The following is an 82243-nucleotide window of genomic DNA, read 5'->3' as shown; positions in this document are numbered from 1 at the left end:
GTTTGTGATACAATAGATCCCGATCCAACCGACCCATGTAATCCAACCAGTACCGATACTGATGGCGATGGTGTATGTGATGCAGTAGATCCTGATCCAAGTGATCCATGTAGTCCAGATGCAACAGATGTTGATGGCGATGGTATTTGTGACGCAATAGATCCAGATGTAACCGATCCATGTGGTCCAGAAGATTTGGATAGTGATGGCGATGGTGTTTGTGATAGTGTAGATCCTGATCCAAGTGATCCATGTGTACCAGATGCAACGGATGCAGATAATGATGGCGTATGTGATAGTGTAGATCCCGATCCAGCGGATCCATGTAATCCAAATGGACACGATGAGGATGGCGATGGCGTATGTGATGCAGTAGATCCAAATCCAACGGATCCATGTGTACCCGATGCAACAGATAGTGATGGCGATGGTATCTGTGATAGTGTAGATCCAAACCCGACCGATCCATGTATTCCAAACGGACATGATGAAGATGGTGATGGTGTTTGTGATACGGTAGATCCAAACCCAACGGATCCATGTATTCCAAATGGAATAGATGCGGATAATGATGGCGTATGTGATAGTATAGACCCAGATCCAGCAGATCCATGTAATCCAAATAGTAATGACGAAGATGGCGATGGTTATTGTGATGGAGTAGATCCAAATCCAACAGATCCATGTATTCCAGATGCAAGCGATGCCGATGGCGATGGTATTTGTGACACGATAGATCCCGACCCAAATAATCCATGTAATCCAGATAGTGCAGATGAAGATGGTGATGGTTATTGTGATGCAATAGATCCGAATCCAACAGATCCATGTATTCCAGATGCAACAGATGCGGATGGCGATGGCATTTGTGATACGATAGATCCCGATCCAAATAATCCATGTAATCCAGATAGTGCAGATGAAGATGGTGATGGTTATTGCGATACAATAGATCCAAACCCAACAGATCCATGTATTCCAGATGCAACAGATGCAGATGGTGATGGTATTTGTGATACGATAGATCCTGATCCAAATAGTCCATGTGATCCAAATGCATTAGATACCGATGGCGATGGCGTATGCGATACAGTAGATCCTGACCCAACCGATCCGTGTAGTCCAAATGGAGCAGATACCGATGGTGATGGCGTATGTGATGCAATCGATCCAAATCCAACGGATCCATGTATACCAAATGGAACAGATGTAGATGGCGATGGTATTTGTGATACGGTAGATCCAGATATTACGGATCCATGTCCAATAGGAGCACCAGATGCGGATGGCGATGGTATTTGCGATGCAGTAGATCCGAATCCAACAGATCCATGTGTTCCAAATGGAACGGATAGTGATGGCGATGGTGTTTGTGATGCAGTAGATCCTGATCCAAATGATCCATGTAGCCCAGATAACACAGATGCAGATGGCGATGGCGTATGTGATACAATAGATCCCGATCCAGCGGATCCATGTAACCCAAATAGTAGTGATGAAGATAATGATGGCGTTTGTGATACGGTAGATCCAGATCCAACAGACCCATGTAATCCAGATAGTGCAGATGCAGATGGCGATGGTATTTGTGATACAGTAGATCCCGATCCAGCGGATCCATGTAATCCAAATAGTAATGATGAGGATAATGATGGCGTTTGTGATACTGTTGATCCAGATCCAACGGATCCATGTGTACCAAACAATACAGATGCAGATGGCGATGGAATCTGTGATACGGTAGACCCTGATCCAGCAGACCCATGTAATCCAAATAGTAATGATGAGGATAACGATGGTATATGTGATACGGTAGATCCCGATCCAACAGATCCATGTATACCAAATAACACAGATGCAGATGGCGATGGCGTTTGTGATACAGTAGACCCCGATCCAGCAGATCCATGTAATCCAAATAGTAATGATGAGGATGGCGATGGCGTATGTGATACAGTCGATCCAGATGTAACAGACCCATGTAGCCCAGATAGCGCTGATGCAGATGGTGATGGAATCTGTGATACGATAGACCCAGATCCAGCAGACCCATGTAATCCAAATAGTAATGATGAAGACGGTGATGGCGTTTGTGATACCATAGACCCAGCACCAAGTGATCCATGTATACCGGATAACACGGATGCAGATGGTGATGGTGTATGTGATACGGTAGATCCCGATCCAACGGATCCATGTATACCTAATGCAACCGATATAGATAATGATGGCGTTTGTGATACTGTTGATCCCGATCCAACCGACCCATGTAATCCAAATGTAACAGATAGTGATGGTGATGGCGTATGTGATGTGATTGATCCAAATCCAGCAGATCCATGTATTCCAAATCCATTTGCAATAGCCACAGGGGATTGTGATGGTGATGGAATAAGCAATGGTTCAGAATACGATGCAGACGGAGATGGAAACGGACCAGATGACTCAGATGGCGATGGTATTCCAGATGTCTTAGATACTGATGATGATGGTGATGGAATTCCAACCAGCGAAGAAGTTGGAACAGATCCAACGAATCCAACTGATACCGATGGTGATGGAACACCAGATTATTTAGATACCGATAGTGATAATGACGGAGTATCCGATCTTATAGAAGGCGGAGGCGATCCTAGTCTAGATGCTGATAATGACGGTGTGATTGATGATCAAACTGATACCGATGGCGATGGACTGGCAGATTCAGTAGATTCAGATAATGGAGGAACTGCATCAACAGGACCAGATAGTGACGGTGATGGACTTCCAGATTACCAAGACTTAGATAGTGATGGTGATGGTATCAATGATGTAGATGAAGCAGGAGGAACAGATACCGACGGAGATGGTCAAATAGACACAGGAGATTTGGTAGATGGAAACAATTTACCAGACACTGATGGTGATGGAACCCCAGATGTTGAAGAGCCAAACAATCCAGACTTGCCAGGTAACTTAGATTTAGATGGCGATGGCGTAATTGATGATCAAACAGATAGTGACGGTGATGGTATTGCAGATTCCGTAGATGGCTTAGATGGCTTTGGAGATGCAGAGCAAACCGATACAGATGGCGATGGTATTGCAGATATCCATGATTTAGATTCTGATAATGATGGAATCTTAGATAGCGTGGAACAAGATGGTGATCCAAATAGAGATACCGATGGCGATGGTATTCCAGATCATTTAGATTTAGATAGTGATGGCGACGGAATCTTAGATATTGTAGAAAGTGGACAAGATGCAGCGACACTTGATGCCGATGGAGATGGAATGTTAGATAGCACAGTAGATGCTGATAACGATGGTATTGTTGATACAGCTGATAATGATGATAATGACATCAATGCAGGCGGAAGTACTACACCAACGGATAGTGACGGCGATGGAATGCCAGACTTCCAAGATACCGATAGTGATAATGACGGAGTATCCGACCTTATAGAAGGCGGAGGCGATCCTAGTTTAGATTCTGATAATGACGGTGTGATTGATGATCAGACCGATACAGATGGAGATGGTATTGCAGATTCAGTAGATCCAGATAATGGAGGAACTGCATCAACAGGACCAGATACTGATGGCGATGGACTTCCAGATTATCAAGACTTAGATAGTGATGGTGATGGTATCAATGATGTAGATGAAGCAGGAGGAACAGATACCGACGGAGATGGTCAAATAGACACAGGAGATTTGGTAGATGGAAACAATTTACCAGACACTGACGGCGATGGAACTCCGGATGTTGAAGAACCAAACAACCCAGACTTACCAGGTAACTTAGATTTAGATGGCGATGGCGTAATTGATGATCAAACAGATAGTGACGGTGATGGTATTGCAGATTCAGTAGATGGTTTAGATGGTTTTGGAGATGCAGAGCAAACCGATACAGATGGCGATGGTATTGCAGATATTCATGATTTAGATTCTGATAATGATGGAATCTTAGATAGCGTGGAGCAAGATGGTGATCCAAATAGAGATACCGATGGTGATGGTATTCCAGATCATTTAGATTTAGATAGTGATGGCGATGGAATCTTAGACATTGTAGAAAGTGGACAAGATGCAGCGACACTTGATGCCGATGGAGATGGAATGTTAGATAGCACAGTAGATGCTGATAACGATGGTATTGTAGATACAGCTGATAATGATGATAATGACATCAATGCAGGCGGAAGTACTACACCAACGGATAGTGACGGCGATGGAATGCCAGACTTCCAAGATACCGATAGTGATAATGACGGAGTATCCGACCTTATAGAAGGCGGGGGCGATCCTAGTTTAGATGCTGATAATGACGGTGTGATTGATGATCAAACAGATACTGATGGTGATGGACTGGCTGATTCAGTAGATCCAGATAATGGAGGAACTTCATCAACAGGACCAGATACAGATGGCGATGGACTTCCAGATTATCAAGACCTAGATAGTGATGGTGATGGTATCAATGATGTAGATGAAGCAGGAGGAATAGATACCGACGGAGATGGTCAAATAGACACAGGAGATTTGGTAGATGGAAACAATTTACCAGACACAGATGGTGATGGAACTCCAGATGTAGAAGAACCTAACAATCCAGACTTGCCAGGTAACTTAGATTTAGATGGCGATGGCGTAATTGATGATCAAACCGATAGTGACGGTGATGGTATTGCAGATTCAGTAGATGGCTTAGTTGGCTTTGGAGATGCAGAACAAACCGATACAGATGGCGATGGTATTGCAGATATCCATGATTTAGATTCTGATAATGATGGAATCTTAGATAGCGTGGAGCAAGATGGTGATCCAAATAGAGATACAGATGGCGATGGTATTCCAGATCATTTAGATTTAGATAGTGATGGCGATGGAATCTTAGACATTGTAGAAAGTGGACAAGATGCAGCAACACTTGATGCCGATGGAGATGGAATGTTAGATAGCACGATAGATGCTGATAACGATGGTATTGTAGATACGGCTGATAATGATGATAATGACATCAATGCAGGTGGAAGTACTACACCAACGGATAGTGACGGCGATGGAATGCCAGACTTCCAAGATACCGATAGTGACAATGATGGAATCTCAGATTTAGTAGAAGGCGGAGGCGATCCTAGTTTAGATGCTGATAATGACGGTGTGATTGATGATCAAACCGATACCGATGGCGATGGACTGGCAGATTCAGTAGATCCAGATAATGGAGGAACTGCATCAACAGGACCAGATACCGATGGTGACGGACTTCCAGATTATCAAGACTTAGATAGTGATGGCGATGGTATCAATGATGTAGATGAAGCAGGAGGAACAGATACCGACGGAGATGGTCAAATAGACACAGGAGATTTAGTAGATGGAAACAATCTACCAGACACTGATGGCGATGGAACCCCAGATGTTGAAGAGCCAAACAATCCAGATTTGCCAGGTAACTTAGATTTAGATGGCGATGGCGTAATTGATGATCAAACAGATAGTGACGGTGATGGTATTGCAGATTCAGTAGATGGCTTAGTTGGCTTTGGAGATGCAGAACAAACCGATACTGATGGCGATGGTATTGCAGATATCCATGACTTAGATTCTGATAATGATGGAATCTTAGATAGCGTGGAGCAAGATGGCGATCCAAATAGAGATACCGATGGCGATGGTATTCCAGATCATTTAGATTTAGATAGTGATGGCGATGGAATCTTAGACATTGTAGAAAGTGGCCAAGATGCAGCAACACTTGATGCCGATGGTGATGGAATGTTAGATAGCACAGTAGATGCCGATAACGATGGTATTGTAGATACGGCTGATAATGATGATAATGACATCAATGCAGGCGGAAGTACTACCCCAACGGATAGTGACGGCGATGGAATGCCAGACTTCCAAGATACCGATAGTGATAATGACGGAGTATCCGACCTTATAGAAGGCGGAGGCGATCCTAGTTTAGATACTGATAATGATGGTGTGATTGATGATCAAACTGATACCGATGGCGATGGACTGGCAGATTCAGTAGATCCAGATAATGGAGGAACTTCATCAACAGGACCAGATACCGATGGCGATGGACTTCCAGATTATCAAGACTTAGATAGTGATGGCGATGGTATCAATGATGTAGATGAAGCAGGAGGAACAGATACCGACGGAGATGGTCAAATAGACACAGGAGATTTGGTAGATGGAAACAATTTACCAGACACTGATGGAGATGGAACCCCAGATGTTGAAGAGCCAAACAATCCAGATTTGCCAGGTAACTTAGATTTAGATGGCGATGGCGTAATTGATGATCAAACAGATAGTGACGGTGATGGTATTGCAGATTCAGTAGATGGCTTAGTTGGCTTTGGAGATGCAGAACAAACCGATACTGATGGCGATGGTATTGCAGATATCCATGACTTAGATTCTGATAATGATGGAATCTTAGATAGCGTGGAGCAAGATGGCGATCCAAATAGAGATACCGATGGCGATGGTATTCCAGATCATTTAGATTTAGATAGTGATGGCGATGGAATCTTAGACATTGTAGAAAGTGGCCAAGATGCAGCAACACTTGATGCCGATGGTGATGGAATGTTAGATAGCACAGTAGATGCCGATAACGATGGTATTGTAGATACGGCTGATAATGATGATAATGACATCAATGCAGGCGGAAGTACTACCCCAACGGATAGTGACGGCGATGGAATGCCAGACTTCCAAGATACCGATAGTGATAATGACGGAGTATCCGACCTTATAGAAGGCGGAGGGGATCCTAGTTTAGATACTGATAATGATGGTGTGATTGATGATCAAACTGATACCGATGGCGATGGACTGGCAGATTCAGTAGATCCAGATAATGGAGGAACTTCATCAACAGGACCAGATACCGATGGCGATGGACTTCCAGATTATCAAGACTTAGATAGTGATGGCGATGGTATCAATGATGTAGATGAAGCAGGAGGAACAGATACCGACGGAGATGGTCAAATAGACACAGGAGATTTGGTAGATGGAAACAATTTACCAGACACTGATGGAGATGGAACCCCAGATGTTGAAGAGCCAAACAATCCAGACTTGCCAGGTAACTTAGATTTAGATGGCGATGGGGTAATTGATGATCAAACAGATAGTGACGGTGATGGTATTGCAGATTCCGTAGATGGTTTAGATGGCTTTGGAGATGCAGAGCAAACCGATACTGATGGCGATGGTATTGCAGATATCCATGATTTAGATTCTGATAATGATGGAATCTTAGATAGTGTGGAGCAAGATGGTGATCCAAATAGAGATACCGATGGCGATGGTATTCCAGATCATTTAGATTTAGATAGTGATGGCGACGGAATCTTAGATATTGTTGAAAGTGGACAAGATGCAGCGACACTTGATGCAGATGGTGATGGAATGTTAGATAGCACGATAGATGTCGATAACGATGGTATTGTAGATACGGCTGATAATGATGATAATGACATCAATGCAGGCGGAAGTACTACACCAACGGATAGTGACGGCGATGGAATGCCAGACTTCCAAGATACAGATAGTGATAATGACGGCGTATCCGATCTTATAGAAGGCGGAGGCGATCCTAGTCTAGATGCTGATAATGACGGTGTGATTGATGATCAGACCGATACCGATGGAGATGGACTGGCAGATTCAGTAGATCCAGATAATGGAGGAACTGCATCAACAGGACCAGATACTGATGGTGATGGACTTCCAGATTATCAAGACTTAGATAGTGATGGCGATGGCATCAATGATGTAGATGAGGCAGGAGGAACAGATACGGACGGAGATGGTCAAATAGATACAGGAGATTTAGTAGATGGAAACAATCTACCAGATACTGACGGCGATGGAACTCCAGATGTAGAAGAACCAAACAATCCAGACTTGCCAGGTAACTTAGATCTAGATGGAGACGGCGTAATTGATGATCAAACAGATAGTGACGGTGATGGTATTGCAGATTCAGTAGATGGCTTAGATGGCTTTGGAGATGCAGAGCAAATCGATACAGATGGCGATGGTATTGCAGATATTCATGATTTAGATTCTGATAATGATGGAATCTTAGATAGTGTGGAGCAAGATGGTGATCCAAATAGAGATACCGATGGCGATGGTATTCCAGATCATTTAGATTTAGATAGTGATGGCGATGGAATCTTAGATATTGTAGAAAGTGGACAAGATGCAGCGACACTTGATGCCGATGGTGATGGAATGTTAGATAGCACAGTAGATGCCGATAACGATGGTATTGTAGATACAGCTGATAATGATGATAATGACATCAATGCAGGTGGAAGTACTACACCAACGGATAGTGACGGCGATGGAATGCCAGACTTCCAAGATACCGATAGTGACAATGATGGAATCTCAGATTTAGTAGAAGGCGGAGGCGATCCTAGTTTAGATGCTGATAATGATGGTGTGATTGATGATCAGACCGATACCGATGGCGATGGACTGGCAGATTCAGTAGATCCAGATAATGGAGGAACTGCATCAACAGGACCAGATACCGATGGAGATGGGGTTCCAGATTATCAAGATTTAGATAGTGATGGCGATGGTATCAATGATGTAGTTGAAGCAGGTGGCTCAGATTCTGACTATGATGGTCAAATAGACACAGGAGATTTAGTAGATGGAAACAATCTACCAGACACTGATGGCGATGGAATTCCAGATGTAGAAGAACCAAACAATTCTGATTTACCAGGTGATCTTGATAGTGATGGAGATGGCGTAATTGATGATCAAACGGATAGTGACGGTGATGGTATTGCAGATTCCGTAGATGGCTTAGATGGCTTTGGAGATGCAGAATCTACCGATACTGATGGTGATGGTATTCCTGATGTTGATGATTTAGATGATGATAATGATGGAATCTTAGATAGTGTGGAACAAGATGGTGATCCAAATAGAGATACCGATGGAGATGGTATTCCAGATCACTTAGATTTAGATAGTGATGGCGATGGAATTTTAGATCTTGTAGAAAGTGGACAAGATGCAGATGTTGTCGATGCTGATGGAGATGGAGTTTTAGATAGTACTATAGATGCCGATAACGATGGGATTATAGATACAGCTGATGCTGATGATTCAGACCCGAACTCAGGAGGAAAGATTACTCCCGTAGACACTGATGGTGATGGGAATCCAGATTTCCAAGATTTAGATAGTGATAATGATGGAATTTCAGATTTATCTGAAGGAGGCACAGACGCTTCATTAGATAGTGATGGTGATGGAGTACTTGATAATTTGAATGATGCAGATGGAGACGGTATTGCTGACGTTGTCGACCCAGATAATGGAGGAGATTCGGCTACTATTCCTGATACTGATGGAGATGGAACTCCAGATTATCAAGATTTAGATAGTGATAATGATGGAATGTCTGACTTAATCGAGGGAGGAAGTGATACTTCACTTGATAGCGATGGAGACGGAATGATTGATGATACTACCGATACCGATGGCGATGGGATGGTAGATTCAGTAGATCCAGATAATGGAGGAGATGTACCAGATACACCTGATTTAGATGGTGATGGAACTCCAGATTATCAAGATATTGATGACGATGGAGACGGTATTTTAACTTCAGAAGAGGATGTTGATGGCGATGGTGACCCGAATAATGATGATACAGATGAAGATGGTATTCCAGATTATTTAGATACCGATGATGATGGCGATGGTATTGATACGGTTGATGAGCATGCCGATGATAATGGTAATGGGACTCCTGATGATGCGATGGACTCTGATAGTGATGGTATTCCAGATTATTTAGATCCTGATACTGAGCCATGTTTAACTGTGTTTAATGAGTTTACACCAAACGGTGATGGTCATAATGATACGTTTATTATCAATTGTATAACAGAAGATCAGTACAAGAACAACCGATTAGAAGTTTATAACCGTTGGGGTAATATAGTATATAGTAAAACGAGTTATGATAATAGTTGGGATGGAACGTCAAATGGAAGAGTTAATATTCAAGTTGAGGAGAAACTTCCATCAGGAACATATTACTATGTCCTTGATCTTGGTGATGGCACCGAACCAAAAGTCGGTTGGGTTTATTTAAATAGGTAATAATATTTTAAAGTAAAATTAATTAAAACGTAAACTTTTTGAAGAATTAAAAAAACACCTTGCTTTAAAGGTGTTTTTTTAATTGTCAATCACTACAATTACAAGAAAATACGTAATTTTGCACATTCAATAAATATAATGACAAAAATGAGTAATAAGTTTACTGAGTACAAAGGATTGGATTTGCCAAAAGTAGCAGAAGAAATATTAAACTATTGGGAAGAAAACAACATCTTTGAAAAAAGTATTACTAGTCGTGAAGGAAATGAGCCATTTGTGTTTTTTGAAGGGCCACCTTCTGCAAATGGATTGCCTGGAATTCACCATGTAATGGCACGTGCCATTAAAGATATTTTTTGTCGTTATAAAACTCAAAAAGGATATCAAGTAAAGCGTAAAGCTGGATGGGATACACATGGCTTACCTGTTGAATTAGGTGTTGAAAAGGAACTAGGTATTACAAAAGAAGATATAGGAACTAAAATTACCATTGAAGAGTATAATGTCGCTTGTAAAAAAGCTGTTATGCGTTATACAGATATTTGGAATGACCTAACTCAGAAAATGGGATATTGGGTAGATATGGAAGATCCATATATTACTTATAAGCCAAAATACATGGAATCGGTTTGGTGGCTATTAAAACAAATTTATGATAAAGATTTGTTATATAAAGGATATACTATTCAACCATATTCACCAAAAGCAGGAACAGGTTTAAGTTCTCATGAGTTAAATCAACCTGGAACTTATCAAGATGTAACTGATACAACAATCGTTGCTCAATTTAAAACGATAAAAGAAACCTTACCTGAGTTTTTACAAGTAGAAGGTGATGTTCACTTTTTGGCTTGGACAACAACTCCATGGACTTTGCCGAGTAATACAGCATTAACGGTTGGACCTAAAATAGAGTATGTATTGGTAAAAACATTCAATCAATACACTTTTGAATCAATACAAGTTGTATTAGCTAAAAATTTAGTAGGAAAACAATTTGCAGGTAAGAAGTTTAATGAGGTTGAAAATGAAGAAGAGTTAACAACTTACGAAGCTGGGGCAAAACAAATTCCTTATTTTGTTGATAGAGAGTTTATCGGAAAAGACTTAGTAGGAATAAAATATGAGCAGTTATTAGACTATGTATTACCATACGAGAATGCGGAAAATGCATTTAGGGTGATTTCTGGTGATTTTGTAACAACAGAAGATGGAACAGGTATTGTGCATACGGCGCCAACTTTTGGGGCAGATGATGCTTTAGTGGCGAAACAAGCAACTCCTGAGATTCCACCAATGTTGGTTTTAGATGAGAATGAAAATCCAGTTCCATTAGTAAACTTACAAGGGAAATTCAGATCTGAATTAGGTGAGCTTGCAGGAAAATATGTGAAGAATGAATATTATGTAGATGGAGAAGCTCCTGAAAAATCGGTTGATGTTGAGATTGCAATTAAATTAAAAACAGAAAATAAAGCCTTTAAGGTAGAAAAGTATGTTCACAGTTATCCAAATTGTTGGCGTACTGATAAACCTATTTTATATTATCCATTAGATTCATGGTTCATAAAAGTAACCGATATCAAGGATAGAATGTTCGATTTGAACGAAACTATTAACTGGAAACCAAAATCAACTGGAGAAGGACGTTTTGGAAATTGGTTGCAAAATGCCAATGACTGGAATTTATCTCGTTCTCGTTTTTGGGGAATTCCTTTACCAATATGGAGAACCGAAGATGGTTCTGAGCAAGTTTGTATTGGATCAGTTGCGGAGTTAAAAGAAGAAATGAAAAAGGCTGTTGAAGCAGGAGTAATGTCTGAAGATATCTTTGCTGATTTTGAGATAGGAAATATGTCAGAAGACAACTACGATAAAATCGATTTGCATAAGAATGTAGTTGATAAAATTGTTTTAGTCTCTTCAACAGGAAAGCCAATGCACAGAGAAAGTGATTTAATTGATGTTTGGTTTGATTCAGGGTCTATGCCTTATGCTCAATGGCATTATCCATTTGAAAACAAAGAATTAATAGATAAAAACGAAAGTTATCCTGCTAATTTTATTGCGGAAGGAGTTGATCAAACGCGTGGATGGTTCTATACCTTACATGCTATTGGTACAATGGTTTTTGATTCTGTAGCTTATAAAAATGTGGTGTCAAACGGACTTGTATTGGATAAGAACGGTCAAAAGATGTCGAAACGTCTTGGAAATGCTGTAGATCCTTTTAAAACTTTAGGTGAATATGGTCCGGATGCTACACGTTGGTATATGATTTCAAATGCGAATCCTTGGGATAATTTAAAATTTGATTTAGCTGGAATTGAAGAGGTTAGGCGTAAGTTTTTTGGAACCTTATACAATACCTATTCTTTCTTCGTTTTATATGCGAATATAGATAACTTCACCTATAGTGAAGCCGAAATTCCTTTGAATGAACGACCAGAAATTGACAGATGGATTTTATCGGAATTAAATACGTTAATAGGGAAAGTAGATACGTTTTATGCAGACTATGAGCCTACAAGAGCAACGAGGGCTATTTCGGATTTCGTGCAAGATCATCTAAGTAACTGGTACGTACGTTTATGTAGAAGAAGATTCTGGAAGGGAGAATATGCTCAAGATAAAATTTCGGCGTATCAAACATTATATACTTGTATGTTAACCGTGTCTAAATTAAGTTCGCCAGTAGCTCCATTTTTTATGGATAGGTTATATAAGGATTTGGTAGCTGCAACAGGTATAGAAAAAGCAGAAAGTGTTCATATTGCTACTTTTCCAAAGTATAACGAAGATTTTGTAAACAAATCTTTAGAACGCAAAATGGAAAATGCTCAAACTATTTCTTCTTTAGTGTTGTCTTTGAGAGCAAAAGAGAAAATAAAAGTTCGTCAACCATTACAGAAAATAATGATTCCTGTGTTGGATGAAGTTCAAAAAGAAGAAATTTTAGCCGTTGCTGATTTGATAAAGTCGGAGGTGAATGTCAAAGAAATAGAGTTATTAGATGATGCTTCTGGTATCTTAGTAAAGCAAATTAAACCTAATTTTAAGGCACTAGGACCTAAATTTGGTAAGGATATGAAGCTGATTGCTAATGAGATACGTAGTTTTACGCAAGAAGACATAGCCGCTATCGAAAAAGAAGGCGAGGTAAGTTTGAAAGTTAATGATAAATTGATTAAATTAGAATCCGCTGATGTAGAGATTTCATCGAAAGATATCGAAGGTTGGTTAGTTGCGAATGCAGAAGGATTAACAGTTGCTTTAGACGTTACCATATCAGATGATTTACATAAAGAAGGGGTGTCAAGAGAATTAATTAACCGAATTCAAAATGCCCGTAAAGATTCTGGTTTAGAAGTAACGGATAGAATAAAATTAACCTTACTAACTTTTACGAATCTAGAAGAATCAATATTAGCGAATGAAAACTATATCAAAACAGAAACTTTAACCAACGAACTCATTTTTGTTGATACGTTGGAAGATGGTATAGAAATTGAATTCGATACCATCAAAAGTAAAATGTTGATTGAAAAAATATAACATTATGGATGATGTAAAAGTGAGATACTCAGACGGAGATCTACAAGAGTTTAGAGAAATCATTCTCGAAAAAATTAATAGTGCTGAAAACGACCTTAATTTGTTAAGAGATTCATACAAAAATGGATCAGACAACGGAACTGATGACACGTCACCAACATTTAAGTCGTTTGAAGAAGGAAGTGACACGATGGCTAAGGAAGCCAACATGCAGTTAGCCATTAGGCAAGAAAAGTTTATTCGTGATTTGAAAAATGCCTTAATTAGAATTGAGAACAAAACGTATGGTATTTGTAGAGTAACTGGAAAGTTAATCCAAAAACAAAGACTTAAATTAGTTCCTCATGCAACTTTAAGCATTGAGGCTAAACGTAAACAATAGAATCAAACGATTCGCTTAAAGCGAACTAAATAATGATAGATAGGACTTGGTAAAATAAGTCCTATTTTTTTGTTTTATAATACCCGATAATAACAGTGTGTAAGATTTTTATACTTTTGATTCAGAATAATACTATTTATGATTTTCTTTTACAGTGAATTCAACTTGTAAAATGGTATAAATTGTTCATAGGTGAAATATTATTTATAAACCGTATTACTTGAAATTACTATTTAGCATAACGTTTTTTTTGTTTACAACTGTCCTTTTCTCACAAGGAAAATGGAGTAAAGTTGAAGAGATAAGTTTTAAAGAAATCATTATTAATGGTGAAGGACTGGATGATTTAATTATACAGAATTCGGAAGATAATTTCTTGAAAATTTCTTTAGACTATAAAAGTTATGGAGATTATGTTATAAACACTAAACAGTCTTTTGATCAAACTGAAGTTTTTTTTAAAGTAAAAGAAGATCAGTTCAAAAAGGAACAAGTTTTCAGAAAATATATTACACAAAGAGTAAGTGGTGCAAGTGTAATTATTGAAGTTCCAATAGGAAAATCTGTCGTTGTTTATGGAGAAGGTCTAGGAGTGAAGTCTGAGGGATATAAAGGAGATTTAAGTGTTTATATCCAACGAGGAAATATATATCTTAATTCTGTTGAAGGAGCTTATAATATGAGCTTTTTTCAAGGGAATTTATATGGCTCAATGGCTAACTGCAATATGAATTTAGTTTCGAGTAAAGGGCGAATAATTTTAAAAGGAGAAAAAATGATATCTCCAATGATTCAAAACAAGGAAGAAACAAAGAAACGATTGAAAGTAATGACAATTCGAGGTAATATTTTTATAAATAGTAATTGATTAAAAATCAGGTTTTAACTTTTTAGGTGTTTTTAGAAAACAGATAATTAACGAAAATTTGGGCGAATAGTTTGTGCTCAGATTGTATTTTGCGAGGTCAAACACCTAACAATAAAAGTTAAATAATGAATAAAACATTACTATCAGTGGCTATAGCTGCGGTATTATTTAGTAGCTGTAGTTCAACTAAAAAAGCCGGGGCAAATGATTTAGCCGTTAAGAATCCTATCGAAACAACACTCGATTTAACTAAAGTAGAAAATGATAAATTACCTGTAACTGTAAATCCAGGAAGATTTACAACTGAAAAGGTAATTTATAGGTTGCCTAGAGTAGTTCAAGGTACTTATTCTGTAAGTGATTTTGGTAAGTATATCGATAATTTAAAAGCGATTGATTATAACGGAAATGAATTGCAGGTAACGAAAGTAGATGCAAATACTTGGGAGATTAACAATGCAACAAAATTAGATAAGGTTACTTACTTAGTAAATGATACTTTCGATTTAGAGGTTCAAGGAGGAATTGGCAAGGATGTACCTTTTTCACCAGCTGGAACAAATATTGAATCAACCAATTACGTATTAAACCTTCATGGGTTTATCGGTTATTTTGATTCTTTAAAAAACAACCAATACAAATTAGATGTAATTTCACCATCAAGTCATAAAAGAACATCAGCTTTACAAGTAGTTGATTCGAAAACTAGTGAAGATGGAAAAGTAACTACTTCGAATTATGTTGCTTCGAGATATTTTGATATCACTGATAATCCAATGTTTTATGGAGAGTTGGATGTTGAAGAATTTCAAGTAGGCGATATTAAAATTGTCTTGAGTGTATATTCACCGAATAAAAAACATTCTGCTGAAAAAATAAAAGCTGTTGTACAAAAAATGATGCAGGCGCAGAAGGCATATTTAGGAAGTATCAATAGTACTGCTCGTTATGATATCTACTTATATTTATCAGATGGAAGTAAAACGGCTCCAAAAGGATTTGGTGCTCTTGAGCATCACACATCAACAGTGGTAGTATTGCCCGAAGCAATGCCTGACCAAGCCTTAGCAAAGAGCATGATCGATGTTGTTTCGCATGAATTTTTTCATATTGTAACACCTTTGAGTGTACATTCTGAAGATGTACATTATTTTGACTATAATAACCCTTCTTTTTCAAAGCACTTATGGATGTATGAAGGAGTAACAGAATATTTTGCTACACATTTTCAAATAAATCAAGGATTAGTAAAGGAAGGCGAGTTTTACAATAAAGTTTTAGGTAAAATAGTTGCTGCATCTGCAATGAATGACACGATGAGCTTTACTAAAATGAGTGAAAATATACTTGAGGAGCCCTATGCATCGCAATACATAAATGTATATCAAAAAGGAGCATTAATAGGTATGTGTGTTGATATTATTCTAAGAGAGGAAAGTAAAGGTGCAAGAGGAATTTTATCATTAATGAAAGAATTATCGCTAAAGTATGGACAGCATAAGCCTTTTGAAGATGAAAACTTAATCGATGAGATTACTAAGATGACATATCCAGCAGTAGGAGCGTTTTTAAATACACATGTAGTGGGAACAACACCTATTGATTATAATAAGTTTTTTGAGAAAGTTGGTTTGCAAGAAAAGGAAACAAAAGTAGAAACCAATTATATTCAAAATAATGGGGTAATGATATTAAACCCTAATAAGGAAACGCAAACTGTAAGATTTACGAATGCAGTAAAAGATAACAGTTTTTGGGCTGATAATGGAGCACTATCGAATGATGCTATTAAAGAAGTTGACGGAGTAAAAGTTACTAAAGAAACAGCGCAACAAGTGTTTATGAAAATGTATATGTGGCAACCAGGGACTGATGTAGAAGTAAAGTTAGATAGAAATGGTAAGGAGGTAGTTATTAAAACTACATTAACTCAATCGTATACAAAAGCAGGTGGATTACAAGAAAATCCAAATGCTACTGAAAAGCAAAAACAATTACGACAAGCTTGGTTGAAAGGATAAAAACTGAGTTTATAAAAAGATAAAAGACCAATAAATTATTTATTGGTCTTTTTTTAGTAGTAGATTTAGCAATAGTTTGGCAAAGAGTCAGCTTAAAAATTTTGATTTCAACTCGAGAGTTGGCAAATAACAAGCATCTTTCTTACCGTACCATTTGTATCGATTTTTGGCTATATAATCATATATAATGTCTCTTATGAACGATGGAATAACTAAAAATATAGACAATAAATTTAGGGGAAATTTGAGTTTAGAGGCAATTAACAATGCCGCTTTTGATCGAGAGTATATTTTTTTTTCTGGAGTAAATAACAGAATTGAATCGGTCTTTTGTCTATCTATGTTAAAATGATCAATAATTTTTAATCCTGTATCTCCTTGTAACGAGGCAAACAGAAAGCTGTTTTTTTTGTCATTTTTAATAACAAACTGAACGCTACTGTTGCATAAGTTGCACACACCATCAAATAAAATTAACTGTTTGTTTTCAGGGATATCAGGTAACATAAACTATCTATTAAAAGGCCTTTCATTTATCCAGTTGAAACCTCTATTCGTTAGGAGAAATTTTTCTTTATAATTCTTAAATCTTTTTGCTTTTACAAAAATAGTATCTTTTGCTAAGGTTCCATTAAATTGATAGTTTATAGAATCGATTTTTGAAAATTTTAAATTAAACGTTTTTGTACTATCTCTGTAGTCCCTTAAAGAAAGTTTATTTTCAAGAGAATCAACAGTTAATTTATACCATTTTCCTCTACCACCTTCAGCATATTTCACTTGAGCATATTGTTTGCTGCTAATCATAAGGTATTTCCATGGTTTAATTTTTAAACTATCAGGAGTTATAGAATTACTCTTAGCAGAAAAGTATTCTATTTCGAACAAGCCTTCCATACGACTCTTTGATGCTTCACCATAATATTTTTCTTTAGAATCAAGGGCTGAATATGCCCCGTAACCTAAAGCATAAATGAGTAAAAATGCTTTTACAGCGAAAGAAATTTTAGAAGTAATATTTCCAAATTTAGGTTTGTATATATCCTTAAGAACAACAGGTTTTCTAAAGAAAAAGAACTGAAATAATGCAGCAAAACTATGAGCTAATAAAAAAGCCGACATCAAAAATAAATGTGTCGAAAGTATTTTTACTGGGATATCATAAAAATAGTTTACAGCCATAACATTGGCCGTAGTCATTAATGTTATGATGAGTCCGAAAACTAACGTTCTTCTGAATAAAAGGAAAACGGCAGCAACTTCGGCAATTCCCATAAATAGGTTATACCCTTTTGAGAATCCCAAAAATGTCCAAGCTAATCCCATAGGAGACGAGTCACCATAGTTTTGAGTGAGCCTGTACATTGATGGTGCAGAAAATTGAAGCTGGATTACTTTAACCATACCGTAATTAATAAGCATGAGACCAACATAAAAGCGAATGGCTAGTGTAATCCAGTAATATAAGTTATCATAGTTTTTTCTTTTTGTATCTAATATTGACCATATGGAAGAAGAAATTACAGCGATACAAAAAATTGTAAATAGTAATACATAGTCGTAAGTCGTATCTCCGCTTCCATTGGGGCCAGTTTTAATTTCGTAACTAATTCCTAAAATTGATTTTCCAACCCAAGGAACAAAATCATAGAGAATTTTATTGAAAAAGTTCTGTATGTATCCATAATAGGGATAGGCACCATTATTTTTAGCGATTATAAAAAGAGTGAAGTATGAAAAGAAAAACCGAAAGAGTATTTTTTGGGGTAAAGACCATAAATTCCCAATATTTAGTTTACTTTTCATAATAGATAATTGCTTTTAACTGATTCAAATCTAGTTGAAGAGAACTATCTAAAATTGTATATTTCGGACATTAACATTATTTTAAAGTTTTAAAATACATATCGCTTTCAGAAAGTATACGGACGTTTTTGAGAAAAGATTTAGGATTTTCTCCAGTAAGCTGCTTAAACGCTTTGTTAAAAAGAGCCTGATCATAAAATCCAAAATCTAAAGCAATATCAGATAGTTTTGACTTTTTTCCATCAGTTTTTATCTTCTTCAAAACTTTTCTGAAGCGTATGTTTTTTTTAAGAGTAATAGGAGTAACTCCACAATGTAACTTAAACAGGCGGTACAATTTCTTATAACTACAATTGCATGCCGACGCTACTTCTTCAATAGATAAATCCCTTTCTGAAATTAATTGAATGGCTTTCGTAATAATATCTATGCCTTGTTTCACATCAAGAATTTGAAGTAAAAATGTTTCAAAGAGGTCAATTTTTCGTTCCATTGAATAGTCAAAAAAATCGGGATGTTTATCGAGTAGCTTATTGAATTCAATGGGTTCAAAAAGAACTTTTTTAAAAACGTTACAAGTTATAAACTGGGCTAGTCCGTGAGGTTTAAAAATAATGACGAACTCTCTAATTTTTCCTTTTGTTTTTACCAGTAATGGAGAACTAAACTTATTTAAAGCAAAAAAATTAGTAGAATGCTTTGGACTCTCGGCAAGATATAGTTGATTTTTTACGTAGTGAGGAACTGAGTTTTCTATGGCAATAACAATAGTATTCCCAGAAGGAAATGCAAAGTACTCTTCATCTTTTAACGTATAATCGTAATAGAAATGAATATAATTGGATAGAAGCTTGTTTTTAGGCTCGTATGTTGTAATTTCAGGATTCCTCATTGCATAAAAAACACTTTAAAGTAATCAAAGAAAGAAGCTAAAGTAAGAATTGTGTTGTTTTAAAAGAGTATTATCGCTTAGAATTGTTAAAGATTTTTTAATTCTATGACTATCAACAATAATAAATAGAATGACTGAAAGTCATTTAATTTCTTTTCTTATTTTTGTTTTCATTAATTCAGAAAAATGACAAAAAAAAATACAGCAATCCTAACGGTTTTAATAGCAATACTTATCGACCAAATTAGTAAAATATACGTAAAAACTCATTTTACTCTCGGCGAAGAAGTAGTTGTTTTTGCCAATTGGTTTAAAATTCATTTTACTGAAAATAACGGAATGGCCTGGGGCTTCGAATTTGGAGGAAGAGCAGGTAAGTTGTTTTTGACATTATTCCGTTTAATCGCTGTTTCTGGAATTGTATATTGGTTAATTCAAAGTATTAAGAAAAATATTCATTCCGGAGTCATCATTGCCATCTCCTTAATATTGGCTGGAGCTGTAGGTAATATTATCGATTCTGTTTTTTATGGAGTTATTTTTGATTCTTCTCATGGACAAATAGCAACACTTTTTGCCGATATTCCTTATGGCGAATTGTTCCATGGTAAAGTTGTGGATATGTTATACTTCCCAATTTATGAAGGGGAAAGTTTTACCTTTTTTAACGCGATTTTTAACGGAGCGGATTCTTGGATTACAATTGGAGTAGCCTTATTGTTTATCTATAATAAATATGCTTTTCCTAAAGAAAGTGAAGCTTAAATAATATGAGTTCCATGGAAGGATTATTAAACACTTAAAAAGTGTCAATTCGAGTGAAAATCGTAGGGTTTTTGTATCGAGAATAGCTTTTTAATGGCGAAAATCAATAGTTCTCGATATAATTTTTACTTCGTTATCACTTCGTAAAAACCACTCGAACTGACAATATGTTAGAAAAACGGTAATCCAATAGGCAATTCGTTTGTTGTCACATCGAGTGATTTTTCTGGGAAACAGGAAGAAAAATTGTATCGAGATGTCTTTTTTAATTCTGCGTCATTTCGACCTTAGGAGAAATCTATGTATGTATTCGAGATAAAAACATCAAAGAGATTTCTCAGTCGTTACCTCTTTCGAAATGACATACTGAAAAAGAAAAGTGGCTCACAAAAAAATAATTCTATATGAAATTTAAGTGGTTAAGAAAAGATGTCAATGGTAGTTTATTTCGGAATCCCATCACGCCATCAAACAGCTATTTGCGATGAGAACCTGAAACAGGTTCAGGTTGATAGTTCCAATTTATTATCAATTACGGATAATTATTTATTCTTTTTTATTTCAAACATAAAATAGTATAAGTTTTGTAAATTAGATTCAAAATAATTGTGCTTAATTTATCTGTAAATGAAAATTATAAAATACATAGCCGTTTTTTTATTAGGTTTTTTGATTGCCAAATTCTGGTATGAGAAAAAAGAAAATCATTATCAGCAAGAGGAAGTTAGTGTCTTTTTAGATGGGATACAAAATATGAGCAAGTTGGTGGTGTCTCAAGGTAGTTTTTCTGAAGTCTTTAGTTTTTCTGATACGAAAAAGTATTTTTATGATTATTTATCGTTTGAAAAAAAAGCAATTCTTTCGGTAAATGCAAAAGTGGAGGTGGGCTATGATTTATCACAATTAGAGATTCAAATTGATTCTATTGAAAAAAGCATCATCATAAATAAAATTCCGAAGGAAGAACTCGTTATTTCTCCAGATATTAAATATTTCGATTTACAACAGAGTCAGTTTAATACTTTTTCTAAGCAAGAACTCAATAAGCTTAATGATAAAGCCATTGAAAAGATAAAAACAACAGTTACTGTGTCTGACTTACAAAAAGATGCTAAAAATCGCTTATTTGTCGAACTATCTAAAATCTACCAATTGTCAAAATTGTATGGATGGAAAGTAGTTGATAATACCAATACGAAGTTTATAAAATCTTTTGATGAACTCCGTATTGCGGATTGATTACTTGATTATTTGCTACAGTTTTGTGTATGGAAAGTAGCGGATTTTATGCACTAATTTTTTGTTTTCTTAGTGTTGTTTTGATTCATAAATTTCATTTCGTTTGAGCGATTAAACCGCTATTATTTTTATAAATTGTTAGCTGTGATTTTTCATTCCTTTTCCATTAAGATATTTGAATTTAATATCTTTGTTTTCTTCCCAAAATTCATTTGGTAAAGCCGATGAAAGTTCCGCTCGAGTTCTTGCTCCTGATAAAATAATCATATTATGTTTTTGTTTACCAGTAATAAGAATACTCCAACCATTAATTACACCATTATAGTATGACGAGTCTTTGGTTTTTATCACCTCTAGCTTTTCTTTTTCATCTTCATTTAATTTTCTAGGTGCCACAAATACGGTTAAAACAATTTGTTCTTTACCACTTCTATCACCAAATCGATTGTTTATTTCCATTAAATGAAAAGTTGCCCTCTTTTTGTCAAATTGATAAACTCTGTTTACATTTTTTTCAAAGGGTCTTGAATCGGCCGTGTATAATCCTAGAGTTTCATTTATCAATAAAGGGTCTTGGTCAAAAAAGGCTGTTATACCATTTTCGTATGTGTGAACAATTTTTGTTCTATCATTTATTTTAGTTGCTTCGCAGGTTTCTAAGGCATTAAATAAATGTTTTGGAATTAGTGGGAATAAAGACGATACAATATCAAAATCGAAATATTTTTTATCCCAATTATCTGACTTTAATAGTATTTTTTTAAAATCTAAATCATTCTTTTTCCCTAGAAAAGTGGCTTTGTACAATTTATCCCCTTGGTAAATTACACTGTCTTTTGTAACATCAATTTTCTCGGCAGAAATTAGTTTAAAGAGAATTAGCTTCTCGGTTAATTTATCTAAAGATGGATAATTGAAGTCTTTAAATTCAAGTTTTTCACTTTTAAGAAAATCTTTAATTGTTAGATTCTTTCCCGTAACATTTACAATTCCATTCCATTGAATATTACCATAATCAGTATATGATAATTCGTTAATAAAAATAGTGTCTGCAAAGCCTATTTTATCAAAAACAAACTTCCATAATAATTCTAATTCTTGTGTTTTTAATTTGTATTTAGAAATATGTTCTCTAGTGCGTGAAATGACTTCCTGAATAAGTGTTTTAGAAATTTCTTCAGCAATTTTCTCATATTCAGAAGGGTAATTCACCAAGGAAGTTCTATCTACGGTTAATTGTGGCGTGTTTTCTCCTATAAAATTTAAGATTCCACTTCTATGCAAAGAATCAGAGTAAAAATTACTAATACTTATATGATGGTCATTGATAGATAGACCATCTACACAAACAGCAGATGAACCAATTTTTGGGACAGAATAAAAAGCGTGCAATTCAGGGTCAATCGCTCCTGGTTTTGGCAATGTAAGAGTTGTTCTAAACTGAATAGATTCTGATTTAATATCAATTTCGTATGTTTCTAAAGAGTCTTTGACATCACTATAGTTTACATTTAGCTTTACAAATCTTCCTTGGCTATTTAAGAAATCAAGAAACTCAAGATCTTCTTTTGTAAAAAGAAATTTTATGTCTGTTGGAAGGATAGGCTTATTTAATATTTGTAAATCACTCTCGTTCTCTAAAATTATACTTACATAAATATTATCTGGTATTAAAGTAATAAATGAGTTAACTAAACGGTATAAATGGTTATCCCAATCTTTATATAATTTTTCATATTCTTCAAATTGTTCTGGGAAATAGTTTGGTTTTCCTTCTAATAAAAGGAATAGTTTGTCTAATTCTCTGTTTGATATATTTTTATTTTCATCAGAAAGAAGGATTTTAATAACTGTTCCTGACTCTGATATTAATTCCTTTTCTATATCTGTTGTTGTCTTGTAATAAAAATTTTCATGAGGTCCATCAATTGCACAAGAAACAAAATCTCCTTTTTTTGTTTTTGTAATAATCTCTATTTTGTTTCCAAGCATAAAACAAGATAGTATTCCAATACCAAACTGCGAAGTTGGTGTAAATGCACCACCCCATTGAGCTTGTTTTTTATAAAAGCTTGTAGATTTGTAATAGGAATTCCCGATTTTTAAAAGATGTTTTTCAATAATTTCTTTTGACATTCCGATTCCATTATCCTTGCAACATAGATATACTTTATCTCCATTGCGTTCTATGCTAAATTGAATTCTTCCAATTGCTTTATTTTGAATAGATTTAGCTTCGGAAATCATGCATCGACAAGCATCAAGGGCATTTTGGTATAATTCTCTTAAACAAGCAAACTTATCTTTATATAAGCCAACTCCCATTAAAAGCTCAATGATTCTTTTTTGGTTTAGTGAAAAACTTAATCCTCGTTTAGGAAGAAAAACGTTTTCATCATTAGTTATATTTGTTCGTTCAATTTTATCCTGTAAGTTTGGAATGTATGATTTATATGGTTTACTCCATAATCTATCTAGTTTAAAATAGTTTTGAATTTCTATTTCAATCCAATCCAAATAATTATGTAATTTGAAGTATATCTCAGGTGTTTCACAATATGCTCTGAATGAAATTTTTCCATTTTCAATAGAGTAATTTGCTCCATTATTTTTTAAAGCCCATTGTAAAAAACTGAATTCAGATTTAAAAATTTTGGAAGTTCGTAATTCAAGTGGCGCTCTGTCGAAACTAAAATGAATAATGTCGCCTAATCTTAATAGCATTCCGACCAATTGTAAATTGGCAGATTCATTTCCGTAATATTGTGCTGACATATTGAAGTTTTCTAAGAAACTAATGTCTTCGCCATGAGACCTGCAAATTAGAGCTAAGTCTTTTGCTAATCTTTTTCCCCATGCTGGTTGTTCAAATGAATTCCCAAAAATAGACTCTAAGTTGTTTACATAAGTCTGAATTCTTAAGTGGTGAGTAGCTCGAATGTAATCGGTTCGTATAAAATTAGTTAAACTTTCAAAGTCTTCTTTAGAATTAATTTTACGAATTAGCTCTGCAAAACCATTTCTATAATTTTGATATTCGATTAACATTGTAGCAAGGTAATCGATTAATTCATTTTCATTTTTGGGTGAAAACAGCCATCCCTTTATTTCGTCATTAAACGTTCCATAGAAAGTTGTTTTATTTTCCTTAATTATTTGTTTAGCGTAAGATATTTTAAAAGGTTCTTTAAGGTCATGTCCAACAGATTTATCGTTCATTTTGAACTTGGTTGAACCTTCGGTAAATTTTAAAACATTAAGTTCCCAATCTGAAGGTGCCATTGCACAATCATGAAAAAAGCAGGAAAGCTGAATTAAAAATAGTTCGTAACTGGAAAGCTTCGGAACATTTGAAGCTAGTAATTTTTCAATATTGTAAACTACTTTTTCGCTGTGTTTTTCATCATGAATATCAAATTCAGGTAAAACATTAGTGATTCTTTTTAAGTGATTTCTAGCTTTTTTTTCAAGTTTATCGGCAAGATTGTATAGTTTTAATTCAATTTTAACTGAATCACTTGGATTTTCACTTCTAATTTTTAATTCTTCAATTATTGTCATGAATATTAGATCTTTCTTAAATCACAGCTAACTAATTATATCCATACAAATACAACAGTTATCCATAGTATAATTCCAGATAACCACACCTTATGGGTTTCGTTATCCATTTTATTAATTGTTTAAAAAGCCTTGCTAAAAAGTAAAGTTATTACGATTAGAGAAGAGATGTTGAAGTATGCGGTTAAAGCATAGATCTCTAAATTTGTAGTATTTGGTTAATTTTTAGTATTGCTTTTTCTTTCTGTAGTAAACTTATTAAAATTAATTGAAATGATTTTACGGGTTCCCTTAATTTCTTTGTTTTAATTTTTAGTTTTGAATTTTAAATGGTGAGTTTCTTTTAATTATAAATTTTAAGTGTTGAATTTTAAAATTTGAGTTTTAGTGATTGGTTACTTGATAATCGCTCAGTTTGATGATGCAATTATTATAATTGTAATCAGTAAATAGATTTCTTAGTTACTATCGTTTCTTCGATAACACGGTTGGAATTTTCAATGATATGTGTAATGTTATCAATGATCCTATTTATTCTTTCATCATCGACCATCAATAACTTTTTATTGTTTCTATTCCCGAAGTCGTCCTGACATGGGTAGGAAGCTTTCGGCAGTTCCATAAGTCATGCTTATGAGCCTGGGAAGGGGGTTTGTTATTCTTTTCAGTTATCAGTGATACGTTTAAATCTTGAGTTTTTAGTGCTGTTGGATTCAGTTCTCGATACATTTTTTACTTCGAAAATACTCATAAAAAACACTCGAACCGACATGTAAAAATTATCGATTTTCAGTGAAGTAGTCGGTTTTTAAAAAAAATAGTACTAGTGAAAGGGTCTCGACTGCGCTCGACCTGACATTAAAAATAATATAAGAAAAACTTATTGTAGAGGAATTACTCAGTAAGCGATTTAAATTCAGGGTTTGTTTTTAGTTCTTTAAAAACAGCTTCGGTTTTGAATATATTCTTGTTATTGAAACCATATTTCATGGCTTTTTTAATGGCTGCTAAAGCTTCATCTTTCTTGTTTTTTAATAAGAGGTTGGCAGCAGTCAAAATTAGATACTCAGGATTGTGTTTTTCCTTACTATAATATTTCTTTAAAAGGATATCTACTTCGTCTGATTTGTTCCTTCGAATTAAAGACCAAATGTTTAAGTTTTTCTTTTCAAAAAAGTTGAATTTATACATTGGGATACCTACTGTTTTTACTCGACTAAAATCATGTACTTTGGTCATGGTATCATCAAAAGCTTCCCAGTTAGAATTGCTATAATAGATTTTTGCTAATGTTAGAAACGTAGAATAGGTAGCCCTTCTTTTATTCCATTGAGATTTTATTGAAGGGAGTAAAGGAATTGCCGATTTAATGGTAGAAATAGCCATAGCTTCGTTTCCGCTTTCTATAAATGATTTGGCAGTATGAACTTTCATTTGCACGCCATTGAAAAACATATCTTGAGAAGTTTCTTGTTGAAACATACCCGTAGCATTGTATTTGTATATCGGAGTAGTTCTAAACGCAGTTATGGCTTCTCTATATCCACTAACATTCGTTTGCATGGTGGCGTTAGCTAGTCGTATATATGGAATGTTCTTGGCTTCGGGGTTTTTATGATAGATACTAACAGTGTATAATGATTTATAAATAGAATAAAGTCGGGAAGAGTACTTATTTTCCCATTTAACCAATTCTTCAAAAGCAAAATTTAAATATTCGTAGGCGGTTTTATAATCTGTCCTCTGTTGTTCGAGTAGAATTCCGTATTTACCGAAAACAACAGCCTTTTGAATAGGAGAAAAAGAGTCTGCTTGCTTCGAATATAAAACTGCTTTTTCGTAGTAATTTTGAGCTTCATCAAGTGAGTCCATTTCGAGGAAATAATCTCCAATAGCTTCGTATAGATTTGTTTTTTCCTCGGAGGTAAAACTTTCATCATTCAATTCAGCTAATATCTGAGTAAAAATACTTTCATAAAACTCTCTTTTCTCATCTAAATGCCTAATTGCAAGAATTCTTAGCATTTTCGAAAGATTCTTAAGAATCAAATAATTATGTTCTTGATTGTTCTCAATAAGAATATTAAAAGAAGTTTCATGGAATTCGAATAGTTCCATAGCATCGGAAACTCTGATCTCATTTAAGTATTGTGCTAAGTTTTGGTAGCATTGCGCTAATTGATAAGAGAAATTTTTTGGTAGTTTTTTTACCTTTTCAATTAAGGCACATTGAACAAGAATTGCAGACCTGAAATCGCCGTATAACCAATAAGATTCAGCCAGTTTAAGATTGGCTTCAATAAGTTGAGGTTTTAAGTTTTCATGACCTCTGAATAATTCAATAATTGAATTTAAGGCTACAATAGCTTCTTCGAATTGCCCATTGGACATTAGTAAGTTATAATTAAGATAAAGGGTGTTTAAATCCTGATGAATTTGATTTCTTAATTGCGGATTGTCCATTCCTTCGTTGCCAAGTTCTTGAAGGTTTCTAGCTAAGTTATGAGAAGCTTTTTTAGCGTTGAGTAATTTTATGGCTTTTTCAATATCTCCATTTTTTAACCCTTTTTCATAAGCTTTTACGTATGATTTTTCCTGAAAATCTAGGTTGTTTTGAATGATGTATTTTATTAATGAAGGGAGCTGGCTTTTTATTTGTACATAACGCCTTTTCCAGAAGAGGACGCCTTCTTGCGCGTTTTTAAGATGCTTATGGTATTTGGATTCCAAGCGAAGAAGTTCTTTTCTGCTCTTTTCTCCCTTTTCTTTTAATCTGCCAAGAACACGTTCGTTTTCTTCACTCAGCGCTTGAAAATTGATTTCCTCTAATTCCGTTTTCCACCTTCCTATTTGATCGGAAGTAGCCATTACCACTCTAAGTTTTTCTTGTTTTTTTGGTTGTAGGTTTTGAAGCTCGTGCTTGTTGACTAGTATTAAATTGGGTTTGCGAACAATAACAGAAACTTTATCATCGGATTGTAATCGAGAAAAAACAAGTTTGAACCTTCCTTTACTATCGGTTTCGGTAGTAACTGCTCTTCCTTTGGTTGCTTTAACCTGAGCAAACTTTACATATTCAGTTTTTCCTTTGTTATAATAACTGTTTAAAACGGTTGCAACTCCTTTTAAAGAGGATTGCGTATAGCTAAGTTTTATAAAACTTAAGAAGAATACAAAGAACAATAATTTCGAATGTTTCATTGCTAGAGTTTAACAGAGAATTAATGTGGAACTACAGTTTGTTTTTTTGTAGTTTAATAATTAGTTCTTCATTAGTGTCTAGTGGAACTTCATTTTCGCTATAAGGCTCATATCCTTCTTTTAAAGCTCGTATATTTTTGTAGGGTTCTTGATGTTCTTCAGGAATGGTTAAGGTGAACTCGCCAAATTCGTTGGTAGTTGTGTTTCCACCTCGAACTCTAATCGCTACATTATTTATAGGTTGTCCAGTTTCAAAATCTTTTACAATTCCTTCTAAACTATCAAGCCCTTTTAATTCAACAATCAAAGGTATGTATTTGTTTCTTTGAATTGTATATACAGAATCTGGGTAAACAGCGGCATAAGGTTCACCTTGAGGGTCTTCGAATCTAATTTCTACCTTGGCTTCATTTTCAAAGAAATCGGCTGGAATTTGTTTAAAAACAGCTTCACCTTTTGAGTTGATGGTTTCGTTAACAATAACGTCTCGGTAAATTAAAGTAACCATACCGCGATTAGGAAGTATTTTTTGACTTCTGTTTTTTTTACCATGAACAACAACCGTAATATCTCCAGGGGAATCACTTGCATTATTAATAGAATACATGACAATGCTAAAAATAGAGATAGTGAAAATCATGCTAGTAATAAGTACGATAAGTCTAAATGATTGCTTAGTATTTAGTTTTGAAAATATTTTTAATTGAATGATGCTACGAAACAAAATAAGGAAAACAGTCATTCCTATTCCTGCGAGTCCGGCAATCATGCCCCAATTATTAAGAAAATCCATGTAGTAGATTAAATGTTTAAAGCGAAAGTCAGTAATCTTAATTTACATAAAAGGAAATAGATGGATAAAGCGCATTTCTTTTTTATTAAGAGCTCCCGAGTTTTTCTTGGTTGTTAATTTTTTGCGCAATATATAATTTTAAGGATGGTTTTGAAAAATAAATTCTAAGGATAAAACCCCTTTTTTGGAGGGGTATTAATGTTTTTAAAATTAGAATAAAACTTTTTGACAGGATCAAGGTCTAAAGAGAAGAAACAAATAAAGAAAGTTAATATGAGAGTTTTACTAATGGTTTTGATGATGTCGTTTTGTTTAATGTCAACTTCATGTGCAAGAAGAGTTGTGGTAAAGCAACCCAATAAAAAAGTTGTTATTGTAAAAAGACCTGCTAAGTATAAAGTAGTTCGAGTGAATGGAAGGAAGTATTATGTTTGGAATGGACGTTACCATAGAAAAACGTCGAGAGGATATATTGTTGTGAGGGTATAGTTTTGATAAGGTTGAAACAAATTGGCAATACTTAAAAGGAAGTTATGACGATTCCAATTGAGTATTGCTAATATAAAACTGAATTTCTTGTGTTTTTAATGAGGTAGTTTTTTACTCAATACTCCATAAAGGAAGGCTCCGAATAAGGCTCCGATAAGAACTATTATTATTGGGAATACACCTTGTCCGATAAGTGTGAAAATAGGGGCGGGGCAAGCACCTGCTAGGGCCCAGCCTAAACCAAATACGGTTCCACCAACTAAAGTTCTGATAAAACCTTTTGACTTATCTTTAATGACGATTTTCTCGCCCATATAATTCTTAATAATTCCTTTTTTAAATAGGAAAACTAATATCATGGATGTTACAACTGCGGTTCCAATGATTCCATACATATGAAATGATTGAAACTTAAACATTTCGAATATTCGATACCAAGAAACTGCTTCCGATTTGGACAATACAATTCCGAAAAACACACCTATTAATAAAAATCTAAACAACTTCATACTAAGCAAAAATTAAAGGAAATAAAACCCAAGTCATAAAAAGCCCACCAATAAAAAAGCCGATAACAGCAATTAAGGATGGCAGTTGTAAATTACTTAATCCCGTGATGGCATGTCCCGAAGTGCATCCACCCGCGTATCGAGTTCCAAAACCAATAAAAACACCAGCAATAAGTAGTAAAGAAAAGCCTTTAAAACTTAACAAACTCTCCATGCTAAATAGTTCAGTAGGAACGTAGGTTTCCCCTGCATTTAAAAAACCTAAAGATTCAAGTTCCTGTACAGTTACAGGATTTAAATCAACAGTAGAAGCAGACAACCATGTTTTGGCAATAAACCCTCCTATAATTAGACCTAGAAGAAAAACAATGGACCATTTTTTTGATTTCCAGTCTTTTTTAAAATAATCACTTATTTTATCGGCACCAGCTATGGTACATAACGTTTCAAGATTGGAGGAAACGCCAAAGTTTTCACCATAATAAAAAAAGAGAAATAAAACCAAAGAAATGAGTACCCCTGATACGTACCAAGGCCACGGTTGGAATAATAAATCTATCATAAATTATTTTTTACGTATTTTAAAATTTTTTGAGTAGCACCTGTGTTCGTTTTAATATAATTAGCATTGGTTTTACCCATAGTAGTTCGTATACTTCGGTTCGTTTTTAGATTAGCAAAATTATGATTTAATTCTTTTTTATCTGTAACAATTGTTACGCCACCCAGTTTTAATAAATCGACAGCCTCCTGAAACTTCTGATATTTATTGCCTCCAAAGATGACTGGAATCCCATAAGTAGCGGGTTCTAATATATTATGTAAACCAGTAGCTAAACCTCCACCTACATAGGCAACATCAGCATAAGAGTAAATTTTGGTTAAGATACCAATGGTGTCAATAATTAGAACTTGAAAAGCTTTCAAGTCCACATTGTCTTTTTCAGAAAAGAGGATAGTGTTTTTTGAAATAGATGATTTTAATGTTTGTATTTTATCTGCTTGAATAGTGTGGGGAGCTATGATGAATTTTTCATCATTCGATGCGTAATTGTTAATATAATCAATAATTAACTCCTCGTCTTCTGGCCATGTACTGCCTGCTATGACAGTGTATGTGTTGTTTTTAAATTCTTCAACAAAGGCAAGTTGGTTCTGTTGTTTTAAAATATCATAAACTCTATCAAATCTTGTATCACCACTTTTAACAACATTGTTAAAACCAATAGAGTTTAATAAATCTTTAGAAGTATCATTTTGAACGAAAAAGAAATCAAAAGCACGTAGTTTTTTTCTCATATAAGAGCCGTACCATTTAAAAAATGACTGTTTTTCTCTAAAAATACCAGAGATCAAAATTGTTTTAATTTGCTGTTTTTGCAATTGATCTAAAAGATTTGGCCAAAATTCGTATTTAATTATGAACGCCAATTCTGGTTGTATGGAAGATATGAATTTTTTCATATTACTTTTAGTGTCAAAAGGGAGGTAGCAAATGACATCAGCATATGGATAGTTCTTTCTTATTTCATATCCTGAAGGAGAAAAAAAAGTAACTACAATCTTATAATTTGAATAATCCTTTCTTAAATTTTCAATGATAGGTCTGGCTTGTTCAAATTCTCCCAAGGAGGCAGCGTGAAACCATAACACCTTATCTGAATTATTGATAGCACTAAGTTTTTCAAAACTCTCTTTTCTTCCTTGAACGAATAGATGTAACTTTTTATTAAATAGCGCTATTATCTTTATAATGAAATAGACAAAAGAAACGATGATATTATAAATAAATCCCATAATGCGAATTTAGAAAATAATACGATTTCTGATGTTAATTTACATATTGATTATTTTGATATATCACACCGATCTATATTTAAAACCTTTCTATGACGAACAGGAAATACTTTACAAATACTCTTTCGTTTGTCCTTTTTAAGGTGTAAAAATTGAAATCGAATTGATGTTTGTTTTCAGATGATGAAGATTGGTGATACAAAAAAACCAGTGCTTTTGCACTGGTTTTTGTTAAGTATATTTTGAGTAACCTATAAAGGTTTAATTTCAAAATCTTCCATGAATTTCGTTGTGTAGTTTCCTGCAACATAGTCAGGATGGTCCATCAACTGTCTGTGGAAAGGAATAGTTGTTTTTACACCTTCAATTACATACTCATCTAAAGCTCTTTTCATTTTGTTAATTGCTTCTTCTCTAGTTTGAGCGGTAACAATTAACTTCGAAATCATAGAATCGTAGTTAGGTGGAATCATATATCCTGAATACACATGCGTATCAATTCTTACACCATGACCTCCTGGAGCATGGTATGAAGTAATTTTTCCTGGTGCAGGTCTAAATCCATTATGAGGATCTTCTGCATTAATTCTACACTCAATTGAATGCAATTGAGGAGTGTAGTTTTTACCAGAAATTGGCACACCAGCAGCTACTAAAATTTGCTCACGAATTAAATCATAATCAACAACTTCTTCAGTAATAGGGTGTTCTACCTGAATACGAGTATTCATTTCCATAAAATAGAAGTTACGGTGTTTGTCAACTAAAAATTCAACAGTACCAGCACCTTCATATTTAATAAATTCAGCAGCTTTTACAGCAGCTACTCCCATTTTCTCACGTAATTCATCAGTCATGAATGGAGAAGGAGTCTCTTCTGTTAACTTTTGATGACGACGTTGTACTGAACAATCTCTTTCTGATAAGTGACAAGCTTTACCAAAAGCATCACCTACCACTTGAATCTCAATATGACGTGGTTCTTCAATAAGCTTTTCCATGTACATCCCATCGTTTCCGAAAGATGCCTTTGCTTCCATACGGGCAGAATCCCATGCATCGCGTAAGTCTTCTTTCTTCCAAACTGCACGCATTCCTTTTCCACCACCACCAGCGGTAGCTTTAAGCATTACAGGGAAGCCCATTTCAACAGCTAGCTCTTCAGTTTCTTCAAAAGTGTCTAAAATACCTTCTGATCCAGGAATACAAGGAACACCAGCAGAAATCATTGTAGCTTTTGCTGTTGCCTTATCTCCCATTTTTTCTATCATTTCTGAAGTAGCACCGATAAACTTAATTTCGTGCTCCTCACATAATTTTGAGAATTTTGCATTTTCAGAAAGGAAACCGTATCCAGGGTGAATGGCATCTGCATTTGTAATTTCTGCAGCAGCAATAATATGAGCCATTTTTAAATATGACTCGCTACTAGGAGCAGGACCGATACATACAGCCTCATCAGCGAAACGTACGTGTAAACTCTCAGCATCTGCTTTAGAGTAAACAGCAACGGTTTTTATTCCCATCTCCTTACAGGTTCTGATTACACGTAATGCAATCTCCCCTCTATTGGCAATTAATATTTTTTTAAACATAATGTAAAGGTTTCGAGTTAGATTGGTGAATTTAGAATAAGATTTTTTTGTTATTCTAAATTTTCGTTAATCTAAGATCTATAATTATGATGGGTCTACTAAGAAAAGAGGTTGATCAAATTCTACTGGAGTAGAATCGTCTACCAATACTTTTACAATCTTACCTGATACTTCAGATTCGATTTCATTGAATAATTTCATTGCCTCAATAACACAAACAGTGTCACCGATTTTGATATCACTACCTACTTCTACAAAAGTTGGCTTGTCAGGTGAAGGTTTTCTGTAAAAGGTTCCAATAATAGGAGACTTTACAGTTACATATTTTGAATCGTCGTTTGCAGGAGTTTCTTTCGCTGGGGCAGCAGAAGTAGCCTCAGGTTGAGCAACTGGAGCCGCAGCAACTATATGCGGAGCAGCAACTTGTGGAGCTGCTTGAATAATAGTCGTTTCAGGTGCGTTGCTTCCTGTTTTAATGGTGATCTTAGTCTCTCCCATTTCTAACTTCACTTCGCTTGCACCAGATTTAGCTACAAACTTTATAAGGTTTTGAATTTCTTTAATATCCATTTTCCTAAATTTAAGTTGTTCGGTTTTATGAATTGTATGCCCATTTTAAATAGATGGCTCCCCAAGTGAAACCACCACCAAATGCAGCAAAAATTAAGTTATCTCCTTTTTTTAATTCTTTTTCATAATCTGCTAATAATAAAGGTAATGTAGCTGAGGTGGTGTTTCCATACCTGTGAATATTCATCATCACTTTATCCTCTTCTAAACCAACTCTTTTAGCAGTTGCTTCAATAATTCTTTTATTAGCCTGATGTGGTACTAACCACTGAATGTCTTCTTTTGTTAAATTGTTACGCGTAAGCATTTTCTCAGAAACATCAGCCATGTTAGAAACAGCAAACTTAAAAACAGTTCGCCCCTCTTGATGTACAAAATGTTGTCCATTTTTAACAGTATCTTCGGAAGAAGGAAGTATTGAACCACCGGCATCAATTTTTAAAAACTCTCTACCAATTCCATCACTGCGTAAATATTCATCTTGCAATCCTAAATTTTCAGAGTTTGGTTCGAATAGTGCAGCACCAGCTCCATCTCCAAAAATTATACAAGTAGCCCTGTCTGTGTAGTCAATAATTGAAGACATTTTATCAGCTCCAATTACAAGTACCTTCTTATATCGTCCGCTTTCAATATATCTAGCAGCAGTTGACATACCGTATAAGAAACTTGAGCAAGCCGCTTGTAAATCATAAGAAAACGCATTTACAGCTCCAATTTTAGAAGCGGTATACGCTGCGGTTGATGCTACGGGTAGGTCGGGAGTAGCGGTAGCAACGATTACCATTTCGATTTCAGTCGGGTCAACTCCTGATTTCGCAAGTAAGTCTTCAGCTGCCTTTATTGCCATAAACGAGGTGCCGGCTCCTTCTTCTTTTAAAATTCTCCTCTCTTTTATTCCTGTTCTAGATGTAATCCACTCGTCGTTGGTTTCAACCATAGTTTCAAGCTCTTTGTTAGTGAGCGCGTACTCAGGAACATATTTTCCCACCGCCGTGATAGCTGCAGTTATTTTAGTCATAGTTGTTTGTTTTGTTATAAAACGAGATTTCAAAGAAATGAAATTTATTTCACTTTTTGATAGAAAATAAAACGAAAACTCATTTTTTAGGCTTAAAAACACTAAAAAACCCTCGAAAGGAGGGTTTTTATATTTGTTTACAAGCCATAAGTGTTTATGCTTCAGCTGCTGCTGATTCCAAAACTACTTGTCCTCTGTAGTATAATTTTCCTTCATGCCAGTGAGCTCTATGGTATAAATGAGCCTCTCCAGTAGTTGGGTCAACCGCTATTTGAGGAACAGAAGCTTTATAATGAGTTCTTCTCTTATCTCTTCTAGTTTTAGATATTTTTCTCTTAGGATGTGCCATTTTATGTCTTATTTATCTGTTAGTAAATCCTTTAATTTATCCCATCTCGGGTCTGTTGAATCCTGCTCTTCAGCAGCATTGTTTTCTTTTATTTTTAATTCTTCTAATCTTTTGAGCGCTTCCGATTCCATTGTTCCATCCAATACTTTTGGATGTATTCTTTTGTTAGGAACCGATAGGATGATCAATTCATAAATGTATTGCGATACATTAATTTGATATTCCTCATGAGGAATAATTAACACATCATCATTGTCGTCATTAAACTCAGGACCAAATTTTACAATTAAATGTAAATCACCTTTTACTTCTTGATCGAATAACTCTGTTGTAACATCACAAGGAACATTAACTGAACCTTTTACCTTAAAATCGAGCTCTATAAAGGTGCTTTTCTTTGTTAAATTAATACTGACATGAACGTCACAATCATTGAATTCATCAAAATTATAAGCTTCAAAGAACTTTTTACTAATCTGATACTCAAATAAATGACTTCCTAGTCTTAGCCCAATAAAGGGTATGCTGAAATCTTTTAAGTCTTTCATTTATAATACCAATTTGAGCGTGCAAAGATATAAAAAATGTTTTTATTATTATATTCTGGTAGTTTTTTTTTGAAAAATTAGATCTTTAATGAGTTTTTTGTAAGGTTTTGATATTCAATTCTGTTTTTATGGATGCTTAATGAACTGAAAAGAGCTTCTTGAAAAGACAAATGGTTCGCTTTCTTTTTACCAGCTATATCAAACGCAGTACCATGATCAGGTGAAGTTCTTACTTTATTTAAACCAGCCGTGAAATTAACACCGTTTCCAAATGATAATGCTTTGAAAGGAGCCAATCCTTGGTCATGGTACATGGCTAATACACCATCAAATTGTTCATAGGTCTTTGAACCAAAGAAACCATCAGCGGCATAAGGGCCATATACTAGTTTTCCTGTCTCTTGAATTTCTTTAATTGTAGGGCGAATGATTTCATCATCTTCGGTTCCTATAACACCATTGTCTCCACAGTGAGGATTTAATCCTAATACTGCAATTTTTGGTTTGCTAATATTAAAATCACTCATTAGTGTGGCGTGCATTACTTCTACTTTAGCCTTAATCAATTCCGGAGTAATTGTTTCTGGTACTTTAGAAATAGGAATATGCCCAGATATTAAGCCAATTCTTAAATTCTCTGTCATTAATATCATAAGGCTTTCACCGTCCAATTCACTTTCTAAATATTCAGTGTGACCTGGGAAATTAAATTCTTCTGATTGTATATTCTCTTTGTTAATAGGAGCAGTAACTAAAATATCAACTTTGTTTTCTTTCAAAGCCTCAACTGCCGATTGCAAAGACATTAATGCGCATTTACCTCCTGCTTCTGTTAGTTTACCAATGTCAAATTTAACATCTTCCTTCCAGGCATTTACTACATTAATTTTACCATGTACAACTTTATCAATACTAGGAATACCGTTAATACTATTGTTAAGTTTTAAAGCTTTTTTATGATAAGAAATAACTTTGTTTGAAGCAAACAATACAGGAGTACAAAAATCAAGCATTCGTTTATCTTCAAATGTTTTTAAAATAACTTCAATGCCTATTCCGTTAATGTCTCCAACTGAAATACCAACAATAATTTTGTTTGATTTATCCATAGTTACGTTTTCTAAAGTCGTATTTTTGATGCTAACAAATGTAATTAAAATTTAGAGAATGTTTACTGGAATAATTGAAACCCTTGGAATTGTAACTAAATTAGAAAAGGACCAAGAAAACGTGCATTTAACTGTGAAAAGCGATTTTACAAATGAGCTGAAAATAGATCAGAGTATTGCTCATAATGGTGTTTGTTTAACCGTGGTAGGCATTGAAGGAGAAGAGTATGTTGTAACGGCAATAAAAGAAACCATTGATAAAACTAATGTTGGCGATTTAAAAGTCAACGATGTGGTGAATTTAGAAAGAGGAATGAAATTGGGAGCGAGACTTGATGGACATATTGTACAAGGGCATGTTGACGGGGTAGCAGAGTGTGTTCGTATTGAAGATGCTGAAGGGAGTACTATTTTTACTTTTAAATATGATTTTGACGGAAGTAATGTAACTATTGAAAAAGGATCGATTACAGTAAACGGTGTTAGTTTAACCGTGGTGAATTCGAAAAAAGATGAGTTTAGTGTAGCTATTATCCCGTTTACATTGGATCAAACTACATTTAAAAATTTTAAAGAAGGAACTAGAGTTAATCTAGAATTTGATGTTATAGGAAAGTATGTTGCTAGATTACATCAGTTAAAATAGAGTAGATTTATCTTTAATATAAAATAATAGGGATTACCTTTAAGTTAAGGTAGTCCTTTTTTTATTGGTTGTATGTTCGTATTTTATCTGTGTATTGTTAGTAAATAGCTGGTAAACCTTTATATTTGATTGATGTACAATAAGAAATAATGGGAAGAAAACCGCTTACAGATATTAGGAAGAAGGAGATAATTGAGGCATTTTATCTTACTGCAAAAAAACACGGACTGGAGAACGCGTCTGTCGGAAAAGTAGCCGAGGAAATGGGCATAAGTAAAGGACTTGTTTTGCATTATTTTAAGAATAAGGAAGAACTCGTGTTGGCGTTAAATAACTTTATTTTAGATCGCTATTTGGAGTTTTTGGCAAATAGTTCGAAGTACGAAATGACCTCAAAAGAAAATATAGAAGCTTATATAGATTTACTTTTTAGTAGAGATTGGAGCGATTATATTGATGATGGTGTTTTTTATAGTTTTTATGCGTTGATCTATCAAAATGATAAAGTGAGAGAAAACTTTAAAGCTCATCATGAAGAACTTATTAAGGTTTTACAATTAAAGTTAAGCGAAGCTGTTTTGGGCGGCGTGTTAAGAAATCAGAATATTGAACGGTTAACGAGAGTTATTTTTGCCTTGGTTGATGGTGCTTATTATACATTAGGCGTTTTTATTAAAGAGGAGCTTGAATATAACAAAAGAGTAATGTTATTTTCGTCACATGCTAAAAGTTTACTGAAATATTAGCGAGAGTTTAAAGAAGTTTTATAGGTAGCGAATAGTGCAATAATTCCCCAAATGGCATTTAAGAAAATAGTAGGGAAATCGTTTGTAGGAATTCCATTAATAACTAAGGCAATGGCACCTAGTATATTTAGGATATGATATGTCGGTTTGTCGGATTTCAATTTATTCATACTCAAAAGAGCATATGCTAACAAATAAATAACGGCTCCAGACCAACCAATAATAGTGTAAATACTCATAGAGGACAATATACTACATCGTATTAAATCTACATAAAATAAGCTCGTCATTGAAGAGGTTGTTAGAAACTTATAAATAGGTGTTATTCATATTTATTCATCAAACCAAAGTCAAAAGGTGTCCATAAACAAGCTTTTAAACCACTTTCTTTAAAAGCAGAATTCACCCAACTATTGCAAGTTTTAAAGCAAGAGTAACTTCCTTTTGCTCTGTAAAAATCATCTCGAAAAGAATAACCTTTACCTTCTAGTATAATTTTCGAACCTAATGTATCCTTTTGAAACGAGTTGAGAAGGTAGAGATTTAGTTTGTTTAATTCAGAGGAACTTATTTTTATAGCGATCCAATCGGGTTGAACACTTCGATAACGAGTTATATGTACTAGGGTTGAGCTTTCTAAAAACAAAGCTTTAAAAGCATTACTAAATGTTAAATCGCTCCAATTAGGAGTATTCAAGTAAAAGTTTTCTTCACCCCAACCGAAAGCGAGATAATGTTCGTAGTTTTTATGGCGAATGCCTTTGAGTAATTTGTTGTTGATATTTTCTTTTGGAATCACAACATCTAAATGAACACCATTTGTATTAAGGTAAATGGTTTTATCTGATACTTGGTTTTTAACTTCCCGATCTACTGAAATGAATGTTAATATCAATGAAACCAATATATAGAGAATTGGTATAGCTAAAATATAGAACAAGTATTTTACGATTTTCTTTAGCAATTTCATTTTTAGAATATTTATATCCAGTTAAAGATACTTATTTCTTTAGGAACTAGTAGATTGCTTCGTTTTTGTTATTTTACCCCCGAGATTCTATCGATGTAAGCTTTTACATAAGTCTTGTCTACAGGTTTTCGATAGCTTATTTGTTTGATATTAATACTTCCATTGTCTAATGGTTTTATAGTGTATTTAAATACATATTCTCCTTTTTCATTACCTTGCCAACCATTAAATTTTCCAAACCTTAAATCATTCATCAATATACCGTCATCCATAGTTTCTATGGAATAATAACCTTTGGTCACTTTTATAAGAGTTTGTACTTCTGAATTCTTCAAGTAAGGCTTTAATAATTCAGTGTTGGTAGGTTCAAAGGCAAAATCTATTTGATTGTCTCTATCAAAGAAGGAATAAAAACCAGTGTAATAGCCTTCGGAAGTTTTTGCTGAACAACTCCATAGGATGATGTTAAAGGGAGTGGTTTTGGTAATCATTTTCTCTATTTGAATTCCTTGTTTTTCCAGTTGCTCTTTAAATATAGAGCTCGCTTTACTTTGGAGAAATAAGCCAGTACATAAATAAGAAGTACTTAAAATAATACCGAACCAATTGAGTCTAATTCTCCAAGGGTTTTCTTTTTTAAGAAAGAGTAGAATGATTAGTATAAGGAGAAAAGGAACAGTGTAAAAAGGATCTACTACTGATACGTTATAGAGTGCATAGCCATACGTAGTAAACGGCCATAGCAACTGTGTTCCCCAAGTGGTGCAAGTGTCCAATAAAATATGAGTGAGAAAGCAAAGTGAAAACACAAGAAATAAGTCTCTAAAATCAAGCTTTTTCCATTTAAAAATTTTCCAAGAGGCATAGGCGAAAAGCCATCCTCCAAAGAGAACGAATACTAACGAATGACTAAAGCTACGATGAAAAATCAACTCTCCTACATCACTTAAAAACGGACTGGCGAATACGTCTAAATCAGGAATGGTTCCGGCTATCGCTCCAAGCAATAAAGCTTTGTTGCCAATCTTATGACCTATAGTTGCTTCGGCGGTTGCTGCTCCAAGTACAATTTGAGTTAGAGAATCCATATTAGGTTAGTTTTTTATTAGAATCAGCAAATGTTTAATTCTTTCAGCAATGGCTAGTTCTTGACTGATTTTTGCATTTAGTTCGTTCATTTCTGCTTCAGCTCGTTTTCTGTTCAATTCAGCCTGAAATTTTAAAATATTACCTTCTTCTACAATAGTTTCGGAAATTTCTTGAGATATTTTTAATATTATCATACATCATACATCATACATCATACATCATACATCATACATTCGATTGAGAGCGAGTTTTCTACTGTTTTTTTATGTTATAGTTTTTATTTTTAGTTGATTTTTGGCTAGTGTAGTACAATGATTTATATCTGAGTCTATGTTTTAGAGTGGTTTAGATGATCTTGTTAGTAGTTTATTATTTTTCCATTTCATAGCGATCCAAAGATTCGGAATAGAATTTAGGCTTTATGTTTGTTGTTTTAAAACCGTATTTCTCGAAAAATGGAGCAATGTCTTGTGTTGTGGCTAGAGCTATCTTCTTATCTGGGTAGTTTTGGGAAATAGACTTGAATCTATATTCTAGTAACTTTTTACCATAGCCTAATTTCTGGAATTTTCGGTTAACCATTCCCCATGAAAGAAATATTTCGTTAGAGTTTTTTACAAGTAGGTATCCTGCACAGCCTAGAACATTGTCGTCTTCTTCTAGGACAAAGTAATATTCTTTTTCAGAAACGTCGTGAGCTAATAATCCTTTTTCTTGTGCAATTAACCATTCTTCAAAAAGAGGAACCTCGTCCATTGCGAAAAATTCTGGAGTATTACTCTTAATTATTCCCATACAGGCGGCATGGTCTTTTTTCTTGTAAGGTCTGATATTCATTCTATTTGCAAATAAGTTTATACACGATTTTTGTAGAAAAAGGACATGAGTCCTTTTTCATTGTGTCCTAAAGATAATCGATAAGGTTTAATTGAGAGTGAAAACTCAATTGGAATTAGTAATATATCATATTAGCCCTTACTTATTATATCAGTCAGATATACGATTCCGAAAATCCAACTAACATAGAGTAGAGTATAAGTCAGTGAATAAGCTACTGAAACTCCAAGATTTCCTTTTGTGTTTTTTGATTTGTTAAAAACAAATTTTAGTGCTCTGAAAAAAATCCAATATAACATTGTTAACATGATGAAAAATGAAAACCAGAAAATAGCTTCCAAAATAACTAGTGAAACAATTATAAAAATGGTCATTCCTATCCACAAGAAAATTGATGCAATTAATCCGCCAATTCCATCTCCAATATCAATTGAAGGTGCGTCGAGTGCTGGTGAAACATTTCCTATTAAATCTCCTTGTTTAAACCACCGAAACTTTGGGGAATTGTCAATTAATCCAATTCCTTTATAAAGACCATAAGTCATAAATAGAAATAGTGATATTGCTATAATTCCTAAAGACAAGTATAGATTGGATGTCAGACTTCGGTTGTAGTTGATTCCAGTAAGATAAATAGTTAGAATTGTAACTCCTATTACAAGTAATGAAACTATGAAAACGGATTTGCCTTTTAAATAATTCTGTTTAATTTTCAAGTTAGATGTTTTTGGTTGGCTTGCTGGTAACCTTTTCTTGCAGTTTACCCTTCCTTTGATAGTTTAAACAACTCAAACGCATCGGCTTTTGGTCGGTATCCAACTTTTTCTTTAGACTCCGATATGTCTAAGCGTTTATATCTGTTTTCTGAAATTGCATTCAGAACTTCATATTGTAAATTTTTTGTTTCAATACATCCAATCAATAACTGATTAAAGTCGTCTGGATGTAAAAAAGCACTTAAATCTCTTGCATTCATTTCGGTGAAGTCTTCTGGAAATTCGTAGGCTCCAATTCGTAAGCAAATTGCTGAAATACCTCTATTATAAGAATAATAAGCGGCTAAAGCTTCTCCAAAACATTTTGAAACTCCGTAAATATTTTTTGGTTTTACGAGCATATTTTTGTTCACTTGAATATCGGTCGGATAACTTTCGATGGTTTGGGCGCTACTGGCGAAAATTAGCCTTTTACATTTTGCTTTTACAGCTGCTTTAAATATGTTTTGAGTTATTTTTATGTTCGTATCCAGAATATCGTCCGATTCTGAAACAGGGTCTACTATTCCGGCTAAATGGATTACTGTATCAATTCCTTCGCATAGTTTTGAGCAGATTGAGAAGTCTGTTAAATTCGCTTTTTCAACTCGAACGTTGTCTGAGAAAATCCCATTACTTGTTATAATATCTACAACAGTTATCTCGTATTTATGTTCGAAGTTTTGGATAAAATATTTTGCTATTTTTCCGAACCCTCCAGTTATCAGTATTTTTTTCATTAAATGTTACGTGTTTTTTTTATTCGCTACGACGGTTTTGCGTAAGCTACTAATTTATTAAAAAGAAAACTCGTTAAAACTCTTAAAGATTAGTTGATTCTTGTAAAATTAAGGGCTTGCTCAATAGTAGCCATCGTTGGCTATAGTCTTTTTTAATTCGTTTCTAATAATATTCGTGCATTTTCGTGATTCGGATAATTATTTTCAAACTTTAAAAACCCCTCAATTTGTTCAATCCAGTCGCTTTTATTTGAATATTCCCGAATGTTTTTTGATTTAGATATTTTCATAACAGTTAGAGCTAAAACATCTGTAGTTATTTTTAAAGATCTCAGTTTTTCAGGTAAAATGTCTAGAGTACAAAACAGAGAAAAACAAAAATTATATAAATCTTTAAAATCGACTTGATTTGGTAATTCTGAAGTCAGATAATTATATAGCTTTTCAGTACCATCCATTTCTAATTGAAGTATGTTTTTGTTAATTATTTCCTTTTCTAGGGGCGTTCTCTTTTCTAGTAAAGGTATTTTTTAAATTTTCTTTTAACTGTTTATGTTATTTAAAGTCTGTTGTCATTTGATCTTTTCGTTTATTCTCTGTTTCTTCATATTGTTGACTGCGTTTTAACTTTGTGTTGTCCGTTAGTGCTTCATCTTTTTTTAAATTGGTTCTCCTTTCCCTCTTCTTCAGTCCAAAAAGAGGTCTGATATATTTCCGACGACGAATTAAAAATTCATAAAAAAACCATGATATAACGAAAGTACCTATAATCATTATTGAAGATTTTAGAGCTAACGACCAATCTAATTCTATTAGGTAATAGGCAATTACAATCATGATGGTTTGATGTAAAATGTAGAATGGGTAAACTGCTTCGTTGGCATAATTTAATATAGTACTTTTTCTATTTAAATGTTTGGCAGAAAATCCAAATAAAGCAAGTATCCAGGACCATAAGTTCATCACTTTTAAGAAGGCCTCAATAAAATGTCTAATAATTGAATCTTTATATTGGTGTGTAATAAAAAGCATAATACTAAAGCTTAGTATTCCTGTAATTAAAAAGTAATTTCGATATTTTACAGTAGTATTCCAAAAGGTGTTTTGTATAGAAATTAAGAGAAATCCAAAGAAAAATAATGTAATGTAATTTATAAAAGTGAACCAGTCATTTATTAAGTTGTGAGTAACTGGAAAAAAAGGTTCAATGAACGCTTCAATTAGGTATAAAGGAATAATAAAGAAGTATAATCCTGCAGGTTTAATCGTTATTCTTTTTATCCAAGAAATAAATTTATTGTTAGGATGATTTTTTAGATATAAGAATAAAGGAGTTAATATAATTGAGAAAACTAGCAGATAAGGCAAAAACCATAAATGATGCCAGCTAAAATTACCTTCAGGATAAATTCCATTAAACAATTGACTAGGCCAAAAATCAAAATAGTTTCCGTTAAATTCGTTTTTATCTAATCTCTCAAAATATATTTGAGGAGAAATAATACAAATCATTCCGAAGATTAGTGGTAGTCCTAATCTTTTAATACGCTCTAAAGTAAATTGAGTTCCTGTTTTATTTTGTAAAGCATAATAGGTACCCATTCCTGAAATAACAAATAAAATAGGGAGTCTCCATTGATTAAGAAACCACATAGGATACACTAACCAATCATATATAATATTATTTTTTAAATGAAATTTCCAAGGAACAAAGAACATTCCCACATGGTAAAAAATAAGTAATCCAAATACTAGTACTCTTAACCAATCTAAATCGTGTCTACGCATCAAATATATTTTTTAACCAAAACTATGTAGAAAAAATATGGTGTTTTTTTTAATGTGACGACAGACAAACTATTGTGACAAGTAGCAAGATGTTCTTTAAGAATTCATCTTTTTATTAAATTTTGAAATCATATTTCTTGAAACAGGAATGATATTAGAACAATTTTTAAGTTGCAATTTATAGCCTTGAGCATTACCAGTAACAGTATCAATTTGGTTAATATTAACGATATAAGAGCGATGTGTTTTTATATAGTTAGGATAAGATTTTAATATATTTTCCAAGCTTTTCATGGTTAATCTTTTTAATATTTTATCACCATCGCTTAAAAACAATTCTATGTAATTACCATCAGCTTTTGCATATAAAATAGTTTGTGGATCAATACCCAATTCATTTATATGGGATGGATTTTTATTAGAGATACTAGTAATGGTTTTTGAAGTGTTAAATGCATATGCATTTCGACTATTTTTAGTGTTTAATCTGTGATAATTTATGGGAACTAAAATAAACGCAAATAAAATTCCGACTAGAAAGGTGTTTCGTATTTCTTCATAAAAATATCGCAGGGACCAATTATTTGGATTGTCATAAATAATATCTCTAATTAGAAATTGTACAACACCTACAAAAAGCAAAAAAAAAGCTATTAAAAGTATTTCTTTTTTTATGGTCCAATTTTCTTTTGAACTTTGGGATGTTTTTAAAGAGAGAAATACAAAAACAATGAAAACAGGAGTACATGAATGTATCAAAGTAATCCAAAAATACCCCATTTTATGTTCAGGTTGATAAACTTCAAAGGGCTCAAAGAAATAACCGAATAATAGGGTCATTAAGAACAATAATACTGTTATTGACCTTAGTTCTTTTCCTTGGTAATAAAATGGATATGCTTGAGATAACAAGTTTGAAATATTTTTTTTCAATTCAAAGTCTGTTGTCATTTGATCTTTTCGTTTATTCTCTGTTTTTTCATATTGTTGACTGCGGTTATGATAAGAGTAAGTCAGATAAAACGCAGCTACTTTTCGGCAAGTAATATACCTAATTAAATACGAAAACGGTTCAAGTTAAGGCTTAAACCGCTATTGCTTTTGTGTATTGTTGTACATTCGTATTTTGTCTCAATAAATTATTCCCTTGAGTGAAGTCCTACTGTATTTCCGTCCGTATCCATTAAAATCGATACAAAACCAAACTCTCCAATAGACATTTTCGGTCTAATAATTTTTCCTCCAGCCTTTTCAACTAAATTTTCTTCAGTTGTGCAATCTTTCGATTCAAAATAGATGATTGTATTGTTGCTGTTCGGTATAAATTCTTCTTTTTCTACTAAGGCGCCAGTAATATTTAACCCTTTAGGGTCAAATGGAAAACCAGACTGTTTTCCGAATTCTATTGGAAAGTCAACCAATTTGATATTGAAAACAGTTTCATAAAATTCTTTTGCATTGTTTAAATTTGATACATTGATGTCGAACCAGTTTACAGGATTTACGTTTTTCATTTTATTTGCTTTTATAGTTTTATTGCGTTAATGCAATACAAATATGCTATGAGTTTTAGTTGTAAAATTGTAAAAATGGGACAAGTCTAATCTTTGCTGTCAAAAATCAAAGACATCTTTAAGTCATCTCCATAAAATTCTTTAGGCGTAAGTCCTGTAAATTCTTTAAAGTCTTTTATGAAATGGGCTTGGTCAAAGTATTCGTTTTCGTAAGCTAAGTCGGTTAAACTTTTAACCTCTTGTGTTAATAATGTTTTTAATGTATTTTGAATTCTTATAGTTTTTGAAAGTTGTTTAGGGCTTAAACCTATTATTGATGAGAATTTACGAGTTAATTGTCTACGATTAATATTATTTTGCTCTGATAGTTCATTTACTGAGAATTGCCCATTTGCTGTTAAAATTGTTTCAACTGTCGATTTTACTATTTCGTCGATGGTTTTAGTATTAGCCAATTTTTTAAATAGAAAACCTTCAATAAGGGATATTCTTTCAGAAGTTGAATTTGCATTTAGGATTTTCTGGCCTATTTCTACTCCTTCTTTTCCAAATAATTTTTCGAATGAAATTACTTTGTTTTCCATTTCCTTTATTGGAATGGTTGCAAATGGTAAATAACCATTAGGATGAAAGCAAGCAAAGAAAGTTGCAGTTTTTCCTGTTGGTTCCACCAAATATGGTTTGGTCAATTGACCAACCACTAAACACCTTGGTACAAATTCACTTTCACCTTTGTCATTATAGTTTTTGTATTTATCTCCATAATGAAAAATCATTTTAATACAGCCATCTGGTACGATGGTATTTATTTTTGGTGTTTTTTCTTTAGGGATTTCTAATGTCCAATAACATTTAACCCATTCTTTTAAATCCTCTTGTGGTTCAAATATTTTGTGGTTCATTTTGAAATCTTCTTTGTTTTAATGGTTTGTATAAGATTAGTTGCGTGTTTTAAGTATTCAAGTTAGCAAATAAATCATAAATAGGAAGTCAGTGAAGACTTTTGCAAGTGAGTTTGGGCTAGTAATTAATTTTATACGGTATTAGTAAATATTATTTTATGCTTTTCCAGATTAACTTAAATTTTTCCACATTTTTTTCAGTTAAATCTTCGTTGGCCATAAATATTTTTCCTGTTTTAGTTTTTGGGTCAAATAGCATAATCGTTGACACTCCTAGATCAGAACCTGTATGTCCAATATTTCCAGATTTAAAATGTGCCATAAATATTCCAGTATTTGGTTCTTTTTTATTTATATTTTTTATTTGGATTTTATCCGTGAAACTTGGTTTAAAGAGTTCTTCCCAAGATTTTTTAGAAAGTAATTTGGATTTTTTGTTAAATCCTTTTATTAATTCTTTTAGGTAAATTGAAAGGTCACTTATTGTTGTCTTTAGACTTCCATCAGGATATATAGCGCAAGAATATGGCTCTAATGCTTTGTCTTGTTCATTATACAAAATAGCGTGGTTTTCTTTTTCTATATCTTTATAAAACCAGCCTGTATTATGCATTTTCAATGGTTTAAAAATGTTTTCTTCTGTGAATAAATCAAATGGTTTTCCACTAACTTTTTCAATGATATATGCTGCAAGACCTGATGCTATATTTGAATATTCGTACTTTCTACCAGCGCTCGATTTGTTAAAATTCTTTTTGGAATATTTACTGCCTCCTTTTATAAGATATTCTTTGAGATAAACACCAAGTTCCATATTTGGTTCTAGTCCGATAGAATACGAGGATTCATATGATTTTTCGTTATCAACTATTCCAGATGTATGTGTTGCTAAATGGCGCAATGTTATTTTATTTTCTTTTTTTGAATGAGGATTTACAAATTCGAAGTCCAAATACTTACGTATGTCTTCGTCTAAATCAAGTAAGCCTTTTTCTTTAGCAATCATTATAGAAAGTCCGATAACGGTTTTACTGACAGAACCTATTGGCTGTATTGTTGAGCTATTATATTTTAACGATTTCTCTTTATTTGAATAGCCAATATAATTTGTCTCAATTATACTATCTTTTTTAATTAATGCGGTTGCATAACCTACAAAGTCTGTATCTTGACTGTAAGATTTAAATAATGTAATTCCAATAAAACTGAATGTTAATAAAAAGGAGCGATGTTTCATTTTTAATATTTGCTATATATAGTGTTGAACTAATCCTCGTTACCTCGGAAGCTTTTTTTGAATTGTTTTAAAAATAGTTAAATTTATGATTCAAAATTAAATAAGATGTATAAAAAAAAGTAAAACAATTTTAGAAACCGCTTTAGAGCAGGTTCCTGATTTTTCTATTGTCGTTAAAAAATTAGCCGAAAGCTTTTCAATTAACGGTAAATCATCAAGTACATTAAATAACTATCTACGCTGTTTAGCCCACATAACCTTACATTTTAAGGTTAGCCCAGAAACTTTAGATAATGAACAAATCAATGATTATCTTTTTCATTGTCAAAATCTTCACAAACCCCCTCTGAAAGTTTTTTTAAGCATACCGTTTTCGGACTCCGTGCTATTTATAAGGTACTGGGAATGGAGCAAAAGCGCATAGCGCTTCCTCAAATAAAAAAGCAAAAAGATTTACCTATTGTACTTAACAAACAAGAAGTTCGAGAATTATTAAAAGCACCTAAGTATCTTAAACATCGCCTTATTTTAGGTATGTTGTACGGTTGTGGTTTACGGAGTTATGAGCTATGTGGGTTGCTTCAATCTGATGTTGATTTTAATCGGAAAACTGTATTTATTAGAAAAAAAAAGGTAAGACAGATCGTTATGTTCCTTTAAGTACTCTTTTAATAAGAGGTTTAAGATGTTATTTGAAAACAGAAAACCCTGTAAAATATCTATTTAACAGTCAGGTTACTAAAGACGGAGCTGCTCAGCCAATAACAGTCAGAGCCATTCAATGGATACTCAAAGAGAATCGGGCTAAAGTGAATACAAAAAAGAAATTTACAGCACATACACTACGTCATTCTTATGCAACACACTTACTAGAAGATGGTGTTAATATTATTAGCTTAAAAGAACTTCTAGGGCATGCTCATATAGAAACCACCATGATCTATTTACATGTCGCCAACTCAGGGAGTTCAAAAAAGTACAGTCCACTAGATACCTTATACACAGAGTAATGCTAGCAAAACATACGTTAGCAGGAGTGTTGAATTTAGAAGAAAATCATTTAAAAGAACTATCTAGAAGTAGTTGGCATGAAAGAGCGCTGCATGCGATAAGAAAATGCCGTACCAAAGCGCTAGGAGGACATTTAGATTGGTGTAAATCATGTGATAAACTGCATCTACAATTCAATTCTTGTCGCAATAGACATTGCCCTACTTGTCAAGGTCATAAACAACAGCAATGGATTGAAGGTAGATCTAGAGAGTTATTGCCAATTCCTTATTTTCATGTCGTTTTTACCTTGCCCGATAATTTAAACTCAGTGGCACTTCAATATCCGAAAGAGCTATATAAAATACTGTTTGATAGTGCTTGGAAAACCTTGGTTGCTTTTGGAAATAATCCCAAGGATCTAGGCGCTAAAATTGGAATGATTGCTGTGTTACATACTTGGGGACAAAATTTAAGCTTACATCCTCATTTACATTGTATTGTTCCTAAAGGAGGAATAACAAAGGCAGGGTATTGGAAAAAAGGGAAAAACAAGGATGATTTCTTATTCAGTATAAAGGCTTTAAGTGTAAAGTTCAGAGGTGTTTTTGTTGCTGAATTAAGAAAAACAATTCCAAACTTACCACAATCACTCTATGACAAATTATTTAAACACAAATGGGTTATCTATGCAAAACCTCCTTTTGGTAACCCAAAAAACGTGCTAGAATATCTAGGAAGATACACACATAAGATAGCTATTAGTAATCATCGAATACAGGCTATTGATAAACAAAAAGGCACCGTTACTTTTCGTGTTAAGAACTACAAGAAAGGTGGTCAAGTAAGTAATTTAACTTTAAAAACCAAAGAGTTTATACGTCGTTTTCAACAACATATTTTACCTAAAGGATTTACTAGAATTAGACATTATGGTATTTTAAGTAGCAGTTGGAAAAAAGAAAAATTACCTCGTTTACAAATGCTATTAGCAGATAAAGAGAAAGACTGTATTGATGTTATTATTACGAAAGAGAAAAGTGTACATCGTTGTTGCCCGATTTGTAAAAAGCCAGGTCTAGTCACATTAATAATTTTTGATAGTAGAGGGCCTCCTAAAAAATATAAAGAACTGGTTATTAGTAAAATTAAAAAACACATATTATAAAATTATCTTCAAAAAAGAGGACTGGACCACTAATGCTTAGATCTGAGATTTTTACCTAAAAAAGCGATTACAAAAAGAATAATAAGTGCTGAAAATAAAAACCAAGGCTATGAAATCCGAAAACCAAGAGAATAATCGCTGAAAAACCACTAAACAAATTACTAAAATTAAACTGAATTGATCGTTTTCCCCCTTATGGAATACGGATCAGTCAACAAGGCATATAGCGTTAGCCTATCGGCACGCCATATGCTTAGTTATTGTACACAGTTATTTTATTTTCGTTATTGATTTCAAGGTATATTTATCATATGCCATCACATCAAATACTTTTGATTCACCGCTATCAAGCCACTTTTTATAAATTAAATTTCCGTTGAGATATACATAAAGTTCATTATCAGTTGTTTTTTCTTTAAATACCATTTTTAGAACAAGAGTTTATTAATATTCATTTTCCATAGTTTTGTCAATCCAATCGATGAAATTTTTCCAATTATAATTAGGACTTGATTCAATATCATTCGAGTTATGGTCAAAAATCACAACAGGAAATTCAGATTCAGAACTACGATTGTCAAAACACCAATAATCTCCATTGTCATATCTAAATGGTGTTAGGTAATTAGGGAATTCTAATTCAGAGTAACCTTTAAGGGTTTCCTCCAAGTTCATATTTGGCCCAAGTTCTTTATTCGCCCAACCAAAACCATCAAATGAAAAATCTCCAATAGGAACATCAAGACAGTATTTCAATTGATAATCAATAAACGATTTTGGAAATTTGCAATTGTATTTTTTAATCAAATCATTTAAATCCGATTCATTTGGTTTGGGTAAATGCGCTGGAAATGCAGGTTCTCGGTCAGAATATTTTTCTTTTATATCTTCAAATGTCATTTTTGGTAAATTGTGTACAACGATTTGGTTAAGCTGCGTTTTAATGCAGTTTAGGTGTTGTTAACTTTAGTACTTTGTTCAAAAGTATTGAACTCCGTTTTAATATCAAGTATAAAACTTATTTTATCACATATTATCTTGCTAGTTCTCGTTAATTCATATGTTATCTCATTTTCAGATTTTTTAGTAACATCTATTGGATTTACAACAAACATTTCATGTTTATTACCATATATATCTTTACAATAAGCTACACACATATACCTGTATACGTTTTTATGACCATTGCCTCCTGCTACATGTTCCTTTCTATAATCAACTATAAACAATTCTATCTCGTTAATTTTTAAAGTCTTAGACCTGAAACAATTTATTCTTATAATGAAGAGGTCTTGAGGTCTGATATATTCTATGATTTTATTGGTTGGTTTTATATAAATACTAAGGAGTTGAGAGATAAAAATAAAGAAAAGGAAAGTAAAAAAGGTGATTAAAATTAAATCTCCAAAATCTCCAAAATTATACATCTCAAAATAAATAAAAACCCCAAGTACAAGAATAATTTTTATAGTTAAATGGAAAGTGTGAAAATAATCTGACTTACCTCTCTGATATGAGAGTGAAAAAGTTGAAAAGTTATTTTTCCATAAGAACTTACCAATTCTTTCAGCCATTTTTTTGTTATTAAAGTTAATCGGTCTAGGCTATGAGTAGTTGCGTGTTTTAAGCAACTAATTTATTAGATTAATCACGAACGGCGAAATTCCGAAGGAATTTCCCAAGTGAGCCAAAACTAGCAATTAATTTTATACGGTGCTAGCTTTAGTTTTTTATATGAAACCTTGTAGTTAAATCCTTTTTTACTAAATCATTATCAATCAGGTAATCATATAGTTCTTTTAGATAATTCTTTATAAATTCATAATATTCAGTATCCTTTTCGATTATTTTACTTTCTTCTAAGAATTCGTAAGACCTTTTAACAAACATATACGTAGAGTCATAATTATTACCCATAAATAGTACAATCGAATGATTAATATATGTAACGAATCTGTATTCAGGAACGTTTCTTTGAAAATACCTTTTAGGAACTCTGTTATTAATTTCTTTAATCCAATAATCCATTTTAAATTCTATCATATTCCGCTTTATTTAGTCAATTTATTATAATATGGCATTATCGATTCCTCTAATTTTTTCCGTTGCGATTTTGTTAAAGAATGTCCTTTCGGTGGATATGTTTTGGTTTGTCTAATAGCCAATTCGATTAGTAATTCTTTTATTATTTCGTTTCGGTCAATTCCGCGTGATAATATTTTGAATGTTGTGTTATTCTGAATTACTGGTCTGTCCCAGTTCGAATTCTGAAAGAGTTGAGACGAAATAGAAAAAATGTGAGCAACTCCAATCCAATCATCAGGAATAACTTCGATAATCGCTTTCACATCCTTTTTCGAGATGGAATGATTTGGTTGACTATTTATTTTTTCGGTTACGATTTTCATTTTTCGGAACAATTAAAGCTAACGGTCTTGTATATGAAAAGTAGCAGAATAAAATGCTGTACTTTTGAAAGTAAATACAAAAATAGCAGAAAAGAACGAACTTTAATTTTGGCTCTAAACTGCTATTTTTTTATATACCGTGTTATAAGTCGTTACGCTTAGTTTTTATCTTTTAATAATTTCTCCAATAAATTTTTAATTTCAGAGTTTTGCTTTCTTAATTCTTCAATCTCATTTTGTTGTTTATCAAACTTCTTTTTTTGACTTTTCATTTTTTTTTCCTGCTCAATGGTATACAAAGTCAATTCTTCGATTTTTTGTAACAATTTAGCATCCATTTTGCCTAAATAAAATCCATATTTCTCTACTTCTTCAGCGCTAGGAATATCTTTTAAATGTCCTTTTTCTTTAATATGATTTTCTACTTCTATTAAGGTTGGTAAATTATAATCATTTTCAAAAACAAAATCTGGCCAATTAGGGTAAATTGCAACCTTTACTTCGTTTGCTGCTATTTTTCCATTTACTCCGAGTTCAAATCCTTTAGTATCATTTGTTCTAATTCCTACATTTCCTGTTAATCGAGAAACAGAAAGAGCAACTTGGTCTGGTTTACCAATAAGACCAATACCATTTCCTTTATTAGTTCTCAATAAAGACCAATCTCCTACATCTCCGTCACGATACAGCATCAAATCCGTATTTCCATCATTAATTTTTATTTGTTTAGAAGAAATTGAACTACTTGTATTTAAACCTCCTGTAACTTTGATATTTCCTATTGTATTCAATGCTCCTGTAACTTTAATATTTCCTACAACATCTAACTTAGCGTTTGGACTTATTGTACCAATTCCTATATTACCATCAGTATAAAATAGATCATTAATTTTCCTCTGCCATTGATACGAAGAACCAAAGATATTAGCAACGGCATCACCTTCTTCACTGACTAATTCTTCAATGAATGCCCTTACACTATAATTATTGGGATGATTAGTTTTTACCTTTATTATATTATCATTAATAGTTAATATGGGGTGGTTAGAATTGTTCCCTTTCAGGTTAACAGCTCTTATGTTCCATATGGAATTACTAGACCAAGCTAAATATTCTGCACCAGTATCTGTACCCGTACCTCTCGTTACCAATCTAATTCTGTATACATTATTTATATTTAACGAGTTATCTGTTTCATCGGTTAATTCTTTTGATGAAGAGTTATTAACAATTAAATTTTTGGAATAACGTTTAAAGTTTGATTGGGAAATAGCATTAGTACAGTATACCATCATAGCAATGACAGCAATTTTCATTGTTGTTTTCATAATAATTTAAATTTATAATTGTTTTTAAGTTGTTTTCTTTTATGGCTTATAACTAGTTATATCTATACAAATATAGTAGTTATCTGGATTAAGTCTCCTGATAACAGAACCTTTTGGTTTTATCTATAATCATGGTGATTTAAGTTTTGAAGACTAAAAAAAGATGGTGCATAGCAATGCGTTAAAAATCAAAAAAAGCACCAACTAAACGTTGATGCTTTACCAAAAAGTGGTCCCACGAGGACTCGAACCTCGGACCACCTGATTATGAGTAATTTTATCTTATTTGGTTAGATGGCTGACTTGTAGCTTTTTAGATTTTAGTGATTTGGTTTATTTCGTAAAAATTTCATAAATAAACAGTTTCTTTTTGAATTACTAAGTGTTTCTTTATATTCGCACTTTTCAAAAAATCAGGCACGACTTTTGAAAAGAAAGAGAACATTAACCAAAATTATATAAACAATGAAAATCGTAAAACTATTATCAATTTTAACATTATTATTAATTGCTTTTTCTTGTTCTTCGAATGAAGATATAGAAAAAATAGAGCCTAAATTAAAAATAGAAACTTATTATAAAGGAGATCCTTTAAAAGATGTTTATTTATCCGTTTATAAGAGTCTCGAAGATTTAAAAAATGTAGAAAACAAAGTTTTTGAAGGAACTACGAATGCTTCTGGTATTATTCAGTTTGAAGGAGCTGAAGCTGACCAAGAATATTATATTGATGCCACAAAGATTGGTGAGTGTATTAATAATTATTTTGCTTTAACTGTGGGAAATACAATTAATACATATATCAAAATTTCTAATACAAATGATATTGATTTAAATACCCTTAGAATAGATGTTAGAAAAACTGCACAAATCAAATTAAAAAACAATACAGGAACTGCCGTAACACTTAGTTATCTTGGGAGTTATTTAGATTTGATACAACCCGAAGAAGAGTTCTTTTTTGAGTTTTTCCCGATAGAAGATAAGGTCTTAATTAAATTCAAAGACCTAGATACTGAGTATAATTTAGATCATATTGAGGTTGGAAATTGTATAAATTCAACTTTATACAATATCGAATAATATTTTTACTATATTTGACATTGTCCTTGAAGACGTTCTAGGACTTTTCTTTTTCATAGCAATTTTCCCGCTCAATCTTTTGAGTGGGTTTTTTATTAAGTATATTTAAAAAAGTGATGGTAAATGCTTTAATTTTTTTGATATAAAAAAATCCTTATATTCGGGTGATCTTGGATGCGTCCAAGGTTATTTTCATAGCAATGCCCACTCGTTCTTTGAGTGGGTTTTTTGTATAGTTATGAAAATTAATGTTATTCTTTAATCTCAATTAGTTTGGTGAATACCTCTTTTAGCGGTTGTTTGAGCCTTGTAATTACTTTATTGTATATACAATTTGTATATACGAATTGTATATATAAATAAAATTAATTATATTTGAACTGTTATAAAACAAAAAGGAAGCTCCTTTATTAGAACTTCCCTTTTAAATTAGATTAGTAAGGTTTGTATTATAATCTCTTTTAATACCGTAAGTATTATACTGATTAAAATATTACCAAAATACTTTTTTGATTTGAGTCGTTTTAAAAGCATGACTAGCTTTTGAAAAATTTTATACATATTATTGCTTTTTTATAAAGCACTAAAAATTAGAACTTATAAGAGAACAAACAATCCTTAAATATGAGTTCTAATTTTTTGTGCTTTATGTTTATTTATCTCAAAAATAGTATATCGCTATATAAAAAGCAAGCGTTTTGTTACGAAATATTCAATAGAAATGCCTTTTAAATAATTTTATTTAATTGAAGTAAATGAAATTATTTATTTCCGTATAGTTAACAATGTTTAGGACTCGTTCGTGAGCATTTTCAACACACTTTTTTAAGTCCGAAAAAGCATATTTCTTCCGATTTCTTGCTAATATCTTATACCAGGCATTGATATAATTTACATGATGAATTGCGTTTTTTGCGTATTGTTGCGTTTTTGCACACAAAATAATTGCGGTTAACTCGGCGGTGATTTCTTCCAAAACATAAGGATAACTTTTAAACGTTCCGGAAGAGTTTAAATTTAATCGTGAAGGATGAACCAGGGAATGTGCCAACTCATGAAATAATAATCGGTAGTAGTATGGCTTTTCGATTCCTTCAGGTAAATAAATGGTATCGGTTTGAACTTCGTATTTAGCAAATGCCCCAACTTGCAAAGCTGGAGCATTTGGAAAGTTCTCTAAAATACTATCTGGATGCAAAAAATTAGCTTTTTGCTGTATCTCAGGAATAAGTGTTTCTAATGATATCGACATTACATCACAATTTCGTGCGGAACTTCCTCGGTGGTTTCTTGTGGACTTTCCTCATTGTTCTTTATAAGCTTACCCGTATAGATTGAATACTTTAATTCGTCTAAAGATTGATTTTGATATCGGTTTTTATCTGCATACACAAAGTTTTGTTCGTAGTCCTTAAACTTCTCAGTAAACAATACAATATCGGCATCAAATTGTGATTTTGTACCACCTCTCATTTTTCCGTCTGCTGTTTGTTGGAAGATAACCAGGAACAATTTGCCGTCGTATTTTTTACGTAAATCCTTATCCACTTCAAAACCTTTGCTTAGTTCTTGGATTTTAGCAAAGGAATCAATGATAATAATATCATTTTCTCTAATAAGCTTATCTAAATCCTGTTGTGTATTGATCTCTGGATTGTCAATGTTATTTAAGGCTGTATCATTAACATACTTATCTACTTTATCCCAATACAAAGTACTTTCAGGGTGTTCCTCAATACTCGCGTGTCCTACCTTGTAATTTTGTGCAAATTCATTCATAAAACGAAAAGCGCAGCGTGTTTTCCCTGAACCTTGGCCACCCGTTAAGGTAATTACTAAACTTTCTTTTTTCTTTTTTTCCAGCTTGCCTAAAAACGTGGCTATTTCCGCATCTGTGATTGTGTAATATTCCTGGACCCGATTAGCTCGTTGTTGCCTTCTTTCTGCTAGTGATGATCTTTCTGCATTTCTTACTTCAGGTACTTTTACCTCTTTTTGGGTAGGCTTGTTTTCGGTTACTGGAGTAGTAACGGTTTTGTTTTCGCTTGGTTCTGGTGTATGATACTCAACTTCTATTTGAGGTGTTATTTGCACAGCTTCAAAGTTTGAATTATTGGGAATTGCTCCATTTAATGCGAGTTGTAGTTGTTCGGGTTTCTTTTCCTTTATTGGTTTGCTTTTAGGTTTTTCGGTTTTAGTGATTTCTTTACATCTGCAAGGCTTTTCTTCTTTTTCACTTTTCAATATTGATTGTAAAAATTTAGGCTCTCCGTTCTTGTCAGGTTGTAGAATAAACTCCGTAGCTTTTTGTGCCTTGGTAGCTGCTTTAAAAATAAATTTGTTGTCCTTTTTAAGGTGCTTTATAAGCACTTTATGCCATCCTTTGATATATGCAGCTCCGTTTCTTAAAGTATAGTGTAAAATACCACCATTTGCACATAAGAAACTAGCTCCAATTTCCGCAATGAGTTCCTCAAAAGAATAATCTTTGTCTCCAAACTTCTTTCCTTGCACTCTTTTTAGTCTATTTGCTGAACCTGTAGAATGAATGTACTCATGAAATAACGTAGTATAATAGGCTTGTACGTTTTTAAACAAGTTCATTTCAGGCATATTTACTAAATCATCAAAAGGGCGATAATATGCTCTATCGCTATTGCCAATAACTAACTTAGGTTTTGGATTGGGGTAATTTTCTATAATTGCTTCACAGGCTGCAATAGGTTCATTAGTTTTTTCAGGTGCTTTAATATGACCTACTCCTTTAAAATTTTCTAAATCAAAGTCGATACCTTCTACATCGGCAGCATTAAACACGTTGTAATATTTTAAAATAGGAACTTGACAATTAAAGATAAAACTGTCTATTTCTGAGTACTTTTTAAAAACGTTTATTTTGCTTTTATTCACTTTAGCCCAATTAGCAAATTTAGCCTTATCGTAAGTGGCAAATTTTAACTTTGGTTCGGCTTGCTCAAAACTGTAAAGGATAGTATAATAAGTAACCTGCTCTGCTTTTGCTCTTTTTCGAACACGACCTTTTAATTTTTCAATTTGCTTGAAGGTTAGGAAATAAGGGTTGTCTAATAACTTGCCTTGGTAAAAATTACCTAATACTATTTGATTAATGGATTGATACGGCTTTTTACTTACAAAATTATAGGCAAACTTATAACCGCTTGCTTGCCATGTTTTCTCCCATGTGTCCTCTTTGAAGTCTTCAATTTGTTTGATAATCTTATCGGTTACCATTTGATAAATTTGTTGAGGACTTACCGCCTTTCCTAAACCATTTTTTAACTCGCTATCATCTCCTTGAATATATTCTAAACCAGCTAGTACTTCTTTATCTACATTTTTTAAGTGATATGTTTGTAGCCAATTTTTAGCAATTTTTGTTCGCTCTTTATCATAAAGAGTATTCATGGCAATACCTTTGTTGTCAATATATTTTGCGAATCGCATTCCTTCTATTTCGCTCATTTCAACACCGTACTCTTTTACTTTTGTTGGTTTAATAGGTATTAAAACACTTTCAGGCATAAAAATGGTTTTCTTTTTACTTCTTATATATACAAAGTCATATAAGTAGGGTTCTTCTTCGAAATAGGTAGTGCCTTTTTTGGGTCTAGTTATTTTTGTTATTCTAACACTTCGATTTTTATATGTTGCTTTATCTCCTTTTTTAAATTTTGAACTTGGAGTCTTAATAACAGTTCCATTTTCAAACTTCCATCCTTTTTTTAGTCTTCCGCACGCTGTTAAGGCTTCTTTATAGTTTCCTTGGTGTCTTGGTGCATTTAAAGAGTTAGGTTCTCCATTATATTTTTTTATTTCGACCTCAAAAATTTGAGTTTTAGGATGGTTTAAAAGAATTTTTGAAAGTCTGTAAACAATTGAAAGGTTGTTTTCATTTTTAGCTTCAATTACCAAGTTTTCTAATACCGATCTGTTTATTTCTTTTCCGTTAAGGTTCTCAAACTTTTGTGTCGTTGTCATTTACTTCTTAGATGTTTTCTTTTGTGATTTTTTATAAACGAGATATCCTGCAACTGCCAAGGTTAGCACACCTAGCACAATTGCTACATTTCTTTTTTTTTTATTTCAATACCAAATTTTCTCGCTAGCTCATAAACACGAGAAGTCCAGCTTTTAGCGAAGTACCTATAATCCGAAAGGCTTTTGTAATAAGCGAGTCGTCCATCCGCAATTTTTTCAAATAGTAACTTATCATCAACGGAATTAATGGCTTGTAGCGTTTGACTTCCGATAGCACCGTCAACGGCTAAACTTTTACCGAAATAATTGTTTAGTGTACGTTGTACTATTTTGGCGGTAACTCTAGGGTTCGCATTGATCGCATGATCGGCAATGATTTCAGCGACTCCTTGGCTCTGGATTTCGTCAGCTCTTACCTTATCCCAAAACTCATTTTTAAACAAAATATGTGATTCTGCTTTTGTAAGGCTTTTCATATCCTCAACACTTGGCGGTCTGCCGATAACACGCTCGTAAAATTTTGCTGAAACTCCGTGGTTTGTGCCTACTAACTCCTTTCTAGAATTATAGTTTCCTTTGTCATTTTTTAAGAGTTGAAAACCACCTTCCGCAGCTTCAATTGAGGTTTTAAATAGTTCATAGCTTGCCATGTTCTTTTTCTTTTAAAATTTTATAATTTTTGTTTGCCCTAGAGCTTCTAATTCTAATTCATAGGCTAATTGATTACTAAAATCTTTTACAGCCTGATCGGTGTTTAAAAAGTGGTTTATGAGCATTTGCCCACCTGATAAAGTGGGAATATCTAAATGGGCATCTGGAAGCTCCATAAAACCACCGCTAGGGATATTGAGAGTATTTGTGTTAAGTTTAGAAAAAGCTAGTAGTTTCCCTGTTTTTTTTTCAAATACGCGTAAAACATTGGCTTTGATAAAACCCGTGTTAACATGAAGATTTTCTTTTGTAGGGTTGACCGCAATAATTTGAAGATCAAGCGATATTTGTTGTAACGATATTTTAAAGTTTTTAATACTCTTAATCTTAAACTGTAGGCTGTCAATAATATGCTCAACGGATTCTTTTTTTCTGGTTAAATACGATACAGCAGCAATAAGGGCAATGCTTCCACCAACAAATAAAAGTGTACGTTTCATAGTTAAATAATGTTTAACCTGGTTAACTTGTAAATCACAATTATACTTAGCAACCAAAACAGCCAAAACTTAAAGGGGATGCGGTGTTTTATTACGTCCTTTGATTTAAGAATTATCTTTTCTTTTACTTGAATTATAGTGTCTCTTTCCTTTTTTAGTTCCTTTTGTGTAGCTCCTATTTTGGTTTTAATCTCAAATCCTTTGTGTTGCTTATTATAAGAAATTCCGTAAGAATTTGAACCGCTCGTTTTCGAGGTTTTAAAATCGGTAAAGAGTTTGTTAATTAAAGAATCGACCTCTTTGTTATTGGTATGAGGCAGCGATAAAAAAACGCTATCATCAATCGGTTGATTGACAATTTTTAGATGTTTTAAATCCTTAGTCTTTACCAACGATTCGTGTTGCGTTTTGAAAACCTCCACTTGCTTTTTTTGAGTTGCACAAGCGGAGATTAAACAAATAAATATGAAAAATAATGCTTTCTTAATCATCTTATATGTTACCGTATAAGGCACGGTATTTTTTAAGTTTCTTTTGCTGATCTTCAATTACTTTTTCCTGTTCTTTAATAAGCTTTCTTTGATTTCGAACCACCCTGTCTAGTCTTAAATTGATCTGCTCAACTTCTTTAATTCTGTGTTTGAGAAATACCGCCCGATCATCAAAATCAGTTTTGATTTGTTCAATCATTTCGCCATTTATTTCAATAACACGCTCAAAGTTTTCTATCTTTTTATGTTCGGCTGTATAACCCGATAAATGGGCTTCATTCTCCGATTTTTTAAGCTCGATTTGATGCGCTTTGAAACCAATTATAAAGGCAATTACTGGAGATACGATAAGTCTTAAAATATCTTTCCAGTTTCTAGTTAAAAACCCCTTCATTAAGCAACTGTGTTTGGTTTTTTCTTATCCTTGTTCGCCACTATATAGACAACTGCAAGCGCAGCAAGCCCCCAAAGAACATAACGAGAACTTTTTTTGTCTTTGTCATCTTTTTTTGTAGCGGTAATAACCACCTCGTCCAGTAAATCGTCGGCTACAAGATTAACCGTTGAAGGTAATTGAGAAGCTTTTAGCTTCGTGGTTTTATAACCTACAAATGAAACTTGTATGTTATGATGAGGCATTGCCTCTAAAATAAAAGAACCGTCCGCTTTTGGAGTTGTTCCTTGTTTAGTGTCAAGATTGTAAATATTGACTAAACCAGCTTCAAATGGCTTATTTGTTTCGCTGTCTATTACTTTTCCTTTGGTTGTTAGTGGCATCATAGTGCATCCGCATTTTTTTTGGTTAGGTGATAATCCTGAATCGAATTGTCCTGTTGGGCAATTAAGCCCTTGAATTGGTAAAGCTGTTTCCATAATTTTTTTATCTTTTTCTTTTTTAAAAGGAATATCCCGCACTTTCAATACGGTTTTTTACAATAGTATAAACTTGGCCATCAGAAGGCGACAATTCCTCTCTTAACCAGTAAATTAGATCACGAGGTGTATAGTTGTCTAAAAACCTTATAAAACTTGATGGAGGGGAGTTGTTCCCGTTATAATCTTTCTTTCCGAAAGCTTTATACACCTTTTTAAAATCATCCCCTGTTTTCAATTTTAAGAATACTTGTTTTATAGCTTCTTCATCCGTTCCGTAAAGAGGTTGCATAGCATTACAAGCGTCTAAAATAGTACGTGCATACTGTTGCGCTTGTTCTTTGGAAATTGTGGTTTTTGTTGAATCAACGATAATGTTTACGTCAACATCTTGTATTTTTTCATCAAATATGGCTGATGCTTTTGACAGCCCTTTATATATTTTATAAATCAAAAAAATTCCAACAACCCCAGCCGCAACGTAAGCAACTTCTTTTTTATTCTTAGCAATAAACCCACCCGTTTCTTTAATAGCCTTTTTTGCATTTTCTTTTGTAGCAATCTTCCCGACTTTTTTCGACAAACTATTCTTTTTCATAGCAAGTTTTAGTTTAAAAAGCTTTTCATCATGTTGAACTTGCCATCATCGCTGAAGTACATTAAGGCTTCTGGACTTTCTGCTAACTCAGCAATACGAACTAATATTTTTTCATCTAAAACCGCTAATTGATTTAGTGCATCTTGTTTTTCTTTCGTCATTGTACTATAATTTAGGTTTTCGCTGGTTGGTGTTTGAGGTATTGGATTTTCTTGTTGACTGTTTGTAACAGGAGAACCTAAAGCTCCAGCGTTAGGGTTTGACATACCAGGAATCATTGCTAAGAATTGTGGAATTTGACCAGCTAATGCCGTTATCGCTGGACTTTCTAAAAAACCCTTCGATTCCATTTTTGTCTTTTCAATAGCCAATTCCTTGCGATCTTCAGCGGTTTGAAGTTTAATTTCTAAAGAGCTGTTTTTCTCGCGCAAAATTCGATTTTCTGATCGAAGCTCTTTTAGTTCTTCTCTAAGATCATCTACTTGTGCTTTGTAGTCATTTGAACGCTCAGCTTCTACCATTTTAGTCATGAATGTAGGAGAACCTAAAAAGCCAGAAAAAGAATTATCTATTTGACTATTATTATTCATAGTCGTATGAGTTTGATTTGGTGTGTTCATAGGTTCTTTTTCTAAATTTGTTTTAAATTCTTTTACTAAATGGCTAGTGGTTTTTTCTTCCTTTCCGTAACTTTTTTGAAGCGTAAAAACTACATCGTTTTTGATACCCTGTTGTACTAAAAGCTTCAAGAAATTTTCAATGGTTTGGTATTTTTCTTGAATATAAGCCAACGTAAAAAGGTGTTTTCTTCGGTTGGCATTTTGCCTTTTAATTGGTTTACCGCCTGAAGGTGTTATTTTTACCGTGTGATTTTCCGCAGCACTTAAATGGTTGGTTAATATGTTTATTAAATCACTATTCATCATTATGAAATAAATACCTTACTGTTGCACTTTTAACTTCACTATTTACTCCGTCAACATCAGTAAATTCAAAACGTAAAATCCCATTTACAATAGGAACCGGCGATTCAATTTTAAAAGGGTTGAACATTTCCTTAATTATTTGATTAGAGCCATCTTTTACAAGCAAAGGCATACTGTTTTTTGACACAAATACTTCTAAAGAGTAAATTCCTTTACAATCGCTTAACTCCTTGATATTGATTTCAAAATCTTCTTTGTATGTTTTAGTTCCGTAAGTAGCTTTCATCTAATAATTATTTAATTAACACGCGCAATTGGATTGATCTATTTCAAAAATAAACTCACCGCAAATAGGAGTAGTACCGTTAGTTTCCCAACGAATGGTTATTTGAACATCTGCTTTTTCATCAATCTTTTTGAAGTTTACACTATAACCTCCACCGTTATTTTGATAATCTCTTATGTCGGTTGGTTCTGTAAGTAGATTGCTTTGCGTATCAGTAATAAATATGTCCGTATTACTCATTCCAAAAGGTAAAGCGTTAAATGCACCTCCACCATTATCAGGTGGGCTTATTACCGCACCTTCGTCAATATAAGATATGAACTTTACTCCTTTTACTTCTCCCTTTGGTAACTGGTCGCTTACTTCATTGTTTAAAAACTTTGCATAGTCAGAGCCAGTATATTTAAGTAAGCCTTTGTTTACCTTAATTCTCTTATAAATTGTTTTCATATACTTAGATTTAAAAGACTTTGTGTAATACTTTACACAAAGTCTTTTAGGTTAGACAATGTTATCTTTTTTTGTAGGTCTCGAAACCTTTGAAGAATACAGATACAAACAACTCTTTATCTACCGGAGTCTTTAAACTTGTTCCGCTTGGGTATTCGATATCCACTTCAATTGCATGTTGCGGAAGTAACAAGGCAAATGCTCCTAAGTCTTTATACTTTCTCCCGTTTTCATAGGAATTTATAATTGAATTAATTGGAAGCTTCAATAGCACTTCGTTGTTTTGTTTTACAAGTAAGGTAGCAAAACGCAACTCCGAAGGTAAATTTGCGATTCCATAATTTACGGTGGCAACGTTGGTTTTATCCGCTTCATAACCGAAAGCAAAAGACACCCCATTAATTACAAAAACGCGCCCCTCATTTAAGGTGTTTTTGTCGAAGTTGGTAACACCTTTAACGTTGTTAGATTCTCCATCTAGTAAATTGATATTACCAGAAGTACCAATTTGCTTATTGATATATAAATCCGATGGCATTGGTTTCATTTTTGAAATATTCCATCCATACTGGTTTTGAGTGTTTTTTAACCCTAAGTAAGTAGTTACTTTTAAGTACTCTTCTTGATTTGATAATAAATTCATATCTCTTTTTTAGTTTATTTTAATTTTTGATTAACTGATAAATTCTGGAACTTCAATTACTTCCTCTTCGTAAGGAGTTAAGTAAGAGCTATCATCAAAGAAAACAGGAGTTCCCATTCCTATATCTGCAATGCCTCCGTCTTTTAACTTACCTTCAAAAGCTTCCTTTAACAAATACCCTGTTTGGGTTACGGCAACCGAAATAGCTGCATCCTGAGCCACTTTTTTACCTGTTGTTTTTCTATCTAAAGAGGCGGCGGCTGCAATACCTCCTAGGATTAATAAGCCTCTTTTTACTTTTTGGTTTTTTATCGGCAGTTTATCTGCAATAATTCTTGAAGCCATTGCACCAGCTGTCATGCTAGCTAAGCTTACTACCGAATTTTCAATTCCTTCTTTTGTCATCGTTTTTTACTTTTTTTTAGTTAACATATATGCACCGCCTAACACTACTATTGCCCCTACACCTAAAGCGATGTATAGTTTTGTATTGCTTTTCGGTTGTGGTTTGTTTTGGGAAGCTTGCTGCATTTGCATTTGCATCATTTTCATCATATTATCAACTGATGTTTGCTGCTGTTGCGCTTGCTGTTCTAGTTTTGACACTAAAAGAGGGCTGATATCTTGTTGTCCTCCTTGTGGTGTATTAACATATACAGGTTGCCCGTTTCTTGCTTGCTCTACTTGCGCCCATGTAGTACCAGCAGTTGATATCAAATCTTTGAGGTTTAAACCATCAAAGAATCCATTCAAACTATTTTGTGGAGGCGGACCCCAACCTTTGTATTGGTCGGCTACTTTTATTTGACAATTTGTAGCATGACCCGTATGTGGTTTAATCCCTTCAGTAGCTTCAAGCATAAATTGTTGTTGTATTAAACTTCTTTTCATTACTCTTTTTTTATGCAACTACCTTAGTTGCTGTTTTACTCTTTTTGTTGTTAACCATATAAATGGCTAATCCAGCCACGGCAAGCCCTCCAAGTATTAAAGGCATATTCTCCATCAATTTGCCCTTAGTAGCTACGTTTTTGTCCTCCTGAGATTCAGTAACTGCTTTGTTATCACGTTTAGTTTTATAAACGGTAATTTTCTGTTGAGCTGCTGCAATTTTCCCTTGTAAATCCTTTATGGTTTGTTTAAGGGTTACAATATTTTGCCCAGCCATTCTAATACCTTCGTTTTGTTGTCTGGTAAGGGTGTTATAAGCACCTTTTGCTTGTCCTAAAGCTCGTTCGGCATCACGTAAGGCAGTTTCTGCACGTTTGCGTCTGGCTACTGCTCCATTACACCAAGCACCTAAACCGATTCCAAGAGCATCAATAATTCCTTCATCTTTTTGGAGTTCAAGTATTAGCTTCTCTATTTGTGTTTCCAGTTCTTGAATTTTCTTTTTTGCGTCAGCCCATTCTCTTGCTCTATTACCTTTTTTTAAGGCTTCTATTTTTTTATCCCATTGACCTTTCTCAGCACGGGCATTTCTGGCTTGATTTTCCAAACCGTCTGCGACACCGTTTGAAGGACACCAGGAATCAAACCATCCGCTTAATTGATTTTGCGATGTAGGGATGTCAAATTGATAATACATAGCTATTTTCTTTTTTTGAATATGAAATAGAGTACGACTAGCCCAGCTAAACCGTAACCTATTTGCTGTTTTAACTTTTTCCTGTTTTTAGCTTTTTGATCTTCTGCAACTGATTGTTCTATTTCATTCTTATAGTGTTGTATTGTTTTAAGGTTAGCAATTTGTAGGTTCTTATTTTGCTGTTTTATGAGATCAGCGAACTTTTGATCGAACTTTATAAAGATGTTATATAAGTTTCTTCGATGCGGCTTTTCATAGTAATACAAGGTTTCAGCATCCATGAAGTCACCTTTATCTCTTAGAGCTTTTATATGTACTAAATAGGGGCGTACTTCATTTTCATAATTTCGAGCAACGGTACTATTGTAATTTTTTGAGAAATGACTTTTATTTTCAATTAACCAATGATTCGTGTCTTTTCCGTAAGGAACGACAGGATCAACATCATATAAACTTGGTTTTTTAGCTATCGAAATTTGTCGGTATTCTGCAAGAATTGGGTTGTCTTCTGGTTCAACAACAAAATAATATGTACGATCGTTGGTTAAAGCGTTGTGCTTTTTGACTGAAACCGCAAAACGCAATTGCGTTTTTATAAAGTTGTTTAAATAAGAATCTATGTACTCTTTTAATTTCTCGGCAAATACAAGTGCTTCCGTTAAAACCTCTAAGGCACACTCATCATAAGTATTGTATGCAGTTTCTGAGCGCAAATGTGCAATTCCTAAGTCAACTTCTTTTAAAAGCTCATTGAAAAGATTTTGCGTTCGGGCATCATTACTAATTTCAATGGCTTCATCAAGTAACTGTATTTTGTTTTGTAGTACTGTTTGTAAATCTCTTTTGATTCTTAAAGAAACGACCCCTTTATCAAAACGGGAATCTGAACAAGAGTTAAGATGCTCAATAAATGAATTAACACCCTCTTTGATTAAAGGCATAAATGCATCGAGTGCTTTTTCGGCTATTGATATCTTAGGGTTTCCTTTATTAAGCCCCGTGTGTGGGGTCATTTTTACATCATCAGTCTTGTAAACAGTTTGTTCTTGTAAAGTATTGATAGTACCATCAATTACAAAATAACCACCCTTTAAATTACCAGTATTTTGGTTTTTAGGAACAACTACGTAAACATGGGAATAGCCCTCACCTTTATTTATAGTAACTCTTCGCAAGTAGTGAATTATTCCCCTGTTTAATAGCACAGTACTTGCAAAAATAGAGTAGCTTTTACAATCTATCCCTTTTTGTCTATCCGACCATGAACGTGCTGGGCTTCGGAGTTTTTGTGTATAATCATCAATTTTGTATTGTAAATGATGAAACAAAAAACTGTGAAGCTCCTCGCATAATTTTGATAGGGATAAGTTTTTAAATAAATGATTGGTGAGGGCTTGTGTTTGATGTTGAAATTTATAAGACCATTGAGCCATCTTATTTATAACAACTTCTGTATTACCGTCGGCAAAATCAATAATATTACCATCACCAGAAGGCATCAGAGTATTGTACTCTGTGCCTTTTTTGATGTTTCTAAATAGTAATGTGTTAATTGCCTCTCGGTTCAATTGTTATTGTTTTAGACTACAATAATACCGAGGGTTTTAATTGAGTTGTAAAGCTAGGTTAAACTAAGTTAAACTAGGATAAACTAAGAGAGGTTAAGCTAAAGTAAGTTAAACTAAATGGCTCTCTGAACTATACAAATCATACCTTTTTAAAAATTCTATAACCTCACTAGGACGCAATAACCGTTTTAATTTTGCTTCTTTTATAGGCAGGTTGCGTTTTTCTGCAATAATTTCATTGATTGTTGCTCTACCTTCCTTTACTGGAATAAATTTGTATTTATATAATAGGACTTTTTTGCAGCTAATTTGATTTAACATGATTTTAAAAAAAGGGGAAGGGTTATTAAATTTTATTCATTACTGGTAAGCCTTTGCCAAGAAAACACCTCATAGGTATAAGTTTTATTTCCTTGTGCATCATAATGGTAAGCTTTTAAAGGTAGATTAACGAACTCGGTATGCCCCGACATTAAAATATGAGAAACTTTTGCAGGGTTACTAGCTAAGTAATTGTAATTCAAAGTTACTCGTACATGAAACGTTTGAAACTCGCAGTAATACTCTATTTTAGTTAGTTTTCCTAGTGAATCGTTGTATTCCTTTGGGAAACCTTGGTACACATTAGCTTTTAAGAATGTAAGTAACTTCTCGTATGTGTCTTGCAGTTTAAAAACTAAATAATTAGGGTCGTTATCTCTAGTTAACGTTGGTTGGGTATGAGGTCGCAACGGTACATCGGTAAAAAGAACACCTTTTACATAATCAATGTTTTGTATAGGTGGCTTGATACCGTTTATGGTTAAATCAGAGAATTTAACGACTAAAGAACCTTCTTCAGTTGACTTAAAGCTGTTGTTAAAAAGAATTACTTCTTTATCTCTTGGGTGTTGATGAACATTAAATGTTGATGTAATTAACTTAATTTTATTGTTTTGAATAAAGGCAAAATTGCCGTTCTCGTTTACTTGAATATTCATATTGCGTTTATTGCGTTTTTTTTGCGTATGTTAAATAATGGGTTATTTTTCTGTTTGCTTTTACCTCCTGAATTATTCCATAATCTGGGTCAATGTATTTGGTTTCTGATTTAATTATAAAATGCGCTTTTTCATTTGGGTAGGCTATTCTTATAATGCTTGAATTTGGGACTTCGTCAAAATCAATATCGACACCTTTTATGAGGCGTGTTTTATAGCCGTTTCTATTTAAAAATGGCATGATATCACTTTGAATACAGGTACTCCAATCTTTCCCCAGGTCTTTGCAAATTTCATTGATTGTTTTACCCATTATCATTGCCAAACAAGCCTGGCCGCATAGCATGGAGTTGAAAGGTTGAGGAATAAAGGTTATACTTTGTGTTTCCGCAAATTCTTTGCTTTCTTCATTTTCTCTATGTTTTCGTAGTGAGTCCAAAATTCTATTGTTTATTTTTCATGTTTACCTTTTAAAAATGATAGCAATTCTTTGGATTGCTCCTCTGTTAGCATAATATGTACAATGGTTTCGCTCCCCCTACTAGGCACCTCTAAATGAAGCCTTCCAAGAGTAAAGCTCCTGAACGTAATCTCTTGATCTGTTTCTTTATTCAATATTAATTTGTTATCCATATACCTACAGGTTTTATGACTTCATAAATGTTAACCAAATTGTTTTTCCATGCTTTCCAGAAGTATGCCCGAACAATGGTTGAACTTTTATTACATCTAATAATTTATTTAGTTTAATATCCTTATCGTTCCATTTGAAAATTAAAGTACCATTAGGTTTTAGCACTCTCATGCATTCGTCAAAACCTTGCTTAATTTCAATTTCCCAATTGGAAAATAATTGACCATACTTTTGCCCTAGAATTGTATTTTCACCTAACCACTTCGAATGTGGTGGGTCAAAAACTACCAGGTAAAAGGAATTTTCATCAAATGGTAAGTTTTGAAAGTCAGTTTTAACATCTGGCTTAACAATTGTTTCGTTACCATAGGCTACAAATACACCTTCTCGTTTATCTGTGTAAATAGCATCTGGATGTTGTTTGTTAAACCACATCATTCTGCTTCCACAAGTAGCATCCAATATTTTTTTACCAGCTGTCTTCAAAACCTACTGTTTTTGGTTACTTTCCAGGTTCTTTATTTGGCTTTCAATCTTTTCACGAGTAAAAGAATCCTTTGCTAATTCAAGACGACCATACAACCTTTTCAATTTAGTTTCTGTTTTCATCGTAACTACTGTTATTTTTTTAAGATGTATTTGAGGTGTTGCGTTTTTTTTTCCTTTCCTATGTACTTGTATTCCTATTTCTGTTGGAGTTCCTTTATTAGAACTCATTCCTCCTAACATAACAACTTGACTAACTTCTATCACTTCATTTTCTCCTTTTTCTGTTACTATTAAAGGGTAACTAATTGAACCCTTTTTAAATTCATCTAATTCGTTTTCTGTAAAATATATCATCTTTTTGCTTTTTTGTTACGTAACGGAATAGCTACAGTTATTTAGTTATTGGTAGTATTCTATACTTTTTTTCCTCAGCATTATCTTCTATACTACCATATCTTAAAGTATAGAATCCTTCGTGCAAAAATGGAGTAGCTGCAATTATCTTTTCTATACTTTTAATCATTGCATCCGCAGATTCACCATACATGTATAATGTTCCATGAGATAAATCAGCGCAATACTCATGTCCGTCATATTCTCCTAAACCTTTAGTTCTAAAAACTTCCTCAACTTTATTACCAAATTCATGTATAGAATCTATATCTGTTTTGTTATTAAATTCAATTATTAATGCTTGTTCTACTGTTTTTTTCATTTTTTTCCGTTTTATTGCGTAGCTGAATAGCTACAATTAGTTTATAATTCCTTGAAGTTATTCTTAAAGTACTTTTTTGCTACTAACCATTTATCATTGTGGTTTTTCGGATTTCGAGCGACCATATCTCCAACTTTAGGGCTTCCGTTTTTTTTATCAGCTTCAGATATTGAAACGCCTGTTAACTTTTCTCCTTTTTGATAAGGTCGCATTTCTGCAATATTTGTTCTTGTGTATTTTTTAAATCTCATATTTTGCGTTTTCTGGAGTAGGTCAAAACCTACTCTTATTTTAAATTTTGTATTAATCTTTCTCCTATTAATTGCACAACGTCTGTTGTTACAGCATTACCACACATTTTATATCTCTGTGTTTTTGAAATTTCTTTAATCGTTCCGTCGTAATCTCCATATCGGGTCCAATTATCAGGAAAACCTTGTAATCGTTCGCACTCAATTTCTGTAAGCCTTCTTATTGAGTTATCTAATTGAACTCCGTGTTGATCTTGACAGTTAAGAGTAAAGGCAGGTTCTCCATTCTCTTTAAACCTTCTTCCGTTCTGTCTTTTTTCTTTTCTGTCTGGAGTAAGGACAGCCTTAACTAAATCCCAATTGTGTTTTTCTGTGAGACTTCCACGACCACCCCCTCTGATTGTATTTGTAAACTCATTACCAGTAAGACTGGTGATTTTGATTTTATCTTCAAGACGGTGAGAACTTAAACAAGCCATTAAACCTGAAGTACTATAAACTCTATCTTGTTGTTTTGTACTTTTTCCTCCAAAGTTTTTTGATGTATTCAGTTGTTTAATCAAAGTCATACCGCTATGGTGTCCTCCTGAATTTCCCCCTGCCGTGATTGCTCTAACAATTGGGGTGTCTGCTGTCCTTTTAGTAAACCTTGTATCTGTTTCGGTGAAAGGAAATACTTGTCCGGTGCTTCTTTCTGCAAGATGTCCGACAAGGTATATCCGCTCTCTATTTTGGGGTAAAACCCAGCTTGTATTAAGCAATTGCCATTCAAGTCTATAACCCCCAATGTTGGTAAAGGCATTGAGAATTGCCCAAAAGTCTGCGCCATCATTTGAGCTGAACGCTCCTTTAACATTTTCCCAGATAAAAACACTCGGTTTGGTTGCTGCAATGATTTTAATTGCTTCGAGGATAAGCACACTTCTTTCTCCTTCAAGCCCCTTTTGGTTTCCAGCCAAACTAAAGTCCTGGCAAGGACTTCCGAAAGTGATAATATCTGGTCGTTCAATTCTTGTTCTGAGAACATCTTGTACTGGTCCGACATATTTTGCGTTTTTAAAATTGTACTTATAATTGGCGATTGCGTGTTTATCAATTTCGCTGAAATAATGGTTATTAATCTTGAACCCTGATTTCATTAAACCAAGGGTGAATCCGCCAATTCCACTAAATAATTCCAAAAGATTAATATTCATTATTCTACTGTTTTAGGCAGCTTTATAAGCTGCGTTTTTATTTCCTGTATTTTTGTGTTGCCTCTTATAATCATATCCTTCATGCTCAAAACATCTATAAACAGAACCTTGTGATATGGTTAAGGCTTTCATTATATCCTTGATTGATACATCGGGATTTTTGTGCATAATGACGGCAACTGGAGCCTTTTCTTTTAACTTTTCGCTGAGTCCTTTTGGTCTGCCACCTACTTTTCCTCTTGCCCTAGCAGAGGCTAGCCCAGCTTTTACCTTTTCGTTACTTGATTTTCTGAAATATTGACCTAACGAAGCAAATAGAAGAAATACTAATTCCCCTTCAGCTGTTTTAGTGCTTTCGGTATTTATAAAAGGGTTTGTTAGGTCTTGGAAGTCAATTCCTGTTTTATAGAAGTGTTCTACTAAGGTAATGAGGTATTTTAAATTCCTGCCTAATCTGGTAAGATCATAGAATACTACTTTATCTCCTTTTCTAAGTTTCGAAAGCATTTTTTGAAGCTCGACACGATTATCATTTTTACCTGAATCCTTATCTAAAAAAATGTTTTCATCTTTTGCTCCTAGAAGTTTAAATCTATCAATTTGGGTATCTAAATTTTGTGATTCTGTACTAATTCTACCGTAATAAAAAACCTCTTTCATATTTTGAGTTTCGTTTAATTGTTTCTTGTAATTTGTTTTACAGTCCTGTTTTTAGGGTTTTCTTTATATGTTTTTAGAGTCTATTAAATCAATTGATTTTTGCGCCTGTAGCTTATCGTAATTGCAACCTAAAAGATTGATGTTATCGAATAGAATATCCTTTAATGCCCAGGCCTCATAAATCCAAAATGTTATTGATACTTTTTTGTTAATATTTAGGAGGTCTACCTTTTTTCTTAAGGTTCTTGCTTTAGTTTCGAATGTGTCGGAAAGTTTAAAGCAAATAGAAATTTGAACCTTTTCTAATGTTTCGTAATTGCTATAAGCACTTGTTGAAGTTGAATAAAATTCATTAAGTAACTTGTTAATAGCAAAAACTTGGTCAATTGAAAACTTTAATTTGATTTGCATGATTATAACTTTACTGAGGTTATTAATTCACCTGAAGTGTTACTGTAAAATCTTAAAACATTTGCTTTATCGCTATATTCTGAATTTTGAAACCTTCTAAACATTCCGTTGATGATAGTGTTTGCGTTTTTGCGGTTTTTGCTTAAATGATTATACCAGACAGGGTTTGCCTTTTTGTTATTTGACATTTTTATTTTTAAATGACTGAATCCATTTTTTAAAAGAATTACCATTTTTACTTCTGAACAGTTGGGGCATGTAATTTTATGCCCAGCTCCGCAAGTACATTTTATTGATATAGGGTTATTAGTCATGGTTAGGTGTATTTAGTGTTAGTTTTATAAAAGCTGATATGTATTCTTTAGGTAGGTTTTGACAAACAAAGTTTGACAGTTGTTTATAATTGTAGTTCCCTGAATTATATTTGTCAATAGCTTGGTTGAGGAGTTTGTCGTATTTGTTTTTTTTAAGCCTTCTTTGACGTTTTGAAGCTTCTACCTCTCTGTTTTTAACCTTCTTTTTGTCCTTAGAAAGTGAGTTTTTATAAATTGTGTGCATGTAGTTAGAAAAGAAACCTACTTCGTTTTTGTTTTTTCTTGTAGTGTCGAAATAATCAGAGGGAAAAAGTGCAGTTAAACCCGTTTTTTCAAACCATTTCCTAGCCCATTCTAATTTCCATCTGTACTCCCTTATTTTTTCTTCAACGCTTTCTTTTTGAGTTAAATCTTTGAATAAACTTTCAGTTAAAAATTTAATTGCATTAATCCAGGATCCCTTCTTCACGGTGTGGTTTTTCCAGATTTTAGCAGCAGTTTTAATAAAATCTTGAATAGCAAACTCTTTAAATTCTTCGAAAGAAATATCGCCAATTGTACTTAGCCTTACTTTTTGAAGGTATCTGTAAGTTTCAGGTTTATAGTTTTTAAAATCGTTGTTCTTTAGTTTTTCTGCAAAATCTGATAGTTTCAATATTTTTGCTCTGAAATTTTCAGCAATCAAACTCTTTTTTGGGTTTGTTTTCTTTTTGACGAAATCAGGAATTTTAATTTTTTCGCCGCCCTCCAGTTCAATTTTTTTACTTATGCCCTTGGTGTTCCCGTAGCCGTCCGCAGGACATTGCGTTTTGTTTCCGTTATGCTTTTCGGGCATCGAACCGCATTCGTTATGACTGTGTTTTTTTACACAGTCCTTTATTTCTACTTTTTTAGATGTTGTTCTAGTAGTATGAGTATAATTAGGTAAATTTTTCTCGGAAACATATTTAAAAGACTGATAGTTAGGTTTTTGTGATTTAGGTGGATTGTAGTCTGAAATAGCAATAATATCGTTGCTAAAATTTACCGCAGTAGGCATGGTGCGATGAAAGAAACGATTGTTTTTTAGTGCTCCTGATTCTAGTAGTCGTATTATATGGTTGTAGATTGTTTTTGTATCCCAATCAATCTCTTTAAAGCCGTCTATTTTATGCTTAGTAATATTTCTTTTGTTTACTTGTAAAGGCGGTAAATTTGTTTTTTTAACGCTTGTTGGTCGGTTTTTATTAAGTAAATCATTGTTGCGTCGTCTTAATTGCCCTACATAAAAATAGAGTAGTACGCGAAAGGTTTCTTTATGTTGTTGTTTGAGCTTTTGTGCGGTTTTTTTGCTGTGGATAGGGTTTTTAAGATTTTCTTCTTCTACTTTGTCATTATATTCCCAAACATTCAAATGATTGTAATCTTCTATGAACTCCGTTTTAAGCTTTTTTTCGTTTAAAGACAGGTCCGACTCGGGTTTTACCTTTTCTTCGTTGTATTGCTTTGTTTTTGCGTTTTCTTCTATTACTTTCTTGTTGTATTCTTCGTAGTGTTTCTTGAAGTTGATAATAGTTTGAACTTTGTCATCTGGGCTTATGTAAGGGTAGTTTAGGTAGGCGTAATACTTTTCTGAAGCTTCGTGTTCAGCCCCTTTTTTTAATATAAAAAAACCGTGAGTATTGTTAAATACTTCAACTTCTTTGTTATACTGTAAATCGGTTAGTTTCCTACGTGATGCGCTATCGTTAAAGTGTTTAATAGCAACGTTAATAATTGGAGAAGGTGGGTTTGTAGTTAAGTAATTCTTAACTTCTTGATTGTACAATCCAATCTTAGATAATTGAATTGCGTTTTCTTGCGCTTTTCTTGCGCTTTTTTTTGTATTTTTGCTCATGGTTAGGAGGTGGTTTTATATCATTAACTAATTATCATTTTAAAGAGCGGTCGAGGGTGCAATTTCGTGCCGCTTTTTTCTTTTTGGGGTTGATAATTTCTAAGTCAACGACTTCAATATCGTTAACTTCTATTCGGTGTTTTTTCATGGTTGTGGTATTTAGTTCTATAATTCCATTTCACATTTTCAGATTCATTTTGTCGTGCTTCCATTTCCATTGGCATTGTATCATATCCAATAATTAAAAGCTGAATAAAGTATCTGAAATAGAACATAATTAGCCCCATTCTTTGATATTGTTTCCAATGAATAAGGTCATGCTCCAGTATTTGTTGATTTCCTTGTAAATCTTTACGTATGAAAATACCAAAAGGGGGGCTTGTCATTCCTCTAAAAGGTGCAATGATGTATTTAGTATAATGTATTTTCGGTTGTTTCATTTGTATTTATTGTTTAGGGGCGAAGTGAAAGGGGGAAAGTGGCTGTAATTACTTACAACCACTAGAAAACCAATCAACTAATAAAACTACTTCATAGATGAAGCCTGCTTTACAAAGCTTACACTTCTACTATTTTGTGTTTTTTGTGTGAAAGGCAGGAAAGAAACACTTAATTTTGGTTTACTTTCAGGCAAGCATAGAACTCAAATTTCTAACGCTTAAAAATCTGAAAGTAAATTGCAACATGATTAAGAATTTTAATCAAAGTACAGTTACATATACTAACTGTAACGGATCAAACTGTCAAACTTTTACAATTGAAGGTGATAAATTACTATTGCCTTTATTGTTTGGTGTCGCAGTAGGTTTAGCGATTTCAAAATCGTTTAACTAATGATCCTAAATCCATCTGCACTATGCAGATGGATTTAAATGTTAAAACTACTTCCTTTCCTACCAATATGTTAATGAACTTTTTTTAAAAGCAACCCCTAAATAAAATATCTAAGAGCTGCTTTGATACACAACTGCTAGTCATGCCCTGGTATTTTTAGAATTAAACAGCCAATCTTTCCTGTTCATCTTCTATTGATCCTATTTGATACGTCCATGCACTATTTTTATTTTCGCCTGGAATACATTTTATTTTTGTGCCTGCCGCTTCTCGTTGTTTTTTTAACCAATAATCCGTAACACCGAACATTTTAATTATTTCTTTATGAGAAACATACTTTTTTCGTCGGTCGATTGTGTTACTTATATTGACATTATTAATCATTTCTTCGAGATCAGCCTTTTTAACAAGTACTAAACCTTGACTAAGTAATGCGTTAATGATATTATCACTATTAAGTTCTAGGTTCACAGTCGTAATTTTTTATGGTTATGATTAGCAAGGGGTGTCCCTTCGGTAAGTCCCCACTTAATACCTTAGGGAAACCACTGGCCTTTCCTAACCTTTATTTTAATGCAGATGTTGTTTAAAACGAAAAAGCAACCCATATCCTAAGATCAAGTGAGCTACGGAATTGCTTTTAAATATCCATCTGTTGTTGGATTTATGTTTTAGTTGTATGTTGATCTTATTTAACACGCCAATTAACTTTTTTAAGTATATTTGTCTTAACTGAGATCAAATATACAACTATTACGCAGAAATAAAAGCTTTTTCGCATAATAATAAATCTTTTCGCATAAAAAATGGATGTAAGTAATAGAATACAGATAGTTATTAAGGAGCTTAGCCTTAATAATAATAGTTTTGCAAAGAAAATAGGCGTATCTAGTACTACAATTGATGGATTTACAAAAGGAAGAAGGAATTCAAAAGGGGTATTAACAATATCTTTGCCGAATTATGAAACAATACGTAAGATGGCTGAAGTGTTTAATGTTAACCCAAATTACATTTTGGGTTTAACTGATGATATCTTTATTTCAAAGACTCAAAAATGTACCTTAGAAAGCTTTTCAGTACAGGAAATTGTGACTCATGTTTTTAACAAAAAAGAAGTGTTTAAAAAAGATATGTCTTACCAATTGTTCATGGAAAACGAGATTAAAGATCAAGTAATAGGTAAGCTCCAAGAGGAGAAAGAGAAGCTTTTAAAAAAGAAAAATATTCAAGAGAAGCAAAAATAATCGAAGCCTCTTCTTGTTAAACTTCGCTATTTATGTCATTCTCTAATAACATTATATCTACCAGTAAATTGTGGATTATTTCGTCCTTATGATCGCTTTCTCTCTTCATTTTTTCCACTATTTTGTCGGTAGAAGCATTGTCATCAGATTTTAAACTTTTTCTTAAGGATTTACCGATATAGTCTTTTCTTTTCAATATTTTCTTAAACCACCCTATCATTTTTCGACTATAGTTTTAAAAATTTATTTATATCATTTTGATATTGATCGATATCTTCCTTTATTGTTTTGTCTGATGACACTGGTTCTCCATATTTTTCAAAGTATTTTGAACGAACAACCATTTTCGGATAATGAATAGTTTTAATTCTTTCAATTAAAGTAAGTTGACTTAATATTATGTCGTCTTTATAAGCATAAAATTTCACAACAAAATATGTGAAAAATGAAACCAGAATTCCACATAAAACAAGCAACAAAATATACTTATTAGTTCGAAAATCTTTTTGAGTCAAAAATATGAAGTGAATCGACCAGAAAACACTAATAATTACACCTGACAATGATAGGAATTGAAACCTATATGTGCTCCCAGAAACAATATCATCGTATAATGATTTAATTGAGAAAAATAAAAAGCCAATTGTAATACCAAAATAGGCCAACCAGAAACGAAAACTAGTACGCCCTCTAAAACTATGCTCTATAGCCAAATCTTTTTTGATATTATGGTAGATTGTAAGCTCTTGTTTAACCTTAGAAATATGTGAATTATAATCTTTGACAAAGTTTTGAGTAATAGATAAAATAGAATCCCTATTAGATGTGTTCTCGATATTCTTCTTTAAACTATTCACGAGTCTCAAGTTCTCGCTATCCCGATTATTAATTATTTCTGAATGAGTTTTATAATGCTCTTTATATTCATTCGAATATTGCTCGAAAAGAACATGAAACAAAGACATAGTTACTATAAAAAAAGCAACTATGCCTAATATGAAACCTTTTATTTTATTGGATTTTCTTTTAGTAGATTTATCCTTTCGCTCCTTCCTGGACTGGATCTGTCGGAACTTCTCCGTCTTCGTCTGGATCTGTTGATTGTAATTGTTCATTTCTTTCTAGTTCTTCTAAGCTATTATCTGTACAACTGTTAAATGTTAATGATGCTAATACGATTACAAATGCGAATACAACTTTTTTCATTTTATTACTCTTTTATAAATTATAAATATTGAAGAGTAAAAGTAGTAGCTATTAGTATTTGATTTATTTTTATGTATTAAATTTTATTCTAAATTAGTTAACATTATTTTCATAGAGAACTTTTCCGTATACGTTCATCAGAGAAGCTAAAACTCTCGTTGAAGAAATCGCAAATGCTTGTGACATATACTTGTCCCACTCTTGAACATCATTCCTGAAAAGGTTAGTTAGTGGGTCTTTATTATCCCAATCTAATAATTGAAAAGGTATCGCTCTGTAATATCTGCGACCAGACTCTTCAGAGTCCGCAATAATAACTATACCAGCGTACTTTCCTAAATTGAAATTTTTTGATGTTTGTTCTCTCTGAAGAACCAAGTAAGTAAATTTATAACTACCTTCAGTTATTTTCGCTAGACTTCTAAGTTTATAACCTTTTTTTATATCCAAACCACTATCTATTTGAACCTTTATACCTTTGGTCATATATAAATACTCGGTTTTAGTAGTGTTTTGGGCTTTTATTTTAAATGAAAAAGAAAGAAGTATTAATAGTATTAAGTGTTTTTGTAGTAGATTTTTTTTCATAGTTCGGAGTAATATTTATTGGTTAGCAAGTAAACAAAAATATCTTAAATAACTCTACGGATTTCCGTAGAATCTATTATTTATTTTCTTATGTAAATACTAATTGTTTGGATTGCAAAAGTATGGGTAAAAAGAAATAATAGAAACTAGTAAGATTACTATTTTAGTATCAGGGTTTCTAGGTGGTATAGATAGGGGTTTTAGGTAGAGGTGTATGTTGTAAAGTATTGTTTTTTCTAAGACAAAGACATAACTAACTGATTTTTAAGATAAAAAAAAGACACCCAGTATACGGTGTCTTTCTTATTAAATGCCTTAATTTTATTCAGGCAAAATTTTATGTAGGTAGGCAAATTTATGTTATTTTTTTAGTTTATGTTGTTATTGGTTGGTTGTTTTTTAAATTTTTCTTTTGTTATTGTAGTTGTGTGTAATTTGCAAGTAATAATATAGTTCTATAACAGCCATTTTTTATATTAAATAGGGTTTTCCCTTGTTTAATTTACAGGGTAAATGAGTATTGTATACATTTTTAATTGGTTGTAGTTTTGATAATCAACCAAATAAAACTTATTTATTATGAAAAAAGTATTAAAGAAATCCTATCTAATTTTATCCATGTTATTCGCCTTCCTGGTTTTTGTTAATTGCCAAAGTGAAGACTTAAATAAAGGGAACAACTCACTTGACGAGGTTAATTCTATTATTAAGAAGGTTAATAAAGACAATGTAATTAACATAAGTAAAAATAGCGAAGTTTATAAATATACTATACACGATGGTTTCGAAGAAGCTTTTAATATTAAAGCTGCTCCTGGAGATATATTATGCGAGGGTTCAGGAATAAGTTTTGCAAGATGTGTTAAGAAGAATTTAGATTCGGGAAAAATAATGAAGTTATACAGAGATGGTAATACATATTATGCAGAAGAAATGTAATATTTAATATATTTTTTATAAATGAAAGCACCTATTAATGAGTTAATAGGTGCTTTTTTCGATTAAATATATCGTGTTTAAATATTTAGGCTCAGTATATTTTTTATCTGTTCTGCCATCAATTAACTGCTCAGGCTTCGGTTCTGAATCGAAGTATTTGTATTTATAGCTTCTTTTTCTTTCTTCATTCAAAAATTCATACTGGTAAACGTGTTTTTTTACTAGTATTATTTTGGATGTATTGATAATGTTACTATGATGTTTGTCTCTTTCTTGTTCAGGGTAAACATCTTTATAAATTGTGTCCACATCATCCCTTTCATGTCCCATTAAAGACCTCAATAAATCAGGTTCTACATACATTCGGTTCGCGATGGTAGAAAATGTATGACGAGCTACTTTAGTTGTTATTTTACCTCCTAAAGGCAGTAAATCTAATTTATGATATTGTTTTCCTGTAATAACTTCAATTCGTTTAGCATGTGCGTTATATCGTTCTTGAACTTTTTCTAAATTATTATTGATTCTTCGAAGGTGTCCTTTATAGCCCTTATAGTCTTTTCGCCCTTTAAAAATAAACTTATCTGGACTCTTGAATTTGTTTAATATACGTTGAGTTTTGGGGAAAATTTTTAAATCAAATTCATAACCTCCCTCATTAAGTTTTCCACGAGTGAAATAAATTCGACCATCTTCTGAAACTTGTTTTTTTTCTAAATAATGAATATCCATTAAATCCTGACCTCCAAAATAGAACTGTAATAAAAACATATCAATAGCTAATTGTTGACCTTTAGCTAAACTGTTATTGAGTGTCTCAAAAATTTTAATAGATTCAATAGATATGTTTCTTTTCTTGGTTCTGTTTTTTCTTGTTGTAACTCCTGTAAAAACACCAACAAAAGGATGATGTTCGAAATTTAATTTATGAATTTTTAAACCTTCATTATAAATAGCTTTTAATCCTCTTAAATATGCAGCAATAGAGTTTTTTTTAAGACCTAAAGTTAGTTTACTTTTCTTGAAGTCTGAAAGTAGTTTGTAGTCTATTTCTGAAAAATTGAGCTTGGGTCTAATTTTTTTTAATTGATTAAGAGCTGTTATGTAAGATTCTCCATTACCTTCTTTTTGTACTCCTTTTTCATTTAAAACTTGTTTTTTTTCTTTTGCAAGCTTAAAGCCAAATTCGAAAAAATCTATCTCTGTGGTTTTGCTTTCTTTGTTTCCATTCAATTCGGAGCCTGTAAGCTTCCCTTTAAGAGCTTTTTTTATATAATCGAATGTAATTGCACCATCGTCCAATGATTTTAGGAGTAAATCGTCTAAAAGGCTTTTTTTTCTCCTTATGATTAGCAACTTTGTTTTATCTCGTTTAGGTTCTTCTTTTCTAAAATCCCAATCCTCCTTTAAAAATTTTAAGCCTAAAACAAAAGGTTTTTGTTTTCCTTTTCCTGTTATATCACAGGTAACAGGGTATGAGCCGTCTTTTCTTACTTGTGAGCCTCTTGTATCTAAGTATATTTTCCCTTGCATAAAAATTTCATAAAAATTTCGTAAAAAATAACGTTATTTCGTTTTATTACCTCTTATTTGAGTTTATGCAAATTTATAATTTCAATCTGTTTTTAGAAAATAATCATGTAAAATTAGCAGTTTTTTGGGGTGTTGTATTAGTCGATTTTAAGGGGTAAGTAGTTGTTTTTTAGTATGTTGAGTGTATTTTTTAAAAATAAAAAAGCCTTACTAAATTAGTAAGGCTTTTAAGTGGTCCCACGAGGACTCGAACCTCGGACCACCTGATTATGAGTCAGGTGCTCTAACCAACTGAGCTATAGGACCCGTTGTTTTGGGTGTGCAAATATATAAACTTTTTTAGAATAACAAACACTTTTTATACA

Annotated in this window: 89 protein-coding genes and 1 tRNA gene (1 of these 90 only partly in view); 17 read left to right on the top strand and 73 right to left on the bottom strand. The window is 33.1% G+C overall.

The genetic code is table 11. The annotated features are described in order from the left end of the window. From BLW23_RS22995 to BLW23_RS22975, 5 genes are all read left to right on the top strand, one after another. The coding region (locus BLW23_RS22995) for a T9SS type B sorting domain-containing protein (RefSeq protein ID WP_143032269.1) at positions 1-10161 on the top strand (10161 nt) is incomplete at its 5' end. Positions 10162-10308: 147 nt separating this feature from the next. After that, positions 10309-13716, top strand: a complete 3408-nt coding sequence (ileS, locus tag BLW23_RS22990) for an isoleucine--tRNA ligase (RefSeq protein WP_093674428.1) — start codon at positions 10309-10311, stop codon at positions 13714-13716. Between the two features lie 4 nt (positions 13717-13720). Next, positions 13721-14098, top strand: a complete 378-nt coding sequence (locus BLW23_RS22985; RefSeq protein WP_410529760.1) for a TraR/DksA family transcriptional regulator — start codon at positions 13721-13723, stop codon at positions 14096-14098. A gap of 220 nt (positions 14099-14318) precedes the next feature. Continuing rightward, a complete protein-coding gene (locus BLW23_RS22980; RefSeq protein WP_143032268.1) occupies positions 14319-14966 on the top strand; it encodes a hypothetical protein in 648 nt (215 codons plus the stop codon). A gap of 125 nt (positions 14967-15091) precedes the next feature. Next, positions 15092-16987, top strand: a complete 1896-nt coding sequence (locus BLW23_RS22975) for a M61 family metallopeptidase (RefSeq protein ID WP_093674359.1) — start codon at positions 15092-15094, stop codon at positions 16985-16987. Between the two features lie 87 nt (positions 16988-17074). On the opposite strand, the gene BLW23_RS22970 is transcribed toward BLW23_RS22975, so the two are convergent. The 3 genes from BLW23_RS22970 to BLW23_RS22960 form a co-directional block, all read right to left on the bottom strand. Then, positions 17075-17494 carry a thiol-disulfide oxidoreductase DCC family protein gene (locus tag BLW23_RS22970; RefSeq protein WP_093674357.1) on the bottom strand — a complete coding sequence of 140 codons (420 nt, stop codon included), beginning with the start codon at positions 17492-17494 and terminating at the stop codon, positions 17075-17077. Positions 17495-17497: 3 nt separating this feature from the next. After that, complete coding sequence (locus BLW23_RS22965; RefSeq protein WP_093674355.1) at positions 17498-18793, bottom strand: hypothetical protein; 1296 nt, start codon at positions 18791-18793, stop codon at positions 17498-17500. Positions 18794-18869: 76 nt separating this feature from the next. Beyond that, a complete protein-coding gene (locus tag BLW23_RS22960) occupies positions 18870-19685 on the bottom strand; it encodes a helix-turn-helix domain-containing protein (RefSeq protein ID WP_093674353.1) in 816 nt (271 codons plus the stop codon). A 186-nt stretch (positions 19686-19871) separates the two neighbouring features. On the opposite strand from BLW23_RS22960, the gene BLW23_RS22955 reads away from it, so the two are divergent. Together BLW23_RS22955 and BLW23_RS22950 are read left to right on the top strand one after the other, a co-directional pair. Beyond that, positions 19872-20450 (top strand): lipoprotein signal peptidase, encoded by a 579-nt coding sequence (locus BLW23_RS22955; protein WP_093674351.1) that lies wholly within the window; start codon positions 19872-19874, stop codon positions 20448-20450. Positions 20451-21077: 627 nt separating this feature from the next. Next, positions 21078-21689, top strand: coding sequence for a DUF4230 domain-containing protein (locus BLW23_RS22950; RefSeq protein ID WP_093674349.1), 612 nt, complete (start codon positions 21078-21080; stop codon positions 21687-21689). A 138-nt stretch (positions 21690-21827) separates the two neighbouring features. Here BLW23_RS22950 and BLW23_RS22945 read toward each other — a convergent pair whose 3' ends face one another. The 4 genes from BLW23_RS22945 to BLW23_RS22935 form a co-directional block, all read right to left on the bottom strand. Then, positions 21828-25250 (bottom strand): HD domain-containing protein, encoded by a 3423-nt coding sequence (locus BLW23_RS22945; protein ID WP_093674347.1) that lies wholly within the window; start codon positions 25248-25250, stop codon positions 21828-21830. A 442-nt stretch (positions 25251-25692) separates the two neighbouring features. After that, complete coding sequence (locus tag BLW23_RS23090) at positions 25693-25872, bottom strand: hypothetical protein (RefSeq protein WP_143032267.1); 180 nt, start codon at positions 25870-25872, stop codon at positions 25693-25695. Between the two features lie 272 nt (positions 25873-26144). After that, the gene (locus BLW23_RS22940; RefSeq protein ID WP_093674345.1) at positions 26145-28451 is read right to left on the bottom strand and encodes a tetratricopeptide repeat protein; all 2307 of its coding nucleotides are present in this window, start codon (positions 28449-28451) and stop codon (positions 26145-26147) included. Between the two features lie 31 nt (positions 28452-28482). Next, on the bottom strand, positions 28483-29244 hold the full coding sequence (locus tag BLW23_RS22935) for a carboxypeptidase-like regulatory domain-containing protein (protein ID WP_143032266.1): 762 nt from the start codon (positions 29242-29244) through the stop codon (positions 28483-28485). Between the two features lie 273 nt (positions 29245-29517). Here BLW23_RS22935 and BLW23_RS22930 point away from each other — a divergent pair, with 273 nt between their 5' ends. Further along, positions 29518-29733 (top strand): DUF6515 family protein, encoded by a 216-nt coding sequence (locus tag BLW23_RS22930; RefSeq protein ID WP_255362869.1) that lies wholly within the window; start codon positions 29518-29520, stop codon positions 29731-29733. Between the two features lie 95 nt (positions 29734-29828). Here BLW23_RS22930 and BLW23_RS22925 read toward each other — a convergent pair whose 3' ends face one another. From BLW23_RS22925 to pdxA, 9 genes are all read right to left on the bottom strand, one after another. Then, the gene (locus BLW23_RS22925) at positions 29829-30242 is read right to left on the bottom strand and encodes a DUF6691 family protein (RefSeq protein WP_093674341.1); all 414 of its coding nucleotides are present in this window, start codon (positions 30240-30242) and stop codon (positions 29829-29831) included. 1 nt (position 30243) lies between these two features. Next, positions 30244-30801 (bottom strand): YeeE/YedE family protein, encoded by a 558-nt coding sequence (locus BLW23_RS22920; protein ID WP_093674424.1) that lies wholly within the window; start codon positions 30799-30801, stop codon positions 30244-30246. Continuing rightward, positions 30801-32039: a 3-deoxy-D-manno-octulosonic acid transferase gene (locus BLW23_RS22915; protein WP_093674339.1), complete on the bottom strand. Its 1239-nt coding sequence runs from the start codon at positions 32037-32039 to the stop codon at positions 30801-30803. The genes BLW23_RS22920 and BLW23_RS22915 overlap by 1 nt, the downstream gene beginning before the upstream one ends. Before the next feature lie 251 nt (positions 32040-32290). Next, complete coding sequence (accC, locus tag BLW23_RS22910) at positions 32291-33634, bottom strand: acetyl-CoA carboxylase biotin carboxylase subunit (RefSeq protein WP_093674337.1); 1344 nt, start codon at positions 33632-33634, stop codon at positions 32291-32293. 84 nt (positions 33635-33718) lie between these two features. Then, positions 33719-34204 carry an acetyl-CoA carboxylase biotin carboxyl carrier protein gene (gene accB, locus BLW23_RS22905; RefSeq protein WP_093674335.1) on the bottom strand — a complete coding sequence of 162 codons (486 nt, stop codon included), beginning with the start codon at positions 34202-34204 and terminating at the stop codon, positions 33719-33721. Positions 34205-34229: 25 nt separating this feature from the next. Further along, complete coding sequence (locus BLW23_RS22900; protein ID WP_093674333.1) at positions 34230-35225, bottom strand: beta-ketoacyl-ACP synthase III; 996 nt, start codon at positions 35223-35225, stop codon at positions 34230-34232. Between the two features lie 154 nt (positions 35226-35379). Further along, positions 35380-35574, bottom strand: a complete 195-nt coding sequence (rpmF, locus tag BLW23_RS22895; RefSeq protein ID WP_047789948.1) for a 50S ribosomal protein L32 — start codon at positions 35572-35574, stop codon at positions 35380-35382. 8 nt (positions 35575-35582) lie between these two features. Beyond that, entirely contained in the window at positions 35583-36122 is a 540-nt protein-coding gene (locus BLW23_RS22890; RefSeq protein ID WP_093674331.1) for a YceD family protein, read from the bottom strand. A gap of 77 nt (positions 36123-36199) precedes the next feature. Beyond that, positions 36200-37231, bottom strand: coding sequence for a 4-hydroxythreonine-4-phosphate dehydrogenase PdxA (gene pdxA, locus BLW23_RS22885; protein WP_093674329.1), 1032 nt, complete (start codon positions 37229-37231; stop codon positions 36200-36202). A 58-nt stretch (positions 37232-37289) separates the two neighbouring features. Between pdxA and BLW23_RS22880 the strand changes: the two genes are divergently transcribed. Both BLW23_RS22880 and BLW23_RS22875 read left to right on the top strand, forming a co-directional pair. Further along, the gene (locus tag BLW23_RS22880; RefSeq protein ID WP_093674327.1) at positions 37290-37877 is read left to right on the top strand and encodes a riboflavin synthase; all 588 of its coding nucleotides are present in this window, start codon (positions 37290-37292) and stop codon (positions 37875-37877) included. A 149-nt stretch (positions 37878-38026) separates the two neighbouring features. Further along, positions 38027-38623, top strand: coding sequence for a TetR family transcriptional regulator (locus BLW23_RS22875; RefSeq protein WP_093674325.1), 597 nt, complete (start codon positions 38027-38029; stop codon positions 38621-38623). Here the strand turns inward: BLW23_RS22875 and BLW23_RS22870 are convergent. The 13 genes from BLW23_RS22870 to BLW23_RS22810 all read right to left on the bottom strand — a co-directional run bounded on the left by BLW23_RS22870 (position 38620) and on the right by BLW23_RS22810 (position 48455). Next, the gene (locus BLW23_RS22870) at positions 38620-38913 is read right to left on the bottom strand and encodes a CBU_0592 family membrane protein (RefSeq protein ID WP_255362868.1); all 294 of its coding nucleotides are present in this window, start codon (positions 38911-38913) and stop codon (positions 38620-38622) included. The genes BLW23_RS22875 and BLW23_RS22870 overlap by 4 nt on opposite strands. Positions 38914-38945: 32 nt before the next feature. After that, a complete protein-coding gene (locus BLW23_RS22865) occupies positions 38946-39593 on the bottom strand; it encodes a DUF2459 domain-containing protein (protein ID WP_093674321.1) in 648 nt (215 codons plus the stop codon). 68 nt (positions 39594-39661) lie between these two features. Then, positions 39662-40681, bottom strand: coding sequence for a metal-dependent hydrolase (locus tag BLW23_RS22860; RefSeq protein WP_093674319.1), 1020 nt, complete (start codon positions 40679-40681; stop codon positions 39662-39664). A 6-nt stretch (positions 40682-40687) separates the two neighbouring features. After that, on the bottom strand, positions 40688-40876 hold the full coding sequence (locus BLW23_RS22855; RefSeq protein ID WP_093674317.1) for a hypothetical protein: 189 nt from the start codon (positions 40874-40876) through the stop codon (positions 40688-40690). Between the two features lie 175 nt (positions 40877-41051). Next, positions 41052-41519 (bottom strand): GNAT family N-acetyltransferase, encoded by a 468-nt coding sequence (locus tag BLW23_RS22850; protein ID WP_093674315.1) that lies wholly within the window; start codon positions 41517-41519, stop codon positions 41052-41054. A gap of 131 nt (positions 41520-41650) precedes the next feature. Next, positions 41651-42235: a hypothetical protein gene (locus tag BLW23_RS22845; RefSeq protein ID WP_093674313.1), complete on the bottom strand. Its 585-nt coding sequence runs from the start codon at positions 42233-42235 to the stop codon at positions 41651-41653. Positions 42236-42279: 44 nt separating this feature from the next. Then, positions 42280-43014 carry an NAD-dependent epimerase/dehydratase family protein gene (locus tag BLW23_RS22840; RefSeq protein WP_093674311.1) on the bottom strand — a complete coding sequence of 245 codons (735 nt, stop codon included), beginning with the start codon at positions 43012-43014 and terminating at the stop codon, positions 42280-42282. Positions 43015-43166: 152 nt separating this feature from the next. Beyond that, positions 43167-43472 carry a hypothetical protein gene (locus BLW23_RS22835; RefSeq protein ID WP_093674309.1) on the bottom strand — a complete coding sequence of 102 codons (306 nt, stop codon included), beginning with the start codon at positions 43470-43472 and terminating at the stop codon, positions 43167-43169. Between the two features lie 97 nt (positions 43473-43569). Beyond that, positions 43570-44802 carry an acyltransferase family protein gene (locus tag BLW23_RS22830; RefSeq protein WP_093674307.1) on the bottom strand — a complete coding sequence of 411 codons (1233 nt, stop codon included), beginning with the start codon at positions 44800-44802 and terminating at the stop codon, positions 43570-43572. A gap of 96 nt (positions 44803-44898) precedes the next feature. Then, a complete protein-coding gene (locus BLW23_RS22825) occupies positions 44899-45753 on the bottom strand; it encodes a LytR/AlgR family response regulator transcription factor (protein WP_093674305.1) in 855 nt (284 codons plus the stop codon). Between the two features lie 188 nt (positions 45754-45941). Next, positions 45942-46316: a VOC family protein gene (locus BLW23_RS22820; RefSeq protein WP_093674303.1), complete on the bottom strand. Its 375-nt coding sequence runs from the start codon at positions 46314-46316 to the stop codon at positions 45942-45944. Between the two features lie 86 nt (positions 46317-46402). Next, the gene (locus tag BLW23_RS22815; RefSeq protein WP_093674301.1) at positions 46403-47218 is read right to left on the bottom strand and encodes a helix-turn-helix transcriptional regulator; all 816 of its coding nucleotides are present in this window, start codon (positions 47216-47218) and stop codon (positions 46403-46405) included. 151 nt (positions 47219-47369) lie between these two features. Next, entirely contained in the window at positions 47370-48455 is a 1086-nt protein-coding gene (locus BLW23_RS22810) for a serine hydrolase domain-containing protein (RefSeq protein WP_093674299.1), read from the bottom strand. Positions 48456-48860: 405 nt separating this feature from the next. Here BLW23_RS22810 and BLW23_RS23855 point away from each other — a divergent pair, with 405 nt between their 5' ends. The 3 genes from BLW23_RS23855 to BLW23_RS22800 are packed head-to-tail and all read left to right on the top strand — an operon-like array spanning position 48861 to position 50613. Then, positions 48861-49115 carry a tyrosine-type recombinase/integrase gene (locus tag BLW23_RS23855; protein WP_255362708.1) on the top strand — a complete coding sequence of 85 codons (255 nt, stop codon included), beginning with the start codon at positions 48861-48863 and terminating at the stop codon, positions 49113-49115. Between the two features lie 32 nt (positions 49116-49147). Beyond that, entirely contained in the window at positions 49148-49465 is a 318-nt protein-coding gene (locus BLW23_RS23850; protein WP_410529751.1) for a tyrosine-type recombinase/integrase, read from the top strand. After that, on the top strand, positions 49465-50613 hold the full coding sequence (locus BLW23_RS22800; RefSeq protein WP_093674297.1) for an IS91 family transposase: 1149 nt from the start codon (positions 49465-49467) through the stop codon (positions 50611-50613). Before BLW23_RS23850 ends, BLW23_RS22800 begins: the two co-directional genes overlap by 1 nt. Before the next feature lie 270 nt (positions 50614-50883). On the opposite strand, the gene BLW23_RS23460 is transcribed toward BLW23_RS22800, so the two are convergent. From BLW23_RS23460 to BLW23_RS22775, 6 genes are all read right to left on the bottom strand, one after another. After that, positions 50884-51039, bottom strand: coding sequence for a hypothetical protein (locus BLW23_RS23460; protein WP_176829914.1), 156 nt, complete (start codon positions 51037-51039; stop codon positions 50884-50886). An 18-nt stretch (positions 51040-51057) separates the two neighbouring features. Next, positions 51058-51513, bottom strand: a complete 456-nt coding sequence (locus BLW23_RS22795) for an SMI1/KNR4 family protein (RefSeq protein ID WP_093674295.1) — start codon at positions 51511-51513, stop codon at positions 51058-51060. A 50-nt stretch (positions 51514-51563) separates the two neighbouring features. Continuing rightward, positions 51564-52187: a hypothetical protein gene (locus tag BLW23_RS22790; protein WP_093674293.1), complete on the bottom strand. Its 624-nt coding sequence runs from the start codon at positions 52185-52187 to the stop codon at positions 51564-51566. A 148-nt stretch (positions 52188-52335) separates the two neighbouring features. Beyond that, positions 52336-52656, bottom strand: a complete 321-nt coding sequence (locus BLW23_RS22785) for a hypothetical protein (RefSeq protein WP_093674291.1) — start codon at positions 52654-52656, stop codon at positions 52336-52338. 8 nt (positions 52657-52664) lie between these two features. Then, a complete protein-coding gene (locus BLW23_RS22780) occupies positions 52665-53021 on the bottom strand; it encodes a hypothetical protein (RefSeq protein WP_093674289.1) in 357 nt (118 codons plus the stop codon). Between the two features lie 158 nt (positions 53022-53179). Next, positions 53180-54349, bottom strand: coding sequence for a hypothetical protein (locus BLW23_RS22775; protein WP_093674287.1), 1170 nt, complete (start codon positions 54347-54349; stop codon positions 53180-53182). Positions 54350-54814: 465 nt separating this feature from the next. Between BLW23_RS22775 and BLW23_RS22770 the strand changes: the two genes are divergently transcribed. Continuing rightward, positions 54815-55432 (top strand): hypothetical protein, encoded by a 618-nt coding sequence (locus tag BLW23_RS22770; protein WP_093674285.1) that lies wholly within the window; start codon positions 54815-54817, stop codon positions 55430-55432. Positions 55433-56174: 742 nt separating this feature from the next. Here BLW23_RS22770 and BLW23_RS22765 read toward each other — a convergent pair. The 30 genes from BLW23_RS22765 to BLW23_RS22620 form a co-directional block, all read right to left on the bottom strand. Next, on the bottom strand, positions 56175-56684 hold the full coding sequence (locus BLW23_RS22765) for a zincin-like metallopeptidase domain-containing protein (protein ID WP_093674283.1): 510 nt from the start codon (positions 56682-56684) through the stop codon (positions 56175-56177). Further along, positions 56684-59431, bottom strand: a complete 2748-nt coding sequence (locus BLW23_RS22760; RefSeq protein WP_093674281.1) for a zincin-like metallopeptidase domain-containing protein — start codon at positions 59429-59431, stop codon at positions 56684-56686. The genes BLW23_RS22765 and BLW23_RS22760 overlap by 1 nt, the downstream gene beginning before the upstream one ends. Positions 59432-59514: 83 nt before the next feature. Next, positions 59515-60081 (bottom strand): glycoside hydrolase family 108 protein, encoded by a 567-nt coding sequence (locus BLW23_RS22755; RefSeq protein ID WP_093674279.1) that lies wholly within the window; start codon positions 60079-60081, stop codon positions 59515-59517. Positions 60082-60093: 12 nt separating this feature from the next. Beyond that, the gene (locus tag BLW23_RS22750) at positions 60094-60582 is read right to left on the bottom strand and encodes a hypothetical protein (RefSeq protein ID WP_093674277.1); all 489 of its coding nucleotides are present in this window, start codon (positions 60580-60582) and stop codon (positions 60094-60096) included. A gap of 2 nt (positions 60583-60584) precedes the next feature. Further along, the gene (locus BLW23_RS22745) at positions 60585-61004 is read right to left on the bottom strand and encodes a hypothetical protein (RefSeq protein WP_143032265.1); all 420 of its coding nucleotides are present in this window, start codon (positions 61002-61004) and stop codon (positions 60585-60587) included. A gap of 70 nt (positions 61005-61074) precedes the next feature. Next, positions 61075-61467, bottom strand: a complete 393-nt coding sequence (locus BLW23_RS22740; RefSeq protein ID WP_093674273.1) for a hypothetical protein — start codon at positions 61465-61467, stop codon at positions 61075-61077. Then, positions 61467-61946 (bottom strand): carboxypeptidase-like regulatory domain-containing protein, encoded by a 480-nt coding sequence (locus BLW23_RS22735; protein ID WP_143032264.1) that lies wholly within the window; start codon positions 61944-61946, stop codon positions 61467-61469. Before BLW23_RS22735 ends, BLW23_RS22740 begins: the two co-directional genes overlap by 1 nt. Before the next feature lie 22 nt (positions 61947-61968). Further along, a complete protein-coding gene (locus BLW23_RS22730; RefSeq protein WP_093674269.1) occupies positions 61969-62544 on the bottom strand; it encodes a hypothetical protein in 576 nt (191 codons plus the stop codon). An 8-nt stretch (positions 62545-62552) separates the two neighbouring features. Further along, the gene (locus tag BLW23_RS22725; RefSeq protein WP_093674267.1) at positions 62553-63467 is read right to left on the bottom strand and encodes a hypothetical protein; all 915 of its coding nucleotides are present in this window, start codon (positions 63465-63467) and stop codon (positions 62553-62555) included. Beyond that, positions 63460-63756: a hypothetical protein gene (locus tag BLW23_RS22720; protein WP_093674265.1), complete on the bottom strand. Its 297-nt coding sequence runs from the start codon at positions 63754-63756 to the stop codon at positions 63460-63462. The genes BLW23_RS22725 and BLW23_RS22720 overlap by 8 nt, the downstream gene beginning before the upstream one ends. A gap of 15 nt (positions 63757-63771) precedes the next feature. Beyond that, positions 63772-64206, bottom strand: a complete 435-nt coding sequence (locus BLW23_RS22715) for a hypothetical protein (protein WP_093674263.1) — start codon at positions 64204-64206, stop codon at positions 63772-63774. Positions 64207-64267: 61 nt separating this feature from the next. Further along, positions 64268-64849, bottom strand: coding sequence for a hypothetical protein (locus BLW23_RS22710; RefSeq protein WP_093674261.1), 582 nt, complete (start codon positions 64847-64849; stop codon positions 64268-64270). 30 nt (positions 64850-64879) lie between these two features. After that, positions 64880-65254: a hypothetical protein gene (locus tag BLW23_RS22705; RefSeq protein ID WP_093674259.1), complete on the bottom strand. Its 375-nt coding sequence runs from the start codon at positions 65252-65254 to the stop codon at positions 64880-64882. 6 nt (positions 65255-65260) lie between these two features. Beyond that, entirely contained in the window at positions 65261-65758 is a 498-nt protein-coding gene (locus BLW23_RS22700; RefSeq protein WP_143032263.1) for a hypothetical protein, read from the bottom strand. Continuing rightward, positions 65751-66437 carry a hypothetical protein gene (locus BLW23_RS22695; RefSeq protein WP_093674255.1) on the bottom strand — a complete coding sequence of 229 codons (687 nt, stop codon included), beginning with the start codon at positions 66435-66437 and terminating at the stop codon, positions 65751-65753. The genes BLW23_RS22700 and BLW23_RS22695 overlap by 8 nt, the downstream gene beginning before the upstream one ends. A 2-nt stretch (positions 66438-66439) precedes the next feature. Then, on the bottom strand, positions 66440-68005 hold the full coding sequence (locus tag BLW23_RS22690) for a hypothetical protein (RefSeq protein ID WP_143032262.1): 1566 nt from the start codon (positions 68003-68005) through the stop codon (positions 66440-66442). Between the two features lie 108 nt (positions 68006-68113). Continuing rightward, positions 68114-68326 carry a hypothetical protein gene (locus tag BLW23_RS22685; RefSeq protein ID WP_093674251.1) on the bottom strand — a complete coding sequence of 71 codons (213 nt, stop codon included), beginning with the start codon at positions 68324-68326 and terminating at the stop codon, positions 68114-68116. Between the two features lie 32 nt (positions 68327-68358). Continuing rightward, a complete protein-coding gene (locus BLW23_RS22680; RefSeq protein WP_093674249.1) occupies positions 68359-68985 on the bottom strand; it encodes a hypothetical protein in 627 nt (208 codons plus the stop codon). 7 nt (positions 68986-68992) lie between these two features. Further along, positions 68993-69424, bottom strand: coding sequence for a cysteine peptidase family C39 domain-containing protein (locus BLW23_RS22675; RefSeq protein ID WP_093674247.1), 432 nt, complete (start codon positions 69422-69424; stop codon positions 68993-68995). An 11-nt stretch (positions 69425-69435) separates the two neighbouring features. After that, complete coding sequence (locus BLW23_RS22670) at positions 69436-69618, bottom strand: hypothetical protein (RefSeq protein ID WP_093674245.1); 183 nt, start codon at positions 69616-69618, stop codon at positions 69436-69438. 13 nt (positions 69619-69631) lie between these two features. Beyond that, a complete protein-coding gene (locus BLW23_RS22665) occupies positions 69632-70105 on the bottom strand; it encodes a class I SAM-dependent methyltransferase (protein ID WP_255362867.1) in 474 nt (157 codons plus the stop codon). 3 nt (positions 70106-70108) lie between these two features. Next, entirely contained in the window at positions 70109-70462 is a 354-nt protein-coding gene (locus BLW23_RS22660; RefSeq protein WP_093674243.1) for a hypothetical protein, read from the bottom strand. A gap of 37 nt (positions 70463-70499) precedes the next feature. Beyond that, positions 70500-70823, bottom strand: a complete 324-nt coding sequence (locus tag BLW23_RS22655; RefSeq protein WP_093674241.1) for a hypothetical protein — start codon at positions 70821-70823, stop codon at positions 70500-70502. A gap of 41 nt (positions 70824-70864) precedes the next feature. Then, entirely contained in the window at positions 70865-71074 is a 210-nt protein-coding gene (locus tag BLW23_RS22650) for a hypothetical protein (RefSeq protein WP_093674239.1), read from the bottom strand. A 35-nt stretch (positions 71075-71109) separates the two neighbouring features. Continuing rightward, positions 71110-72270, bottom strand: coding sequence for a DNA cytosine methyltransferase (locus tag BLW23_RS22645; protein ID WP_093674237.1), 1161 nt, complete (start codon positions 72268-72270; stop codon positions 71110-71112). Between the two features lie 12 nt (positions 72271-72282). Further along, positions 72283-72930: a recombinase family protein gene (locus BLW23_RS22640; RefSeq protein ID WP_093674235.1), complete on the bottom strand. Its 648-nt coding sequence runs from the start codon at positions 72928-72930 to the stop codon at positions 72283-72285. 63 nt (positions 72931-72993) lie between these two features. Next, positions 72994-73341 (bottom strand): hypothetical protein, encoded by a 348-nt coding sequence (locus BLW23_RS22635; RefSeq protein WP_093674233.1) that lies wholly within the window; start codon positions 73339-73341, stop codon positions 72994-72996. 2 nt (positions 73342-73343) lie between these two features. Beyond that, positions 73344-73655, bottom strand: coding sequence for a hypothetical protein (locus BLW23_RS22630; protein WP_093674231.1), 312 nt, complete (start codon positions 73653-73655; stop codon positions 73344-73346). After that, the gene (locus BLW23_RS22625; protein WP_093674229.1) at positions 73648-75531 is read right to left on the bottom strand and encodes a hypothetical protein; all 1884 of its coding nucleotides are present in this window, start codon (positions 75529-75531) and stop codon (positions 73648-73650) included. Before BLW23_RS22625 ends, BLW23_RS22630 begins: the two co-directional genes overlap by 8 nt. A gap of 122 nt (positions 75532-75653) precedes the next feature. Then, on the bottom strand, positions 75654-75971 hold the full coding sequence (locus BLW23_RS22620) for a hypothetical protein (RefSeq protein WP_093674227.1): 318 nt from the start codon (positions 75969-75971) through the stop codon (positions 75654-75656). A gap of 244 nt (positions 75972-76215) precedes the next feature. Here BLW23_RS22620 and BLW23_RS23455 point away from each other — a divergent pair, with 244 nt between their 5' ends. Then, the gene (locus BLW23_RS23455) at positions 76216-76365 is read left to right on the top strand and encodes a hypothetical protein (RefSeq protein WP_176829913.1); all 150 of its coding nucleotides are present in this window, start codon (positions 76216-76218) and stop codon (positions 76363-76365) included. Positions 76366-76527: 162 nt separating this feature from the next. Here BLW23_RS23455 and BLW23_RS22615 read toward each other — a convergent pair whose 3' ends face one another. Then, entirely contained in the window at positions 76528-76836 is a 309-nt protein-coding gene (locus tag BLW23_RS22615; RefSeq protein ID WP_093674225.1) for a hypothetical protein, read from the bottom strand. Positions 76837-77171: 335 nt separating this feature from the next. Here BLW23_RS22615 and BLW23_RS22610 point away from each other — a divergent pair, with 335 nt between their 5' ends. Then, on the top strand, positions 77172-77612 hold the full coding sequence (locus tag BLW23_RS22610) for a helix-turn-helix domain-containing protein (RefSeq protein ID WP_093674223.1): 441 nt from the start codon (positions 77172-77174) through the stop codon (positions 77610-77612). A 16-nt stretch (positions 77613-77628) separates the two neighbouring features. Here BLW23_RS22610 and BLW23_RS22605 read toward each other — a convergent pair whose 3' ends face one another. From BLW23_RS22605 to BLW23_RS22595, 4 genes are all read right to left on the bottom strand, one after another. Beyond that, a complete protein-coding gene (locus tag BLW23_RS22605) occupies positions 77629-77832 on the bottom strand; it encodes a hypothetical protein (RefSeq protein ID WP_093674221.1) in 204 nt (67 codons plus the stop codon). 7 nt (positions 77833-77839) lie between these two features. After that, positions 77840-78577: a hypothetical protein gene (locus BLW23_RS22600; RefSeq protein ID WP_093674219.1), complete on the bottom strand. Its 738-nt coding sequence runs from the start codon at positions 78575-78577 to the stop codon at positions 77840-77842. 70 nt (positions 78578-78647) lie between these two features. Then, entirely contained in the window at positions 78648-78818 is a 171-nt protein-coding gene (locus BLW23_RS23450) for a hypothetical protein (RefSeq protein WP_176829912.1), read from the bottom strand. A gap of 93 nt (positions 78819-78911) precedes the next feature. Beyond that, positions 78912-79304, bottom strand: a complete 393-nt coding sequence (locus BLW23_RS22595) for a hypothetical protein (protein WP_143032261.1) — start codon at positions 79302-79304, stop codon at positions 78912-78914. Between the two features lie 681 nt (positions 79305-79985). On the opposite strand from BLW23_RS22595, the gene BLW23_RS22590 reads away from it, so the two are divergent. After that, on the top strand, positions 79986-80345 hold the full coding sequence (locus BLW23_RS22590; protein ID WP_093674215.1) for a hypothetical protein: 360 nt from the start codon (positions 79986-79988) through the stop codon (positions 80343-80345). Positions 80346-80387: 42 nt separating this feature from the next. Here BLW23_RS22590 and BLW23_RS22585 read toward each other — a convergent pair whose 3' ends face one another. The 3 genes from BLW23_RS22585 to BLW23_RS22575 all read right to left on the bottom strand — a co-directional run. Then, complete coding sequence (locus tag BLW23_RS22585; RefSeq protein WP_093674213.1) at positions 80388-81878, bottom strand: phage integrase SAM-like domain-containing protein; 1491 nt, start codon at positions 81876-81878, stop codon at positions 80388-80390. 232 nt (positions 81879-82110) lie between these two features. Next, positions 82111-82184 (bottom strand) — tRNA-Ile (locus BLW23_RS22580). Between the two features lie 52 nt (positions 82185-82236). After that, positions 82237-82243: the final stretch of a polyprenyl synthetase family protein gene (locus BLW23_RS22575; RefSeq protein WP_093674211.1), read on the bottom strand. 965 nt of this gene lie beyond the right edge of the window; the window shows 7 of its 972 coding nt (coding positions 966-972); the start codon falls outside the window, past its right edge; its stop codon occupies positions 82237-82239.

The sequence above is a fragment of the Tenacibaculum sp. MAR_2009_124 genome (assembly GCF_900105455.1).
In the GTDB taxonomy this organism is placed as follows: Bacteria; Bacteroidota; Bacteroidia; order Flavobacteriales; family Flavobacteriaceae; genus Polaribacter.
This window is presented reverse-complemented; position numbering and strand designations above follow the sequence as displayed.

What these genes read in the sequence shown, in the direction of transcription:
- BLW23_RS22930 (WP_255362869.1), top strand. Translation starts at nt 29,518, where the DNA reads ATGAGAGTTTTACTAATGGTTTTGATGATGTCGTTTTGTTTAATGTCA.
- BLW23_RS22880 (WP_093674327.1), top strand. Translation starts at nt 37,290, where the DNA reads ATGTTTACTGGAATAATTGAAACCCTTGGAATTGTAACTAAATTAGAA.
- BLW23_RS22950 (WP_093674349.1), top strand. Translation starts at nt 21,078, where the DNA reads ATGAAAATTATAAAATACATAGCCGTTTTTTTATTAGGTTTTTTGATT.
- BLW23_RS22740 (WP_093674273.1), bottom strand. Translation starts at nt 61,467, where the DNA reads ATGAAGGGGTTTTTAACTAGAAACTGGAAAGATATTTTAAGACTTATC.
- BLW23_RS22960 (WP_093674353.1), bottom strand. Translation starts at nt 19,685, where the DNA reads ATGAGGAATCCTGAAATTACAACATACGAGCCTAAAAACAAGCTTCTA.
- BLW23_RS22655 (WP_093674241.1), bottom strand. Translation starts at nt 70,823, where the DNA reads ATGAAAAAAACAGTAGAACAAGCATTAATAATTGAATTTAATAACAAA.
- BLW23_RS22830 (WP_093674307.1), bottom strand. Translation starts at nt 44,802, where the DNA reads ATGCGTAGACACGATTTAGATTGGTTAAGAGTACTAGTATTTGGATTA.
- BLW23_RS22585 (WP_093674213.1), bottom strand. Translation starts at nt 81,878, where the DNA reads ATGCAAGGGAAAATATACTTAGATACAAGAGGCTCACAAGTAAGAAAA.
- BLW23_RS22835 (WP_093674309.1), bottom strand. Translation starts at nt 43,472, where the DNA reads ATGGATGGTACTGAAAAGCTATATAATTATCTGACTTCAGAATTACCA.
- BLW23_RS22915 (WP_093674339.1), bottom strand. Translation starts at nt 32,039, where the DNA reads ATGGGATTTATTTATAATATCATCGTTTCTTTTGTCTATTTCATTATA.
- BLW23_RS22755 (WP_093674279.1), bottom strand. Translation starts at nt 60,081, where the DNA reads ATGGCAAGCTATGAACTATTTAAAACCTCAATTGAAGCTGCGGAAGGT.
- BLW23_RS22780 (WP_093674289.1), bottom strand. Translation starts at nt 53,021, where the DNA reads ATGAAAATCGTAACCGAAAAAATAAATAGTCAACCAAATCATTCCATC.
- BLW23_RS22715 (WP_093674263.1), bottom strand. Translation starts at nt 64,206, where the DNA reads ATGAAAACAATTTATAAGAGAATTAAGGTAAACAAAGGCTTACTTAAA.
- BLW23_RS22635 (WP_093674233.1), bottom strand. Translation starts at nt 73,341, where the DNA reads ATGCAAATCAAATTAAAGTTTTCAATTGACCAAGTTTTTGCTATTAAC.
- BLW23_RS22855 (WP_093674317.1), bottom strand. Translation starts at nt 40,876, where the DNA reads ATGATAATATTAAAAATATCTCAAGAAATTTCCGAAACTATTGTAGAA.
- BLW23_RS22730 (WP_093674269.1), bottom strand. Translation starts at nt 62,544, where the DNA reads ATGAAAAAGAATAGTTTGTCGAAAAAAGTCGGGAAGATTGCTACAAAA.
- BLW23_RS22770 (WP_093674285.1), top strand. Translation starts at nt 54,815, where the DNA reads ATGAAAATCGTAAAACTATTATCAATTTTAACATTATTATTAATTGCT.
- BLW23_RS22645 (WP_093674237.1), bottom strand. Translation starts at nt 72,270, where the DNA reads ATGAATATTAATCTTTTGGAATTATTTAGTGGAATTGGCGGATTCACC.
- BLW23_RS22890 (WP_093674331.1), bottom strand. Translation starts at nt 36,122, where the DNA reads ATGAAAGACTTAAAAGATTTCAGCATACCCTTTATTGGGCTAAGACTA.
- BLW23_RS23450 (WP_176829912.1), bottom strand. Translation starts at nt 78,818, where the DNA reads ATGAAAAAAGTTGTATTCGCATTTGTAATCGTATTAGCATCATTAACA.
- BLW23_RS22725 (WP_093674267.1), bottom strand. Translation starts at nt 63,467, where the DNA reads ATGAATAGTGATTTAATAAACATATTAACCAACCATTTAAGTGCTGCG.
- BLW23_RS22800 (WP_093674297.1), top strand. Translation starts at nt 49,465, where the DNA reads ATGCTAGCAAAACATACGTTAGCAGGAGTGTTGAATTTAGAAGAAAAT.
- BLW23_RS22765 (WP_093674283.1), bottom strand. Translation starts at nt 56,684, where the DNA reads ATGTCGATATCATTAGAAACACTTATTCCTGAGATACAGCAAAAAGCT.
- BLW23_RS22900 (WP_093674333.1), bottom strand. Translation starts at nt 35,225, where the DNA reads ATGACTAAAATAACTGCAGCTATCACGGCGGTGGGAAAATATGTTCCT.
- BLW23_RS23090 (WP_143032267.1), bottom strand. Translation starts at nt 25,872, where the DNA reads ATGGAACTGCCGAAAGCTTCCTACCCATGTCAGGACGACTTCGGGAAT.
- BLW23_RS22875 (WP_093674325.1), top strand. Translation starts at nt 38,027, where the DNA reads ATGGGAAGAAAACCGCTTACAGATATTAGGAAGAAGGAGATAATTGAG.
- BLW23_RS22870 (WP_255362868.1), bottom strand. Translation starts at nt 38,913, where the DNA reads ATGACGAGCTTATTTTATGTAGATTTAATACGATGTAGTATATTGTCC.
- ileS (WP_093674428.1), top strand. Translation starts at nt 10,309, where the DNA reads ATGAGTAATAAGTTTACTGAGTACAAAGGATTGGATTTGCCAAAAGTA.
- BLW23_RS22810 (WP_093674299.1), bottom strand. Translation starts at nt 48,455, where the DNA reads ATGAAACATCGCTCCTTTTTATTAACATTCAGTTTTATTGGAATTACA.
- BLW23_RS22760 (WP_093674281.1), bottom strand. Translation starts at nt 59,431, where the DNA reads ATGACAACGACACAAAAGTTTGAGAACCTTAACGGAAAAGAAATAAAC.
- BLW23_RS22860 (WP_093674319.1), bottom strand. Translation starts at nt 40,681, where the DNA reads ATGGATTCTCTAACTCAAATTGTACTTGGAGCAGCAACCGCCGAAGCA.
- BLW23_RS23855 (WP_255362708.1), top strand. Translation starts at nt 48,861, where the DNA reads ATGGAGCAAAAGCGCATAGCGCTTCCTCAAATAAAAAAGCAAAAAGAT.
- BLW23_RS22820 (WP_093674303.1), bottom strand. Translation starts at nt 46,316, where the DNA reads ATGAAAAACGTAAATCCTGTAAACTGGTTCGACATCAATGTATCAAAT.
- BLW23_RS22945 (WP_093674347.1), bottom strand. Translation starts at nt 25,250, where the DNA reads ATGACAATAATTGAAGAATTAAAAATTAGAAGTGAAAATCCAAGTGAT.
- BLW23_RS22850 (WP_093674315.1), bottom strand. Translation starts at nt 41,519, where the DNA reads ATGAATATCAGACCTTACAAGAAAAAAGACCATGCCGCCTGTATGGGA.
- BLW23_RS23460 (WP_176829914.1), bottom strand. Translation starts at nt 51,039, where the DNA reads ATGGTATTTAAAGAAAAAACAACTGATAATGAACTTTATGTATATCTC.
- accB (WP_093674335.1), bottom strand. Translation starts at nt 34,204, where the DNA reads ATGGATATTAAAGAAATTCAAAACCTTATAAAGTTTGTAGCTAAATCT.
- BLW23_RS22955 (WP_093674351.1), top strand. Translation starts at nt 19,872, where the DNA reads ATGACAAAAAAAAATACAGCAATCCTAACGGTTTTAATAGCAATACTT.
- BLW23_RS22710 (WP_093674261.1), bottom strand. Translation starts at nt 64,849, where the DNA reads ATGAATTTATTATCAAATCAAGAAGAGTACTTAAAAGTAACTACTTAC.
- BLW23_RS22925 (WP_093674341.1), bottom strand. Translation starts at nt 30,242, where the DNA reads ATGAAGTTGTTTAGATTTTTATTAATAGGTGTGTTTTTCGGAATTGTA.
- BLW23_RS22790 (WP_093674293.1), bottom strand. Translation starts at nt 52,187, where the DNA reads ATGGCTGAAAGAATTGGTAAGTTCTTATGGAAAAATAACTTTTCAACT.
- BLW23_RS22815 (WP_093674301.1), bottom strand. Translation starts at nt 47,218, where the DNA reads ATGAACCACAAAATATTTGAACCACAAGAGGATTTAAAAGAATGGGTT.
- BLW23_RS22735 (WP_143032264.1), bottom strand. Translation starts at nt 61,946, where the DNA reads ATGGAAACAGCTTTACCAATTCAAGGGCTTAATTGCCCAACAGGACAA.
- BLW23_RS22975 (WP_093674359.1), top strand. Translation starts at nt 15,092, where the DNA reads ATGAATAAAACATTACTATCAGTGGCTATAGCTGCGGTATTATTTAGT.
- accC (WP_093674337.1), bottom strand. Translation starts at nt 33,634, where the DNA reads ATGTTTAAAAAAATATTAATTGCCAATAGAGGGGAGATTGCATTACGT.
- BLW23_RS22600 (WP_093674219.1), bottom strand. Translation starts at nt 78,577, where the DNA reads ATGTCTTTGTTTCATGTTCTTTTCGAGCAATATTCGAATGAATATAAA.
- BLW23_RS22630 (WP_093674231.1), bottom strand. Translation starts at nt 73,655, where the DNA reads ATGACTAATAACCCTATATCAATAAAATGTACTTGCGGAGCTGGGCAT.
- BLW23_RS22705 (WP_093674259.1), bottom strand. Translation starts at nt 65,254, where the DNA reads ATGACAAAAGAAGGAATTGAAAATTCGGTAGTAAGCTTAGCTAGCATG.
- BLW23_RS22610 (WP_093674223.1), top strand. Translation starts at nt 77,172, where the DNA reads ATGGATGTAAGTAATAGAATACAGATAGTTATTAAGGAGCTTAGCCTT.
- BLW23_RS22640 (WP_093674235.1), bottom strand. Translation starts at nt 72,930, where the DNA reads ATGAAAGAGGTTTTTTATTACGGTAGAATTAGTACAGAATCACAAAAT.
- BLW23_RS22935 (WP_143032266.1), bottom strand. Translation starts at nt 29,244, where the DNA reads ATGGATTTTCTTAATAATTGGGGCATGATTGCCGGACTCGCAGGAATA.
- BLW23_RS22670 (WP_093674245.1), bottom strand. Translation starts at nt 69,618, where the DNA reads ATGGATAACAAATTAATATTGAATAAAGAAACAGATCAAGAGATTACG.
- BLW23_RS22985 (WP_410529760.1), top strand. Translation starts at nt 13,721, where the DNA reads ATGGATGATGTAAAAGTGAGATACTCAGACGGAGATCTACAAGAGTTT.
- BLW23_RS22775 (WP_093674287.1), bottom strand. Translation starts at nt 54,349, where the DNA reads ATGAAAACAACAATGAAAATTGCTGTCATTGCTATGATGGTATACTGT.
- BLW23_RS22660 (WP_093674243.1), bottom strand. Translation starts at nt 70,462, where the DNA reads ATGATATATTTTACAGAAAACGAATTAGATGAATTTAAAAAGGGTTCA.
- BLW23_RS22865 (WP_093674321.1), bottom strand. Translation starts at nt 39,593, where the DNA reads ATGAAATTGCTAAAGAAAATCGTAAAATACTTGTTCTATATTTTAGCT.
- BLW23_RS22680 (WP_093674249.1), bottom strand. Translation starts at nt 68,985, where the DNA reads ATGAATATTCAAGTAAACGAGAACGGCAATTTTGCCTTTATTCAAAAC.
- BLW23_RS22625 (WP_093674229.1), bottom strand. Translation starts at nt 75,531, where the DNA reads ATGAGCAAAAATACAAAAAAAAGCGCAAGAAAAGCGCAAGAAAACGCA.
- BLW23_RS22720 (WP_093674265.1), bottom strand. Translation starts at nt 63,756, where the DNA reads ATGAAAGCTACTTACGGAACTAAAACATACAAAGAAGATTTTGAAATC.
- BLW23_RS22695 (WP_093674255.1), bottom strand. Translation starts at nt 66,437, where the DNA reads ATGTATTATCAATTTGACATCCCTACATCGCAAAATCAATTAAGCGGA.
- BLW23_RS22650 (WP_093674239.1), bottom strand. Translation starts at nt 71,074, where the DNA reads ATGAGATTTAAAAAATACACAAGAACAAATATTGCAGAAATGCGACCT.
- rpmF (WP_047789948.1), bottom strand. Translation starts at nt 35,574, where the DNA reads ATGGCACATCCTAAGAGAAAAATATCTAAAACTAGAAGAGATAAGAGA.
- BLW23_RS22970 (WP_093674357.1), bottom strand. Translation starts at nt 17,494, where the DNA reads ATGTTACCTGATATCCCTGAAAACAAACAGTTAATTTTATTTGATGGT.
- BLW23_RS22685 (WP_093674251.1), bottom strand. Translation starts at nt 68,326, where the DNA reads ATGTTAAATCAAATTAGCTGCAAAAAAGTCCTATTATATAAATACAAA.
- BLW23_RS22750 (WP_093674277.1), bottom strand. Translation starts at nt 60,582, where the DNA reads ATGAAACGTACACTTTTATTTGTTGGTGGAAGCATTGCCCTTATTGCT.
- BLW23_RS22825 (WP_093674305.1), bottom strand. Translation starts at nt 45,753, where the DNA reads ATGACAACAGACTTTGAATTGAAAAAAAATATTTCAAACTTGTTATCT.
- BLW23_RS22795 (WP_093674295.1), bottom strand. Translation starts at nt 51,513, where the DNA reads ATGACATTTGAAGATATAAAAGAAAAATATTCTGACCGAGAACCTGCA.
- BLW23_RS22620 (WP_093674227.1), bottom strand. Translation starts at nt 75,971, where the DNA reads ATGAAACAACCGAAAATACATTATACTAAATACATCATTGCACCTTTT.
- BLW23_RS22965 (WP_093674355.1), bottom strand. Translation starts at nt 18,793, where the DNA reads ATGAAAAGTAAACTAAATATTGGGAATTTATGGTCTTTACCCCAAAAA.
- BLW23_RS22840 (WP_093674311.1), bottom strand. Translation starts at nt 43,014, where the DNA reads ATGAAAAAAATACTGATAACTGGAGGGTTCGGAAAAATAGCAAAATAT.
- BLW23_RS22605 (WP_093674221.1), bottom strand. Translation starts at nt 77,832, where the DNA reads ATGATAGGGTGGTTTAAGAAAATATTGAAAAGAAAAGACTATATCGGT.
- BLW23_RS22590 (WP_093674215.1), top strand. Translation starts at nt 79,986, where the DNA reads ATGAAAAAAGTATTAAAGAAATCCTATCTAATTTTATCCATGTTATTC.
- BLW23_RS22785 (WP_093674291.1), bottom strand. Translation starts at nt 52,656, where the DNA reads ATGATAGAATTTAAAATGGATTATTGGATTAAAGAAATTAATAACAGA.
- BLW23_RS22595 (WP_143032261.1), bottom strand. Translation starts at nt 79,304, where the DNA reads ATGACCAAAGGTATAAAGGTTCAAATAGATAGTGGTTTGGATATAAAA.
- BLW23_RS23455 (WP_176829913.1), top strand. Translation starts at nt 76,216, where the DNA reads ATGATTAAGAATTTTAATCAAAGTACAGTTACATATACTAACTGTAAC.
- pdxA (WP_093674329.1), bottom strand. Translation starts at nt 37,231, where the DNA reads ATGGATAAATCAAACAAAATTATTGTTGGTATTTCAGTTGGAGACATT.
- BLW23_RS22940 (WP_093674345.1), bottom strand. Translation starts at nt 28,451, where the DNA reads ATGAAACATTCGAAATTATTGTTCTTTGTATTCTTCTTAAGTTTTATA.